This window comes from Bradyrhizobium erythrophlei (assembly GCF_900129425.1).
GTDB lineage: Bacteria > Pseudomonadota > Alphaproteobacteria > Rhizobiales > Xanthobacteraceae > Bradyrhizobium > Bradyrhizobium erythrophlei_C.
Genome location: NZ_LT670817.1, coordinates 8880409 through 8995488 on the forward strand (window position 1 = coordinate 8880409; position 115080 = coordinate 8995488).

Genomic DNA, 115080 nt, shown 5'->3' on the forward strand with positions numbered 1-115080 from the left:
GTAGCGCGCGGCGGTCTTCTGCCATTCGTCGATCTGCTTTTGCAGCGCCGCCCTGGTGGCTTCGTCGCCGGCGGTGCCGAGGCTTAACTTGGCTTGTTCGGCTGCGGTCTGTACGACGTTGCGGCGGATGCTCTTGGCCTGGAAGAACGCCCAGAAGTTCGAAGCTTCGACATTCCTGCTGATCACCTCGGTCTGGGCGCCCTTGCCGAGCGTTTCCGACAGCGCAAGACATAGCGCGATCACGGCAATCAAAAGCGCGATCTTCCTGTTTTCGCTGGAGGCCTCCTTGGCCTGGTCCGCCTGCTCCATACTTTCATGTGCGCTCATGATCTCTCCCGGCTTGAAGCGCATGATCCGCCAGGCATCCCACGGGCTTGACCCAGGGGTGCAGGCAATTCGGCGAAAAGATCATGCCCCGCTTGAAAGCCCAACGATTGACCGAACCGCAGCGTCTGCGCAAGAGCCAAGCAGTGGTGACGCGCGTATCTCGCGGGTGAAAGTCGGACGGTCTCAGGCGCGGGGATGCGCGGTGCGATAGACCTCGAGCAGGCGCTCGCTGTCGATGCCGGTATAAATCTGCGTGGTCGAGAGCGAGGCGTGGCCGAGCAACTCCTGGATCGCGCGCAGATCGCCGCCGCGGCTCAAAAGGTGGGTCGCGAAGGAATGCCGCAGCGCATGCGGCGTCGCGCTGTCGGGCAGGCCCAGCGCGCCGCGCAGCCGTTCCATGGTGAGCTGAATGATTCGCGGACTGAGCGGGCCGCCGCGGGCGCCGACAAAGATCGGTCCCTCCGGGGAAAGCGAATGCGGGCACATCGCGACATAATCCTGGACCAGCGCCAGCACGTTCTGCAGCACCGGCACCATCCGGGTCTTGTTGCCCTTGCCGGTCACGATCAAGACGTCGCCGGCACCGGGCAACGGCACCTCGCGGCGTTTCAAGCCGAGGGCTTCGGAGATGCGCAGACCCGAGCCGTACAGCAGCGCCATGACGGCGGCGTCGCGTGCCCAGATCCAGGGATCGCGGGTTTCGCCGGCGCGCTCGTCGGCGTCGGTGAGGCGTTTGGCCGCTGCCATCTGGATCGGCTTCGGCAGGCTCTTTCCGACCTTGGGCGCGCGAATCGCCGACAGCGCGCCGACCTTGCCCTGGCTCTCCCGTTCGAGGAAACGCCCGAACGAGCGCAAGCCCGCCAGCGCCCGCATCAGCGAGCGTCCGCCGATATCGTCCGCCCGCCGCATCGCCATGAAGGCCCTGATGTCGCTGGCCTCAAGCGCGGCGAACCGGGCAAGCGTCACTCGCGCGCCCCAATGCTCGCTGAGAAAGACGAGGCACTGACGGACGTCGCGGGCATAGGCCTCCAGCGTCTTGGGCGACAGCCTTCGTTCGCTGCGCAGATGCGACAGCCAGTGGGTCATCTCCAGCGTGATGTCTTCGGCGGCGCAGGCAAGTTCGATGGATTGAACCGCGGGAGCTGATTTTGTCATAGGCTGCCTTGGGGGCGCGCGATGATTCCTGGCGATTATATCGCACCTCCTTCGTTTACCGTTCGCTAACTTGCGAAAACCCCGACGGTCGGGCACTGGCCCCGGCCGGCCCACGACCTTAAGCTAGCCCCGCCTCCCAGTTCGAGCCCGATTCTCCCATGGACCACGCGACGCGCGCCGGCACCTCATCTGCATCGTCGACCCGCGTCGTCGATGTGCTGGTACCGGTCGCGCTCAATCAGAATTATTCCTACCGGGTGCCACGCGGCATGGAGCTGAAACCGGGCGATGTGGTGTGCGTGCCGCTGGGGCCGCGCGAGGTGGTCGCGGTAGTCTGGGCCGAAAACGCCAATCCCGATCCCCGCCTGCACAACCGCCTCAAGGACGTCGGCGAAAAGCTCGACGTGCCGCCGTTGAAAGAGGAACTCCGCAGCCTGGTCGATTGGGTCGCCAACTACACGCTGTCGGCGCGCGGCATGGTGCTGCGGATGACATTGCGGATGGGCGAACATCTCGGCCCGGAGCGGGTGCGGTTAGGCGTGCGGCTGGTCGGCGAAGTGCCCAAACGAATGACGCCGGCACGGCGGCGGCTGATCGAGGTGCTGTCGGATCGGTTGCTGCACGGCAAGTCCGAAGCGGCGAAGGAAGCCGGCGTCAGTGGCGGGGTGATCGATGGGCTGGTCGATGAGGGCACACTGACGACGGAAGCCATGCCGCGCGCGCTGGCGCCGCCCGCGCCCGATCCGTCATTTGCCGCGCCTGAGTTTTCACGCCAGCAGCGCACCGCCGTGGACGCCATGCGCGCGCTGGCGGCGAACGGCAGCTTTCACGTCGCGCTGCTCGACGGCGTCACCGGCTCGGGCAAGACCGAAGTCTATTTCGAAGCCATCGCCGAGATCATCCGCCGCGGCAAGCAGTCGCTGATTCTGATGCCCGAGATCGCGCTGACCGGACAATTTCTGGACCGCTTCGCGCAGCGTTTCGGCGTGCGGCCGCTGGAATGGCATTCGGAGCTGACCCCGCGCACCCGCGCGCGCAATTGGGCCGCGATCGCGGCGGGCGAAGCGCCGGTCGTGGTGGGCGCGCGTTCCGCGCTGTTTCTGCCCTATGCCAATCTCGGGCTGATCGCGGTCGATGAGGAGCACGACCAGGCCTACAAGCAGGACGAAGGCGCGCATTATCATGCCCGCGATATGGCGGTGGTGCGCGCGCATATCGCGAAAATTCCGATCGTGCTGGCGTCGGCGACGCCGTCGGTCGAGACCGAGGTCAATGCGCGCAAAGGCCGCTATCAGCGCGTGGTGCTGCCATCGCGGTTCGGCGGCCAGCACATGCCGCATATCGAGGCGATCGATCTGCGCCGCGAAGCGCCCCCGCGCGGCCGCTTCATTTCGCCGCGGCTGGCAGAACATATCCAGATCGCGATCGAGCGGCGCGAACAGGCGCTTCTGTTCCTCAACCGCCGCGGCTATGCGCCGCTGACATTGTGCCGGGCCTGCGGGCATCGCTTTGCCTGCACGATTTGCGACGCCTGGCTGGTCGATCATCGCTTTCGCCAGCGTCTGGTCTGCCATCACTGCGGCTTCTCGATGCCGCGCCCGCACGCCTGTCCGCATTGCGCCGCGGAGGAATCGCTGGTCGCCGTCGGTCCCGGTGTCGAACGCCTGCAGGAGGAAGCCGCACAATTGTTTCCGGACGCGCGCACCATGGTGCTGTCGAGCGACCTGATCACCTCGATCGAGACCATGCGAACCGAACTGAATGAGATCGCGGAAGGCCGCGTCGATATCATCATCGGCACCCAGCTGGTGGCGAAAGGCCACAATTTTCCACGGCTCAACCTGGTTGGCGTGGTCGATGCCGATCTCGGGCTCGGCAATGGCGATCCGCGCGCTGCCGAGCGCACGTTTCAGCTCCTCAACCAGGTGATCGGGCGCGCCGGACGCGATCAGGGTCGCGGTGTCGGCTATCTGCAAACCCATCAGCCCGAACATCCCGTGATGAAGGCGCTGGTGGCGTGCGACCGTGAGGCGTTTTATGCCAGCGAGATCGAGGCGCGCGAGCGCGCCGGCTATCCGCCGTTCGGCCGGCTGGCGAGCCTGATCATTTCCGCGGGCGACCGGCCCACGGCGGAGAGCTTTGCGCGAAAGCTGGCTGCGATCGCGCCGATCGATCCGCGCATTCAGGTGCTGGGACCTGCCGAAGCGCCGCTGGCCGTTATCAAGGGCCGCTATCGTTTCCGGCTCCTGGTGAAATCGCTGCGCAATGTCGATTTGTCGGACTACTTGCGCGAATGGCTCGCGGCCGGCCCCAAGACAAAGGGCAACCTCAAGCTTGAGGTCGACGTCGATCCGCAAAGCTTTTTGTAATGCGGCTTTGTCATTCCGGGGCGCGCCTTGGCGCGAACCACAGATGTGCAATTGCACATGGGGGAATCCTTGGATTCCGGGTTCGATGCGGAGCCTGTCATCGGGCCGCGCTTCGCGCGGACCCGTTGGCATCGCCCCGGAATGACTTCAGCAAAATGAGTTCCAGCAAGATGACTTCAGCAAAAAGCCTGCCGTCATTCGCGACGGCAGGCTTTTTTACGCGTGCAACAGGTTCCGCGGCGCAGCGGCCGCAATGCCTACCGGGTTTGATGGATCGGAAAAGGCCCCCTAACGTCTGAGGATGTCAGGAGACGACTTCGGCGACGACACGGCCGACGCCGGTGCTGGTCAGACCGATCGCGCGAGCCGCGCCCGTGGACAGATCCAGCACCCGACCGCGAACGAACGGACCGCGGTCATTGACGGTAACGACGACGCTGCGGTCGCCATGGGTTACCCTGAGCCGGGTCCCAAACGGCAGCGAGCGGTGGGCGCATGTCATCGCATTCTGATTGAAACGCTGGCCCGACGCGGTTTTGCTGCCGGATTCGTTGCCGTAATAGGACGCTATTCCGGAGAAGCTGTGTTCCGAGCCCGACGACCAACCACCGCTCGAAGCGCGATCGAGGGAACTGCTGGCGTGATGTGAATGGCGATAGCCGTGATGATGATGTCGATGCGATTTAGCCGAAGCTTCGGTGATGCTCCCGCCGACCAGAAGAGTTGCGGCGAAGAGCGTGAGCGCCGTGCGCGACTGGGTTGTAGTTCCCAGTGCCGGGTTTTTCGATGTAAGCATATTACGAGTCCCTCGAGATAGTATTGCCACATGTGTGACAAGTGGAACCCCCGTCCCATTCTCAGCAGTCGCCGTTTGGTGGCCTAATAAGGCGTAAGCTGGGCAGTAAATTGTTTTGTCTCATGCTGAAACATCTTGTGACGAAATGCGGATTATCCTGAGTCATTCCGTAGTAGTTCGGATTAATAATTTGTTTACTATTTTATACATGGGAATACTGACGAACGAAGTCATCCGCTTCAACCAAAAGGTTTGAGCAAGTAATGCGCGCGATTGAATAGTTCAGGGAAAAACCCGGTTCCGGCGGCAGGCTCATGGCGGCCATGCATCAGGGGGCGGAACAAATGCCCTTGCGCGCGACCGATAAAGGGTCAGCCGCCTCAGGTGCAAAGCAGCCGAATTCGCGGTGGCAAATTCGTCGGGAAATTCGCTCCTCGGAATCACGGCTTATGGATAGCGACAAGGCAGCACACGCCGTCGCCGTCATGTTGCACCTGCGCTCCTGCTATGTTAGCAAAGCCGCGATTTTAACGGTTCCGGTACAGCCCGTACCGGCCGAAAATCGAAGTCCCGCTTGAATTCCAAGGGCTTGGATCGCTAGGCGCCGCATTGTGGCGACGGTTTTTCCCTTGCGGATTCGACAGTAATAAAGAGCGCGCTTGTGGCTGCTGAAGATCCGTCCGTTTCGGGAGTGTCAGGCCGTTATGCAACGGCCTTGTTCGAGTTGGCGCGCGATGAAAGATCAATCGACGCGGTGAAGGCCGATCTCGACAGGTTCGACACCATGCTGGCGGACAGCGCGGACCTGAAGCGGCTGGTCCGCAGCCCGGTTTTTTCGGCGGATTCGCAGTCGAAGGCGCTGGCAGCGGTACTCGACAGGGCCGGTATTTCAGGCATTGCCGCGAATTTCCTGAGAGTGCTCACCGCCAACCGTCGGTTGTTCGCCGTCAGTGATGTGATCCGTGCGTTCCGCTCGCTGGTCGCCAAATTCAAGGGCGAGGCGATCGCCGACGTCACGGTCGCAGAAACGCTCAGCGACAGGAATCTCGACGCCCTGAAGACCGCACTGAAATCGGTGACGGGCAAGGACGTTGCGCTCAACGTGAAACTCGATCCCTCGATCATCGGCGGCCTTGTGGTCAAGCTCGGCAGCCGCATGGTGGATAGTTCGCTTCGCACCAAACTCAATTCGATCAAGCACGCGATGAAAGAGGCAGGCTGATGGACATCCGCGCCGCGGAAATTTCCGCGATCCTGAAAGACCAGATCAAGAATTTCGGCCAGGAGGCTGAGGTTTCCGAAGTCGGACAGGTGCTGTCCGTCGGCGACGGCATCGCCCGCGTCTACGGCCTCGACAACGTCCAGTCCGGCGAGATGGTCGAGTTCGAGAACGGCACCCGCGGCATGGCGCTCAACCTCGAGACCGACAATGTCGGCATCGTGATCTTCGGCGCCGACCGGGAGATCAAGGAAGGCCAGACCGTTAAGCGCACCGGCGCCATCGTCGATACTCCCGTCGGCAAAGGCCTGCTCGGCCGCGTGGTCGATGCGCTCGGCAATCCGATCGACGGCAAGGGCCCGATTGCTGCCACCGAACGCAAGCGCGTCGACGTCAAGGCGCCCGGCATCATTCCGCGCAAATCGGTCAACGAGCCGATGGCGACTGGCCTCAAGGCCATCGATGCCTTGATCCCGATCGGCCGCGGCCAGCGGGAGCTGATCATCGGCGACCGCCAGACCGGCAAGACCGCGATCGCGCTCGACGCCATTCTGAACCAGAAGCCGCTGAACGCCACCGGCGACGAGAAGATCAAGCTGTATTGCGTCTATGTCGCGATCGGCCAGAAGCGCTCCACGGTGGCGCAATTCGTCAAGGTGCTGGAAGAGCAGGGCGCGCTGGAATATTCCATCGTCGTCGCGGCCACCGCCTCCGATCCGGCGCCGATGCAGTACATCGCACCCTTCACCGGCTGCACCATGGGCGAATACTTCCGCGACAACGGCATGCACGCGGTCATCATCTATGACGATCTGTCGAAACAGGCGGTCGCCTATCGCCAGATGTCGCTGCTGCTGCGCCGTCCGCCGGGCCGCGAAGCCTATCCGGGCGACGTGTTCTATCTGCATTCGCGGCTGCTCGAGCGCGCCGCCAAGCTCAACGACGAGCAGGGTTCGGGTTCGCTGACGGCGCTGCCGATCATCGAAACCCAGGCCAACGACGTCTCGGCCTATATTCCGACCAACGTGATCTCGATTACCGACGGCCAGATCTTCCTGGAAACCGACCTGTTCTTCCAGGGCATCCGCCCGGCGGTCAACGTCGGCCTGTCGGTGTCGCGCGTCGGATCGTCGGCGCAGACCAAGGCGATGAAAAAAGTCGCCGGCAAGATCAAAGGCGAGCTCGCGCAGTACCGCGAAATGGCGGCGTTTGCGCAGTTCGGCTCCGATCTCGACGCCTCGACGCAGCGCCTGCTGGCGCGCGGCTCGCGCCTGACCGAACTTCTGAAACAGCCGCAGTTCTCGCCGCTGAAGATGGAAGAGCAGGTCGTGGTGATCTACGCCGGCGTCAACGGCTATCTCGACGGCATTCCGGTCGCCAAGGTGCGCAGCTTCGAGGATGGCCTGTTGTCGCTGGTGCGCGGCAAGAAGGTCGATCTCCTCAACGCCATCCGTGACAGCCGCGACCTTACCGACGACACCGCCGCCAAGCTCAAGTCCGTGGTCGAGGGTTACGCCAAGACGTTTGTTTAACACCGTCGTGGCCGAGCTTGTCGTCGCAAGTCGGATTTATCCGACTTGCGCAAAATGAATAAGACGGAACTCGCGAAGCGAGTTCCTGTGCAGTCTTTGAACGTGGTTGAAATTTCAAGACGTGGATGCCCGGCACGAGGCCGGGCATGACGAAATAGAGGGCTTGCGGTCGGATCGAAGGTCGGATCGCCGGGGTGAACTGAGAAATGGCTTCACTTAAGGACATGCGGGTCCGCATCGCCTCCACCAAGGCGACGCAGAAGATCACCAAGGCGATGCAGATGGTCGCGGCCTCGAAGCTGCGTCGCGCGCAGAACGCCGCCGAGGCGGCACGGCCCTACGCGGAAAAAATGGATGCGGTGATCTCGAATATCGCCAGCGCCGCCGCCGGCTCGCCCGGCGCACCGGTGCTGCTGGCCGGTACCGGCAGGGATCAGGTACATCTGCTGCTGGTCTGCACCGGCGAACGCGGCCTTTCCGGCGCGTTCAACTCCTCGATCGTGCGGCTCGCCCGCGACCGCGCGCTGGCGCTGATGAACCAGGGCAAGGAAGTCAAAATCTTCTGCGTCGGCCGCAAGGGTTTCGAGCAGCTGCGCCGCAGCTTCGAAAAGCAGATCGTGGAGAACCTCGAACTGCGCTCGGTTCGCCAGCTCGGCTTCGTCAATGCCGAGGACATCGCAAAGAAAGTCATCGCGCGCTTCGATGCCGGCGAATTCGACGTCTGCACGCTGTTCTATTCGCGCTTCAAGTCCGTGATCGCGCAGATCCCGACCTCGCAGCAGATCATTCCGCTGGTGGTGGAGGCCGAGCCCGCCAATGCCGGCCCGGCGACGTCTTACGAATATGAGCCGGAAGAGGATGAGATCCTGAGCGGCCTGCTGCCGCGCAATCTCGCGGTGCAGATTTTTCGCGCGCTCCTGGAAAACAACGCCTCGTTCTATGGCGCGCAGATGAGCGCGATGGACAACGCCACCCGCAACGCCGGCGACATGATCCGCAAGCAGACCCTGATCTACAACCGCACCCGGCAGGCGATGATCACCAAGGAACTGATTGAAATCATCTCCGGCGCGGAGGCGCTCTGACGGCCGCATGACGACAGGAGGCAATCCATGGCTTATGTGACATCAGCGACGACCAAGGGCGGCCGCAACGGCCGCGCGATGCTCGACAACGGCGCGCTGGCGCTGGCCATGGCCGCGCCGAAGGAAATCGGCGGCGCCGGCGACGGGCATAACCCCGAGCAGCTGTTCGCGCTGGGCTATTCCTCCTGCTACGGCCAGGCGATCCTGCTGATCTCGAAGAAATACGGCCTCGACGGCCAGGCGGCGCGGGTGACCTGCGAAGTCACGCTGGACCAGAAGGACGGCGGCTTCGGCCTCGCCGTCGAACTCAAGGTTTCGATTCCTGGCGCCGACAAGGAAAAGCTCCAGCAACTGGTCGAGGAAGCCCACACGGTTTGCCCGTACTCGAAGGCGACCAAGGGCAATATACCGGTCAAGCTGACCGTCGTTTAAGTTTTCGGACTTCAAGGAGAGAGTTTCATGGCTACACCCGCCAACCAGACCGGACGCATCACCCAAGTCATCGGCGCCGTGGTCGACGTGCAGTTCGAAGGACATCTGCCGGCCATTCTCAACGCGCTCGAGACCCAGAACGGCGGCAACCGCCTGGTGCTTGAGGTCGCCCAGCATCTCGGCGAATCCACGGTGCGCACCATCGCGATGGATACCGCCGAAGGCCTGGTCCGCGGCCAGGAAGTCGGCGACACCGGCAACCCGATTATGGTGCCGGTTGGCGCCGGCACGCTCGGCCGGATCATGAACGTGATCGGCGAACCCGTCGATGAAGCCGGACCCATCAAATCCGAGGGCAACCGCGCCATCCATCAGCCGGCGCCGGCCTACACCGAGCAGTCGACCGAATCGGAAATCCTCGTCACCGGCATCAAGGTCGTCGATCTGCTGGCGCCCTACGCCAAGGGCGGCAAGATCGGCCTGTTCGGCGGCGCCGGCGTCGGCAAGACCGTGCTGATTCAGGAACTGATCAACAACGTCGCCAAGGCGCATGGCGGCTATTCGGTGTTCGCCGGCGTCGGCGAACGGACCCGCGAGGGCAACGACCTCTATCACGAATTCATCGAATCCGGCGTCAACAAGAAGGGCGGCGGCGAAGGCTCCAAATGCGCGCTGGTCTACGGCCAGATGAACGAGCCGCCGGGCGCGCGCGCCCGCGTCGGCCTCACCGGCCTCACCGTGGCCGAGCATTTCCGCGATCAGGGTCAGGACGTGCTGTTCTTCGTCGACAATATCTTCCGCTTCACGCAAGCCGGCTCCGAAGTGTCGGCGTTGCTCGGCCGCATTCCCTCGGCCGTGGGCTATCAGCCGACGCTGGCCACCGACATGGGCGCGATGCAGGAGCGCATCACCACCACCACCAAGGGCTCGATCACGTCGATTCAGGCGATCTACGTTCCCGCCGACGACTATACCGATCCGGCGCCGGCGACGACGTTTGCCCATCTCGACGCCACGACCAACCTCGATCGCGCGATCTCGGAGAAGGGCATCTATCCGGCGGTCAACCCGCTGGATTCGACATCGCGGATGCTGTCGCCGCTGATCGTCGGCGAGGAGCATTACGCCACCGCGCGCATGGTTCAGCAGATCCTGCAGAAGTACAAGTCGCTGCAGGACATCATCGCCATTCTCGGCATGGATGAACTGAACGAGGAGGACAAGGTCACGGTCGCCCGCGCGCGCAAGATCGAGCGCTTCCTGTCGCAGCCGTTCTTCGTTGCCGAAGTCTTTACCGGCTCGCCCGGCAAATTCGTCGACCTCGCCGACACCATCAAGGGTTTCCGCGGACTTTGCGAAGGCAAGTACGATCACCTGCCCGAGCAGGCCTTCTACATGGTCGGCACCATCGAAGAGGCGGTCGAAAAGGGCAAGAAGCTCGCAGCCGAAGCCGCTTGAGAGGCGAATAGCGAATAGGGAGTGGCGAATAGGGAAGTCGGTCGAGTGCTCTAACTACTCGCCATTCGCTATTCGCCATTCGCCACCTCCTGATTCAAATCGACGGACGCATCCCATGCCCACCACCTTCCACTTCGATCTCGTTTCGCCGGAAAAGCTCGCCTTCTCCGGCGAAGTCGATCAGGTCGACGTCCCCGGCATCGAGGGCGATTTCGGCGTACTCGCCGGCCATGCGCCGGTCGTGGCCGCGGTGCGGCCCGGAATCCTGACGGTGACGTCAGGCGGCACGCACCAGAAGATCATCGTGCTCGGCGGCCTTGCCGAAGTCTCCGACAAGGGCCTGACGGTGCTGGCCGATGTGGCCACCTCGCTGGAGGACCTGGATCGGGCCAGGTTCGCCGACCAGATTTCCGAAATGGAAGCCAAGCTCGCCGAGAAGGATGGCTCCGAACTCGACCGCGCGCTCGAGCGGCTCGATCATTTCAGGAGCATCGAGAGCCAGCTCAACTCGACGGCAATGCACTAGCCCGAAGCTTCATCCGGCGAACTTCGGGCGCGCGAACCTTGCGCCGGAATGTTCAGCGTCCGGACCGATACGCCATCCCGCCGATCTGACGGTCGAAACCCGGTAGCGCCCCGGGGCTTCTGACGGCATCCTGCCACCGGTGGATCGCCGGGGGCTGTCTTCATGAAGCGCAAAATCGCGGCGATTTTTGCGGCCGATATTGCCGGCTACTCCAGGCTGGTCGCCGAGGACGAAGAGGAGACGCTGCGTCGTCTCGCCTCCTATCGGTCCGTCACCGACGACTTCATCGCCAGGTATGGCGGCCGCATTTTCAACACCGCATTTAGTTCGAGACCGATGTCGCCTTGCGGACGAGCACGCTGTCGCCGTTCCGGCTGATTTCGAGCGCACCTGCCTGGTGCGGTGTTGAGAAAGCCACCCTCTGACCCGGTGCAAGAACAGACACAACACGGATCGGCGGCCCCGCCATGCCCTGCGCAAGGGTCGTGACAACATGGAATCCATCGCGCTCGACGGTGTAGTAGGCGACACCGGACACCTCGCCGAGGTCGATGCTCTTGGCATCAATCGGACGCAGGCCGTCGGCGTTGGCGGCCTGCAGAGAGGCCAAGGCGAATGCTGCGGCAACAAGCATGCTACGGATCGACATATCGATCTCCTTTGGGTTGCGACATAAAACCTGTAAAGCGTAGGCATCTAGGCGTTCGCGCCGCCGTCGACGGTCAGCGTCGAGCCGGTGATGTATTGAGCCTTCGCGCTCGCCAGGAACGCTACCGCGTTGCCGATGTCCTCCGGCGCGCCATATCGACCTAATGCCATGAACTGTTTGAGTGTCTCCGCGTACGGGCCGTTTGCCGGGTTCATGCCGGTGTCGATAGAGCCCGGCTGCACGAGGTTGACCGTGACCTCCTTTGGGCCGAGCTCCCGCGCCAACGCCTTCGTGAACGCGGCCAGCGCCGATTTCGATGCCGCGTACACGCCGAGGATCGCCGCGGGTACGCGGTCTGCGAAGTAGCTGCCGATGGTGATAATGCGACCGCCCTTGGTAAGGTGAGCCAGAGCGGTCTTGCTTGCGATGATCTGCGCACGCAGGTTGACGTTCAGGAGCGCGTCGATGTCGGCGAGCGAAATGTCCTTGAGTTCGCCCGATCGAAGAATCCCTGCGTTGTTGACGAGGATGTCAAGCCCGCCCAGCTCGACGACTGTCTTCTCGACCGACGCCTGAACCGCGGCGGCGTCCGCGCTGTCAGCCTGGATCGCCACGGCTCTACGCCCCTTCGCCTTTATAGCACTGACGACCTCGGCGGCACTCTCGGCTGACTTCTCATAGGTGATCGCCACATCCGCGCCTTCCGCGGCGAGCGCTTTTGCAATGGCTGCACCAATACCTCTGCTGGCCCCGGTCACCAGAGCCCGTTTTCCCGCTAGCGTCATTTGCATTCTCCAATTCTGTGTTGATCGACACAGAACGACATAGGCTCTTGATCGAGCACGTCAAGTGACTTATGTGTTACTCGTTATAAAAAGGACGGTGATGGCAGTTATCGGGCGGCCGAGGGAATTTGATCGCGACGCGGCGCTTGAGGCCGCCATGTTCCTGTTTTGGCGCAAGGGCTTCTCGGCAACTTCGATGAACGACCTGTGCGACGCCATGGGCGTCCGCTCTCCAAGCCTCTATGCGGCTTTCGGCAGCAAGGAGGCGCTCTATCTCGAAGCGGTCGAGCATTACGTCCGGACCCAAGGGCTCCGGGTCTGGGGCAAACTTGCGGAAGGAGCGACTGCTCGCGCCGGCATTGAGAACCTGCTGATCGCGGGGACCGAGAGTCTGCCGAAATCCCGGGCGACGCCGGCAGGCTGTATGGCGGTGCTGGCGGCCGTCGGCGACGAATGGCCGGCCGCGATCGCGCGCGTCGCCAAGAAGGTCCGGCTCGAAATGCTGGGCATGCTCCACGCGCGGCTGCAAACTGCGGTGGCCAAAGGCGAACTGCCCGCCTCGACCGATGTCGATGGCCTGAGCCGGTTCTATTTGAGCGTCTTCCAGGGAATGGCCATTCAGGCGCGAGACAGCACCACTCAGGCGGAGTTGAGAGCCGTAGCTGAAGCGGCAATGGCTGCTTGGCCGGGCAGCGGCTAGAGGTAGTCCGCGGGAAATACGCTTCTCGACAGGGGCGAGTCGGGACGCATCAGACCGTCGCTAATGGCCGCTGCCTTCGGGTCAATCGCGTCACTTTGGCCATGCCACAGTCACTTCAGGTTCGCACTCAACTCCGGATATGTCGCGGCGCCGCAATAACCGGGCGCGTCACGCAATTCCGGCAAAGCGTTGCGCGACGGCGCGATAGACATCGCGCCGAAAGGGCACCACGAGATCGGCGACGCGATCAAGCCGCTCCCATCGCCACGCATCGAACTCCGCCGGCTGGCCGTTGCGCGGCGTCAGCGGATCGATCTCATCGTCGGATCCGGCGAAACGGAGCGCGAACCATTTCTGGCGCTGGCCGCGGAATTTCGCCAACCGGTGCGAAGAAGCGCCCGCGAACGGCGGAAACTCGTAAACCAGCCAATCGGTTTCGGCGAGGTAATCCGCCTTGGTGACGCCGGTCTCTTCCCAGAGTTCCCGCATCACGGCCTCGCGCGGATTTTCCTCGGCGTCGATGCCGCCCTGCGGCATCTGCCACTCCAGGCCCGGAAGAATGATTTCCGGTCCGTCGTCCCTGAAGCGCCGTCCGATCAGAACCTGACCGGCGGCGTTGAACAGGGCGATACCCACATTGGGGCGATAGGGTTTGCTGTCTGTCATTGTGGCCTAAAGCGTGATGAGATGAGGTTAGATTCGACGCAGCGGAAACTTTACCTCTCCCATAGGGAGAGGTCGGCGCGTAGCGCCGGGTGAGGGGTTACGGTTTATCGTTGGTTCAGCACCCCCTCACCCGATTTGCGGAGTTTATCATCGGGCGGCGCTTCGCGCCGACCCGTTGGCAAATCGACCTCTCCCCGCTGGGGAGAGGTGAACCGGAGGGCAGACCGATTCAATCGAAAACCATCTAGCTACCGGCGAGCCTGGAAAATTCCTTGACCACGCGCTCGTAGACCGGGCGCTTGAACGGAACGATCAGGTCAGGAAGATTCTTCATCGGCTCCCAGCGCCAGCTGACGAACTCCGCCTTGTGGCCGCCGGGGCTGGCGACGTTGATCTCGTCGTCCTTGCCGGTGAAACGAACTGCGAACCATTTCTGCCGCTGGCCCCGGTAGCGGCCCTTCCAAGCCCGCCCGGCGACGGTACGCGGAATGTCGTAGATCAGCCAGTCCGCGATCTCCCCGAGTTTCTCGACCGACCGGACGCTGGTTTCCTCATAGAGCTCGCGCTTCGCGGCCGCCCAGGTGTCCTCGCCGGGATCGACGCCGCCTTGCGGCATCTGCCAGACATGGGATTCGTCGACGTGTTCGATACCGCCGGCACGACGCCCGATGAAGACCAGCCCGGCCGCGTTGATCAGCATCATGCCCACGCATGTTCGATAGGGCAGGTCTTCGTAGCGTGCCATTCCGTCAAAGCCTTTTGCGGTCACACGGCCGGTTTGACGGGCGAGACCCTTTCGGGTCCGAAGTCGCGCCAATCGGTTGATCCTAGCCGGATCTTGATTTCAGCATTGCGGTTGTCAATGGCACAAGCATAATCCCACGGCTTTCGAGCGTTTTCGTCCAGGCTCCGATCCGCTCGATCGAGATCGGCAGCGCCGAGGCGATGCCGACCGCGGTTCCGCGTTCCTTCGCCAGATTTTCAAGCTTTGCCAGCACCCGGTCGATCTCCGCCGATGTCGGTACCGCATCGATGGTGAAATCGGCCTTGGCGAAAGGCATCGCCTGGCTTGCCGCCAATGTGGAGGCGACGCTGCGCGGCGCCGAGCCGTCGTCGAAATAACCGAGCCCGCGCTTGGCGGCCTCGCGGATGATGGGCTGCATCACCGCATCGGCGACGACGAAGCGCGCGCCCATGAAATTGGCGATCCCGGCATAACCCTGGAAGCGGCTGAGGTGCCAGTACATCCGGTCGAGGTTCTGCTCGGGCGCAAGCGTCGTCAGCAAGGTCTGCGGGCCGGGGTCGTTGTCGGGATAATCGAACGGCTCCATCGGAATCTGCAGCAGGATCTCGTGGCGCTGGGCGCGCGCCCGTTCGGCCAGCTTGCCCGGATCCGAGCCGTAGGGCGTGAAGGCCAGCGTCACCGCGGCCGGCAGTTTCATGATGGCGTCGGTGGTCTTGGCCGCGCCGACGCCAAGCCCACCGATCACGATGGCGACCACCGGCATTTTTGCAGCTTTGGCACGATCGGCTTCGGCGGCGTAGACCGTGAATGGCTTCAGCCCGTCCGACACCACCGGGATCATGCCGTAACGGGATTTTTCCAGCAGGCGCTGATCGATCCCGGCCATCATGACCGGCGCGGCTTCGGCCCCGGCCTGATCCGCACCCTCGCCCGATATCACGACGTCGTGGCGTGTGCCGCTGGAGCCGTCGATAATGGTGACGGTCATTGGCCCGGCCGGTGCTGCCTGCTTGGCCACGGATGCCGCGGCGGGGGGCGCAGCGGTGCTTGGGAGCGTCTCGGCAGGTTTTTCGGTCCCAGGGATTGGCTGACGCAGCGCGATGCGCGCGATCGGCTCGCCGCCCAGCGGATTGTCATTGAAAATGGCGAAGCCAACGAAGGTAACCAGAAACAGGCCCAGCAGCACGGCGACCGCCTGGGTTCCGGTAAACGGCAGCCGATAGGGGCGCTTTCGGCGCGCCGTCTTCTGTCCGAGCGGCGTGCTCAGATCGTCGGCCGTCTCTACCATGGACCTCCCCGAATCAACCGGGGCCGACGATACCACGGCGGGGCAAGCCCGCGGCAGTTCCGCACGCGTTCGCTCGCCGCGCTAAAGCGTGATGAGATGAGGTTAGGTTGAACTGCGGCGCAGCGGAGATTTTACCTCTCCCATAGGGAGAGGTCGGCGCGTAGCGCCGGGTGAGGGGTTACGGTCTATCGTTGATGCAGCGCCCCCTCACCCGATTTGCTGCGCAAATCGACCTCTCCCCGCTGGGGAGAGTTGAAGGTTACCCATCCGTCCGCTGGACAACGTCCGCGGGAACAAGGCTGCCAAACAAAAAGGACGGCCCGAAGGCCGCCCTTTCGCAAACGCCGTCAGCGCACTTGTTTCAGTTCGCATCCTTGGTGGGCTTGTTGTCGATCGCAGCCTTGTCGCCGTTGACCGGCGGCGTAGCCGGCGTGGTGGCGCTCGACTTGATGCCGTGCAGCAGATCATCCGCCACTTTCAAAGCCTTGTCGTCCTTGGCGTCCGGCGGCACGTAGGATTGCGAGCCGGTCTTCTCGTCGCCCTCGGACTTCAGATGACCGCGCAGCGAGGCTTCGCCCTTGGTGTCGGTCCGCGACTTCAACTCATCGGGCACGTCCTGCAGCACCTCGATATCGGGAACGATGCCCTTGGCCTGGATCGATTTGCCCGATGGCGTGAAGTAGCGCGCGGTGGTGAGCCGCAACGCGCCGTTGCCGGAGCCGAGCGGAATGATGGTCTGCACCGAGCCCTTGCCGAACGAACGGGTGCCGACCAGCGTTGCGCGCTTGTGGTCCTGCAACGCGCCGGCGACGATTTCGGAAGCCGATGCCGAGCCGCCGTTGATCAGAACGATCAGCGGCTTGCCCTTGGCCAGGTCGCCCGGATGGGCGGCGCGGCGCTGGGTTTCCTCGGCGTTGCGGCCGCGGGTCGAGACGATCTCGCCGCGTTCGAGGAAGGTGTCGGAAACCGTTACCGCCTCTTCCAGCAATCCGCCGGGATTGTTGCGCAGGTCGATGATGAAGCCCTTCAGCTTGGCGTCGCCGATCTGCGTGGTCAGGTTGGCGATTTCCCGCTTCAGGCCTTCGGTGGTCTGTTCATTGAAAGTGGTGATGCGGATATAGCCGATATCGTCAGCTTCGACATGCGCGCGCACCGAGCGGACACGGATGTTGTCGCGCACCAGCGTGACGTCGATCGGGTTGTCCTGACCCTTGCGGATGATCTTCAGCTTGATCTTGGTATTGACCGGCCCGCGCATTTTCTCGACGGCCTGATTCAGGGTGAGGCCCTGCACGGCTTCGTCGTCGAGATTGGTGATGATGTCGTTGGCCATGATGCCGGCCTTGGAGGCGGGCGTGTCATCGATCGGCGAGACCACCTTGATCAGGCCATCTTCCATCGTGACTTCGATGCCGAGACCGCCGAATTCGCCGCGGGTCTGCACCTGCATGTCGCGGAAGCTCTTGGCGTCCATGTAGCTGGAATGCGGATCGAGGCCGGACAGCATGCCGCTGATGGCGGATTCGACCAGCTTGCTGTCGTCAGGCTTCTCGACGTAGTCGCTGCGCACCCGCTCGAACACGTCGCCGAACAGATTGAGCTGGCGATAGGTGTCCGAGGTCGAGGCACGCGCACTCGATCCCATGAACACCGAGCGCGGCTGGGTCACGAACAGCATCAATGCCGCGCCGGTGGCGGCGCTGAGGAGAATTACAGAAGTCTTGCGCATCATCCGCGAACCTTTTCGCCTTCACTTGCGGCCCACCATGGACCTGGATCGATTGGAGTGCCGTCCTTACGGAACTCGACATAGAGCACGGGCTGACTCGCATTGGTCGCGAGGATAGCTGCGACCTGGGAGGTCGTCCCCATGGTCGCGACCGGCTCCCCCGTAAGTACAAACTGGCCGATGTTAACCGAAATGCGCTCCATCCCGGCGATCAGCACATGATACCCGCCCCCGGCATTGAGGATCAAGAGTTGTCCGTAGCTGCGAAACGGCCCGGCGTAAACAACCCATCCATCACACGGTGTTGTGACCTGGGCCCCCGCCCTGGCCGCCAAAGAAATGCCCTTTTCTACGCCACCCGAGCCATCGGAACTGCCAAATTCGCGAATCTTGACGCCGTTAACCGGTAACGCGAATAAACCCTTGGCGGACGCAAAGGCAATGGCCGGACTCATGCGGGCCGGGTCCTTCAGCGCTCCCAGATTTGGCTTGCCGTTGATGGTGGCCGGAGCGCCCTGCAGGCTGGCCGTCTCCGCCGCCTTCGCGGCGCTCTTCAGATCCTGCTCCATTTTGGCGATCAGGCCCTGCAGGCTGTCGACCTGCTTGGACAGCGCAATGGCGCGCGCGCCTTCCGCCTCCATGTCCTTCTCGATCGAATTCTGCTTTCGCTGACGTTCGTCGACCAGCGCGGCGAGCCGGGTTTGGTCGTCCCCGAGTTTGTCACGGTCCAGCGCGAGCTGATCACGCTCGGTGGCGATGTCTTTGCGAAGCGCAATTAGCTCCGTGAGATCGCCGGCCAGTTTCTCAGCCCGTGCCCGCAACTCAGGCACCACCGATCCGAGCAACATCGCGGTGCGAAGCGATTGCAACGCATCTTCCGGCCTGACCAGCAGGGCCGGAGGGGTACGTCGTCCCGCGCGCTGCAGAGCCGCCAGCACCTCGACGATCTCGGAGCGACGCGAATCGAGCGAGGCGCGAATCTGCTGCTCGCGTGTATCGAGCGGGCGCAGCCGCGCCTCGGCGTCGCCGATCCTGGTCTCGACGCTGCGCACCTGGGCGGCGATGTCGATCAGTTGCTGGTTGAGCTTGCTGCGGTCCTGACCGATCGCCGCGATATCGGCCTTGAGCTTCTCCTGCAGGTCCGCCGCGTTTTTCTGCTGCGTACGGGCGGCCTCGAGTTCCTGCTCGCGCGCCTTGATGGCGTCCGGTGCGGAGGCCGTCGCCTGCGGCGTTGCGGCTGCGACCTGCGCGGCCGCGGGCGCCAGGCTGATCCCGGCAAAGCCTGCGGACAACAACGCGATGGAAAAGGGAATGCGGATGGAAGATCGCTGGCCGCGACTGGCGGTGTCAGAGTACGACTGAATGTTCAACGCTGGCTGCATCTAGACCGAATCAGTGCTTTCGAGAGTTTGCGCCGCCGTGGCTTATGCCCGGTGATAAGGGTGGCCTGCCAAAATGGTCGCGGCCCGATAAATCTGTTCCAGGAGCATGACGCGAACCATTTGATGCGGCCAGGTCGCAGAGCCGAACGCAATCCCAACTTTTGCCTTGCGCCTTAAATCGGGCGAAAGTCCGTCCGCGCCGCCGATTACGAAAATAGTATGGGCGACCGACGCGTCCCGCCAGTGGCCAAGATGCCGGGCAAAAGCCGCGCTGTCGATATTGTCGCCACGCTCATCCAGGGCCACCAGGACCGATTTCTCGGGAATCGCCGCCGAAATCGCCGCCGCCTCCTCGGCCATGCGGGTGATGGCGTCGCGGGCACGGCTCTCCGGAATCTCCCGAATATCCAGCCCCCGAAAGCCGAGTTTACGGCCGATGTCGTCGAATCGCTCGCGATAGCGCTCGCACAGTTCCCGCTCCGGGCCCTGCTTCAGCCGGCCGATGGCAATGACGACGACGCGCATGAGCGCAACGCTACCATGCGCTCAGCCGATTCCCCATCGGCTCGATAACTCAGATCGCCTTCACCGCCGCCGTCGGGCCCTGCGTCCACAATCTTTCCAGATTGTAGAATTCGCGCACCTCGGGTCTGAACACGTGCACGATCACATCGCCGGAATCGATCAGCACCCAATCGCAATTGGGCAAGCCCTCGATGTGGAGGCTTGTGATTCCGGTTTCCTTGAGACCCTTGGCGACATTTTCCGCGATCGCGCCGACGTGCCGGTTGGCCCGGCCCGAGGTGACGATCATGTAATCGGAAAATGCGGATTTGCCGCGAAGGTCGATGGTGACCGTTTCTTCCGCCTTCATATCGTCGAGGCGGGAGAGGATCATATTCAGCGTCTTGTCGGCGTCGGGTTGCGCCTTCAAGGCCGCGGCTTGTGTCGATGTTTTACGCGCGGTTTTAGGTGCCTTGGGTAAAACAGACTTGGACAATACAGATGTGGCCAGGGACCATTCCTTTCACTGTATCGCGGACACCGAATCCTTCGGCCGCCCGCCCGCTATATTAGGCATGTGGGGTTAATGGTTTCAATATTCCAGTGAAGGCTATCACTCACTTTGTCCTCCAGCTGCCGTCCGGGTTCCGAAGCCCGGTCGATGACAGGCTCAATTTCATGCCGGTGAGAAAGACCCAGGCCGGCGCGCGCCGGTCCGCCAGCCTGCCGGCCTGATTTTCAGGCAGCCGATAGCGCGCCAGCGCCTGGGCTGCGGGCGCGGCCAGTGCGCGAAAACTTTGCGGCGGACGGTCGATCACGGCAATCGGCACCTCGGAGGCGATGCGCCGCCAGTTCTGCCAGCGATGAAATTGCGCGAGATTGTCGGCGCCCATGATCCAGACAAAACGCAGGCCGGAAGCACGCCGGCGCAGGTAACTGATCGTGTCGACGGTATACCGCGTTCCGATGACGGATTCGAGACAGCTGACGTCGATGCGCGGATCGTCGGCCATTCGGCGCGCGGCCTCGGCGCGTTCATCGAGATCGTGCACTCCGCCGGGAGCCTTCAACGGATTGCCCGGACTCACCAGCCACCACACGCGGTCGAGCTCCAATCGCTTGATCGCGAACAGGCTAATGGCGCGATGCGCGACGTGAGGCGGATTGAACGAGCCGCCGAGCAGGCCGATGCGCATGCCGTTGGTGTAGAGCGGGATGGCCTGAGAGAGCGATTGCGACGCGACTGGAGTTTGTTTCAACTCAACCACCGCATGCACAAGACTTTTTTGTTTGACGCGTTTTCATCACGCCGACCGGGTACCACCCCGGATCGCGTCCGGGGCAGACTTTCGCTTGAAAACGCTCTGGCCTTCACGGCCGGGTCTGCCCGGTGCCGTGGACGCGATATTTGAAGCTGGTGAGCTGTTCGGCGCCGACCGGGCCGCGGGCGTGAAATTTCCCGGTGGCGATGCCGATTTCCGCGCCGAAGCCGAATTCGCCGCCGTCGGCGAACTGGGTTGATGCGTTATGCAGCACGATCGCCGAATCGACCTCGTTGAGAAATTTGCGGGCGGCGGCTTCGTCTTCCGTCACGATCGCGTCGGTGTGGCGCGAACCGTGGTCGTGAATATGCGCGATCGCCTCGTCGACGCCGTCGACCACTTTCGCGGTAATGATCGCGTCCTCGTATTCGGTATCCCAGTCTTCATCGGTGGCCGGCCTCACCCTGTCGTCGGCGCGCTGCACGGCGCTGTCGCCCCGTACCTCGCAACCGGCGTCGATCAGCATCTCGATCAGCGGCTTGAGCGTCGTCGACGCGCCGGCGCGATCGACCAGCAAGGTTTCGGCAGCCCCGCAGACGCCCGGGCGCCGCATCTTGGCGTTCAGCACGATCGACTTCGCCATTTCGAGATTGGCCGCGTGATCGACATAGACGTGGTTGACGCCTTCCAGATGCGCGAACACCGGCACCCGCGCCTCGGCTTCGACGCGTGCGACGAGGCTCTTGCCGCCGCGCGGCACGATCACGTCGACGCCGCCGTTCAATCCGCTCAAGAGGAGTCCGACCGCCGCGCGGTCGCGGGTCGGCACCAGCGTGATCGACGCCTCGGGCAGACCGGCTTCGCGCAATCCCTGCACCAGACAATCGTGGATCGCGCGGCAGGACCTGAAACTGTCCGAGCCGCCGCGCAGGATCACCGCGTTGCCGGATTTCAGGCACAATACGCCGGCGTCGGCGGTGACGTTGGGACGGCTTTCGAAGATCACGGCGACGACGCCGAGCGGCACCCTGACGCGCTCGATGGTCATGCCGTTCGGACGCTGCCAGCTCTCGGTCACGACTCCGATGGGATCGGCGATATCGCGCACGGTCGCGACGCCGTCGGCCATGGCATGGATGCGCGCCTGCGTCAGCATCAACCGATCGATGAAGGCGGCGCTTTCGCCGCTGGCGCGAGCTTCCGCGACATCCTCGGCATTGGCCGCGAGGATCGCGGATGCATTGGCGCGGATGGCGCTCTCCATCGCATCGAGCGCGCGATTTTTCTGCTCGGGCGGCGCAAGCGCCAGCACCCGCGCGGCGGCGCGTGCCCGGGTCGCAAGCTCGGTCATCAGGGCCGGCAAATCGACGGTTCCGTCGATTGCCTGCAGCGGTGCGCTCATGGCGGTTCCAGTTTCAGTTAAGGTCATGTGCTAGCACGGAAATCCATGTTTTGCGAGGCGCCGGGGGCATGGCTGGCGAGCGGGCCCGATCTTGCGGGGGGGGGGGGGTGTGACCGACGCCGGCGGCTCGGTCATTGGCCTAGCTGGAGGAGGACAATGCGCCGCTCGGGCCGACCACGAGATCGTCGCGGTGGATCATTTCCGCCCGCCCGCTGATGCCCAGGATCGCCATCACATCAGGCGAGGAACGGCCCTTGATCTTCTCGGCGTCCTCGGCGTCATAGGCGACGAGGCCGCGGCCGATCTCATGAGTGTCAGGCCCGCGCACCACCACCGCGTCGCCGCGGGCGAATTGGCCGTCGACCCGGATCACCCCCGCCGGCAACAGGCTCTTGCCCGCGCGCAACGCGCTCACCGCGCCGGCATCGATGGTCAGCGTGCCCCTCGGCTCCAGGGAACCCGCGATCCATCGCTTGCGCGCGGTCACGGGATTGGCCGGGGTCAGAAACCAGGTGCAGCGCCCGCCGTCTTGTATGGCCTGCAGCGGATGCTCGATCTTGCCGGACGCGATCAGCATATGCGTGCCTGCCGTGGTGGCGATCTTGGCCGCTTCGATCTTGGTGTGCATGCCGCCGCGCGACAATTCGGATTCCGCGGCGCCGGCCATGGCCTCGATATCGGCTGTGACCGACTCCACGATCGGAATCAGTTTTGCGTTCGGATTACTGCCCGGCGGCGCATCGTAGAGGCCGTCGATGTCCGACAGCAGGATCAGGAGGTCGGCACTCGCCATGGTGGCGACACGGGCGGCGAGGCGGTCGTTGTCGCCGTAGCGGATTTCGTTGGTGGCCACCGTGTCGTTTTCGTTGATGACCGGCACCGCGCGCCATTCCAGCAATTTGGCGATGGTCGAGCGTGCATTGAGGTAACGGCGGCGTTCCTCGGTATCCTGCAGGGTCACCAGAATCTGCCCGGCGCCGATGCGGTGATGGCCCAGCACCTCCGACCAGATTCGCGCCAGCGCGATCTGTCCCACCGCCGCCGCGGCCTGGCTTTCCTCGAGTTTCAGGGGGCCGCGCGGCAGTTTGAGGCGGCTGCGGCCGAGCGCGATCGAGCCCGACGACACGATCAGCAGTTCGCGGCCCTCGCCATGCAGCCTGGCAAGGTCGGCGGCCAGCGCCGCGAGCCACGCCGCCCGGACTTCGCCCGCATCGGAGTCGATCAGCAGCGACGAGCCGACCTTGACGACGATGCGGCGGAATTTTTTCAGATTGGGGCGGGACATGCAGTAAGACTTTGCAGCAAAGCTTCTCGGCAGGCTAGGTCGTTTGCGGCGCCCAGGGCTCGGCTTGCGCCACGCCCTTGGCCTTGATCGACACCGGCGCCTCGCCAATCACTTCGACGAGCGCCCGCAGCGCCTCTTTCACGCCCTCGCCTGACACGCCCGACATCAACAGCGGCGTTTTCTTCGCGGCGCGCTTCAGCCGGTCCTTCTGCTTCTTCAACTCGTCCGGCGTCACGGCGTCGATCTTGTTGAGAGCGACGAACTCGATCTTGTCGGCGAGCTGTCCCTCATAGGCTTCGAGTTCGGTCCGCACCGTCTTGTAGGCCTTGCCGGCGTGTTCGCAGGTCGCGTCCACCAAATGCAACAAGACACGGCAGCGCTCGACATGGCCGAGAAACCGATCCCCCAGGCCTGCGCCTTCGTGCGCGCCCTCGATCAGGCCGGGAATATCCGCCAGCACGAATTCACGGCCATCGGCATTCACCACGCCGAGTTGCGGATGCAGCGTCGTGAACGGATAGTCGGCGATCTTCGGTTTCGCCGCGCTGACCACGGAGAGGAAAGTCGATTTGCCGGCATTGGGCAGGCCGACCAGGCCGGCATCCGCGATCAGCTTCAGCCGCAGCCAGATCCAGCGCTCCTCGCCCTCCTGGCCGGGATTGGCGTTGCGCGGGGCGCGGTTGGTGGACGATTTGAAATGCGCGTTGCCGAAGCCGCCATTGCCGCCTTCGGCGAGTACGAATTTTTCACCGAGCGCGGTGAAGTCGTGGAGCAGCGTTTCGCGGTCCTCGTCAAATATTTGCGTGCCCACCGGCACCTTGAGCACAACAGGTTTGCCGTTGGCGCCATGGCGGTCCTTGCCCATGCCATTGGTGCCCTTCTGGGCCTTGAAGTGCTGCTGATAGCGATAGTCGATCAGGGTATTCAGTCCATCGACGACTTCGATGATGACATCGCCGCCGCGGCCGCCATTGCCGCCGGAGGGTCCGCCGAACTCGATATACTTCTCGCGGCGGAACGCCACGCAGCCGTTACCGCCGTCGCCGGAGCGGATATAGACTTTTGCCTCGTCCAGAAATTTCATGGGGCATAGGTAAGCCAGAGGCGCCGACGCGGCAACCTCTGAGCTTGGTAAATATTGATAAAGTTCAATATTTTACGGCACTCACGGGCCTCCGCTAGGTGCAGCTCTATTGGGGCTGGGGGCGGCGGCGAATGAGAAACCTCTGCGATCCTTCCAGCACCAGCTCGCGGCGCTGGTTGAACACGGTCGAACGCAGGGCCACCACGCCGGTCAAACGGCCCGGCACCAACTCTGTCACCTCGAGCGCCGGATAGATCGTGTCGTCGGCAAACACGGGCCTTAGAAACCGGCTCGACTGTTCGAGGAAACCGACCAGCGATTCCTCCACCATAAAGGGAAACAGCCCGGCTCCCGGCGCGGTGTGGATCAGCGTCTGGAATCCGTGGGCGAGCAGGTTCGGCATGCCGCGGGCGCGGCCGTATTCGACGTCGTAGTGCACCGGATGGGTATCGCCGCTCGCGCTCTGAAAGGCCGCGAATACCGCCGATGTCATGGTGCGGCTGGGAATGACAAAACGCTCGCCGAGCGCAAAATCCTCGAACCAGCGCTGTTGCGGCACCATGCGATGGCTTGCGGGATCGAACTCGGCCATGGCGGATTTCCTGCGGGACATTTTCGCGAATGATGGAATATCGGTATCGCAGGGGTGCCGGTGCGGCAATCGATTCCGCTCAATTCGTCATGCCCGGCCTTGTGCCGGGCATCCACGTCTTTAAAACAGCGCGGCACAAAAGACGTGGATGGCCGGGACGTCTAGCGCGAAGACGCGCTTCGCGCTTTAGCCCGGCCATGACAAGCATGGTGCGAACCCGCGGTTTCACATGAGTCTGCTCGCAAAGATCTCCAGCACCGCCGACGAGCGCTCCGCGCGGCTGGCAGGCATCGGCCTGATGGTGCTGTCGGTGTTCATGTTCTCGTTCGGCGACGCCACGGGAAAGTTCATCGTCGCGACCTATTCGGTCGGGCAATTGCTGTTGTTGCGCGCCTGCGCGGCGCTGCTCGTGCTGTCGCCGATGATCTGGCGGAGCCGTGCCGAATTTGGCCGGCTCGAGCGCCCCTGGCTGCAGCTGCTGCGCGTGATCCTCTCGACGCTGGAGGTCGCGGCGTTCTTCCTCGCAACGGTGTATCTGCCGCTCGCCGACGTCATCACCTATTACCTGGCCTGCCCGATCTTCGTGACGGCGCTGTCGGCGATCGCGCTGCGCGAGCGCGTCGGCTGGCGGCGCTGGAGTGCGATCCTGATCGGATTCTGCGGCGTGCTGATCGCGTTGCGCCCGTCGTCGCAGACGGTGAGCTGGCCGGCCATGATCGCGCTCGGCGGCAGCATGTCCTTTGCGGTGCTGATGCTGATCACGCGCTCGCTGCGGGCGACGCCCGATATCGTGCTGGCATCGTCGCAATTCGCCGGGACCTTCGTCCTCGGCGCGCTGCTGTCTCCGTTCGGCTGGGTTCCACCTGGTCTCGGGAGCCTGGGTCTGTTCGCCGCGGCCGGCTGTATTTCGGTGTGCGCGCTGTTGTGCGTCAACCGCTCGCTCAAGCTCGCGCCGGCAAGCGTCGTGGTACCGTATCAGTACTCGATGATCGTCTGGGCCGTGATGTTCGGTTATGTGGTGTTCGGCGATATGCCACAAATGGCGACGATTTTGGGCGCGGCCATCATCATCGGCGCGGGCCTTTACATTTTCCTGCGCGAGCGAAAGCTCGGGCGCGGCGAGGAGGTCGTCAGTCCGCCGGTGTGATCAGTGGCGTGAACCTGCAACGCAAAGTGGTCGACGAGCGCCCGCATTGGAGCGTGTTCCGGACTCAAAGTCGGCCGTTGCGCGCGCAGCGTATCCTCGAGCTGCCTGATCTGCTGCGACAGCGTGGGCTGGGAGACATGCAACGCCTCGCCGCGCGTGAAATTGCCTGATCGGCGATCGCGACGAGGTAGCGGGCGTGGCGCAGAAGCATAAGCAACGCCTATGGAGTCCGTAAGAACATAGTCTTGGAAATTATGTCGGCCGTGGCCCAACTACCCAATCATCGAAAGATTGATGAGGGCCAAGCCATGAACGACCTTGTTGCTGGATTTTTGAAGTTCCGCGAGACGGGATACCAGGAACGGACCGAGCTGTTCCACCAGCTGGCGCATACGCAGTCGCCCGGGGCGCTGTTCATTGCCTGCTCGGACAGCCGCGTCGTACCCGAACTGGTGACCCAGCAAGAGCCGGGCGAGATGTTCGTCATCCGCAATGCCGGCAACATCGTGCCTGCCTATGGGCCGGAGCCGGGGGGCGTCTCGGCCACCGTGGAATATGCGGTGGCCGTGCTGGGCGTGCAGGATGTCGTGATCTGCGGCCATTCCGACTGCGGTGCCATGACGGCCATCGCCAAGGGAAAGGACCTCGGCCATCTGCCGGCGGTCTGCGACTGGCTGCACCATGCCGACGCCGCCAAGGCGATCAATGCGCGCCAGCATTTCCGGACTGAGCACGAAAAGCTCGACGCGCTGATCCGCGACAATGTTGTGGCGCAGCTCACCAACCTGCGTACCCATCCCTCCATCGCGCTGGCCCTGAGCCAGGGCAAGCTGCGGCTGCACGGCTGGGTCTACGACATCGAGACTGGGCAGATCGATGCGCTCGAAGGCGCTACCGGCCGTTTCGTGTCGCTCGCGCAGTATCCCGACGCCTGCGCTGTGACGAGCGCCGGCGAGCACGCCCCGCGCGCCCTGTCCGGCCGTGCCTGAACTTGAACCTTAGTCTTCTCCAAGCAAACCGAAGTCTTCTCCAAGCAAACCGATGAAAGGATATTAAAATGTTGCAGACCCAAGTGAACCAGAAAGCGCGGATGGAACTGGCCGAGCGGGCCGTTGCCATCAAGTTGCGCAAAGAACCTGTCATTCGAAAAGATTGCCGAAGGGACCGGCCTTAACGTCGAGTTCGTCACCGCAGCCATTCTCGGGCAGCACCCCCTGCCGCCGGCGGCTGCCGCGAAGGTCGGCGAGCACCTTGATCTTGACCAGAGCGACATCGCGCTTCTCGAGACCATGCCGGGGCGCGGCAGCCTGGGCGCCTCCATCCCGACCGATCCGACCATGTATCGCTTCTATGAGATAGCGCAGGTCTACGGCTCGACGCTGAAGGCACTGGTGCACGAGAACTTCGGCGACGGCATCCTCAGCGCCATCAATTTCCGAATGAGCATCGAAAAGGTCGAGGACCCGGACGGCGGACACCGCGCCGTGATCACGCTTAACAGCAAATATCTTCCGACCAAGCCCTGGTAGCAGCGAGGGAGATCCGCACGCGGTCCCTCCAAACCAAGAGCGACGCACCACGTCGGTGCAGGTGCGTGTAGTCGTCCGCTTCAAACCCGCCGAAAGCAACATCAAGGAAAGAGCCATGATCCCAGCAAAACTTCGAAAATCAATGAATCGCCGGACGTTTTTGAACGCGTCTGCAGCTGCCGCGGGCGCGATCGCAGTCAATAGCCAGTTGAGTGAGCGGGCAGTCGCGCAGTCTGTTGACGAGTCGCCGACATTTCGGCGTCCCAGGACCATTATTCCGGTGCCAACTCCTTCGCCAGAGTTTCAGCAAGTGGCGGCCGGGGTTCCCGATACCAAGATGACCCGTGAGGCGACCGGGTTACTGCGGGAATTCAGCACGCCGGTGTTGATCAACCATTCGCATCGCGTGTTCTTCTGGGCAAACGAGATGGGGCGCCAGACGGGACAGAAGTTCGATGTGGAGCTTGTGTTCATCTGCGCGGCCTTCCACGATTTGGGTCTGCTCAGGAAGTTTAGTAGTGCCACTGACCGTTTCGAAGTCGATAGTGCGAACGCGGTGCGTCAGTTTCTCGAGCATCATGGCGTGCCCAACGCCCGTATTCAGACCGCCTGGGACGCGATATCGCTTCACACCACGCCTGGCATTGCAGCGTACAAGCCGTTGGAAGTGGAACTCCTATACAACGGCGTAGCCCTGGATTCACTCGGCGTTGGGTACGAAACCTTTCCCGTAGACGTTCGCAACAGGGTGGTCAGCCAGTTTCCGCGAGTCAATTTCAAGCAGGAAATCGCGGAAGCGTTCTTTCATGGCTTTGAACACAAGCCCGAAACGACTGTGTATACCTGCAACGAAGACATCTGCTCTCATTTCATCCGCAACTACAAGCACAGCAACTTCTACGATCAGGTTCAGAACTCGCCGTTCCCAAACTCTTAGCGTCCGCGACCGCGCGGTCATCGACCGCGGCTCCAAAAAAATAGCTTCTTGCCTGCCGGCAACACAATCCCGGCGCTGCAGAGTCGTGGCGTCGTGCTCATGGCCTGCCACAACGCGATCTGGGAAGTGACGTGAAAGCTATTGGCAAAGGACGTGAACCCCGTCGGCTCTCGCACGAGGTGGTCGCAGTCGATCGCTAAACTACGTGAACTCTACGCCTAACAACGATGGTTTAACTTCTTATGGAGAAATGCAATGTCGAAACTTGGTATTGTAGGAGCGACGGCCCTGTCGCTCGCGTTAGCAGTTACAACCCCGGCCTTGGCCGTGGGGCTCTACGGCGGCGTCAGCGGCGGTGCGGTGCACGTCGCCAACAACGGGCTCCGCAGTGCTCGAGCAAGCATCGGCTCCGGGGTATCGAGCGCTGATGCTGCCTATTGCCGCCAGCGTTGGGCGTCTTACGACCCGGCGTCCGGGAAGTATATGGGCGACGCTGGTAACTGGCGTCCTTGCCCATAAAAGCAAGAAAGAGCAGTTCAAGCTGCTCTTTTCTTGTCATCGTCGGCCATATCGTGGTTCCGACCGCGCTTCTGATCGAAACGGATTACTCGCCCCCGGTGGGGCTGCAACTTGCGATCTGTCTGCCGCTGACGGTGGTCTTGTCGCTGGCATTGCTGCAACCGGTGAAAGGCGCAGTCGTCGGGCTGCAATGGGCGCTGCGCATGCACGGCTTTGACGACAATGCACCTGAGGGCATTCCGCCGGCGTGACTTCGCGTTGCCGGCAAATTTGGACGAAGACAGAGGAGGATTGACATGTTCGGAGAGATTTCACGGCGGAGCATCATGGCCTTAGGGGCAAGCGCCGGTATCGGACTCGGTCTCGGGTCCATCAGCACATCCGCTCTGGCAAGAGCCGCCAAGCTCCACGTGCAGGCACCCTATTGGTATCGCTTCAATGTCGGCGAAGCGGAGATCACGGTCGTGTCCGATGGCTGGCAGATGCTCGGAGATCCGTCAAATTCATTTCTCGGGGTGCCAAAAGACGAGGTGCGCAAAGAGCTGACGGACAACTTCATGAACCCGTCGGATATGAATATCGAGCTCAACTCCTTCGTCGTTAACAGCAACGGCAAGATGGTTCTGTTCGACACCGGGCTCGGAACTTCAAAAATGTTCGGACCCAAGGGCGGGTTGCTTGCAAAAAGCCTCTCGGATGCCGGGATCAAGCGCGAGGACATCGACGCCGTTGTCATCTCGCACGGTCATATCGACCACATCGGCGGCATCGTCGATGAGAGCGGTGCTCTGATGTATCCGAATGCGCAAGTTTACATGAGCCAAGCCGATTTTGATTACTGGACTGACGAACGACAGATGGACTCGCCTTGGAAGAAGGCGTTCATCATCCACGCGAGAAAGAACCTACTGCCGGTTAGGGATCGACTGATATTTTTCAAGGATGAGCAGGAATTTCTGCCGGGCATCACGGCAATCGCGGCGCCAGGCCACACGCTCGGGCACACCATGTTCAACGTGGAGTCGAATGGTCAGTCGTTCTTCTTCGTCGGCGACGTCTCGCATCATTCCGTGCTGCTGATCGAGAATCCACGCATGGAATTTCTCTATGACACGGATGCCAGGCAGGCGGTCAAGACGCGGCTCAAAATGCTCTCGTTCCTCGCTGAAAACCGAATTCCAATATTGGCCTATCATTTCGCGTGGCCAGGGTACGGTCACTTCGTGAAGCAGGGCGAAGGATTTCGTTATCTGCCCGCGCCCATGAACATGAACCTTTAGTGGGATGTACGCGCCGGGAGCGGTGGTGATTTCCCATTCTGATGAGACGGGCTCAGCCGACCCACGATGTGCGAGGAGGGTGTCACGCTCCCCAGTCCCACGCCTCCAGCATCCGAAGAAAAGCTCTGCTCGCCGCGCTGCGGAAAGCCCCGTCGCGCTGGAGCAGCGAAACCGTGCGGCCGGCGATCGGCGGGCGCAATCGGATGGCCTTCAGGCCGGGCACTTCGCGGGCGGCGGCTTGGGGCATGATGGTGGCGAGCCCCCCGCCGCGCAAAATCGCCACGACGGACCCGACCGAGTTGGAGTCGACAGCGATCCGCGGCCGCGCGTTGTTGGCGCGCAGGTAACGATCGATCGACTCACGCGTGGCGAAGCTGGAATCGAGCAGTGCGAGGTCGATGTTCTCGAGTTCCGTGACGGCGAGTTCATCGTGGATGAAAGCGGGATGGCCGGCATCGACGACGAGACAAAGCTGTTCGTCAAAGAGTGGCTGGGCGATGACATCCGCCGACTGCACTTCGCCGAAGGCGATGCCGAGGTCGAGCGCGTCCTCGGACAGGGCCGCCTCCATTTCCGTCTGGGCAATCACAGCGACCGAGATCGCGATGCCCGGATGCAGCCCATGGAAGCGCCTCACCAGCGGACCGACCAGATAGGTCGTGAAGGTCGGCGTGAAAGCCAGACGGAGCGTGCCGGTCTCGAGGTTCTCTACATCCCGGATGGCCCGCCGTCCGGCCTCGAACTCTCGCAGCGCTCGGCGGGCGTGTTCGATATAGGCCTGGCCGGCATCGGTCGGTCTGACGGTCCGCCCCGTCCGGTCCAGAAGCTGGGTGCCGAGCATCTCCTCAAGCTGCCGGATCTGCTGCGAAAGTGCGGGCTGGGAGACATGCAACTCAGCCGCCGCGCGAGTGAAATTGCCGTGATCGGCGATCGCGACGAGGTAGCGGGCGTGACGCAGAAGCATAAGCAACGCCTATAGAGTTCGTAAGAACATAGTCTTGGAGATTATGCCGGCCGTGGCCCAGCTATCCAACTGAAAGATAGATGAGGGCCAAGCCATGAATGACCTCGTTACTGGAATTTTTGAAGTTTCGCGAGACGGGATGCCAGGAGCGGACCGAGCTGTTCCACCAGCTGGCACCGGCGAGACCGTTCTGACGCAGCCGTCCGGATCCATCTCTTCACACGACATCTCGATGCCATCCACGTCCCAACACCCGCCGCTCACGCGCCAAATGACGCTGCTGTTCGCCTGCGCGTGCGGCGCCATCGGCAGCAACATCTACTACGCGCAACCCCTGCTGGTCGCCATCGCGCAGACCTTCCACCGCACGCCGGCGAGCCTGGGCTTTCTGGTGACGGCGACGCAACTCGGCTACGCGTGCGCGCTGCTCGCGATCGTGCCGCTCGGCGACGTGCTGGACCGTCGCAAGCTGATCGTCCGCCTTTTGGCGCTGAACGTGCTCGCGCTGGTCGCGATCGTCGTGAGCACGAACGATTGGGTGTTCCTGGCGGCCAACGCCTGCCTCGGGGTCACAACGGCATCCGCTCAGCTGCTGGTTCCGTTCGCGGCGTCACTCGCCAGCGAGAAAACGCGCGGGCAGGTGGTGGGCACGGTGATGAGCGGCCTGTTGACCGGCATCGTGCTCACACGCTCGGTGTCGGGCGGCATTGCGCAGGCAAGCGGCTGGCGGGCGGTGTTCGGCGTCGCCGCGCTCGTGACGCTCCTGCTGACGCTGCTGCTTTCCCGCGTGCTGCCGAACGACCGCGGCGGGGGCCGCGTCGAGTACCGCGCTCTGATGGCTTCGCTCGTCACCCTCGCGCGCGCGAACCCGACGCTCGTCATGCGCTCGCTCTACGGCGCGCTGGTGTTCGCGTGTTACAATATGGTCTGGACCGGCTTGACCTTCTTGCTGACCAAGGCGCCATATGGCTATTCGGAAGGGCTGATCGGGCTCTTCGGCCTCGTCGGCACCGCTGGAATGCTGTCCGCGAGGTCCGCCGGACGCCTGTTTGACCGCGGCCACGGCAATGCGGCGACGGGTGCGTTCGCGTGCATGGTGCTCGCGTCCTTCGCCCTGGTCGCGATGGGCGGGCATTCGCTCGTTGCGCTGCTGGCCGGGATGGTGCTGCTCGATGTCGGCGTCTATGGGCTGCATATTTCGAACCAGAGTGTGATCTATTCGCTCGCCGGCGACGCGCGCAGCCGCTTCAACACGATCTATCTCACGAGCTTCTTCATCGGCGCCACGGCCGGGTCCAGCATCGCCAGCATGGCCTTCGCCGGCGCGGGCTGGCCGGGCGTGTGCCTGGCTGGCGCGGTATGCGCGGGCGTCCTGCTGATGCTGTGGCTCGGCGCGCAACGCTTCGGCCGGCAAGCGCTGTCGCTTCCCGCCGGCGATTGAGCGCATCCGCTTCGGCGCAACGTGGCGAAGCTTGGTGAGGGCGGCGATCGGCGCAATCGCCGGGCTCGCTCAGTCATCCGGACGCGCTCGCGGGTATCATGCGAGACATGCAACGCCTCGCCGCGCGTGAAATTGCCTGATCGGCGATCGCGACGAGGTAACGGGCGTGGGGCAGAAGCATAAGCAACGCCTACAGAGTCCGTAAGAACATAGTCTTGGAAATTCTACCGGCCATGGCCCTACTATCCAATTGAAAGATTGATGAGGGCCAAGCCATGAATGACCTCGTTGCCAGAATTTTTGAAGTTCCGCGAGACGGGATACCAGGAGCGGACCGAGCTGCGATCAGCCCTTTTGGACAGATCGAGGAGGAAAATAGGATGTCGCCGCCAACCAGGCCTCAACGCGTAGCAGGCCTCCGGTCTCGCGCCTCTCGCCGCATGGAACGCAAGCACGCCGAGCAGGCATTGCGCGACATGCAAACGAACCTAGCGCATGTCGCGCGCATAACAACCCTGGGCGAGCTGACAGCCTCAATCACCCATGAAGTGAACCAGCCGCTCGGCGCCGTCCTCACCAACGCCGAGGCCTGTCTGCGCTGGCTCGACCGCGCAACTCCTGACCTGGACGCCGTGCGGCGCTCGGTAGAATGGATTATCGACGACGGCAAACGGGCGAGTGAGGTGATCCGACGCGTCCGGGCGCTCGCGAAAAAGACTGAAATTGAGAAGGTGCCACTCGACGTCAATGACGTCGTCCGGGAGGTCGTGGCCCTGGTGCAGCGTGAGCTGGCCAGCCATCGGGTATCGTTGCGAATGGAGTTGGCTCCGGCTCTACCCCTGATCCTTGGTGATCGGGTCCAACTGCAACAGGTGATGATCAACCTGGTGATGAACGGCATTGAGGCAATGCAATCGGTCACGGACCGGCTGCGCGAACTGGTGATCCGATCCCGTCGGGACGAGACACGCCGACTGCTCGTAAGTGTGACGGATGGCGGCGTCGGGATTGCCAAGGAGGATGCGGAGCGTCTCTTCGACGCCTTCTTCACCACCAAACCCAGCGGCATGGGCATGGGCCTCTCGATCTGCCGTTCGATCGTGGAGGGTCACGGCGGACGTCTGTCCGTTTCCGGCAACGAAGGCCCCGGTGCGACGTTTCAGTTCACCCTGCCGGTGACGCTTTTTGCGGCATAGGACTCAAACAGCGCCGTCCCGGCGCTCCTGGACGTCGCGCCGGCGCGATGTGACACTTGACCAGGCTCAAAACGAGCTATCTTCCGCTATCTTGCAACGACCCGCGCTCTCCGCCAACCGCGCGGCAGAGGCCCGAGGTCGCGCTGCCAGATCCTGCCGTCGTCGAACTGAATCCGCATTCCGTCGGGTGAATAGACGGCGCTCTCGTTTCGCGCCTCGATCCAGATCCGACCGTACGGCGCAGCCAGATCGGGCCACGCACGGTAAGATTCTCCGGTCTCAGTCACAAGGTTCAGGTTCCATCCATTCTGGGTGACGAAGGCTGGACCGCCTACATGACCATCACGGCAATCCTGGATGCACCTGTAAGTGCCAGTGAGGTTGATCGATTGCGCCGAGGCGCCGCTGGTGAACGCGACGACAGCGCCAAACACGCCAATAACAAGCGGCAAACATCTCATCGGATCACTCCTACAAGGTCGGATTAGTCTTATTGCGTGGTAGCCGGCTTCTCCTTTATCCTGAAGAGGTTGCGGGGGCGCCGGGTACCTCTGCCTGGCGCCTTCGTGCCTCCTCACCGTGCGAATGACGCTGACGGGTCAGCCCTTCAATGGCGGGCCCTTCCGCGACATAAAATCCTAGCGCCGTTAAATCCTGACGCCGTTGTTTGTTCCGGGGCGCTTACACCGGTGCTTGATCCCTGACGTGAGACAGGTTCCAGAAAATTGGTTCCCACTTTTCCGGATGATCCTCGCTTCACTCCATCAGGCTAACGTCGTTCGCAGTTATGGTCGCGTCAGGCTGGCCGCAGGTTCAAGGATAAGTCCAACTCTTGCCGGTGACATCGCCGGGTGCCCTCAACAAATGGCAGCCAGCCTGACCAGCTTGATGGCGTCTGAATCATCGGACATGACGTTCCGCCGCCGGCACGGGTGTACCAGCCCGGCAAAACAGTTCGTCAGGCAAAGGTGTTTCAAACGAAGGAGTGTCGCCCTCCGGCCGCGGGCCTGGCGCAATTTTTCGTTGAACTTATTCAATAAACACTTGGGATCACGGCCTCAGCCCAGGCAGCCCTTCGCTTCGGACGCCATCAAGTCATTTAGCGCCCGGCTCGGGCCACCACGTTGGCCGCCAGACCTTCCCAAGGCCTGACCATCTGTGTGGCAAGTTTGCCGTAAAGTTCACAAATCTTCTGCGACCCGGCGACAAAGTTCGCAACAGACTGCCTTGCGAATTCGGTCTGAACCTCAATGGCCTTGTCGAACGACCGCACACCCATGAGCTTCTCTGCAAAGGACCTGCTCTCCTGCAACGACTTCCTGGTGTAGTCCACATAGGCATTCGCAATGGTCTGAACGCTGACCGGACCATCGTTCGCCGGTGCGGCTGCGCCGATTGAGAGGGCATCCGCCGGTGCGGCTGCGCCGACTGAGGGGGCATCCGCCGGTGCGGCCGCGTCGATTGAGAGGGCATCCGCCGGTGCGGTTTCGCCGATTGAGAGGGCGTCCGCCGGTGCGGCTGCGCCGACTAAAGGCCCATTCGCCGGTGCGGCTGCGCCGTTCGTGGGGGCGTCAGTTGATGCGCCCATTTGGCTGATTCGATCTTCATCCCGCGGATCGAGCTCCGGGCTTTGCTGTGGTTCAGGTTTCGGGCTCCGCTGAGACGCCTTCTGGCTGCGCTGGCGGGGCTTCGCGGTTGGTTTTTCCTTATGCGTGGTCGTCATGGTTGAACTCCGTTGAACGGCGCTGTTACGAATCAAACGTCTAGACTCCGCCATGTTTGCGATAGAATCGCGGTTCTGGCTTGTTCCTCGCGCGGCGTTGATGTGGTGAGTGGTAATCTGAATGGGGCGGGCGGCTGACGCCCTCGTTTATGACTTCCCGAACAAAAGCAAGAACCGGGCCGGATGCGCGCTGGAGGGGCCGTCCCCGCGGCGTGTTTGCCGCTCTCACCGCGATTGTTCGCGAAAATCGACGTCGAAAATATCAACTCCAACGTGGCGACATTCATTCGCACGCTCGTTGTTCTCTTCAGCTTCGTGGTGTCGTTGCCTGCCACCGGCCAGTTGGTGCAGCCCAGTACGATTTCAGGACGAACGTGGACCTTTCTGATTCGATCAGGCCTCGGAACCGGAGCGTCGCGGCTGTGCTATTTCCGCGCCCCGAACCCGGGACCGGCATCTCTGGTCGCGCCGGTCGACATACTCAACGTGGTGTTGGTCGTCATCTTCGGTGTGCTCGCTTTCGGCGAGCGGCCTTTTGGTCGAGCGCGTCATGTTGACTATGCACGGATCGCTTCCAATCTACCTGCAACAACGGCCTCGATGCGCGCGCGATTCCGTTTGTTGCCAAACCCGGAAATTGCTGGGTCATTCAAATGATCAAATGGGCAATGCTGCGTACGTTCCATTCACGGTTTCATGATCGGCGGAAGAGAACCTTAAATAAAGATTTAGGATTTTTTTCGCACAGAGCAGCCATATGGACCTGAAGGAAAGACAAGGACCTCAGGAGGCCCTTGGCGCGAAGAAGACCTTGGACTCATCCAGGGAAAAGTGAAACTGCAAAGACTGGAAGAGAAAATGACAAAGCTCTTAATGGTCACAGCCGCGATCGTCACGCTGAGCATCGCAACGGCCAACGCCAACGGCTATTCGGCCCGCCAACGCGCCACCCGCGTCAATGCTGCCGATCAAACTTACGTTTCCAACGGTTCATTTGATTGGCGCCATGAACGACCATACCGGCAGGTTCCCTGGTATGCGTATAGCGAAAGCGGCCACTGTTTCGTTTGGACACCGAACGCCTATCATTACGCCTGCGATCCCAACGCCCGCTACTGAAGCGTTGGCGACTCTCCCGGCGGTTGAGCATTGGTTCGAACCGAGCGCGGTGCCAGACCTCGGATCAGTCCTGATCCGGGAGGATCCATAATTTGGCCCCGTGGTATACATTATTCCTGATTGTTGCTGAAATGCCACAATAATGTCTTAATGCGACATTTGTTGCCGCACTGCAAGATGTTGTTGAAAAGCAACACAATTAAAGCGCGAATTCAATATTTTGCTCGCAACTGCAACAACTTATGGCCTGAAGGGGTCATATTGACGGTATCCCTTAACGTCTCCAGCCTCGCGGGTGGCTCAGTTAGAGCCGTTCTAAAAGGGGATGGCGATGAAAAAATACAAATTAGGGGTGGCCGCTGCCGCGGTGGCGGTCGTTACTCATTCTGCTCCGGCAGCTGCCGACAAGCTCGATCAGGTACTGGACCGGCTCGCGGCGATCGAGCAAAGCAACGCAAACTTGGCCAAGGAGAATGCCGCACTCAGGGCGCGGCTAAATCGCGTGGAATCGACAAAAGGCGCGGCCCCGGCCGTAGTCCTGTCTGCCCCCTCCGGCCGTGTGGCCGGCGCCCCCGCGACCGGCGGTGCACCGGTACCGGTGAAGACCTCTGTATTTGATCTGGACGCCAACGGGCACGGCTATCTCGAGCACAAGCATGGCGACCCCCTGACATTCTACACGCCAGGAGGCGAGATCACTGCCTACGGCAATCTCGATGTTTCGATCGAGGGCACATCGAAGGATGTCCAGCCCTTGAACTTGAACGGCGCCACGGCACCGGTCGGGAATTTCGGATGGATGCCGGCAATCTCGACGAACCTTTCCTATCTCGGTGTTCGCGGCTTTCAACACCTGCCCGGCATGGAATCCAACTTCCTCTATCAGCTCGAACTCGGTTTCGATATTTCGGCGACGCCCGGCCTGAAGGAAACCAACAGCAATGTGAGCAACACCGTCAACGGCGCGCTGTTCAACCGCAACACCTTTATCGGTTTAGGATCGCCGGAGTGGGGCGCGGTCAAGATCGGCAAGACGGATGCGCCATACAAAAACTCGACGGCCGCGTTCAACCCGTTCGCGGGCGAGCTCGGCGACTACAGCGTGATCATGGGCAATACCGGCGGCGATAACCGCGTCGAATTCGGCACCCGGCTCGATCACGCGATCTGGTACGAATCGCCCAGTCTGGGCGGCTTCCAGTTAAACGCCTTGTTTGCTCCGGGGCAGAATCGGGATACCGACAGCTCCAACATCGCGGCCGGAGAATCCGATTGCGCCGGCGGTAACGCCCCCCAGAGCGGCGGCAATCTGCCCGTTGCGTGTAACGACGGCTCCTTCAGCAACGCCGTCAGCGCCAATCTGAGCTACACGCACGGCCCGTTCTACGCCACTGTAGCCTATGAACGTCACGAGGCGGTCAACCGGCAGAGCGATATCACGTCCATCTACGGCATAGTCCCGACGAGTGCCGTTGGGCAGACGCTGTTCGCCGAGAACGTCGCGGCCGAAGATGCCCTCAAGGTGGGCGCACTGTATCATTTCTCCACCGGCACCACGGTCGGCGGTATCTTTGAAATGATGCATCGTTACGTTCCGGCCGACCTGGCATTCCAGAACGAGCGAAGCCGCAACGGCACGTGGATGTTCGTGAGCCAGGAACTGACCAACATCGACAGCATCCATTTCGGGTGGGCACACGCGTTCACGGCTCAAGGCGATCCCGGTCAGCACAACAGTTCAACGCTGATGACAGCTGACGGAGCCACCTATGCGCCAAACCTGAATGCGGCGGACATGGTGACGGCCGCGTACAAGAGAAAGCTGAGCCCGAACCTCACCTGGTACACCGCGGTTGCGGCGACCTTCAACGGCTCGAGCGCGCACTACGATCTCGGCGCGGGCGGCAGAGGCGTTACGACGGACTGCCACGACGCTTTCGGGGCGGATGGTGGCTACGATTCAACGCCGCACTGCTACACCGGCACCACGATCGTGGGTATCTCGACCGGCGCTTCCTGGAGGTTCTAGGCGACGAGAACGATCTTCTGCAGCGAACCCATCGCCGGTCTCGGCAATGGGTTCGCTGCGGTTTTGACATGTCTGCATCGATCCCCAATGCCTACCGCAATGTTCCCAGACGAAAACGCCGGTGCATCACGCCGCCGCTTGCGCGATGAAGTTGCGCACAACTGCCGACGTCTCTCCTCGCCGATACGCCAGAGCGAGCCGGGCTGTCGCCGCTTGTCCCGCGATCGGTCGATAGGTGACGCCGGAAACTTGCAGTTGGCTCATCGACGCCGGTACGATCGACACGCCGAGTTCCGCGGCCACGAGGTTGACGACTGACGCGATCTGTGGCGCGAACTGGCCGATGATCGGCTCGAAACCGGCTGCCCGGCAGGTGTTGATGATGCTGTCGTAGAGCGTGGGGCCGACCACGCGCGGAAACAGCAGAAACGGATCTTCCTTCAGGGTCGCAAGCTCCACTTCTTGCTGTGCCGCGACAGGGTGCCTAATGGGGAGCGCCACCATCATCGGCTCCTCCGAGAGAAGCCGGAGCTGGAACGCTTCGCTCCCGGCGGCGCCGGGCCGCAGGAACGCAACATCGAACGACCCGTCCTGCAGGCCGGCCACGAGCCGTGTGGTGTTGGCCTCTTCCAACAAAAGCTCGACGTCGGCGTAAGCGCGCCGGAAGGCCCGGATGGCCGACGGCACGACCGCGTTGAACGCAGCCGACGCCGTGAAACCGACGCGAAGCGATCCCGTCTCGCCGCGCGCTGCCCGTCGTGCAGCCTTGATCGCCCGTTCAGCGAGCGTCGGCATTTCCTTCACGCCTTGCAGGAAAGCCTCGCCCGCTGCCGTAAGCTCTGCGCCATGGGGGACGCGGTGAAACAGCGGCGTTCCGATCTCCGCCTCCAGATCCTTGATTTGCTGGCTCAGTGGCGGCTGCCCGATCCCAACCTTAGCCGCGGCCTTCGTGAAGTGCCTCTCCTCCGCGACCGCCAGGAAATAGCGGATGTGACGCAGCTCCATCGTCATCTCCAAAAGCAATTGAAGAAGCGACCAACATATATTGGCTAACTGGCGTCGGCGCATCCACCTCCGGGGTGAAGAGGAAAGGAACCGCCAATGGCCGACAATACATTCACCCCCACTCGAAGCTGGTTGTTCACCCCAGCAACCCGTCCGGATCGCTTCGCAAAAGCTTCCGCAGTCAGTGCCGATGTTATCATCCTCGACCTTGAGGATGCCGTCGCTCCCAACGACAAGGATAGGGCGCGCGCCACGGCCCTTGATTTTCTGCGGTCGGGCAAGACGGACGGCGTGCGCCGTGCGCTGCGCATCAATGGGCTCGATACCCGCGCCGGCATTGCCGACCTCAATGCGCTGCTCGAAACCGGTGCCGCGCCCGACTACCTGGTGCTGCCCAAGACCGAGAGCGCCGGCCATCTTCAAATCCTCGACCGCCTGCTGACCGCAGCGGGCAAGGACACCCGGCTCATCGGCCTGATCGAGAGCGCGCGCGGCCTCGCCGCGGTGGAGGCGATCGCGGCCGCGACGACGCGGCTCACGGGCCTGATGCTGGGCGCCGGCGACATGGCCGCCGACCTCGGGTCGGTCACGGCATGGGCGCCGCTCGCCTTCGCACGCGGCCGGCTGATCGCGGCCTGTGCTCTGGTGGGCGTAACGCCGATCGACGCGCCGTTCTTCGAGCTGCACGACGACGCCGGCCTGAAGCAGGAGGTCGCCGCCGCGGTGGCGCTCGGCTTCGCGGCCAAGGCTGCCATCCATCCCGCGCAGATAGCGGCGATCAACGCGGCGCTGACGCCAAGCGCCGAGGCGGTCGACAAGGCCCGCGCCATCCTCGCGGAGAACGCCAAGGGCGTCGGTACCGTCGAGGGCCAGATGATCGATGAGGCGATCGCCCGCAAGGCGCGCCGCACGCTTGCCGCGGCTGGGCTCGAAGCCTGAAGCGACAACCGATTTCTCAACCCAACCTGCTGAAGGAGCACTGCAATGGAAAACATTCTGGCCGCCTACAAAACCGTCGGCGAACGCCGCTACCGCGAAACCTCAGGCCTCTACTGGGAAGATTTCGAGCCCGGCGATGTGTTCGAGCATCGCCCCGGCCGCACCGTACTCGATGTCGACAACACCTATTTCACCCTGCTGACCCTCAATATCCAGCAGGTGCACTTCGACGCGGCCTACGCGGCCAAGACGGAGTGGAAGAAGATGCTGGTCGACTCGACCTTCACCCTCGCGCTGCTCACCGGAATGAGCGTGCGCACGGTGAGTGCCAAGGTCGTCGCCAATCTCGGCTGGGACAAGGTCAAGGCCACCAATCCCGTTTTCGCCGGTGATACGCTCTATGCCGAGAGCACCGTACTTCACAAGCGCGAGTCCAAGAGCCGTCCGACTCAGGGGATCGTCACCGTCTCCACCCGCGGCATCAACCAGGACGGCGTCGAGGTGATGAGCTTCGAGCGCACCATGCTCGTCCATCGCCGCGGCCACTCGCCCGAAGAAGCCGCCAACTACTGATCACAGCAAACAGAGGAGATACGACAATGGATGTCGACTCGTTTTACCAATCGAAATTGACCACGCCCGACCAGGCCGTGGCATCCATTCCCGCCGGGTCCAAGCTTTCCATGGGCATGGCGATGGCGGAGCCGCCGGCACTGCTGAAGGCGCTGGCGGATCGCGCCGAGGCCGGCGGGATCCAGGACCTGAAGGTCTACTATTTCGAGTCCAATCGCATCGCTGGGGACACCATTCTTCGCTACGAACTGAACGACCGCATAAGCCCCTATTGCATGTTCATTTCGGGCGTCGAACGGGCGCTGATCAAGCGCGGCATGCAGGATGGCGGGCGGAAACTGATCAACTACGTGCCCAACAACTTCCACCAGACGCCCCGGCTGCTGATCGACGAGATTGGCATCGACACGTTCATCTGCACGGTCTCGCTGATGGACCGGCACGGCTATTTCAGCTTCGGCACCGGCAACGACTATTCGACCAAGGTCGCGCGCGCGGCCAAGCGCCTGATCGTCGAGGTCAACGAGAACATGCCGCGGGTCAATGGCGCCGGCGCCGAGCTGCACGTGTCGGAGGTCGACGCGATCGTCGCGAACAACGTCCCGCTTCTTGAACTGCCGGTCCGCGCACCGACGCGCGAGGACGAGGTGATCGGCCGCACGATCGCCGGCCTCGTGCCCAACGGCGCCTGCCTGCAGATGGGCGTCGGTGCTCTGCCTAACCTCGTCTGCGCCGAGCTTAAGGGCCGCAACGACCTCGGCATCCACACCGAAGCGTTGAACCCCGGGCTGGTCGACCTCATCCGCGCCGGCGTGGTCACCAATCGCCGCAAGGCGATCGACCGCGGCAAGACCGTCTTCACCTTCGCCATGGGGCAGAAGGCGATGTACGACTTCCTCAACGACAATCCGGCGGTCGAGAGCGCGCCGGTCGATTATGTCAACGATCCGCACATCATCGCGCAGAACGACAACGTCATCTCGATCAATGCGACGATCCAGATCGACCTGACCGGCGCTTGCAACTCCGAGCACATGCTCGGCCACCAATATAGCGCGTCGGGCGGCCAGCTCGACTTCGTGCGCGGCGCCTTCGCGTCAAAGGGCGGCAAATCGATCATTGCAGCACGCTCGACAGCGGCGAAAGGGAAGGTCTCGCGCATCGTCGCCCGGCTCGACGGGCCGGTCACCACGCCGCGTATCGACAGCCATCACATCGTTACCGAGTTCGGAGCGGTGAACCTCAAGGGCCTGTCCTCGACCGAGCGCGCGCTCAGGCTGATCGAGCTCGCCCATCCCGAATTCCACGACGGACTGAGGGAAGCCGCCAAACAGCAGCATCTGATCTAAGGAGAAACAAGCCATGAGCACGCAGAATAAAGATCATCCATCCCTTCTTGTACGGGAGGGCGATGCGACGTCGGGCCTGTCGAGGCGTCATTTCATTGGAGCGACCGCCGTCGCGGTCGGCGGGCTGCTCACCGGCGGCGGCGCCGCGCTGGCAGACGAGCGAGCCGCCAAGGAGGCGCCTGCCGCGGCCAAGCCGAGCGGGCTGGAGAAACGGACGCAGGTCGAGGCCCTCGCCAGCTATGCTGCCCGCGCCAGATTCGACGATCTCTCGGTGGCGTCGCGCAAGCAGCTGCCCATCCATATCCTCGACTGCCTCGGGTGCTGCATCGCAGCCCTCGGAGCGGGCCCCATTCAGGCCTGTCGCGAGCAGGTCTCGGAATTCGGCGGCGCCGGCCCCTGCACGCTGATCGGCGGTGGCAAGGCGAACCCAATCTACGCCGCGTTCTGGAACACCGCGCTCGTCCGTTACGTCGATTTCATGGACAACTTCCTGGCTCAATCCGAAACCTGCCACACGGCCGATAATTTCGGCGTGGCGCTCACCATCGCCGACTATGTCGGGGCGAGTGGCCGCGACCTGATGCTCGGCGTGGCGCTGGGCTACACGGTTCAGTCGCGCTTCGTCGATCACGCGAATTTCATGACCCGCGGGTTCGACCACACAACGCAACTGGCCTTCTCGCACAACGCCGCCGGCGGCCGGCTACTCGGCTTGAGCGAAAAGCAGATTGCCCACGCGATAGCGATGGCCGCGGTCAGCGATGCGTCCTTCGCCGTCGTGCGGGCCAAGCCGCTGTCGCAGTGGAAAGGCCTGGCCTCGGCGCAGTCGGCGCTCGGCGCGATGAACACGCTGTTTCTCGCGCGACGCGGCGTTGAGGGGCCACTGCAAGTGATCGAGGGCCCATTTGGCATCGACCATCTGTTGGGGATAACGATCGATATCGACTGGGACAATCAGGGTTACGAAGGCGTGGTGGAGAGCACCATCAAGAAATATAATGCCGTGATCCATTCGCAATCCGCCATCTACTGCATGGTCGAGCTCGCCAAGAAGCACCAGATCGATCCCACCAAGGTTGCATCGATCGAGGCGGAGGTGTTCCAGCTTTGCTACGACTTTGCCGGCGGCGGCCTCTACGGCACGGACAAGGTCATCCGAACCAAGGAGGAGGCCGATCACAGCCTGTCCTACTTGCTTTCGGTCGCGCTCATTGATGGCGACGTCACGCCGGCGCAATTCACGCCGGAGCGCATCGCCAGGGCCGACGTGCAGACGCTGTTGAAGAAAGAGACGACCCGGCCGAGCGCTGCATACACGGCCCTTTATCCCCGGAAGATGCCCGCCAAGGTCACTGTCCGGCTGCAGGACGGGAGCGTGATCGAGCACGAAGTCCAGGACTATCCAGGTCTCGCGTCCCGGCCCTTCACGTGGGAGGAATCCGTTGCAAAGTTCGACACGCTCGTGGCCGGCCGCATCGACCAAGGGCTCTGCCGGGAAATCAAGGAAGCTGTGCAGTCGCTCGAAACCATCCAAGCGAGGGACCTGACGAACCTGCTGGGTAGGTCCTCATGAACCGGATGCGCGATGAAATCTCGTCGTTGCATGCGCCCCCAGTGAGGAAACGCGCTTCACGGACCTTGAAGCGGCTGCCATCAGGTCTTGCCACCCGACGGGCAAATCAGTGCATGGTTGTCCAGCCCCTCGAGAAAAAATATTCTGGTTTTCCGAAGACCCAAATCACCGCTATATACGTGGCGTCCCGTCCCACACAGAGGGGCGTTTCGCGATCGTCACGGACGTTGGAGCGGGATGCGGTGGACGCGAAGGTGTCTTTGACGAACGACACTGACGCGGACGGCGAAGTCGTGTGGTCCTGACGCCTCGACGCAGGCGTCAAGCTGGCGAGGTTTTTTCGCCAGTGACGGTGTCAACAAGCCGATCACCGGGGAGAGCACGTATAAGCCGTAAACCATTGCGCGGGGAATGCCGGGTGATTCCGGTGTGACCTGACTACGCGTGTGCGCTCTACCACTACCCCTGCACGCGCGGCGGCGGGCGCATCGGGCGCCCGGCATTCCCTGCGCCCTCTGATTGCAGAGGGCGGAACGAGCCGGCCAAACCTCGCGCAACACATGCGGCGAGATCGCGAACTCGTATCTTGCCGTCATTGCGAGGAGCGAAGCGACGAAGCAATCCACTCTTTCTTATTGTAGCCCCATGGATTGCTTCGCTTCGCTCGCGATGACACTCAACCGTCGTCACCCGCGAAGGCGGGTGACCCAGTATTCCAGAGACGCCAGTGATTGAATCGACAAGCCGCAGCGTACTGGATGCCCCGCATTCGCGGGGCATGACGACCTTGGCAGGGCTTTCGCAGGGACGATCAGCATTGCTTGCGAAGAGCGCTCACCGCTCGCGGCGGGTCGATCTGCTCCAGTTTTTCAGCGACGACCAGACGCCGCGCGAGAGGCGGAAGCAGTCGACCGGGGTCGACGACCCCAGCGCCTCGAAGCGATGCAGCTCGACGCCGCTCCACTGGAAGCCGCACTTTTCCAGGATGTTGCGCGACGACGGGTTGGTGACCCGCGCGCCGGAGATCAACTGCTCGACCTCGAATTCCTCGAAGGTGAAATCGATTGCCGCGCGCGCCGCTTCGGTACCGAAACCCTGGCCCCAATGCTCGACGCCGAGCCAGTAGCCGAGTTCCGGTGCGCCCTGCTGGCGCCAGTCGACGCCGACGACACCGATCGGGGTGTAATTGTTTTCGATCAGGAACACGGTGCCGCGATGGTCGCTCGCCAGAGCGCGCACGAACTCGATGGCATGGTCCTGGGAATAGGGATGCGGCATGCGGCGGGTGTTCTCGGCGATCCGGCGGTCGTTTGCGAGGCGCGCGATCGCTTTTACGTCCGCGAGCGTCGGCCTGCGCAACGTCAGCCGTTCCGTCTCGAGGACGCTGGGACTTGCCCCGCGCAAGGAGGGACTAGGGATATCCTGCAACATGTCGGGCTCCTGTATGCGACAACAAAACGCAACTTTTGCGGAACGCACGCAACAAAAAAGAGAGGCCGGTTTCCCGCCTCCCCTTTGGAGCCTTCTTGAGCTCCGCCGGTTCACAGGACCCGGCGGACTCATTTTGTCCACCGTTTACTCGGCCGCGGCTTCCATCATCGGAACCACCGATACGAAAGTGCGGCCGTTGGCTTTTGCACGAAACTCGACATGGCCTTCGACCTTGGCGAAGAGAGTATGGTCAGTGCCCATGCCGACATTAAGGCCGGGATGCCAGGTGGTGCCGCGCTGACGCGCAATGATGTTTCCTGGAATCACGTGCTCTCCGCCATAGGCCTTGATCCCGAGCCGCTTGCCCGCCGAATCCCGCCCGTTTCGCGATGAACCGCCTGCTTTTTTGTGAGCCATAGCCCGTCTCCAACGTCGTCGTATTTCTAGATCAATTCCTTGACGGAATCATTTCATTTTTTGTCACGCGATCGTTTTCGCGCTTCACTTTTTCTTGGCCGGCGCCTTCTTGGCGTCGGGCCTGGCGCGCGGCTTTGCCGCGGCCTTTTTGGCAACCGCTTTCTTGGCGGGGGCCTTTTTCTTCGCGGCCACCGGCGCCTCGTCATCGCCGTCCGCGGGGGCGGCAACCACCGGCTTCTCCCGCTTCGGGCGCGGACCGATGGTCGGCTTGTTGTCGTTGGTCAGGATCTCGGTGATGCGCAGCACCGTGATCTCGTCGCGATAGCCGCGCTTGCGGCGCGAATTCTTGCGGCGGCGCTTCTTGAACGAGATCACCTTCGGACCGCGCTTGTGCTGCAGCACTTCGGCCGCCACGCTCGCGCCCGCCACCGTGGGCGCGCCGAGCACCGGCGATTCCCCGCCGACCAGCAAAACCTCGCCAAGCTGCACGATCGTCCCGACATCGCCGGCGATCTTGCCTATCTCGAGCACATCATCCGGAACGACGCGGTATTGCCGGCCGCCGGTTTTGATGACTGCGAACATCGTTTAATTCCTTCGTGTTCGATCCCGGCCTCGGACAGGTCCGGGCCGGCTTTTTCTTCAGTCGTTATGGATTCAATTTCCGCGCGATCGGGGGAGCGATCCCTTAGATCCACGCAAAAACAAGCGGCGCGAGGAAATCCCGCGCCGGGTGCGGGTCTTATAGCCCGGAAGCGCCCCGAGTCAAGGCAAAGCCGCCCAAAAGCAGCCGAAACATCAGGGATTTGGCGTATTTTGCGTCAGCCCGGCCTGTTTAATCTCCCCTGTGAAACCAATGGGTTCCCTCGCCGTTGTCCCCCCGAATTCGGACCGGGCAAGGGGCAAAATGGCTGAAGACACACTGACGACCTCCGGCATCGGCAGGCACGGCGCAATTCGCTTGCCTTCGGTGGACGTGGACAGTTTCAATATCGAATTGAAGGATGACGACGGCTTTCTGGGCGACCGCGCCAGCAAGGGCGCGTTCCGCAAAATCCTGGACGCGTTGCGTAAGCCGCTGAAGAAGAACGGTGAGGATCCCCTCGGCAGCAAATCCGCCGAGGCCATCGCCAAAAGCACGCTCGACGAGGCTTTGGTGGGCGACGACATCCACGCCGCCGCGCTGGTGCATGGAGCGATCGAGGAATTCGCCCAGGAATTGGCCTATGTGACGCAGCGGTTCCTCAAGACCAAGGCGTGGGCCGATACCGAACGCATCGTGGTCGGCGGCGGCTTTCGCCAGAGCCGGGTCGGCGAACTCGCCATCGCGCGCACCGATATCATTCTCAAAGGCGAAGACTTCAAGGTCGATCTGGTGCCGATCCGCTTCGATCCCGATGAGGCCGGCCTGATCGGCTGCCTGCATCTGGCGCCCTCATGGATCTTCGAAGCCCATGACAGCATCCTCGCGGTCGATATCGGCGGCACCAACATCCGCTGCGGCGTGGTCGAGACCCGCTGGAAGAAAGCGCCCGACCTGTCGAAGGCAGCGGTCTGGAAGTCCGAACTCTGGCGCCATGCCAATGACGAGCCGACCCGGGAAGGCGCGGTCAAGCGTCTGGTCAAGATGCTGAAAAGCCTGATTGAAGCGGCCGATGCCGAGGGCTTAAGGCTCGCGCCGTTCATCGGGATCGCCTGTCCGGGCGTGATCAACGAGGATGGTTCGATCGAGAAGGGCGCGCAGAACCTGCCGGGCAACTGGGAAAGCAGCAAGTTCAACCTGCCGGCGAGCCTGGTCGAGGCGATCCCGCAGATCGGCGATCACGATACCGCGGTGCTGATGCACAATGACGGCGTGGCGCAGGGCCTTTCCGAGGTGCCGTTCATGCAGGACGTCGAGCACTGGGGCGTGCTGACCATCGGTACCGGGCTCGGCAATGCGCGCTTTACCAATCGCCGGAAGGACAAGGATAAAGACAATGACAAGGACGACAAAAAGGACAAAGATGAGAAGAAAGACAGGAAAAACAAGGATTGAGGCTCGCCTGCCCGGTAACCTTGAATGGTTAGGTTAAAACGCAGATCGCGTTGCCGATCATGCGCGGATCGCTACCGTCAAACCGTCGCTCAGGTTGGCCAGCGAAGCCGCACTTCCCGGCCACAATTTCAATGACGCGACACGGGACCGCCGGTTTTTATCGCGTCTGGCGGTCCCACCCTTTTTAATAGCCGTTAAACCGCCCAGGGAATTTCTCGCGTCCCGCGCCTTGTCTGCCCCGCCGTCCTCGCCTAGAACTCGCCCGACCGCGGCGAAGCCCGCCCGTTAATGGCGCCTGGAGAGGTGGCAGAGTGGTCGAATGCACCGCACTCGAAATGCGGCATAGGTGCAAGCCTATCGGGGGTTCGAATCCCTCCCTCTCCGCCAGACCCTAGGTCAAACTTGTGCGCCGATTGACCAACAGCCGCTAGACCTTGTCCAAGAGAGAAATCGCTTTATCCGGGAGAGAAATATCGGCCGTTAGGTTGGCCTGCAAGTGTTCGACGCTCGATCTTGCGCACTTGCGCAGTGTTGGGCGTGGTCCTAGTTTTAGCTCGGCGTGGAGTTCGCGCCAAACTTCTTGGGAGGATGGAATGACCTGGAAGACCCCTAAAATTGTCGAAGTACCAGTAGGCATGGAAATCAACATGTACGCCTGCGCTGCGCGCAAATAGACTCGAATCCAAACGATCGGCCCGGCTCGACGACAATTCTTGCGTCGAGCCGCGGCAGGCTCGGGCGTCCCGATACCACGCCATCAGTTCGCGCAAGCGGCCCCTTAAGTTCGTGCACCGGGCGTTGATGTGGGAGAGCATGTGCCAGCGAGGCTGTTCGTCGCGCCGAAGCGGAAGCTCTATTCGCAAGGAAAGTTCTGCAACAGACCGCCGTGCTGCGCTTTGTGAATCGCAGACGGAACAACTCCGAAATACTTCCGGAATACGCGGCTGAAGTGTGATGAACTCGAAAAGCCCCACGAAAATGCGACGTCCGTGATGGTTTTTCCGGCCTGGGTCTCCAGCTCCTGACGGCAATTCTGCAATCTTGCGTGCTGGATATAGTCGCTGATGGTGGTGCCCCTGTCGCTGAACAACATGTGCAGATAGCGCTTGGTGCAGTTCAATGCCGCCGAGATCTGGTCGATCGAAAGATCCGGGTCGCGCAGATGTTCGCGGATGAAGAACTGCGCCCGGACATACATCGCCTCGGGTCCGACACGATTGAACGTCGCGTCGGGGTCGCGGAGTGGCAACAGCAGGAGATCAATCAGCGAATCAGCTACCCCGATCGCATTGTTCGGCGACAGCTTGGTCGCTTCGTCGAACGCGGCATGGACAAAGTTATAGGCGATCCGGCCGGTTCCGGTGCGGGCCGAGAGTTTGCACGCCGACATCTTCGCCAAGCGGAAGCCGCGTTCCTGCAGCAGTTCCCTCGGCACGATGACAACCTCGTGTCGCGTCTGCGTCGAGCTGACTATCGTGTGCGGACAGGATACATCGTAGGCGAGACAGTCGCCGGGCATCAGCTCGATGCGGCGGCCACCCTGCTCGAAATGCGAAATCCCGTAAGTCTGAAAATGTATTTTGACGAACGGATGACCGCCCGGTTTTGCGCCTGAAGCGATATGCGCAAGCCGATGCTGGCTCGCCTCGATCTGACAGAGCTTTAGCTTCGAAACCGTCGTGTAGTTGATCCGACCTTCGAAAGACGACGCCTCCAGCGGATCGATGTCGAACTGGCCGCAAAGATCGGTCAGTGCATCTGACCAACATTGGATCTGCTTCTTCGGCGCTAATCCGGAAGTGGTAAGTGAGCGGACCGTGTCGGACATTATCCAGCCACCGATTCGAGATCAAAACATGACCCCTTGCCGCGAGAGACCCCCGGGGCGAGGATGTTTGCCTCAATTTAAGGCGATTATTGGGGTTTGAGCGACGCTCCTCCTAACATCCCTTCGATAATCGTCCGACTTAGTTTCGGCGCCGTCAAGGGGAACCTTGATCAAGGAGTTCTGCGTTACGGACGGTTGACGCTTTGCAGCATGGAGGCGCGCCGCCAGCGAAAGTCATGGGCGCTGGTTAAAAAGTTCGCTGTGTTCGCTTTCGCGCAAACCCGCTTCCCTCTTGGGCAAGTTTCCTATTTCCGAACCGGGTAGGGATACCAGTGAAGAAAACTGAAAGGGGCCGTTTTTGCGGAACCCTTCGCTCACAATTGGGAGGATTCACTATGCGCAGGGTGCTATTCGCTACCGGCCTTGGCCTCATTGCTTTACACGTATTTGCGGCACGCGCCGACGAAGCGCTGGACAAGGCCGCCAAGGACCCCAAGCAATGGGCGATGCAGCAAGGCGACAACGCCAATACGCGCTATTCCAAGCTCAATCAGATCACCTCATCCAACGTCAAGAAGCTGCAGGTCGCCTGGACGTTTTCAACCGGCGTGCTGCGCGGTCACGAAGGCGGACCGCTGGTGATTGGCGACGTGATGTATGTCCACACGCCGTTTCCAAATACGGTGTATGCGCTTGACCTGAACAATGAAGGCAAGATCCTCTGGAAGTATGAACCGCGGCAGGATCCCAACGTCATCCCGATCATGTGCTGCGACACCGTCAATCGCGGCGTTGCCTATGCCGACGGCAAGATCTTCCTGCATCAGGCCGATACCACGCTGGTCGCGCTCGACGCCAAGACTGGAACGCCGGTCTGGTCGGTGATGGACGGCGAGGCCGGCAAGGGCCAGTCCGGTACCGACGCGCCGTTCATATTCAAGGACAAGGTTCTGGTCGGCGTTTCCGGCGGCGAATTCGGCGTTCGCGGCTGGGTCAGCGCTTACAACATCAAGGACGGCAAGCTGGTCTGGCGCGGCTATTCGGAAGGGCCGGACTCCGACACGCTGATCGATCCGGACAAGACGACGTCGCTCGGCAAGCCGGTCGGGCCTGATTCATCGACCTCCACCTGGCAGGGCGATCAATGGAAGATCGGCGGCGGCGCCACATGGGGCTGGTACTCCTACGATCCCGAGTTGAACCTCGTCTATTACGGTTCGGGCAATCCCTCGACCTGGAACCCGGTGCAACGCCCCGGTGACAACAGGTGGTCGATGTCGATCTGGGCGCGCGACCTCGATACCGGCAAGGTCAAATGGATCTACCAGATGACCCCGCACGACGAATGGGACTTCGACGGCGTCAACGAAATGATCCTCACCGATCAGACCATCGGCGGCACCCCGAGGAAGCTGCTGACCCATTTCGACCGCAACGGCTTCGGCTACACGCTCGATCGGGCGACCGGCGAATTGCTGGTCGCGCAGAAATTCGATCCGGTGGTGAACTGGGCGACCAAGGTCGACATGGACAAGTCGTCCAAGACCTACGGCCGGCCGCTGGTCGTCGACGCCTATTCGACCCAGCATAACGGCGAAGACACCAACTCGAAGGGCATCTGCCCGGCGGCACTCGGCACCAAGGACGAACAACCGGCCGCCTATAGCCCGGAGACGCAACTGTTCTACGTGCCGACCAACCATGTCTGCATGGACTATGAGCCCTACAAGGTCGCCTACACGGCCGGTCAGGCCTATGTCGGTGCCGCCGTGGCGATGTATCCGCCCAAAGGCGACAGCAACATGGGCAATTTCATCGCCTGGGACGGCAAGACCGGCAAGATCGTGTGGTCCAACAAGGAGCAGTTCTCCGCCTGGGGCGGCGCCTTGGCAACCGCCGGCAACGTGGTCTTCTACGGCACGCTGGAGGGCTATCTGAAGGCGGTCGATGCCAAGACCGGCAAGGAACTCTACAAGTTCAAGACCCCGTCCGGCATCATCGGCAACGTCATGACCTACGAGCACGGCGGCAAGCAATACATTGCCGTGCTTTCCGGCGTCGGCGGCTGGGCCGGCATCGGCCTGGCGGCCGGTCTGCTGCAGCCTGAAAACGCCGCCGCCTGGCATGGCGCCGTCGACCAGGGCAAGTTGCCGACCAAGGACAAGACCGTCGACACCGCGGGCCTCGGCGCCGTCGGCGGCTATGCGGGCCTGGCGTCCTATACATCGCTGGGCGGGACGTTGACGGTATTCGCCTTGCCGAGCGAATAGGCGCGACGTCACGGTGAGATGACCACAGATCGGCGCGCTGCGCTTTCCGCCGCGCGCCGATTTTTTATCCGCCCCCCAAAACTTCAAAATGCACAAGGACAGTTGCGTGACGATCAATCACTGGAAATTCGCGCTCGTTATCCTGGCGGGCGCCTTCGCCGGCACGGCCGCCCATGCTGACGGGTCGGGCGATCCGGCGGTGGCTTCATCCGACAATGGCAAGTATGCGGACAAGGACGGCAACCCGACCTACAAAATCAGTCCGGACGGAACCGTCGACTGGTACACGTTCTCCGGCTTCCGCCGCTATCATTCCGACTGCCATGTTTGTCATGGGCCCAACGGCGAGGGATCGAGCTACGCGCCGGCACTGGCGAATTCACTGAAGACGCTGAGCTACGCCGACTTCGTCAATATCGTCACCAACGGCCGCAAGAACGTCGACGCCGCCAACGACAAGGTGATGCCGTCGTTCGCGACCAACGTCAACGTGATGTGCTACATGGACGACATCTACGTGTATCTGCGCGCCCGCGCCAACGATGCCATTCCGGGCGGCCGTCCGCCCAGCCACGAAGACAAACCGGAAGCGGCCAAGCAGGCCGAGGACAGCTGTACGGGGATCAAATGATTGCGTGGGAAAGTCGTGAATGAGCGTAGCGCGGATGACGACATGTTTGTGGTGTTAAAGAGCGCAACAGGAGTACAAGATGAAGACACGTGCCGCTGTCGCGTTCCAGGCAAAGAAGCCGCTTGAAATCGTCGAGATCGATCTGGAGGGCCCCAAGGCCGGCGAAGTCCTTGTCGAGATCAAGGCGACGGGAATTTGCCACACCGATGCCTATACGCTCGACGGATTCGACAGCGAGGGAATTTTCCCCTCGATCCTCGGCCACGAGGGTGCCGGCATCGTCCGGGAGGTGGGAGCCGGCGTCACTTCGGTCAAGCCGGGCGATCATGTGATCCCGCTTTACACGCCCGAATGCCGCCAGTGCAAAAGCTGTCTCAGCCAAAAGACCAACCTGTGCACCGCCATCCGCGCGACGCAGGGCAAGGGCCTGATGCCCGACGGCACGTCGCGCTTCAGCTACAAGGGCCAGCCGGTGTTCCACTACATGGGCTGCTCGACCTTCTCGAATTTCACCGTGCTGCCGGAGATCGCCGTCGCCAAGATCCGCGAGGACGCGCCGTTCGACAAGAGCTGCTATATCGGCTGCGGCGTCACCACGGGTGTCGGCGCGGTGGTGAATACGGCCAAGGTCACGCCGGGCGCCAACGTGGTCGTGTTCGGGCTCGGCGGCATCGGGCTCAACGTCATCCAGGGCGCGCGGATGGTCGGCGCCGACAAGATCGTCGGGGTCGATCTCAATGACTCCAAGGAGGAATGGGGCCGCCGCTTCGGCATGACCCATTTCGTCAATCCGAAAAAGATCGACGGCGATATCGTCCAGCACCTCGTCACGCTGACCGACGGCGGCGCCGACTACACCTTCGACTGCACCGGCAATACCACCGTGATGCGCCAGGCGCTGGAAGCCTGTCATCGCGGCTGGGGCGTCTCGGTCGTGATCGGGGTAGCGGAATCCGGCAAGGAAATTGCCACCCGGCCATTCCAGCTCGTGACCGGCCGGGTCTGGAAGGGCACGGCGTTCGGCGGCGCCCGCGGCCGGACCGATGTTCCGAAGATCGTCGACTGGTACATGACCGGGAAGATCCAGATCGATCCGATGATTACCCATGTCCTCAAGCTGGACGAGATCAACAAGGGGTTCGACTTGATGCATGAAGGCAAGTCGATCCGTTCGGTCGTCGTGTTCTAAATCAAAGTCACGTTCTAAGACAAAGTCACGTTCTAAAGCAAAGACGTCAAACACAAGGAGGATAGGCCTATGACCGTTCATATCCACCCATCGGTTGACAGCGGAGTCAAGAAGGGTTCAGGCAGCTTTGCCGGCGGAACCCTGGTCTGCAAATGCAAGGACAAGCAGGTCAAGGTCGGCATCAAGGGCGACGTCGCCCACAACCATGCCTGCGGCTGCACCAAGTGCTGGAAGCCGGACGGGGCGATCTTTTCGGTGGTCGCCGTGGTGCCGCGGGACAACGTGACCGTTCTCGAGAACGGCGACAAGCTTCACATCATCGATGCCTCGGCGACGATCCAGCGGCATGCCTGCAAGGGTTGCGGCACGCATATGTACGGCCGGATCGAGAACAAGGCGCATCCGTTCTACGGACTGGACTTCATCCACCCCGAACTGTTCCAGGAAACCGGCTCTGCCGCTCCGGGATTTGCCGCGTTTGTGTCATCGGTGATCGAGTCCGGCGTCGACCCCGCAGAGATGGACGGCATCCGCTCGCGTCTTAGGGAAATCGGACTGGAACCCTATGATTGCTTGTCGCCAGCCCTGATGGATGCGATCGCCACCCACGTGGCGAAAGCAAAAGCCAAGGCGGCCTGATCCAAGCGCTCCCGTCAGCTCTTGCTGGTGGTCACTACCATCGGCGGAGCTGCCGTCTGCGCCGGAATATCTTTTTCGCTCTGCTCGGCGTTGGGCGACATCGTGCCGATAAGCGGTCGTCAATTCATCGCGGCACACGTGGCCGGCGATGAGATGAATCCGCTGGGAGAACAACGCGCTGCAGCCTTGATGTCCCGCATCGATAGACTGGAGTCGATCGTATCGATGCGTGATTTCTGGAAGTTCTGATCGGGTTTTTGCGGGGTTGAATGTAGCCGCACTGCCAGGCGCCCGTTGGGGATTTAGCGTTTGCCATGAAAGCCCCACAGGCCGGAAGTGACTATTCGGCCCGGAGAGTTGCAGACTTGTCCGACGCTTCCACGTGTCCGCAGAAGGCATCGCGTACGAGAGTCCCGAGATTACGCTGGCTGAACGGGCCGTTTCTTTGTCACCTCGACGAAGCTCCGGACGGTCTTGGACCTGTTGGTCCTCTTCCATACCAGTACGGTTTGTATTCGAAAGGCCGGATGATTGATCGGACGCACTTCTACATTGCGTCCCAGAAAGCCGATGAGGCTCTTTGGATATATGGTTACACCAAGCCCCGCGGCTACCAGTCCAAGCAATGCCAACGTGTTCGACGCCTCCAGGCGGACATTCATGGCGATCCCTTCCGCGGAAAACATGTCGTTGAGTCGCCAGCGATAGGCCTCCCACTCAATCATGTCACCCAGGATCAGATCCTCCCCGGCGAGGTCTGTTGGACTTATCTCGCGCAATCGCGCAAGCCGATGATTTAGAGGGGTCACGACATAAAGAGGATCTGCCGCCAGTCTGAGGCTTTGAAAGTCAGCGTGGTCGAAAGGCCCGATCATGTAGCCGATATCGACTTCATCCTGTGCCAGAGCCACCTTCTGTCCCTGGGTGCGCATGTAGCGCAAATTCATTTCGACATGCGGATAGAGCCGCCTGTAATGCGACACTGCGTGAGGCATCAATTCCGTCGCGGCGAAGGCCATGTAGGCGAGACGCAAAATGCCAGTCTTGCCTTCCGCCACCAGCCTCGCTGCACCCACAGCGCGCGCGTAGCCCTGCAGCAGTTTCGCATTTTCCTCGTAGAAAGTTCGTCCTGCCGGCGTAAGCGATACTTCGCGCGTGGTCCGCTCGAACAGTGCGAATCCCAGGATATGTTCCAGCTTTTGGATGCGGCGTGTCAGAGCCGACTGATCGATATTCAACCGCTCTGCGCTGCGGCGAAAGTTAAGCTCTTCCGCCACGACCACAAAGGAGTTCGTGAGCTCAAGACCTCCTTCAGCTTCCATGCCGGCGTTCTCCGTGAACACGGTGAAACATATCGATTGATGCATGCAACGCAAGAATAATTGGCGAACGACCATTTCCGGGCGGCCGCCCGCCTCGGCATCCTTGCACCGAGTGACCGGCCCCGATGCGCTTGACGGTCATCGGATGAAACCCAAAGCGCCGACAACAGGGTACCGCCATGAGCGACATAGATAACAGGGAACTCAATCGCATGCTCCAGCAGGCGTTCGACGCGTCGACAAAGATTTATCAGGAGCGCGGCTTCCAGCGTCGCATCGGGTTTGGCAGGCGTCCGGCGCTGGTCAGTGTCGATCTCGCAAACGCATGGACGCGCCCGGGCAATCCCTTCACCTGTGATCAGGAGGCGATGGACAACGAACTAATTCCGGGCATGCAGCGCCTGCTCAAGGCTTGCCGCGCCAACGGCCATCCGGTGATCCATGTGACCACCGCCTACGAAATTACCGACCGCAACTCGCCGTTCACGGACATGGGCCTATGGCATTGCAAGATTCCGATCGAGGTCGTCAATCTCAAGGACAAGGACCTCTGGGCGATCGACTCGCGCATCGCGCCGGTGGACGGCGAATATACTTTGCTGAAGAAGCGGGCCAGTGCGTTCCACGGTACGGGCCTTGCGGGTACTTTGCGCGCTGCCGGCATCGATACCATCCTTGTCACCGGCGTCACAGCGACGGCCTGCGTCCGCACCACCATCTGTGACGGGCTCGCCGACGGTTTTCGCACGATTGCCGTCCGCGAGTGCATCGGAGACCGCGTGCCCGGCGCGGTGGCCTGGAATCTATATGACATCGATGCCAAATTTGCCGACGTTCACAGTGTCGACGAATGCGTCAACTACCTCAACACGGTCGGAGCTGCGCCCATGGCGGCGGAATGAACGGAAGGCGTTTTCGCGAACCGGTGCGGCGATGCGCGGCTGCGCATCGCTATTTGTTCGACCCTGCGCATCGCAGCTAAAGAGCCCTGAACATTACAAACGCGTCGACGTAACTTCCGGAAGGGCGCCGAAACGCGAGCTGCAAGCGACCGACGATGTCGAAGCCGAGAGATTGCCAAAGGCGCACCGCCTGCTCGTTTGTGCTGACAACGAAATTAAACTGCATGGCGCGGAAACCGCGTTCTCGCGCATAATCAAGCGAATGCTCACACATGCGCCGTGCGATGCCTCGGCCTTGAGCAGACACGTGTGTCATGTAGCCGCAGTTGGCCACATGACTGCCCCCGCCGGACTGGTTCGCGCGGATGTAGTAGGTGCCAAGTATGCTGCCGTTCTCTTCCGCGATGAAGGTCTCTCGGTCCGACCCCGTCCAATAACGCAGGGCGTCAGTCTCCGTCATCTCAACGGGGAGGGCGTACGTCTCTCCGGCTCTGACTATGGGTTCGATGATCGACCAGACGGCCGCTTCATCTTTCGTCGTTACAGGTCTGATCGTCAGCACGTCTGTTCCGTTGGATAGCCCAGGCACACGTCCGGCTCGTGCAATCAATCCATGAAATTCTTGTTTGTCATGGCGCAGCTTGGGACGTTGAATTATCGCAAACCGATATCTTCGCTTCGCCACCAGTCAGATGGAAAACCCAGCTCGGTATTCAGGCAGGGTCGAAGACACGACGCCCCTGCGCTCTGACTTCAAGATCCATAGGCGCTTCGTTTTGTCTCCGGCGCTCCTCTGATGGATTCGATCCGAAGGCGGCCTTGAACGCTTTGCTGAGATGAGATCCATCGACGAAGCCGGTTTCCGCGGCGATCGCGGCAAGCGTCAGATCCGTCTTCATCATCCAGCGTGCGTGCTTCAGCCTTAGACGAAGGTAGGCCGTCTGAGGCGATTGTCCAGTCTCTTCCTTGAACAACCGTTCCAGTTGACGTGTGCTCAGGTGCACCTTGGCGGCCAGTTTGGCGATTGACAGAGGGGAGGATAGATTCTGCTCCATGATAAGAAGTGCCCGGGAAATGCGGCTATCCTCGCCGATAAATGCCGTAGGCGGCGCCGACTGAGCCGTTGATCCAGGCTTCATTCTGTCGATCTGCATGATATGAAGGGCCTTCTGAGCGCTGGACAATCCCATCCGAAGCTCGACAATGTGGGCAGCGAGATAGGCGACGCCAATCCCTCCCGAGCATGTTATGCGCTTTCCATCTATGACGAAGAGTTGATCTGCAACCGGCAGCGTCTCGCCAAACTCTTCCAAGAAATCACGGTAGTGATACCAGCTGATGCAACATTTTCTTTGGTGAAGGAGACCGAGGCGCCAGAGAACAAAACTTCCGGTACAGACGCCTATCAAATCAACATTGGTTTCCGCCGCCGCGAGCAGGTACTTCCTGGTTTTGTCGTCGATTTGAGGGCCTCGATGAAGCAGTCCTCCCACGACGACCACATAGTCCAGCTCCGCCGCGTTGATTAATCTGGATGTCGGATACATCAGCAAACCGCTGCTCGATCGGACAGGTTCATCGTTGTGTGACATGATATGCCACTGACACCGGATCGGTCGACTGTTGTCTCCGTCATCTGCCGCAAGACGAAGGACGTCGACAAAATTCGACAGTGCTGTCAGCGTAAAATTATTGGTCAGGATAAAGCCAACGCGAAGAGGTCGGATCGCTTTGTCCATGCTTCTGGCCTTGAACATCTGTCCTGGCACTCGATATCCCGCGACTGGAAAAGTGCTGAATTGGTGAGCACTTCCGGGAGCCGGGCCGTTTCCAACAGCTACACTTCCCATGTCGCATCCTTACATGCCGCAAAAAAAGTGCGACGTATAGTACTTAGCGCCCGCAAATACGAAAAACAGCCGGAACGGGCACAAGGGCGGATTCGGAATGGGACACCCCGGCAGCGGCGCCAAGGGCCGTGCGCAATTTCAGTGGAGGGACTAATGGGCTACCAAATCAGTCGGCGAGGGCTTCTCGCTGGTACGATCGGTGCAGTGGCGACGATGGCCGCGACGCGCGGTGTACGGGCGGAAGGCGGCCAGATCGTCGTCGCGGATTGGGGTGGCGACTGGAATGATCGCGCCGTCCAATTCCTGGAAGCTCCTTATGTCGAGAAGGCAGGCTACACTGTCGTCCGCGATCTCGACGGTTTTGATCAGCGGCGAACGAAAATCATCGCGAGCCGCAGGCTGCCGCGCGCGCCGATGGACGTCGCCCATATGGACGATGCGACCGCGTTTGAACTGAACGCTCTGGATGCGCTCGACAAGATCGACGAGACGGCGGTCCCGCGACTGAAAGATGTCATCCCTCTTTTGAGAACGCCAACGTTCGTACCCTGGCAGTACAGCGCTTGGATCATTGGCTACAATCCCAGCAAGCTGAAGGATGGACCGAAGAGCTTTGGTGATCTCTGGGACCCGAAATACAAGGGCATCATCGGCCTGAGCAACGAGCACTGGTTCCATCACATGGAGTGCGCAGCGCTCAAAATCGGAAAGTCGCTCGACAATATGGATGCCGAGGCCGTGAAGGCCAGCATGATGGAGTGGAAGAAGGCGGCCAGCCCGCGCATCTACCCCAATCATCTCCAGATCGAACAGGCGCTGAAGAATGAAGAGATTTTGATCGCGCCGGAGTACAAGGCGCGGATCTTGCAGTTCGCTTCGGATGGAGTGAATGTCGTTTCTTCGTATCCCGCCGAAGGGGGCATCACCATTATTTTCGGCCTGGTCATGCCCAAAAAAGGCCCCAACCCCGATGGTGGCAAGTTCTACTGCAATGCTCTTCTCGATCCGGATGGCCTGGCAGCATTGGTTCAAAAATCGTTCTATTCGCCGGCGAATACGAAATCGGTGCTGCCAGAAGCGGCCGCAAAACAGATCGCGTTCACTCCCAACGAGCAGAAGGCTCTGCACAACCGGCCGCACGCCTTCTGGCTGAAGAACCGTAGCGACCTTCTTGATTGGTGGAATAAAGAGTTCAAGAGCTGATCACCGCGGCATGGAGAATTCGCAAGGTTCAATCTCCCTGAACGCGAGGCGCCGCGTCACGAAGCGCGGAAGGCGGGCTGTTCCGTACAAGTTGACGGCGCCGGCATTTGTTTTTGTAACCCTGCTGCTGGTCATACCGCTGCTCATGATGCTGCGGCTCAGCCTTTACCGGTACGACCCGGTGCAGATGTATGTTCAGGCGCTGACGTTTGAAAACTACGTCAGGTTTTTCAGGGACGAGTTCTACCAGCAGGTGTTGTGGACCACACTCTGGATTTCAGCCGTCACGACGATGCTGTGCCTCGTCGGTGGATTGGCGGTTGCCTACTACGTGGCCAGAACACGATCGGCCGTTATGCAACGATACCTGATCCTGGCAATCGTTCTGCCGCTATTCATGGGAAACGTGGCAAGAACGGCCGGATGGATCATCATTCTCGACAACAAGGGATTGCTCAATTTTCTGTTGCAGAAGTTCGACCTCGCGAGCGGGGCCGTGCGGCTGCTCTATACCTCCGGCGCCGTGATCACCGGCCTGACATCGGTGTTGCTGCCATTCATGATCGTGACGCTCAACAGCGTCATGCATAATATCGACATATCGCTTGAAGAGGCCTCGCTGAATCTCGGGGCGTCGGGGCTGACCACGTTTCGGCGTATTGTGCTGCCGCTTCTCATGCCGGGCATCTTTGCCGGCTGCGTGCTGTGTTTCATCCTGTCGATGAACGCCTACGCGACGCCGATTTTGATTGGCGGACCCAAATTCTACATGATGGCGCCGACCATCTATAGCCAGATGTCGGCCACCATGAATTGGCCGTTCGGCGCCGCTCTGGCGTTTATTCTGATCTCGTTGACGATGGTGCTCACGGTCGTGTCCGCGGTCATCTTTAATCGATCCGCGCGGGCCGGTGTCGTTCGATGACGGGCGTCGGTCACATCAAGTTTCTGCGACGTATTTACGTTGTCTTCGTTTGGCTTGTCATCCTGTTTGTACTGCTTCCCCTGGCGACAACGATATGGGTTGCGTTCTTCAGCAACAAGATCCTGTCCTTTCCGCCTGAGGGATATACCGCGGCTTGGTTTGTCCAGGCCTGGAATCTCGTGGATTTCAGGAACGGCTTCATCCTCAGCCTTGAGGTCGCCGTAAGCGCCTCGGTTCTTGCGCTCTGCCTCGGTGTCCCCGCGGCGCTCGCAATCGGGCGATACCAGTTTAGAGGCCGGGAATTGATCAACACGGTTCTGATGTCCCCGCTCATGATTCCCGCAATCGTGTCGGGAAGCGCCATCTATCTGTTCTACATCGACGTCCAGATCTTGAGCGATATCCAGCTCGCGGCCACATTCTACGGGCTGACGCTGGCGCACACACTGATCGCGATTCCATGGGTGCTGCGTTTGCTCGTCGCGTCGCTGGCCGGCCTCAATCCGGCGATCGAGGAAGCGTCCCTCAGCCTCGGCGCCAGCCGGCTTGTGACATTCTTCCGCATCACGTTGCCGGTGATCCGGCCGGGAATCACGGCGGGGGCGCTGTTCGGATTCATCGCCTCGTTCGGCGATCTCGAGAAGTCCCTTTTGCTCGTGGGTCCTGGCCGCATCACCTTACCGATCGCGATGATCAACTATCTCGAATACCGGACCGATCCGACGATCATGGCCGTCGCCACCATCCAGATTCTCGTCATCGCGACCGCACTGTTCATTTCGGACCGGTACGTCCGACTCGGCCGTACATTCTGAAGCGCACCACCGGAAGGGCCAAAGGTGTCCAAGATTACTCTCAAGAATGTCGTGAAGCGATACGACTCCAGCGTCGCGGTGAGGGAGATGTCGCTCGAGATCGAGGACGGAGAGTTCCTTGCGCTCCTCGGTCCGAGCGGTTGCGGCAAGACCACAACCCTTCGCATGATCGCGGGCTTCATCGAGGTCAGCGACGGCAGGATTTTCTTCGCGGATCAGGACGTCACCGATCTTCCCGCGAACCGGCGCAACACCGGCATGGTGTTCCAGGGTTTTGCGCTATTCCCGCATATGACCGCGGCGCAGAACGTCGCCTACGGGCTGGAAATGCGCCGCGTTCCCAAAGCGGAGACCAAGGAACGGGTCGCCAAGGTTCTCGATCTCGTGCAACTCGGCGGGTTCGCCGAGAGGATGCCGCGCCAGCTTTCCGGTGGCCAGCAGCAACGCGTTGCGCTGGCGCGCGCACTGGTCATCAACCCTCATGTGCTGTTGCTGGACGAGCCGCTGTCGGCGCTGGACGCCAAGCTGCGGCACGAGGTGAGGCTGCAGATACGGCAGTTGCAGCAGTCGCTTGGTCTCACGACGATTTTCGTGACCCACGACCAGGAAGAGGCTCTGAGCCTGGCCGATAGGCTCGTCGTGATGAATGCCGGACGGATCGAGCAGATCGGGAGCCCCGCCGATCTTTACGAACGGCCGGCGAGTCCGTTCGTGGCCGACTTCATCGGCAAGACGAATTTCTTCAAGGGAACGATGACGGGCGACATGTTTTCGACGGATTTCGGCCTGTCATTGAAAGTCGCTCCGCGCGTCGCAGCCGCGACGCTGTTGGGGGTGCGGCCGGAGAAGATCAAGATCGCAAAGCGCTCCGAAGCCGGACCGGCCGGGCAAGGGGATATCAACGCGATCGACGGTGTCGTCGAACTCGTCAGTTACCTCGGTCCCTCCACGGAATATTGCGTCAGGATTTCCGGAGATCACCGCGTTCTCGTGCAGCAATCCAATCGCGTTGCCGCGGAAGGGCTGGAGGTCGGACAACCGGCGGTGCTTACGATCCCCCCTGAATGGTGTTTCATGTTCAAGGCCGATGCAAATGCCGACGACTTGAAGGCTGTACGTCCGGGATAGGCAAGCCTTTAACGCTGCGCCTGGCGCATGTCGGCGGAAAGTTCGGCATTTGCCGTACCAGCTACGTAGAATTCATCGGGATCAGCAATGTCGCAAGGAGGTGTGTATGCCGTCACAGTTGCATGAAGAGTCGGTCGTCATCGATGGTCTGATCATTTCCAATTTCGGCCGGCCGGTTTTCGAGGACATGCGAAAAGGTGGTCTGACCGCGGTCAATTGCACTTGCTGCGTGTGGGAAGGTTTCACCGATACCATGCGCAATGTGATGCGCTGGAAGAAGTGGTTCAACGATCACAGCGATCTGCTCAAGCAGGTTTACACCACTGAGGATATCCTGGCTGCCAAGCAGGAGGGCAAAACGGGGATCATCCTGGGCTGGCAAAACATATCCGGCATCGAGGACCAGATCGGCTACCTCGGCCTTTTCAAGGAACTGGGAGTCGGTGTCATCCAGATGGCGTACAACACCCAAAATCTCGTCGGTTCCGGCTGCTATGAGACAAAGGACGGCGGATTATCCGACTTCGGTCACGATGTCGTATCCGAGATGAACAGGCTTGGGATTCTCTGCGACCTGTCGCACGTCGGACCTCAGACGAGTATCGACGTGATACTCGCCTCCAAACAGCCCGTCGCGTATTCGCACTGTTTGCCTTCGGGCCTAAAGGCACATCCGCGCAACAAGACCGACGAGCAATTGAAATTTATCGTTGATCACGGAGGCTTCGTGGGCGTGACGATGTTTCCTCCTTTTCTCAAAAGAGGCGCTTCCGCCAAGGTCGACGATTACGTCGAGGCAATCGAATACGTGATCAATATCTGCGGTGAGAAAAACGTCGGTATTGGTACCGATTTCACTCAAGGATATGGACAGCCGTTCTTTGACTGGATCACGCATGACAAGGGATACGGTCGCAAGCTGACGGATTTTGGCGACGTCGTGAATCCGGAAGGGATCCGTACAATCGGCGACTGGCCCAATCTGACGGCGACGATGGAGAAGCGGGGCTGGAGCACAAGCCGTATTGAATCAGTGATCGGCAGAAACTGGCTTGGCCTGCTCAGAAACGTCTGGGGCGCTTAAATGCGGCTGATGACATGGCACTCAGTTCGCTTCTCGATCCTGCCCATCTTCGAAAAGAGAAACATAAATCGGCGTTCGCCCGATGGAGTTCAAGAAATCGATAAGATCGGTTTTTGAAAGAGATGTTGTGCGGCAGTTAGTGAGCGGATGGCAATTGATCGCTGATGCCGCAAGAAGCTGCATGTCTATCACAATCGTAACTCTTTTCTCCTCGTCATTGACTGCCGCCAATACCGATACCGATCCGGGCGCGACGCCCAACAGATCCATAAGGGATTCGGCGGAGCCGAAGGACAATCCACCCTTTGCTCCGATCTTTCGAGCCAAAGACTTAAGGTTAACCGAGACATTTTCCCCGGTTATGAAGAGATAGAAGTTCTTCTTGCCGTCCCGCAAAAAAAGATTCTTCGTGTGGATTCCAGAAATGTCTCCCCGAAGCTTTTGGGACTCCTCCACCGTATGCACGGGCGGATGCTCAAAAGTCTTTGCAGTTATCCCCTTCGTCTGGAGGTAAGCCAGAAGCGCATCGCTTTTCTTCATGTCCATTCGTATAGCCGGTTTTGCCTCGTCAGGAGAAATGTGAAAAATCATGGCACTCCACCGCGTCGAAAGCAATCAGGCGACGGAGCCATTGAAGTTGCCAACGATATCCTGCCATCAAGTCGAGATCAGGAAGCGCTCAGCAAAGGTCGTTAAGCCCTGGCGAAAGGCCGGAACCCAGCCTAATCGATAAGTCTCATTGTACGCTGGTACAGCTACAGAAATCTGAGCGGTAGCTCGACGAATGAGGCATCCGCGCCGCCTCGCAGGAATCGAAGGCGGAGCGGATCTTCGCCGAGAATCCTTTCGCAGTGATCCGCATCCGCTCCGGAGATGGACAGCCTGATTCTGCTGCCCGCGAGAAATGTCCAAGAAACCGGCAGCAACGAAAATCTCAGCAACTCGGGCCGGTCCACCGGCATGCTTTGAGCATCAGCGCGTGCGCAAGAGCGAAACACGCACGGTGTTTGATAGTTAGCCGGCGGATCAGACGGGCGTCTATGCAGCGCACGTAGCAAGCCTTCCGTGACGTAGTGCGCCTGGCCGTCCGGAAATATCTCCGAAATGTATACGTGAAGCGCGAAATCTGTCGCGTTGCTCGAAACCCAAAGTGACGCCGTGCAGTTTCCCGTGATCTCCGCATTCAGCGCAAGCGGGGGACTCGTGTAGTTCAGCATCGCGCGATCGCGACCGTTCCAGTCGGTGTAGTACTCCCGGCTGTCGATAGCCGCGATTCGCTCGTATCGGGTGAAATTGCCGGTTCCTATTTCGAAGTCCACATCATAGCCGTCCGCAGCGGAGGGCCCGGCTGCTTCCGAAAGTTCGCCACCCTCGGAAAGAAAGAAGCGCGTTGACGACCTGAACGGCGGCCAGGTATCCGCAGCCCGCCAGCGCTCTTCGTGGACGGTGAAATAATGGACGGGCTTCTCGTTCCGCAATCCGGTATCGATACCCATCAAATGCTCATCGAAGAACCGGACAATCTCCGCAAAAATATCGAACTCCGGCGTTTCACCGGCACGCCATCGTGACGAATTGATGCGTGCCCCGTGATCCCAGGGGCCGAGCAGGAGATATTTGTTGCGATTGGGGAGCGTCAGAAACCGACTTATCGCGCCATTGGCGTAGCCGGCGCCGTCCATCCATCCGGAAACGGAATAAACCGCGACGTCATCCCTCGTTCCAGCCGAATAGCTGGAGGGGCTGATGCTGCTCGAAGACAGGCCCTGATAGTCCAGCAGAGGTTCGTTTCTGAAAGCCAGTGCACGCATGAAGTCGGGCATGCGAAAGTTACCTGCATGCTCGGCGACCGCCGCCTTGCATTCGGATCCATCCGCATCGTCGTCCACCGGCTGCGGCCCGCGGAAGTTTGGATCGGAGTAATAGGAGAATTGCTTCAGGATATCTCGTTGGTCCTGGTCGAGGCCCAGCATCAGTCGCTCGTAGACGTCAGCCAGACTCGTGAGCAGAATCCCGCCGGGATAATAATTGTCCAGATAAGTATCCCAAACCGCGAACAAGGGTGCGATAGCCTTGACGGCGCGATGTGACGTGCTCGCCAGAAAGTCGCTGGCGGCGCCGAGATAGGATATGCCCGTCGCGCCGAGAGCGCCGTTCGACCACGGTTGTGCGATGATCCAGTCGGCGATCTCGTGGGCGTCGTCGCGTTCACGCGGCGAGCGGAAGCTGTCGCGTGTCCCGAAGCTCGCGCCGGTGCCGCGAACGTCGACGATGACAACTGCATAACCGCGCGGGACAAAGGCGTCGCGATATTTCGCAACGTTGGGCGATGGTTCGACGTCTTTCGCCGCCGGATCGACCGCAAAACGCCGGTAATACGGCGTCTGGATCAGGATTGTCGGCCAATGCGTGCCCTTGTCATCCCCGCCGGGCAGATAGATATCAGCCGCGATGTTGCAGCCATCCCGCATCGTCAGATAGACCGACCTGGGCCGCTGTATCAGATACGCCGCTGGCCTGCCCTGGATGTACCTGCTTGGCGGTACGATCCAGCTATTCCCTCTCAAGTCGTTGTCAGCCATTCCTGCGATTTCCGGAAGATGCGTCGCCTGCGAGCGTTCCATGGTCGGTTGCGGAACGCAAAATTGCGGTGACGGAATCAGCACCTTTCGCACCGAACGGGCAAGGCGTGACGGTCTCCTTGTCGCTTATCTACGAGCGGAGTGTCGCACGCTTCCAACCGATTGCGTATGGTGCCCGCGCGTCCCGCACAAAGCGAGCAGCGGTACCCGGCGCTTATTGCGAATTTCTACAAAGATTGTGTCGCATCGATAACAGCAAATCGCCGACCTTGGATGTCAATTAAATTGAGCAAGAAGGAGTGAAGATGAACGACATCACAGTCTATCGCGCACGCAAGGTCATCACGATGGATGCCGGTCGTCCGTTTGCCAGCTGCGTTGCTGTGATGGACGGCCGTGTCCTGTCGACGGGAACGATTGAGTCGATGCAGCCATGGCTCAAGCGTTATCCGCACAAAATCGACGACACATTCGCAGACAAGGTCATCATGCCGGGGCTGATCGACCCTCATACGCATTTTGCGTTTTCGGCGGGCTATCTCGCCATGCACTATATCGGGCCGATCGATTCGCCGGGGCCGGCCGGGATCAACCCGGGCCTGCCGACACGCCCCGAGGTCATCGCCAAGCTGCGCGAGGCCGACAAGTCCGATCCCGATTCTACCGCGCCGCTGATCGCCTGGGGCCTCGATCCAGCCTCACAAGGCGGCCATCTCCATCGCGACGAACTTGATCAGGTTTCCACAACGCGACCGATCTGGGTTATCTCCTATGCCCCGCACTTCACCTATCTGAACAGCGCGGCGCTGGTCCGGGCCAAGGTGCCCGACAACTCCAACGTCCATGGCGTGATGCGTTATCCCGATGGCCGGTTGAACGGCCAGTTTGTTGAGCTTGAAGCCGGTCGTGTCGCGCTCGGCGCGATGAGGGACGCCATCGCCGAGCGCGGCGGTGTCGAGGGGTTGCGCAGGATGGGTGATATCGCCCGCAAGGCAGGCGTAACGACGACCGCCGAGATGATTTTCGGGAAGGGCAGCTTCGAGAATGAATGGCAACTGCATGCGAAAGTGGTGCCAGACGACAGCTACCCGGTACGCATGGGGCTGGTGTCGCTGGAGATGTCGCTCTACGCGGACCATGGCAGCAAGTCCGTGGATTTCTTGTTGGAGGCAATGAAGCGGAGCAACGACAAGCTGTTCTTTCACGGCGTCAAGTTCCTGTCGGACGGATCATTCCCGGCGATGTCGCTGCGCCTCAACTTCCCGGGTTATCTCGACGGCAGCAACGGTCTGAGGAACGATGTTCCCTGGGATGAGCTCCACGAGCGCATGCTTCCGTTCTGGAAAGCGGGCATTCAGATACATTGTCACGCCAATGGCGACGAAGCGGTCGATGCCTCGCTGAATGCGCTTGCGAAGCTACAGAACATCCAGCCGAAGTTCGATCATCGCTTCACCCTCGAACACTATTGCATCAGCACGCCCGATCAGGCCCGCCGGCTCAAGGCTTTGGGCGGTGTGGCCAGCGTGAACAACTACTTCGTACACTATCGCAGTCAGTTGCACAGCGAGGAGGGATTTGGCCCCGACCGGTCAGAGGCGGTGGCGCGGCTGGGCTCGCTTGAACGGGAAGGCGTGATCTTCGCGTTGCATTCCGACTATTCGTTGGTCCTTGTGCCGCTGCATCCGTTGACCGCCGCGTGGGTCGCGGTGAACCGCATTGCGCTTGACGGGAAGACGGTGCTTGCGCCGGGTGAAAGGATCAGCGTCGAGCGGGCCTTGCGCGCGATCACCATCGACGCCGCCTATGTTCTCGGCGCGGAGCAAAGACTGGGCAGTCTCGAACCCGGCAAGCTGGCCGATTTCGCGATCCTTGAAAGTGACCCGTTCGAGGTCGACCCGATGGATCTGAAGGACATCAAAATCTGGGGCACGGTCCTCGGCGGAAGAATTCAACCGGCATGACTTCGGGCCCGCAAAAGGGAGCGGATGGCGCCGGAGATTTGCGCCGTCTGGCAGCCGGCCGCGAAACCCTGGCGATGCTGACGGGAATCTTCGAGGCCGCCCGGTTGATTCCTGCTCAGACAGCGGCAAAGACCGGATCGTTGCCGCTGACCGTCATCAGCGGCTTTCTCGGTGCCGGGAAGACGACGCTGGTCAATCGCCTCCTGTCCGAAACTCACGGGCGGCGGATCGCGGTGCTCGTCAACGACTTCGGCGCCGTCAATATCGATGAAGAACTGATACGCTCGCGAAGCGAAGATGCGATCGGCCTGGCTAATGGGTGCGCTTGCTGCTCGATCGCGGGAGACCTCACAAGGGCCCTGCTTCGGTTGCTTCAGAGACCCGATCCGCCGGATGCTATTGTTCTCGAGGCCAGTGGGCTCGCCGATCCGCACGGCATCGCGCAGGTCGCGCTGGCAAATCCGGCAATTCGGCTGGACGGGGTCCTGACGCTGGTGGACGGGGAGACGTTCCTTAACCGGATCCGCGATCCTGAAATCCTGCCGACCATTTCGTCCCAACTCATGGCGGCGGATCTGGTCGTCCTGAACAAGACCGACCTGATCAACGGCAACAGGCATCTCGTTCGGTCGCGCCTCGAGGAATTTGCCGGGCAGCGAACGATCATCGAGGTGGTGCAGGCCGATGTTCCCGTTGACATCGTGCTTGGAGTTAACACGAAGCGGTCCTCAAGTTTCCAGTGCGCCATGGAAGGGCACGCATCCGCGTTCTCGAGCTGGACATGCAGCTGGGACGTTCCGCTCGATCGGGACTGGTTGGCGGCCGCGTTGCGTCAGCTTCCAGCGTATGTGATCAGGGCGAAGGGAATTTTTCATTTTGAAAATGAGCCGGCGCGTCGTTTCGTCTATCAGCGCGTAGGGCGGCGCGAGAATCTTGAGGCGGAAGCGGTGTCGCCGTCGCCACCGCGCTCCCGCCTCGTGGTCATAGGTTCGTCCGCCGCGTGGAACCCGAGGGATATCTCCCGGCATTTTCCGCCGTGCCGATAAGCAACCGCGTGATCAGGCCTCGATGAATCGCAGGGCCGGCGCTCCCCGGGTGAGGCCCTCGCCGTCGGCTTTGGGAGGACGGATTTTTCCAAATCGCCGGTCAAGCAGATGTCGCCTGCATCCAATCCCGGTGGCGGTCCGATGCTGGCAGGAATGAGCGCGCGGGTAGTAATGTTCTACTTGAACAGATACGGGTCCTATGCAGAAATTTTCAGCGCTTTCCCTGTTTCGGCGCGGCCTTGGCGGCCATGCAAACTGGCAACGGCAGTGGCGCTCGCCCGATCCAAAGCCGCAATACGATGTCGTGATTGTCGGCGGCGGCGGTCACGGCCTCGCCACGGCCTTCTATCTGGCGGACCGGTACGGCATATCGAACGTCGCGGTCGTGGAACGGGGCTGGCTTGGTGGCGGCAACACCGGGCGCAACACGACGATCATTCGCTCGAACTATCTGTTTGACGAAAGCGCCAGGCTGTACGAACACGCCTTGAAGCTTTGGGAGGGCCTGTCGCAGGAGCTCAATTACAACGTCATGTATTCGCCGCGCGGCGTGCTGATGCTGGCGCACAACATCCACGACGTCCAGAGCTTCAAGCGGCATGTTCATGCCAACAGGCTGAACGGCATCGACAATGAATGGCTATCGCCGCAGGAGTGCAAGGAGTTCTGTCCGCCATTGAACGTCGGCGGCGCCATGCGCTATCCCATTCTCGGCGGCGCGTTGCAGCGGCGCGGCGGCACCGCGCGGCACGACGCCGTGGCATGGGGATATGCGCGAGCGGCGGATGCCCGAGGCGTCGATATCCTCGAGAATTGCGAAGTGACAGGGATCAGGCGCGGACCATCCGGCGCCGTCACGGGTGTCGACACGTCTCGCGGGTTCATTGCGGCGAAAAAGGTCGGGGTCGTTGCCGCCGGCAACACCAGTGTCGTGATGGACATGGCGGGCGTGAGATTGCCGCTGGAAAGCTTTCCCTTGCAGGCGCTGGTCTCCGAACCCGTCAAGCCGGCATTTCCGTGCGTGGTGATGTCCAACACCATCCATGCCTATATCTCCCAGTCGGACAAAGGCGAGATGGTCATCGGGGCGGGCACCGATGCCTACACGTCCTACACGCAGCGCGGCGCGCTGCACATCGCCAGTCATACGCTCGATGCGATCTGCGAGCTGGTGCCGATGTTCCGGCGGCTGCGGATGCTTCGTAATTGGGGTGGTGTCGTCGATGTCACGCCGGACCGGTCTCCGATCATTGCCAGGACGCCGATTGCCGGCCTCTATGTGAATTGCGGCTGGGGCACAGGTGGCTTCAAGGCCACGCCCGGATCGGGCGACGTCTTTGCCTGGACGATCGCCAAGGATGAGCCGCATCGGATCAACGCACCCTTCACCATCGAACGTTTCCGGGACGGCGTCCTGATCGACGAAGCCGCCGCCGCCGCCGTTGCCCACTGAACTCAGGACGTCGCGACCATGCTCTTGATTTGTTGCCCCTATTGCGGTCCCCGGCCCGAGCTCGAATTTTCCTATGGAGGCGAGGCACACATCGCCCGCCCGCTCGATCCCATGAGTCTCGATGACGAGGCGTGGACCGCCTATCTTTATCTGCGCAGCAACCCGAAGGGCATGCATGCCGAGCGCTGGCGGCATTTCCACGGTTGCGGCCGTTTCTTCAACGTGCGGCGCGATACGACCAGCGACATGATCGTGGCGACGTACCGGACCGGAGAGCCGCCACCCGTTGCCGCGACGACAGAGGCTGCGCGATGACCGCCTCGTACCGCCTCGCGCGCGGCGGGCGCATCGATCGCGGCCGGCCGGTTCGATTCACGTTCGACGGGAAAAGCTACGGCGGCTTCGCAGGAGATACGCTCGCCTCTGCGTTGATCGCCAATGGCGTGCATCTCGTCGGGCGCTCGTTTAAATACCATCGGCCACGCGGCATCATGACGGCGGGTTCGGACGAACCGAATGCGCTGGTTGGCGTCGGTGCCGTTGACTCGCGTTACACGCCCAACTTGCGGGCGACGCAGGTTGAGCTTCACGATGGGCTCGTCGCGGAAAGCCAGAACCGCTGGCCCTCGCTGTCGTTCGACATCGGCGCGGCCAACGAGTCCGTCGCGTCGTTTCTGCCGGCCGGCTTCTACTACAAGACGTTCATGTGGCCGGCGGCGGCATGGAGCAAGCTGTACGAGCCGCTGATCCGACGTGCCGCAGGACTCGGCCGCGCACCGGCCGAACCCGACGCCGATCGCTACACCCACGTGTATGCGCATTGCGACGTGCTTGTGGTCGGCGCGGGACCGGCAGGTCTCGCCGCCGCGCTTGCGGCGGCCCGCTCGGGCGTCAAGGTGATCGTCTGCGACGAGCAGGCCGAGATGGGCGGCTCGCTGTTGACCGAAACCACCGCAACCATCGATGGCAAGTCGGCCATCGACTGGGTTACCGCGGCGCTCGGTGAATTGGCCGCGAACCTCAATGTGACGCTGATGCCGCGCACGACCGCGTTTGGCTGGTATCCGCACAATTTCCTCGGGCTGTGCCAACGCGTGACGGATCATCTCGCGTCAGCCGATCCGAGATTGCCGCGTGAACGGCTCTGGCAGGTGCGGGCCAGGGAAGTAGTGCTGGCCACCGGTGCGATCGAACGGCCCATCGTGTTTCCGGATAACGATCGGCCCGGCGTGATGATGGCGGAAGCCGCCCGCACATATGCGAACCGCTATGGCGCGCGGCCAGGCGATAAGGCGGTCGTCTTCACCGCTTGCGACAGCGCCTATCGGGCCGCGCTCGATCTCAAGGCTGCGGGTGTCGCCATCGCCGCCATTGCTGATATGCGAGCCGCGCCCTCCGGTCCATGGATCGAACGCGTCCGCGCTGCCGGCATCGTGGTACGGCCTGCGACCTGCGTCACTGGCACACGCGGCCGGCTGGGCGTCGCGTCGGTGAATCTTGCCAGCGCTACCCCTGCTGGCGGCGGTGAGACCATCGCCTGCGATCTGGTCCTGATGTCCGGAGGCTTTACGCCGAGCGTTCACCTGTTCTCACAATCCCGCGGCAAGCTCGTCTACGACGACGCCCTGCAGGCCTACATTCCGGGCGCTTCGGTTGAGCGCGAACGATCTGTCGGCGGATGCCGCGGTGTCTACGATCTACAACAAGTTCTGAGCGACGGCTTTGCGGGCGGCGTGGAGGCGGCGACGGCAATTGGTGGCGGCGACACGGTAACGCAGCGCTTCGCCGTCCAGGCGGACAGCGTTGGAAGCGATGGCTTCATCGGCGCTGCCCCGCATGGCCGCAATCCGCTGAAGACGCGTGCCTGGGTCGATTTCCAGAACGACGTCACCGCGAAGGACATCAGGCTTGCAACCCGTGAAGGCTTTCGCTCCATCGAGCACGTGAAGCGCTACACCACCACTGGAATGGCCACCGACCAGGGCAAGACATCGAACATGAATGCGCTCGGCGTCGTCTCCGACGCACTGAAGCTGCCGGTGACCCGGATCGGCCTCACCACATTCCGCCCGCCGTATACGCCAACGACGTTCGGTGTCTTCGCCGGGCAATCGCGAGGCGATCTGTTCGATCCCGTCCGCAAGACGTCGATCCACGACTGGGCCGCCGAGAACGGTGCGGTGTTCGAGGATGTCAGTCTCTGGAAGCGTGCGCACTACTTCCCCCGCGCGGGCGAAGACATGCACGCCGCGGTAAGGCGCGAATGCATGGCAACCCGCGGGTCCGTCGGCATTTTCGATGCCACCACGCTCGGCAAGATTGAAGTGGTGGGCAAGGATGCCGCCGAGTTCATGAATCGCATGTATACCAATGCATGGACCAAGCTCGAGCCCGGCAGGTTGCGTTACGGCGTGATGCTGCGCGAAGACGGCTTCGTCATGGATGACGGTGTCGTAGGCCGCATGGCGCCCGATCGATTCCACGTCACCACGACGACCGGCGGTGCCGCGCGCGTGCTCGCCATGATGGAGGATTACCTCCAGACCGAGTGGCCCGATCTCGACGTCTGGCTGACTTCGACCACGGAGCAATGGGCCGTCATTGCAGTTCAGGGGCCAAATTCGCGCAACGTCCTCGAGCCGCTGGTGCAGGACATCGACCTGTCGCGGGAAGCCATGCCGCATATGAGCGTGCGCGAGGGCCGGATTTGCGGCATCCCGACACGCCTGTTCCGCGTCTCTTTCACTGGCGAACTTGGCTTCGAGGTGAATGTCCCGGCGGGATACGGCCGCGCGGTGTGGGAAGCCATCATGGCTGAAGGTCAGGCCTTTGGCATCACGCCCTATGGCACCGAGACCATGCACGTGCTTCGCGCGGAGAAGGGCTACATCATCGTCGGTCAGGAAACCGACGGCACCGTGACACCTGACGATGCGGGGCTTGGCTGGGCGGTGGGCAAGGCAAAGAAGGATTTCGTCGGCAAACGTTCGCTGATCCGTCCGGCCATGATGCAAAGCGACCGCAAGCAACTGGTTGGCCTGCTTACCGTCGATCCGAAGACGACGCTGGAGGAGGGAGCGCAAATCGTCGCCGATCCCACAGAGCCTGTTCCGATGAGCATGATCGGTCATGTGACGTCGTCCTACTGGAGCGCCGCACTCGATCGCTCGATTGCCCTTGCGCTGGTTCGGAACGGACGTACTCGGATCGGTACGCGTCTGTCGGTGCCTATGCCGGCTGGCCCGGTGGCAGTCGACGTTGTCCAACCCGTGTTCTACGATCCCAAAGGGGAGCGTCTCAATGCTTGATCTCGCCTTTCGACGCCTGAATTCGCTGGGGGCAGTGAGCCACAGCGCCGTCAGCATCCCGTCGGCGACGCTCGCTGTGCTTCCCGATGCCGTGAAACTCTCTTTCCGTGGCCGACCGTCGTCTTTCCAGGTAGCCGGCAACGCCTTCGGGATTTCGCTGCCGCAAACGGCATGTCGGTTCGCCGTGAGGGGCAGTCGCGCCGTCTATTGGCTCGGCCCTGACGAGTGGCTGCTTCAGGCGACAGGCGAACAGCCGTCAGCGCTGTTCGCAAGCATGGAAACCGCGCTCGCGGGCCATTTCTGCTCGCTCGTTGATATCAGCCATCGGTCGGACGCTTTCGCGGTGTCGGGCCGTATGAGCGATTATGTCCTCAATCACGGTTGTCCGCTCGACCTGTCGCTTCGCGCCTTTCCGGTCGGCATGTGCACCCGCACGATTCTCGGCAAGGCGACAATCCTGCTGTCGCGGCCGGAAATCGACACCTTTCACATCGATGTCTGGCGTTCGTTCGCGCCATATGTCTGGCAATTACTGGATGAGGCGCGTAGTGAACTTTCTGATGGCCGCCGCCGGCACTGAGGAACAGCGCGATGATCGGCACGTTCGAGTTGTTCAAGGTTGGGATCGGTCCGTCATCCTCGCATACCGTTGGGCCGATGAAGGCCGCCGCGGCTTTCGCAGATGCTGTCGGCGCCTCCGGCCTCTTGCCGCGCGTCGCCCGTGTGCGCGTTGATCTATTGGGATCGCTGGCCTGGACCGGCAGGGGACATGGGACGGATAAAGCCGTGATCCTGGGCCTTGCAGGCGAACTGCCGGATACGATTGATCCGGACAAGGCCGATGCGGTCGCGGCCGCGGTGCGGAATGATCGCGTGCTGCGCCTAGCAAATCGCCATCCTGTCTCCTTCGATGCCGACACCGACATCGTATTCGATGGTCTGACCGCGCCGACGCATCATCCCAATACGCTGGTGTTGACGGTCTTCGATTCCGACAATGCCGCGATCCACAGCGAACGCTGGTGTTCCATCGGCGGCGGTTTTGTGGCGCCCGAGCGCGACCTCGGCCAGCCGCCCGTCGTAAGCGATGTTCCGGTTCCTTATCCATTCCGGTCCGGTCAGGACCTTCTGGTCATGGGGGCCGCGGCGCAGTTGTCGATCAGTGACATGGTCATGGCCAATGAGGTCAGCGGGCAGCCGCGAAAGGATGTCGAGCAACATCTCGATCGGATCATCATGGCGATGATGGGTTGCATCGAGCGGGGCATGATAGTGGAGGGCGAACTCCCGGGCGGCCTTCACGTGCGTCGCCGTGCGCCGGCGCTTTACCGGAAACTGACCGCCGCCTCCGGCTCCAACAACCGTACGCAACATGAGGTGATGGACTGGGTCAGTCTTTATGCCATCGCCGTCAATGAAGAGAACGCCGCCGGCGGCCGCGTCGTCACCGCGCCGACCAACGGCGCAGCCGGCATCGTTCCGGCGACACTGCGCTATTTCCGCGACCATTGCCGCGATTCCGATGCTGAAGGCATGCGACGATTCCTCCTTACGGCCTCGGCGATCGGGGCTCTGTTCAAGATGAACGCATCGATTTCAGGTGCGGAAGTCGGTTGTCAGGGCGAAGTCGGGGTCGCCTGTTCGATGGCCGCGGCCGGGTTGGCCGCCGTCCTCGGCGGCACCAACGCACAAGTCGAGAACGCAGCCGAAATCGGCATGGAACACCATCTCGGCATGACCTGCGATCCGATCGGCGGCCTCGTGCAGGTGCCCTGCATCGAGCGCAACGCGTTCGGCGCCATCAAGGCGATCAGCGCGGCATCCCTCGCCTTGCAGGGCGACGGCACCCACATCGTGTCGCTCGACAAGGTTATCGCTACCATGCGCGAGACCGGGCGCGACATGCAGTCGAAATATAAGGAGACCTCGCTTGGAGGTCTCGCCGTCAACCTCGCGGAATGCTGAAGGATCAAAATGACTCAACCGACTCTGGACCGGTTTTTTTCCACCGACATCACCGAGGTCGATCCGGCGGTCGCCGCCGCGATCACCAGCGAACTGACCCGTCAGCGCGACGAGATCGAACTGATCGCATCGGAGAACATCGTCTCGCATGCCGTGTTGCAGGCGCAGGGATCGGTTCTCACGAACAAGTATGCCGAAGGATATCCCGGACGACGCTATTATGGCGGGTGCCAGTTCGTTGATGTTGCCGAGGAGATTGCGATCGATCGCGCTAGAAAATTGTTCGGATGCGCCTTTGCGAACGTACAGCCCAATTCGGGCAGTCAGGCCAATCAGGGCGTGTTCATGGCGTTGATGAAGCCGGGAGACACCTTCATGGGTCTCGATCTCGCGGCGGGCGGACATCTGACGCACGGGGCCAAGCCCAACATGTCGGGCAAATGGTTCAATGTCGTGAGCTACGGCGTGCGTCCGGATGACCAGCGCATCGACATGGAGGCGGTCGAGCGCCTGGCGCGCGAGCACAAGCCGAAGGTCATCGTGGCCGGCGGCTCGGCCTATTCGCGCTTCTGGGATTTTGCCGAATTTCGTCGGGTCGCGGACGCGGTTGGCGCGTATCTTTTCGTCGACATGGCGCATTTCGCCGGGCTGGTCGCCGGTGGCGTGCATCCCTCGCCCTTTCCGCACGCGCACGTCGTGACGTCGACCACGCACAAGACACTGCGCGGGCCGCGGGGCGGCCTCATCCTGACCAACGATGAGGATCTCGCCAAGAAGATCAATTCCGCGATCTTTCCTGGTCTGCAGGGCGGCCCGCTGATGCACGTCATCGCGGCGAAAGCGGTCGCGTTCGGCGAAGCGCTGACGCCGGCCTTCCGGCAGTACGCACAGGATGTCGTCGACAATGCCAAGGTTTTGGCCGCAACGCTGACCGGCAAGGGCCATTTCATCGTGTCCGGCGGCACCGACAACCATCTGATGTTGGTGGACCTGCGAGGGAAGAATCTGAGCGGCAAGGTGGCAGAGGCCGCGCTCGGGCGTGCCCACATCACCTGCAACAAGAACGGCATTCCGTTCGATCCGGAAAAGCCGACGATCACGTCCGGCATCCGGCTCGGCAGCGCCGCGGTCACGTCGCGCGGATTCGGAAAGAAGGAATTCGAGGCGATAGGGCAACTTATCGCCGAGGTACTTGATGCGGTCTCCGCGTCCAATAGCGATGCCGCGCCTGTTGTCGAGGAGAAAGTCAGGGCCAAAGTTGCGGCATTGACGAGAGACTTTCCGATTTATCGCGGCATGTAGCGCTGGCGCAAACAGATCACGAGTGGAAGACGAGGTAGTGGCATGTCGAACAATCTAGCGCTTGGAAATTTCCGGCTGAGCTATGGCCCGGACGCAGGAGAAACCTCGTTCACGACGCGGCCAGAAATTGTCGGCGCGTTCGGTGTGGTCGCCTCGACGCATTGGCTCGGAACCGCTGCCGGCATGCGGATCCTCGAAAAGGGCGGCAATGCCTTCGACGCCGCGGTGGCCATTGGCTTCGCGTTGCAGGTAGTCGAGCCGCACCTCAACGGCTTTGGCGGCGAAGTGCCGGTCATATTCCACGACGCACGTTCCGGGCGGGCGCGCGTGCTGTGTGGGCAGGGCGTGGCTCCAGCCAACGCCTCCATCGATCGCTTCGCGGAGCTCGATCTCGATATCATCCCCGGCAGCGGTTTTCTTCCCGCATGCGTACCCGGCTCGTTCGGAGCGTGGATGACGCTGCTTCGCGACTACGGCACCATGAATCTGGAAGACGTGCTGGAAACCGCGATCTCCTACGCCCGCGACGGCTATGTGATGCTGCCGCGTATTGCTGCCGCGATCGAGATGGTCGCCCCTCTGTTCCGCGATGAGTGGCCGACGTCGGCCGAGATTTATTTGCGTAACGGTGTACCGGCGGCAGGGTCGTTGTTCACCAATCCCGATCTCGCCTCGACCTATGAGCGCGTCGTTCGCGCCGCGCAGGACACGCCCGGCAACCGCGAGCAGAAAATCGAGGGCGCCCGAAAGGCGTTCTATCAAGGGTTTGTGGCGGAAGCGATCGACAAATTTGTGCGCACGCCGGTGATGGATACATCCGGGCGGCGTCACGCGGGACTGCTGACGGGACAGGATCTGGCGACATGGCAGCCCACATATGAGGATCCGCTATCCCTGAGCTATGGTCCTTTCGAGGTGCTGAAGCCGGGGCCGTGGACGCAGGGACCGGTATTTCTCCAGCAACTCGCGCTTTTGAAAGGGTTTGATCTGTCCGAACTGGATCCCGTCGGTGGAGAATTCGTTCACCTCGTGACCGAATGTTCGAAACTCGCATTTGCGGACCGTGAAAAGTACTACGGCGATCCGAACCTTGTCGATGTTCCAATGGCCAGGTTACTGAGCAACGAATACTCCGATCAACGCCGCGCTCTGATCGGCGAGACCGCTTCCTCCGAGTTTCGGCCAGGCGTTATTTCCGGCTACGACCACGACGTTCCCTATGTGGTCGAACCAGCCGGCGAGCAAAAGGCTGCATTGGGTGCGGGCGAGCCTACCATGGGATCGCGCCGGCCGGCGTTGATGGGGGCGGGCGAGCCAACGATCGGCCCCCGCGGATCGGTGCGCGGCGACACCGTGCACCTGGATGTCATCGACCGGCATGGAAATATCGTATCGGCCACGCCGAGCGGCGGCTGGCTGCAAAGCTCACCCGCCATTCCGGGATTGGGATTCGCGCTGGGCACTCGTGCGCAAATGTTCTGGCTAAAGGCGGGGCTGCCGTCTTCGCTCGCGCCTGGCAAACGGCCACGCACGACGCTGTCGGTGTCGCTCGTCTATCGGGACGGCAAGGCTTACGGAAGCTTCGGGACGCCCGGCGGCGATCAGCAGGATCAATGGAGTTCGGTATTTTTTCTACGCCATGCCCATCATCGCATGAATCTGCAAAGTTCGATCGACGCACCGATGTTTCACAACGACCATATGCCGAGCTCGTTCTTTCCCCGTCATGCAAAGCCGGGATCGCTGACGCTGGAATCCCGTTTCACCGATGCCGTTCAAAAGGACCTGATTCGCCGCGGGCACCAGGTCGAAATTGTCGATGCATGGTCTCTCGGAAGAATTTCAGCCGTCTCGAAGGACGGTCGCATCCTCAGAGCCGCGGCGAACCCGCGTTACATGCAAGGATACGCTTTTGGCCGTTAACCCTTGGTCGGTCGGATGCGGGGCGTCAGAAAGCGCCTGTCGGATCGGCAATCATTGGGCGCCGGGTTAGGGGCGCTGAACGTAAGTCGTAACCAGAGGTCTCGATCGTGCATAAAGATGCAGTTAAGACAATCGTTGTGACGGCGTTTCTACTCCTCGCCGTTTTGGTGTCCGCGGCCCGCGCCGAATACCCGGATCATGGGATTAAGATATTCGTTGCGTGGCCGCCGGGCGGCTCGACGGATATCGTTGCCCGCTTCGTTGCCGAGCAGCTTTCGACAGCTCTCAAACAACCGGTCGTCGTCGAAAATCGGCCAGGCGCGAACGGAAATATCGGAGCCGAGATGTTCGCGAGATTACCCGCGGATGGGTACTCTTTAATGATCGCGACCGCAGAGACCCACGCGATCAATCCCCATGTCTATACGAAGTTGGGGTATGACGTGACGCGCGATTTCGAACCGATTGCGCTGCTTGCACAGGTAGACTTCGTGCTGATCGCGAGAACTGGCCTGGCAGCGAACAACGTCCAGGAATTTATACACCTTGCCAAAGCTTCTCCCGGAGGAATTAAAGTCGGAAGCTATGGACTTGGCAGTACCTCGCATCTTGCGTTGGCGGCATTGGAAGAAAAAACGGGAGCATCGTTCCTCCATATTCCCTATCGAGGGCTCACGCCTGCAGTCAACGCCATCATGACGGGCGAGATCGACGCGGCTTTCGTGAGCCCGAACAGCGTCCTGGGTATCGAGAAGAGCGGACAGGCGAAGATTCTCGGAGCAGCGTCTCTGCAGCGCCCGGCGGTTGCGCCCAATGTGCCCACGTTCGCGGAACAGGGAATTGCGGATTTCGTCAACGGCAATTGGTACGGAATCGTCGCGCCTCATGGGCTTCCGACTGAGATCAAGGAAAGACTGGAGAACGAAATGCGAAATATCGCAGGCTCGGAGCTTTTTGCTCAGCGCTTGGGCCCAGCTGCAATTGAGGTTCGATATCTCGACGCCGCTCAATTTTCGGAATTTTTGCGTTCGGAGAATGAGCGCTGGGGCAAGATAGTCGAAGCGCGGAAGATAAAGGTGGAGCAGTAAACGTGGGCGAACAGACGATTTCACCGGAGGATTGCGTGGGCATGGATCAAATCCGTGCCGAAGTGAACAAGATTGATCGCGAGATTATCGGCCTCCTCGGCAAACGACTCAATTACGTGCGTTCGGCGGTAGCGTTCAAACCAGATGAGGACAGCATAAGAAGCCCGGACCACTGGGATTCGTTTTTTGCCGCTCGCAAAAGGTGGGCGGCAGAGGAGGGCTATGATCCTGCGGTGATCGAAGCCGTGTATCGCACCCTGTACGATTTCACCATCGAAATACAGCTCTCACTGCACGCCCAGAAACAGTCTGTGCCTCGCGCATAACGTCGTGCAGACGCTGTTGCTCACCAATTTGACTTGACCGGTAAGCGATCTCAAAAAGCGACTTAACATTTTGGATGACGATGTGAGGCGATCTTGACCACCATCACGCGCGGCGACCCACCTGGTTTTACCAACGTGCGTAAGACCATCTATCATCACTTCATTCGCGTCGATCAGCCCCAGTCCCTGATCTTTTTGTCAGGGCAACTTTCGAGGGATGAGAACGGACAGCTGGTAGGGCCGGGAGACATGGCCGAGCAAGTCAGGCAGGCGATCCGAAATATGGCGACGGTTATGGAGAGTGCGGGCGGCACGCTCGCCAACATCGTTTCCCTCGTCGTCTACACAACGGATATTCGGCAGTTCAAGGAGATTGTGTCTGCCAGAATGGAGTTCTTTAAGGACAACCTTCCCACAAGCACGATCGTGGAGGTGAATCATCTCGCTGATCCCGGGTTGCTGATTGAATTCCAGGCAACGGCGGTGTTGTGAGTGTCGCAGCCAGGTGAGCGACGAGACTTCGAGGCCGTGCTTGCGACAGAGTCAGCAGTCTTCGCCCCGGCCTCCTGCTCCCGCAAAACGTGTTAAATCAACGCAGGGAGTTGAATCGTTCAATCCGAATGACGCCCTCGCTATCCGCGCTCAGCTTGCCGTCGCAACCAGCGCCCGGGCCTTTTCCAACAGCTCGAATAGTTGATCGAATTCCTCCGGTGACAAGCCGTCGCGCAATGGCTGCTCGGTTGCCATCGCGAGCTGGTGCATTTCCTTCATGAGCTTTTCGCCCTGCGCCGTCAGGAACAGGGAATTGCGGCGCCGGTCGCTAGAGGACCGGCCACGTATCGCCAGCCCGCGTGTCTCGAGGTCGTCGACGATGGTTACGATCGCCGACTTGTCGAGATTGCCGATCCGCGACAGTTCCACCTGCGAATAGCCGGGATTGGCCGATATCAACACCATCATCGTCAGCGAACCGGGCCGCAGGCCATAAGGCGCGAACGCTTCCACCACCCGCTGGCTGAGCAGGTGATGCAGCCGCCGCACCCGAAATCCCAGACGCTGCCCGTGCAGGCCCAGCTGCAATTCCTGGCCTTTGACGTCGTCGCGGGCGGCTGTTTCGGGCATTTCCACTGTGCTCAACGTCTTGTTCCATTCCTCAATGCGGGGTTGCCGCAGCGCCCGTGCTTATGCCCGCCAAGCCCCCATAGCTCAAGGGCACCAAGATCATCTTATTACAGATTATCTCATTGACAACGAATTTTCCTGAGCCATTATTGCCCCCAAGCGCGGGCCTCAAGGCCACGCAAATCGAAATAAAAGCGCGCCGGCAACGGCGCAACCTTGGGAAGGATGCCGACCGCCATGAATATCGCCGTTCCCGCTCCGCACATCGTTGAAAACAAGATCATCTGCTTCAACCCGGTCGGTTATCCGCCCAAGGTGGCGAAGAAGTCGTTGGCACCGCGGCTGGAAAGCCTCGACGGCAAGACGGTCTATCTGATCGACAGCCGCTTCGACGATTCGATCGAATTGCTGAAGGAAGTGGCGAACTGGTTTGCCAGCCATATGCCCGCCGTGACCGTCAGGCTGGTCTCCCTGGCCGGCTATTACGGCCGCGACGATCAGGAACTGTGGAGCGAGATCAAGGCCAACGGCCATGCCGCGATCATCGGGGTCGGCCATTGCAGCACCTGCGCGCCGGCGGTCTCGACCCACGCGATCACAATGGAAACCAAGTTCGGGATTCCGACGGTCGCGATCCACACCAGCATGTTCGACAAGGTGGTGCGCTCGGTGACGCGCATGGGCGGCCTGCCGGATTCGCCCTGCGTGTTCGTGCCGCAGCCGGTGATGGGCAAGAGCGCGCCTGAACTGCGCGCCGATGTCGAAGGCAACGATCCCGTGACCGGCGCTCCGGTGATGCGTGAAATCATTGAAGCGCTGACCGGCAATGTTGCCAGTAAGCATCCCGCGGAAAGCGAACGATCGACGCCGCGGTTCGTCGAGGCCGCCACTGAAGCCGAATTGCACGATCTGTTCTTGCGTAACAACTGGACCGACCAACTCCCGATCGTGCTGCCGACGCAAGAGCGGGTCGCGGCGATGCTGGCGGCCACCAGCCAGCAGGCGGACAAGGTGGTCGGCCGCATGCAGCCGACGCCGAACCGCGGATCGTGGGAATACACCGTCGAAAAAGTTGCGGTGAACGCGGTGATGGCCGGCGCCCGGCCGGAGTATTTTCCGGTGATCCTGGCGCTGGCGGCGTCGGAAGTGACGGCGCGCGGCAGCACCTCGAGTTCGGGATCGGCGATGGTGGTCGTCAACGGTCCGATCCGCCAGCAGATCGGCATGAACTGCGGCATCGGCGCCATGGGCCCTTATAATCATGCCAATGCGACGATCGGGCGGGCCTATGGCCTGCTGTCGCAAAACCTGCAGGGCGGCTCGGTTGCCGGCGATACCTTCATGGGATCGCTCGGCAATGCCTACACCTACAACAGCATCACCTTCGCCGAAAACGAGGAGCGCAGTCCCTGGGAGCCGTTGCATGTGCAGCGCGGCTACAAGGCGGAAGACAGCGTCGTCAGCGTATTCTTCGGCTGCCGCTCCACCACCTTCGGTCTCGGCTTGCGCAAGGATTACTGGCGCGAGCACGTTCGCGATATGCTGGTCGCGGTCGATACCGTGACCGCGCCGGTGCTGCTGCTCGATCCGATCACGGCGCGGCAGTTCATCGACCGTGGCGGCTTCGACACCAAGCAGAAACTGATCCGTTTCATTCACGAGACGGCGCAGATGCCCGCCGGCCGCTATTGGGACATGCAGCTGGTTCAGAATTACATCTACCCCAACGCCACGCTCGGCGTGGAGCCGCTGGCGACACGGCTCAAGGCCAAGCCGGATGAACTGATCCCGATGTTCCTGGAAGAGGCCATCAACGTCGTCGTGGTCGGCGGCGAGACGAACGGCTACTGGCAGATCATGGGCGCCAAGCACCGCGCCACGGTATCGATCGACGACTGGCGCTGATGAACGACGGTCAGGCGCAACCCGTCATGCAGCACGCGGATGTCGTCGTCATCGGAGCCGGCGTTGCCGGTCTGACCGCGGCCATGATCGCCGCAGGCCATGGCGTGAGTACGCTGGTCATCGAGCAGTTGGCGCCGGGCGGGCAGGTTGCCACCATCGAGACGATCCGGAATTTTCCCGGCTTTCCCGACGGCATCGCGGGCTATGAATTAGGGCCCTTGCTGCAGCAGCAGGCCGAAGCGGCCGGGGCCGTGGTGCAGCTCGACAGCGTATCAACCATAGCGGTCGATGGCAGCGACTACCGGGTGATCTGCGCCGACGAAGAGATTGCGACGAGGGCTGTGATCATTGCCGCTGGCTCGTCGCTCCGCCAACTGGGGGTCCCCGGCGAAGCCGAATTCACCGGCCGCGGAGTGTCGCACTGCGCGGCCTGCGACGGTCCGCTGCTCAAAGGCCAACCGGTGATTGTAATTGGCGGCGGCGATTCGGCCTTCGACGAGGCGCTGGTGCTGGCTGGCCATGCTTCCGAGGTCACGCTCATTCATCGCGGATCTTCTCCGTCCGCGCGGCCATGCGCGATCGCGCAACTCGCAGCACTGCCGCATGTTCGCATTATTGCGAATGCGGAAGTCGTCGCGATCGAAGGCGATAAAGCCCTGACCGGCGTCGCGATCCGCCGCGGCGCTGCGATCGAACATGAGCCCTGCCGCGCCGTATTCGCCTATATCGGGCTCGAGCCGCGCACCGGCTTTCTGCAGGACCTCATCGCGCTCGACGCCGGCGGTCATATCGTGACCGACCTGATGATGCGCGCCTCGCGGCCGGGGCTGTTAGCCGCGGGCGATATTCGCGCCGGCTCGGTCAATATACTGGCCTCCGTCGCCGGCGACGCCGCCACCGCCGCCATATCGGCCGTGCGATATCTGCGGATGGTTCGCGAAAACAAAAATGCAGAGTGGGAAGGACACGACTTTGGCGTTGCAGAGCGAAGCCGTACCGCATCGGGCCGCTAGCGGAGCCTGGACGTGGCCGGCGTCATCGCGCGCCTGGTACAGCGTCGTTGTGCTTTCGCTGGTCTCGATGATGTCGAACATCGATCGTGGGATCGTCAACCTGCTGATCGGGCCGATCAAGCGGGATCTGCACTTGTCCGATACCGCGATCAGTCTTCTGATCGGTCTCACCTTTTCGCTGGCCTATGTGCTGTTCAGCTTCCCCCTGTCGCGCCTCGCCGACACCAGGAGCCGCAAGGTCATCCTGACGACGGGTTTGACGCTGTGGAGCCTCGCCACCATGCTCTGCGGGCTGGCTCAGTCACTCTGGCAATTGTTCGCGGCGCGCGCGCTGGTCGGCGCTGCCGAGTCGGTCAAGGGACCGTGCTCGATGTCCATGATCGCGGACCTGGTGCCGCATGAAAAACTGCCGCGGGCGTTCGCGATCTATCAACTCGGCATCACCGGCGGCATGGCCGGCGCGCTGGTGATCGGGGGAATTCTGCTGTCGATGTTTGCCGGCATGCCGCCACTGTCGTTGCCGGGCGGCCTCGTGGTGCGCGACTGGCATATGGTGCTGCTGGTGACCGGCCTTCCCGGATTATTGCTTGCGCTGGTGATGCTGGTGAGCGTGCGCGAACCGAAGCGGCGCGATCGAAAATCTGCCGCCGCGGTGCCGTTGCGTGAGGTGCTGAGCTTTCTCGGCCTGAACTGGAAGTTTTATGCGCCGCTGTTTCTGAGTATCGCGGTGGCGTCGGTGGAGAGCTACGGGCTGCAGGCGTGGCGGCCGATGTTCTTCGAGCGCACCTATGGATGGGGTCCGGAGCGCGCCGGCCCCTTGCTAGGCGGCGCCATCCTGATTGCAACGCCGCTTGGCCTGTTTCTCGGCACGCTGCTGGCGGAATATCTCACCAAACGCCGGCCCCAGGATGCGCTGCTGGTCGCTTGCCTGATGAGTTATGGCCTCTCCATGCCGCTCCTCGTCGCCATGCCTCTGATGCCCAATCCGTGGCTCTCACTGGCCTCGGGCTTTCTCGGCTTTACGGCGTGGAGCATGACGGCGCCGGGGCAGAACGCCGCCATCCAGATCGTGACGCCCAACGAGATGCGCGGACAGATCAGCGCACTTTATCTGTTCTCGATCAGCGTGGTCGGCGGCGGTTTCGGGCCGACCGCTATTGCGCTGATCACGGATAAAGTATTTCACGACGAGGCGATGCTGCGCTACGCGCTGTCGGGCTTTACCCTGATGGTCGGACCGGTGATCCTGCTCCTGATCTTCAGCGCGGTGAAACCTTATGCGCTGGCCTACCAGCGCATGCAGGCGGGCGGCTCATCGTGACCGTGCGCTCCCCAATACCGCCGGCAACAGGCGGACAACAACCGATCACGGCGAAATCGCCGAACCGGAGGACACATGTTTCGGATTAAATTAGCGGCTTTCGCGTTGCTATGCGCATTGGCCGGAGGCGCCGCCCACGCGCAAAGCGCCACGGCATCGCCGAAGACCGTGCGCTTCGGCTGGCAGGCGGCGACGCCGACGACCACTTTCTGGACCGGCTTCGAGATCAAGACGTTCGAGGATCAGGGGCTAAAACTCGAACTGTCGAGCTTCAACGACAACGCGCCCGAACTCGAAGCGGTGGTGGCGAAACAGGTCGATATGGCGGCGGTAGCGCCGGCGCCGACCCTGCAGGCGATTTCGTTCGGCGCGCCGCTCAAGATTATCTCGGCGGTGGAATATTCCTTCACCGACCAGGCCGGCACGCACTGGTCCGCGGTCAACCTGGTCGCCCGCAAGGAAGCCGGCATTCAATCGCTCAAGGACCTGGTCGGCAAGCGGGTCGCGGTATTCGGTCTATCGTCGAACTGGTATCTCGCACTTTCCGACCGGTTGCAGGAGGCGGGCATCGATCCGAAGTCGGTCAGGTTCCTCAGCATGCCGTATCCGCAGATGGAGGGCGCATTGGTGCACAACGAGGTCGACGCCGCCGTGATGACCTCGATCGGCGCCTATCACGTCTCCCAGCGCGTGCCGGTCAATGTCCTGATGGCGAGCGATCAGATCACCAAGATCCCCGTCGATATGTCGCAGGTGATCGTCGGCCGCGCGGACTGGCTGAGGGACCATGAAGACGAAGCGGTGCGCTTCCTGATGGGAATGCTGACGACGCGAAAATTCATCGAGGACGACGTCGCGCATAATGACGGCGCCAAGATGAAGGCGATCACGGCGAAAACCCTGAAATACGATCCGGACACCAACGAGGCTTTTTACAAGCTGCGCGTCGCTTCGGCCGGCAAGGAATCCTATCTGCTCAACTCGCTCGACCTGCCCAAGCAGACCTTCACGGCCTACGGCCAGATGCTGGTCAATGCCGGACAATTGCGCGGCAAACCGGCGGCGACGCCCGAGCAGGCCGTCGACACCAGCTACCTGCGCAAGGCATACGCCAGGCTCGGGATGAAGTGGGACGACAGCAAGGAGGTTAGCCAATGAACGGCGCGACCCATCAAGGCGCCGTCCATGTCGACATCAGGCGGATCAGCCAGCGCTTTCGCTCCGGCCGGCAGGGCGACCTGCTGGCGCTCGATCGGGTCGATCTGCAGGCCAGGCGCGGCGAGTTCGTCAGCATCGTCGGACCCAGCGGCTGCGGCAAATCGACCTTGCTCTATATCGTCGCCGGGCTGATGCAGGCCAGCGACGGTCAGGTGCTGGTGGACGGCCGGCCGATCGACGGTCCCGATCCGGACCGCGGCCTGGTGCTGCAGAATTCCAGCATCTTTCCATGGCGGACGGTGGAGGAGAATGTCGCGTTCGGCCCGCAGATGAGCGGGGTACCGCAAGGCGAACGCCGTGCGCTGGTGGCGCGCTATCTTGACATGGTCGGCCTCACCAAATTTGCTGGCTTCTATCCTCGCGAGCTCTCCGGCGGCATGAAGCAACGCATCGCGATCGCGCAGATGCTGGCCTGCGGGCCAAGCGTGTTCCTGATGGATGAACCATTCGGCGCGCTGGATTCGCTGTCGCGCGAGGTGCTGCAGGATCAGTTGCTGCAGCTATGGGAACGCGACCGCAAGACCGTGCTGTTCGTCACCCACAGCATCGATGAAGCGGTGCTGCTGTCCGATCGGATCGTCATCATGTCGCCGCTGCCCGGGCGGGTGAAGGAGATCGTCGAGGTCAATTTGCCGCGTCCGCGACAGGAGACCCGGGCGCTGCCGGAATTCGGCCGCCTGCGCAATCATATCTGGTCGGCGATTCGCCAGGAAACCATGGAGGCTATTGGATGACCATCGTGACGACATCCGACCAAGCCCCGCGCACCGAGCCAAACGGGCAGGGCGCCGCATCCGCCAGGCAATCCCCGGCGCATACGCCCAAACCCGCCGGCCAGGGCCGGAACATGCTCACCGCGGTCGCACGCTATTACCCGGTGTTCCTGATCTTTCTGATCTGGGAAGTGCTGTCGCGGCTGAACCTGCTCGACCCCATGTTCATGCCGCCGCTGGAAGATGTGGTGCGGACGTTCTACCAGCAGGTCTTTGTCACCCATGAACTGCTCGGTCATATCGAGGTCAGCTTCATGCGGGCGGGGGCGGGACTCGGGCTCGCCGCCGTGGTCGGCATCGCCGCCGGCATCCTGATGGGACGGGTTCGCGCGATCGAAAGCTTTCTCGATCCCTTGATCTCGGCGCTGTTCCCGACCCCGAAACTCGCGCTGTTTCCGCTAATGATGATCTTTCTCGGGATCGGCGACGCCTCCAAGATCGCGCTGATCTTCCTCGGGTGTTTTTTCCCGATCGTCATCAACACCTACACCGGCGTGAAGAACGTCGACAAGTTCTTCGTCTGGAACGCGCAGACCAAGGGCGCGAACCATCGTCAACTGATCTGGCATGTCATCATCCCGGCGTCGCTGCCGTTCGTGTTCGCTGGCCTTCGGGTCGCAACCTCGACGGCGTTCCTGCTGATCGTCGCCTCCGAACTGATCGCCGCCAATGACGGCCTCGGCTATCTCATCATGTTTGCCGAACGCTCGTTCGATCCGGCGCTGATGTGGTGCGGCATCCTGGTGATCGCCGCCATGGGATTTACCGTCGACCGCCTGCTGCTGGCGCTCGGCGCTCGCCTGTTCGTCTGGCAAGACAAGTGAAAACCAAAAAGAAAAGGGAGGCCGTTGTGGCTGAAGGTACATCCGAGACACCGCAAGCAAGTTCGCAAATCACCGCGATCGGGCTGCAGATGAAAAACACCGGCGGCATGAAGTATCGCCGGGTCGGAAAATCCGGGCTGACGGTATCGGAGATGGGGATCGGCTGCTTCTCCTTCGGAGACTTCGTCGAGGTGAAGGCGGCGGAGGCCGTTGTGCATTACGCACTGGGTCAGGGCATCAATTACTTCGACACTGCCGACAGCTACGGCATCGGCGTGTCCGAGGAAAAGCTGGGTGCCGCGCTGGTCGGCCGCCGCGACAAGGCTGTCATCGCCACCAAATTCTCAAACCGGATGGATCACGGCCCGAACGATATCGGAACCTCGCGCCTGCATATCGTGCGGGCCTGCGAAGCGAGCCTGCGGCGGCTCAAGACCGACTACATCGACCTCTATCAGGTGCACTGGCCGGACCGGCTGACGCCGATCGAGGAAACCCTGCGGGCGCTCGACGATCTCGTTCGCGCCGGCAAGGTTCGTTACCTCGGGCTCGCCAATTTCTTCGAATGGGAAATCTGCGAGGCGCAGTGGACCGCCGAGAAGTACAATCTGCAGAAATTCATCTCGGCGCAGGACCACTACAGCTTGCTGTATCGCGATATCGAAAAGCGCATGGAGCCGTTCTGCGTCAAATACGGCATCGGCATGAATTCGTATTTTCCGCTGGCGGGCGGATTGCTGACCGGCATGTACCAGCGCGATGCGGCGGCTGTTCCGGGCACCCGCGCGGCCGCCAGTCCGAACTATGCGGCCTGGAACAGCAAACGGAATTGGGACGTCCAGGAAAAGCTCAAGGCCTTCGCGGAATCACGCGGCTGGACGCTGCCGCAGATGTCGCTGGCATGGCTGTTGTCGCGCCCGGCGATGTCGACCATCATCGCCGGCGCCGACAAGCCCGAACATATTGCCCAGAATATCAAGGCGCTGGACATCAAGTTCAGCGTGGAAGACCTGGTCGAGATCGACCGCCTGACCCTGGTCGACGAAGACCGCAGCGTGGCGCCGGTCTATCGCAAGCTTCGGCCCGAAAAAGTCCACGAATTCGGGCCGATGCAGGCGGCGAAGGCTCGATAGGCGTCGGGCGAGCTGGGGTGCGCGGACTCTGCTTCCGCGCTGCCGTCGCCGGCGGAATCCCTTCCCCGCGCCCGGCAATGCGCGCCCGGCGCGGGCCGTTGGGTCCGCCCGCGTTTTGCTCCTGAACAATCATCGTCAAGATCGGTGTCGTCGCTTGGGTGATCGAACCATCACTCCGCGCACGACGGCCACCTGCACCTCGAGTCTTCCTTCAAATTGTACATGAAGGTCCGTGAGTGCGCGTGCGCGCACCCCGCATTTGGCCGGGAGCAGGCGACCCGGCCCACGCGATTTCCGCGAAGCCCGCTTCATGCCGCTACTTCAAACAGAAGTGAAGTGCGAGTCAGCGCGGTAGCACCATTTAAAAAACAGGAAGCGGAGTGCGGACACGTGTCTCCCGATCCGATCACAGCGCAACGTTCGAGGAGACCGGACTATGAAAACTTTTTTAGACTTTGACACCGCTGCCGCGGCGCGCGGCGAAGGGTTGCACCCGGAACTGCGGTTGCTGCTCGAACGCGCGGCAATGTCGCCTTTTTCCGACATCACCAAGCGGCACGGCATGTTGCAGTCGGGACCCGATCCTGTCCCTCAGGAGCTCCTGGAGCGCGCAAACGTATCGCCCTTTCCGCAAGCTTCAACCCCCCGGAACGACGCGCCGAATCCGAACCCTGAAGTCCTGGCGCGCCTTTTCCGCAAACACACGACATAACGCGCGTGCTTCGTTAAGGCTGGCGCCGTCACGCCGACGGAGCTAGCCAACTCCGTGAGAATTGGGGCTTTCCGCTCTACTCCGATCAAACCTGAAGAAAAGTTTACAACTCAAACAATCTTCCGCGCCCGAAAATCGGCGATCGCCTTGTCGTCGTAACCGTAATCTTTCAGAACTTCCTCGGTGTGCTCGCCCTTCTCGGGCGTCGGATGCGCAATGTGGCTTGGGGTGCGGCTGAGCTTGACGGGCTGATTGACGACTTCGATGTCGCCGAGCGAGCCGTGCTGCACCGGCGCGGCCATGCCGAGATGCTTCACCTGCGGATCGGCAAAAACTTCGTCCATGCGGTTGATCGGGCCGCAGGGCACGCCGGCCTTGTTCAGCTTGGCGATCAATTCGCTGCTCGACTGCTTCCTGGTGACATCCGAGATGATCTGATTGATGGCGAGCCGATTTTTGGAGCGGGACGCCTCGTCGGCAAACAGCGGATCTTCGAGCAGGCGTGCGAGGCCGAGCGTCTGGCAGAAGCGGGTGAAGATATGCCTGCCGGCGGCTGCAATATTGATGTGGCCGTCGCTCGTGGGAAACACCCCTGTCGGAATGCTGGTCGGATGGTCGTTGCCCGCCTGGCCGGGGACGTCCTTGGCGATCAGCCAGCGCGCCGCCTGGAAATCCAAGAGTGAGATTTGCGCACCGAGCAGTGATGACTGCACCCACTGACCCTCACCGGACACCTCGCGCTCCAGCAACGCGACCAGAATTCCCATGGCGCAGAAAATGCCGGCGCCGAGATCGGCAACGGGGATGCCGACGCGCACCGGGCCTTGGCCCGGCAGGCCCGTGATCGACATCAGCCCGCCCAGCCCTTGCGCGATCTGGTCGAAGCCCGGCCGCTCGCGATAGGGGCCGTCCTCGCCAAAACCGGAAATTGAACCATACACGATGCGCTTGTTGATCGAACGAATCGTCTCATAGTCGATGCCGAGGCGAAATTTGACATCCGGCCGGTAGTTCTCGATCACGACGTCGGCGCTCTCGACCATCCGTTTGAAGATGGCGATGCCGTCGGGCTCTTTTAAATTCAGTGTCAGGCTGCGCTTGTTGCGATGCAGGTTCTGGAAATCGGGCCCATGCCGCGGCCCGCCCATGTCGCTCTCGTCGAGCCCTTTGGGGAGTTCGATCTTGATGACATCGGCGCCCCAGTCGGCCAATTGCCGCGCGGCCGTCGGCCCCGCCCGCACCCGCGTGAGATCGAGCACCTTAAAACGGGCGAGCGCCTTCGAGGCCGGGGTAAAAGACATGCGGTTGCTCCAATTTTCTTTTTTGAGGGATTGAGCGGCTTCAGGCGATCAGCGCCATCTGACGCGGTTCGAACTCGAGCCACGCCGTGGTGCCGACCGGAAAATCGTCCATCGGCGAGGTCGTGACCCGCAGCGGCAAGGTGCCCTCGCGCGGCCTGACGAGGTAGTCCCAGTGCTCGCCGAGATAGGCCCGCTCAAGCACGGTAACTCCGACCGGGGTACAGCCGTCGCGCGCGGCCGGCGGGGTGTCTGAAAGCCGCATGCTGTGCGGCCGGACCGAAAACACGGCCTTTCCCGCCGAGGGCACGTCGCGCTCGAACGCGGCGCGCGGCAGCGCAAAGCCATCGAACGAAATTGCCTGCCCGTCGCTCAAGCCCTCGATGAAATTGGTGCGTCCGATGAAGCCGGCCACGAAGCGCGTCTTGGGCTTGGTGTACAGCGCGCGCGGGTGATCGACCTGCTCGATGCGACCGTGATTCATGACCGCGATCCGGTCCGAGGTCACCATGGCTTCAGCCTGGTCGTGCGTGACGTAAACGGTGGTGACGTGAAATTCGTCATGCAGGCGCCTGATTTCAAACCGCATCTCCTCGCGCAAGGTCGCGTCCAGGTTGGACAAGGGCTCGTCGAGCAGCAGGACCGAGGGCCGGATCACGATCGCGCGGGCCAACGCCACGCGCTGCTGCTGCCCGCCGCTGAGTTCGGCGGGATAGCGGTCGGCCAGGTGGTTCATATGCACGACTTCCAGCATCTCGCCGACGCGCCGCTTGACCTCGGCGCTCGCGATTTTGCGCAGCTCCAGTCCGAACGCGACGTTCTGTTCGACCGTCATGTTCGGCCAGATCGCGTAGCTCTGAAAGATCATCGACATCTGGCGCCGGTCCGGCGGCACCGAGCCGGCCGGCGAGGAGAGAATCCGGTCGTCCATCTCTATGGTGCCGAGGGTGGGATCGACGAAGCCGGCGATCATCCGCAAGGTCGTGGTTTTACCGCAGCCGGAGGGCCCGAGCAGCGAGACGAATTCTCCGGACTGCAGTTCGAGGTCGATGTCGTCGACGGCAAGAAAATCGCCATAACGCTTGCTGACGCCGCTGAGTTTGAGCCTGCTCAACTGTTCCTCCGCAGCATGAAGTCGCGTCCGATGATTTTGGATCCGATCCCGGCAATCGCGACGGTGGCCACCAGCAGGATGACGCCGAGCGCCGCCAGCACCTCGAAATTGCCCTCTTCCGAAAGGTCGAACAGCATCACCGATATCACCCGCGTGTTGGGCCCGACCAGGAAGATCGCCGAGGACAGTTCGCGCGTCGCCGGGATGAAGACCAGGATCCAGGCGCCGGCGAGGCTTTTCTTCAGCAGCGGAATCAGCACCTTGCGAATCGCCAGCAGACGGCTGCCGCCGAGAATCCGCACCGCTTCTTCCATCTCCGGGTTGATGCTGCGTAGGCCAGCCGCACTGGAGGTATAGGCGATCGGCAGAAAGCGGGTGGTGAAACCCAGGATCAGGATCGTCGCGGTGCCATAGAGCGCCAGCGGCGGCGGCGCGTAGGCGGCATAGAAGCCGATCGCCAGCACGATGCCGGGAACCACGAAGGGCGCCATGCAGAAAAAAGCCAGCACGTTGCTGAAGGGCACCAGTTTTCGATTGACCACATACGCAATGGCCAGCGACAGGCTGATCGCCGCGAAAGCCGTCACCCCCGAATAGGCGAAGGTGTTGAGAATGGTCTGTTTCGCCTGGGTTTGCTCGACCAGAAGATAATAGAAATTATGCAGGGTCAGATTGTCGAGGCTGAAGCCGCGGCCCCAGGCCTTGGCGAAGGCGGCCTGCAGCAGCACCAGCATGGGGAGAAAGACTGAAAGCGCGCAGACCAGAAGCGCGTAACCGAGCATGACCCAGCGCCAGGGCCCCAGCGCGATCATCCGCCGTTCGCCGCCCTTGCCGGTGACGGAGGTGTAGCCGCGGCGGCCCAGGATTCGGCGCTGCACCCAGAACATCAACACGGTAATGGCGAGCAGCGGCATCGCATAGGCGGCGGCCTCCTCGACGCGAACAGGATATTCGAAGAATTGCCAAAGTTGCGTCGACACCACGTTGAAACGCGCGGGCAATGCGATCAGCGCCGGCGCGCCGAACAATGCGATGGCTTCGAGAAAGCTGATGATGATGCCGCCGATGATCGCAGGTGTCACCAATGGCAATGTAATACGCAGTGTGGTGCGAAGCGTGCGGGCGCCAAGGATATTCGCTGCGTCTTCCATTTCGGACGACACCAGATCGAGCGCCGAACTGGTGAATACGAAGGTATAGGGAAACGAGGTCACGGCGATCACCAGGATCAAGCCGGTCATCGAATAGATATTGAAGATGCCGTGCGAGGCGCCGGTCAGCGCCATCCAGACCTTGTTGAGCCATCCGGAATTCGGACCCGCCAGCAGGATCCATCCGATGGCCCCGAGATAAGGCGGCGTCACAAAGGCGGCGAACACCATCAGCCGGACGAACGCCTTGCCCGGCATGTCGGTGCGGGAAATCGCCCAGGCGATCGGGACCGCAAAGCAGGTAGCAAGCAGGGCAACGCCGACGCCCAGTTCCAGCGAGTTCGCCAGCGCCTGGAGGTGCCTGATGTTGCCATAGGCCGTCCGGTAGTTCGCGAAGGTAAAGCTGCCGGTGTCCGCCTCCTGCAGGCTCGAAATGATTAGCCGCAAAATTGGATTCAGGATCAGGAAGGCGAGCACGGCGATCAGCGCCAGCCATAGCAGCATGCTGGCGTCGAGACGCCGCAATCTGGAGGCAACACCCGAAAAATGGAGAGCGCGGACGTCGAGCGAGTTGTCAGTCACGTGTGTTACCCTGCCGTGACTTATCTTCTGTGAGCATGATCTTTTCCGAAAACCGGTCCCCACTCTTCCGGATCATGCTCTATACGCCGAAGGTTTCGCGCCACTGCTTGATGACCTCGGGCACGCCCTTGGTGATTTCGGCGACCGTCGGCCGGATGATCTTCAGATCCTTGGCCGATTTGGCACCCTTGCCCGCCGAGATTTCCGGTCGGATCGATTCATTGAAATGATCCACCCAGATCTGGGAGGCACCCTCGCTCATCAGGAATTCCATGAACAGGCGCGCGGCATTGGGATGCTTGCTGCCCTTCATGATGCTGGATGGTGCGATGATCAAGACGCTGCCATCGGTCGGATACACCATGGCAAGCGGGTTGCCCTTCTGCACGCTCTCGAGCAGCGTGCCGACCGGCCCGGACCCGGCGACGGCGCTTTCGCCTGCGTTCAGCATGGTGACGGTGTCGTTGATCGAACGGCCGACCCGCGGGTTGTTTTTGGCGAGCTTCTCGAAAAAGTCCCAGCCATATTGCTTGCGCAGCGTCAGCGCCCAGGTACCAACATAGCCGCTGAAGCCGGGATGGCCCAGTGCAATCTCATTATTCCACTTGGGATCGAGCAGGTCGGTCCAGTTTTTGGGAGCGTCGGCCTCCTTGACCTTGGTGGTATTGTATCCAATCCCGATCAGGCCAGCGGAAGTGACAAAATAAGTGCCGTCCGGGTCGTAACCCTTGTAGATATCGAGCACCTTGCTGGCGTTGTCAGGAACGTATTTTCCGAACTCACCCTTCGCCTTCAGTTCGACCGAATGACCAAGATCGGTCGAACTAAAAACGTCGCACTGAATGGCGCTGGCCTTGATTTCTTGCGTGACGCGCTGATAGGCGACTTGGGCGGTCGTGCGCAGCACGTTGACCTTGATGCCGGGATAGATCGATTCGAAGCTGCGGCCGAGCGCCTGAGCGGTGATATCGTCCGAATGGGCGGTGTACCAGGTCAGTTCACCCCCCTCTTTCTTGGCGGCCTCGTAGAGTTCCTTCTCGTGAGGCGTCATTGCCGCGGCGGGCTCAGCCACGGCTTTTGGGCCGGCGCCGAACGCAAGAAGCGCCGAACTGCCGATAATGAAGTCGCGCCTTCGAATAGGGAACATTGTCGATCCTCGCCTGAATCTTGCTTGTTGTTCAGGCGAGTATGCTGACATTTCGAGTGAGCTTCAATTCATTCCGCCGGGAAACACCTCACACTTTGGCAGGGTTGAAAGAGCCCGGCGTGCGCTGCACCATGCTGACTCCCTCTTGACTCCGACGAGCCCATGCCATTGCGGGTCAGCCGAGACGAGCAATGGTTTCGGCTACACCCGCACCGTAGGCCGCATCGGCCCTGGTACAGTTGCGGATATGCCGCGCGACGGAAATCTCATTTGGTTGGGGTGAGTTGACGCCGTGCGAGCGTGGAAAGCGCGGCCGACTACACGCGGCGCTGGGTGCGTTCGTGGAAAATGGCGCCGATAAAATCGAGGCTGATCCGCGCGGCCAGCAACGAGGTGATGCCCGAGGGATCGTAGGGCGGCGACACCTCCACCAGATCCACGCCGACGACGTCGAATCGCCGGGCGATTTCCTTCAGGATGTCGCGGGCCTCATAATAGGTCAGGCCGCCATGGCTGATCGTCGCGGTGCCCGGCGCGATCGATGGATCGAACGCATCGATATCGATCGAAACGTAGACCCGCTCCCCGCTGTCGATGTGTCGAAGCGAAGCCTCTGCACCTTCGGCCCGCACCTTGCGAAGCGATGAAACATGCGTGCCGTAGGAGCGCGCGGCCTCCCAGTCCTTGCGGCTGACCGCTCCCATGTTATGCGGCGCCAGCGTCGTGATCCCCTTCACATGTGCCATTTCCGACGACCGGCGCATCGGGCTGCCGTGGCCCCAGGTAATTCCGCTGCGTTCGTCGATGAAATCGAAATGGGCGTCGAGATGGATGATGTGGAAGGATTTCTGGTTCGAATAGGCGGCGACGGTTGCCATGGTGATCGCGTGATCGCCGCCGAAGATGTAGGGCATCACCTTGGCATCGAGCAGCGCCCTGACCGCCTGCTCGGCGTTGGCCAGGCTGCGTTTGGTATCGGCATAGATGACGTCGGAGTCGCCGGCGTCGACGATCTTGACCTCATCGGCGGTGAGGTAGGTCACCTCGTCTTCGAAATCGAACACGCCTTCCGGGCCGAAGCCATGGAACATCGAGGCCTCGCGGATTGCCCGCGGCCCAAACCTTGTTCCTACGCGGTAGCTGGAAGCGGTATCGATCGGGATTCCGAGGATCGCGACGTCGGCACCGTCGAGCACGTTCCAATCCGGGCAGGACGGCTGGCGCGCGAATGTCGTAAGACCGACGAATGGCAGGTCCATTCGGTCCGGCGTATTGCGATCGAGGCGATTGAACATCGCGAAGTCTCTTCCGGTTCAGAAAAGCGTGCTTGTGGGAGGCTCGGATCCTGGCCAAAGCTCCGGTCTCAAGGCTCCGTCGTGGTGAAATCCTGGTCCGAGTCGGATTTGCCGCTGGGCGTGCGGATTACGACAACGCCGTAGTTGAGGGCCTGATGGCATGCGTTGCAGGCAGTCGTCAGATCGGCATACGCCTTGGTGAATCCGACCTCGTCTTTTGCCTCAATTGCGGTGTTGATTTCCTCGAGCGGCTGCTCGGTCACGGATGAGATCATGTCGGGGAACGGAATATCGTGCTCGGTCGGATAGGCCTCGCCGAGACGTTTGAAGGCGGCGCGCAGATTGCCAAGTTCGTAGGCCGCGAAGGCCCAATTCTTTTCCTGCGCGGCTTGCCAAAGCCTGCGATGGCGTGGCTGAATCGTCGCGATCATCAGGTCGCTAATAGGCGGCAGATACTGGTTCGCCTGAGAAGGGGGCGTTGCGTCCGGTTCGGCGGCCTCGGTATGCGAAGCAACCAAACCGATACAAAGCGTGATCGCGGACGGAATGCCGAGAAGTGCGACCGTACGGAGTTTGGTCGACGCTCTCAGCGCGCCGATCATGCCTGCACCGGCAGGCTGGAAAGAAGCTTGTCGAGCGTGACCGGATAGTCCCGGATCCGCGCGCCACAGGCATTATGGATGGCGTTGGCGACCGCCGCGCCGGCGCCGCAGATCCCGAGTTCGCCGATGCCTTTGCTCTTCAGCGGATTGGATCTGTCGTCGAGTTCGGGCAGAAAGATCGCGTCGATGTCCGGAATATCGGCATGTACCGGCACATGATATTCGGCGAGGTCGTGATTGACGAAATAGCCGAAGCGGGGATCCAGCACCATGTCTTCGTGCAACGCGGCTCCCACGCCGAACACCATGCCGCCGATTGCCTGCGACCGCGCCGTCTTGGCGTTCAGGACCCGCCCGGCCGTGAATACGCCGAGCATGCGCCGCACACGCACTTCGCCGGTATCGATGTCGACGCCGACCTCGGCGAAATGTGCGCCGTAGGATTGCTGCGAGAAGTCGGTGTTGTTGCTGCCGGGCTGGATTTCGCCATCGGCGTCGATCCCGGCGCCGACTAGGTCCGTCAGCTTTCTCGACGGTTCTCCCGATGCGATGCTGCCATCGGCAAAGCGCGCGGTTTCCGGATCCATGCCGGCCGCCCGCGCCAGCTTTTCACGTAACGCCTCGCAGGCCTCGAACAGCGCCGAGCCCGAGCTGCCGGCGCCATACGATCCGCCCGAACCCGCGGCTTGCGGAAAGCTGGTGTCGCCGAGTTCGACGCGGACGCGTTCCATCGGCAGGCCGAGCATCTCCGCGGCGATCTGCGTCAGGATGGTGTAAGTCCCGGTGCCGATGTCGGTCATCGCCATCCGTACGGTGGCGATGCCATCCGGACCCAATCGGACATTGGCCTTGGAGAGTCGAAGCGGGTTGCCGCGAGTCGCCGCGGACATGCCCATCCCGACCAGCCAGCGTCCGTCACGAACCTGGCCCGGCTTGGGATTGCGTTTGTCCCATCCAAATCGGCGCGCGCCTTCCTGCATGCAGGCAACCAAATGACGGCTGGAATAGGGAATATGCTTTTCCGGATCCTCGCTCGGCTCGTTGCGCAGGCGCAGTTCGACCGGGTCGAGGTTGAGTTTTTCGGCCAGTTCGTCCATCGCGCATTCCAGCGCCAAAAGCCCGACGGATTCACCGGGTGCGCGCATCGACGACGCGACCGGGATATCGAGCGGCGCCAGACGGTGGCGCGTCAGCCGGTTGGCTCCAGCATAAAGCGTGCGGGTCTGCAGCGCGGCGCCCTCGTAAGTCTGCTCAGTTGGTAAATTGCCCGAGAACACATCGTGGCCGATGGCGAGGATTTTGCCGTTGTGGTCGGTGCCCAGCCGGAGATGCTGGATGGTGTTGGAGCGGTGCGTCGTGACGTGAAAGATCTGCTGCCGTGTCAGCGCGATTTTGACCGGCCGCTTGAGTTGTCGCGAGGCGATCGCCGCCAGCGTGGCATCGGCATTGACCCAGAGCTTGCCGCCGAATCCGCCGCCGATAAAGGGGCTGATCAGCCGCACGTTTTCGACCGGAATCTTCAGCGTCGTCGCGATCGTCTTCTGGCCCTGACTCAGCATCTGGTTGGAAGTGTGGAGGATCAGTTTGTCGCCGTCCCACGTCGCCAGCGTCGCATGGGGCTCCATCATGGCGTGGCTTTGCAACGGGGTGGTGTAGGTGACGTCGATCTGCACCGGGGCATTGGCGAACGCGCCGGCGAAATCGCCTACGGCGATATCCGCCGGTGCACCATCTTTCTGATGGGGAACTCGCGCTTCTCTGAGGTTGTTGCGAAGCGCGTATTTCCCGGGCGCGCGATCGTATTTGACGTCCACCAGATAGGCGGCCGCCCTGGCTTCCTCGAAACTTTCGGCGACCACGAAAGCAACGGGTTGCCCGTAATACGTCACTGCAGGGCCGGTGAGCACGGGATGCGCCTCGCGGTGGTCGCCGGTGCTTTGCTCGGGCGCGTTGCGATGGGTGAGGACGAAGACGACGCCCGGCGATTTCTCCGCGGCCTGGGTATCGATCGATTTGATTGTGCCCTTTCCGATCGAAGCCTGGACCACATAGCCGTACAGCGTATCGTTGCCCTGCTGCATTTCGTAGGCGTAGCGGGCGCCGCCGGTGACCTTCAGCCGGCCATCGACACGGTCGAGCGGTTTGCCGACAACGCCTTGCGCCTCGGCATCGAGGACATTCGGGCCGACGAGTGAGTTCATTTCCATGAATTTGCTCCCTCAGGTCCGGGTGGTTTCGGCCAGCACGCTATGCAGTGTCCGCCGCGTCAGCGGAATCTTGAAATCATTGCCGCCGAACCCGCGGGCGCCGTCGAGAACGGCATCCGCCGCGGCGTTGAAGCTCGCGGTATCGGTTGGGGCGTTGGCCAGTTTTTCCACCGCCTGCGGTACACGCCAGGGCTTGAGCGCGAGACCGCCGAAGGCCAGCCGCGCCGAACGAATTCGGCCACGCGTGGAGTCAACAATCGCAGCGACCGAGACCAGCGCAAAGGCGTAGGACGCGCGGTCGCGAACCTTGCGGTAGATATGCACACCCGGCGGTGGCGGCGGCAGCGTTACCGCGGTGATGATTTCGCCCGATTTGAGTGACGTCTCGATCTCGGGGGTTCGGCCGGGAAGCCGATAAAATTCGGCGATCGGAATGACGCGGGTCTCGCCCTCGCCATTGACCGTCTCCACCTTGGCATCGAGCGCCCGCATCGCCACCGCCATATCGGAGGGGTGAGTGGCGATGCACTCGTTACTGGTACCGAGGATGGCGTGAATGCGGTTGAAGCCGGCCAGGGCCGCGCAGCCAGAGCCGGGGCTGCGCTTGTTGCAAGGCTTGGTGACGTCATAGAAATAATAGCAGCGCGTTCGCTGCAGCAGATTGCCGCCGGTAGTGGCCTTGTTGCGCAGCTGGGCGCTGGCGCCCGCCAGCAAGGCGCGGCTGAGTACGCCGTAGCGCTGCCGCACGCGGGCGTCGGCCGCGAGATCGCTATTTCGAACCAGCGCGCCGACCCGAAGGCCGCCGTCGGATGTCTCTTCGATCTTGTCGAGCGGCAGCCGGTTGATATCGACCAGCTGCGACGGGGTCTCAACCTGCAACTTCATCAGGTCGAGCAGGTTGGTGCCGCCGGCAATGATCTTGACGCCAGGCTTGACGGCAGCGGCGGCAGCGTGCGCGGTTGAATCAGCGCGCTGATAGCTGAACGCCTTCATGCTCGTGTCTCCGCGGCTTGTTTGATGGCTGCGACGATGTTCGGATAGGCCGCACAGCGGCAGATATTGCCGCTCATCCGTTCGCGGATCTCGGCGTCGGTAAGTTCAGGCTGCTTCTGCGTCAGATCCGCCGTGACATAACTCGGCATGCCCTGCCGGCTCTCGGCCAGCATGCCGGCGGCGGAGCAGATCTGGCCCGACGTGCAGTAGCCGCACTGAAAGCCGTCATGTTGGACAAAGGCAGCCTGCAGCGGGTGCAGATTGTCACCCTCGGCGAGTCCCTCGATCGTCGTGATGGCTTGACCGTCATGCATCACCGCAAGCGTCAGGCAGGAGTTGATGCGGCGTCCGTCGATCAACACCGTGCAGGCACCGCATTGACCGTGATCGCAACCCTTCTTCGAACCCGTCATGGCGAGGTGCTCACGCAGGGTATCCAGCAATGTGGTGCGCGGATCCAGTGTCAGCGTATGAGAGCGGCCATTGATCTGCAGCTCCACCGTCGCGGAGGGCAGCGGCGTCCCACTATCATCGAAAGGGCCGGCGGCAACGGCTGCACGCGGCAGCGCGGTCAGCAACAGCGCGGCGGTTCCGGTCTCGATGACGGTACGCCGGGTAATCTCGATGGTGACGGGGTCATTCTCGTCCATGACTGCTCCATGTTCGCAAGTCGGTGAAGGCGGCCTGCCAAAAGACATCCGGCTTACGGCCAAGTGTCGTCCGGAAGGTTGACGACGATCGGCATCGGAGTGCTTCGCACGACAACCCATCGAAACGGCTCCAGTTCCGAAGGGTTGATTTCCATATGCGGAAGGAAGGCGGGGACATGAATGAAATCACCGGCCTTCGCGCGCGCCGCAAATTCTCCTCTTTCGCCCCAGCGGACTTCGGACATGCCGGACAGCACGTATGCGATCGTGTCCTGCTCCCCATGGTGATGAATTCCTGTCCGTGATCCCGGTTCCACCTCGAATACGCCGCCCCAGATCGCCGATGCGATGCCGAGCGCGGGCGCGATAGCCGCACGGCGCTCGGAGCCAGGCGTCTGCGCGGTCCCGAGATCGAATGCAGCGGGACTGACGATATGAATTGCAGCAGGGGAGTTCATGGCGTCCGGGGATCAATTGGAAATCGATAATCCGAACGTAGGTAGAGGCCTGGCGGCGAGCCATTAAATTGACGTTTAGGAAAGTCCACGCCGATTTGAGGCAGCATCCGGACCGCACGGGGATTCGTCGCGGTACCGAAAACGCGAAAGGAGTTTCGCGTAATCCTGCGCTATTGGCTCGAAGCCGGCGCGATCATGAGTTCGGATTGATTTAATCCGAACTCATTGCGAGCCGCTTTACGCCGAACCGCTTCCTGAACTCCCGCACATTCACGGTGCCATGGACGATCTTGGCAGACGCGCCACCGAAGTCGGAGGGGCGGCACGTTGCCTTTGGCAAAAGCCACATGTGCGCCGTGATCCGATTATTCCGGCATGACTTCCGGCTTGTTCTTGGGGAATTTTGCGATCGTCGCCTCGCTCACGTTCAGGTGCTGGGCAACCATCGCCGGCGGCGTACGGGCAATCCAGTCGGACAGGGAGACATCCGCGAAATAGGGAGCTCTGAACACTTCGAGGAACTGCAAGTCGCTGTCGCCCGTGTTCTTGATATAATGTCCGAGGTTCTTCTTGACGTAGCCGATGTCGCCCGCGTTGAAGTCCATGGTGACGGCGTTTGGGCCGGTGTTGAAGACCGTCATTTGCCCTTTGCCCTTGATCCAGTACTGCCACTCATCGGCGTTGGGGTGCCAGTGCATCTCCCGCAAGCCGCCGGGATGCACCGTTACCAGCGCGGCGGCGACCGTTGTGGCAACGGTGAAGTTGCGGCTGTCGGCAATGTGCACGGTACCGCCCTTGGTCTCCCGCGCCGGGGCTCCCGATCCGAGCGAGAAGGTGAACGGGTGCGGCGGCGCGCCCCTTCCGCTTACCGCTTCGCGGTCCGCAGCCAGATCGCCGGGCAACTTGCCCTGGAAGATGTAGAGGTCGCGCAGCGGAATATCCTGGAACGTCTCGGCTTGAACACCGAAATTCTGCGCGAGAATATCCGGTGGCGTATGTGTGAACCATTCCGACACCAACAGGGTGGTGAACTCGGAGGCCTTGCCTTCATCGAAACATATAAGAAACTCGCAGCCGTCCGGGCCGAGCCCCTGCAGCGAATGCGGCAGGCCGGCGGGGAAATACCAGAGGTCGCCTTCCTTGACGTCGGCGATATACGGCCGGCCCAATTCGTCGAGGATGGTGATTCGGCAAGTGCCGTAGGTCATGTAGGCCCACTCTGCAAACTGGTGCCAGTGCATCTCCCGGATGCCGCCGGACGTCAGCCGCATGTTCACGCCGGAGATGGTGTCCGCGACCGCGAAGGAGTCTTGTGTTACCTGGCGCGCCCAGCCGCCATTTTGAATACGCCGCGGCGCGTTGTTGAATGACGCCCAGGTCAGCGGCATGCTGCCGACGTCGGTCGGCGGCGGGGAAAATGCGTTGGGGAACTGGTCCCTGATGGCCGGATTCTGCGGACCGGGATCGATGACGCTCCTTGGATTCTTGGCGTTGACTGCACCTTGCGGCGGATCGTTCGGATTGCCGAAGGTAATATCACTCTTCACCGGAGTGGTGGCATCCGCCGTGGTCATTGTCGCTGCCGTCACCAGGCCGCCTGCGGCCGTCGCCGCCAACATGTCGCGTCTTGAGAACATTGTTGTCACTCCTATGTGGACGAAATTTGAATAGCTAGGAAAATAGCCCTGAGCTTTTCGTGCGCCATTAAATTGAGGTTTAGAAATATCCGCCCAGCGGATGCTGTCAGACATCCCGCAATCGCTGCCTTCTCTCCATTCGGATGCGGACGAACACGAGTGCCGGCATTTGGAACGGCGGCGATCCTGAGTCATTCGGTAGGCATCGGCGTAGCGTCGCCTGGTCTGCTGGGAAGCTCTTCCCCACTCTTGGTGAGGGCGCGACCCCGCCGAAGCAGATGAATCGAAACCACGAAGATCAAAATAAGCGCCCCCAAGACTGCCAGTTCTACAATTGAGGAGCGGAACAACATCTCGCCTTCAACTGGCGCGAGTCCGTCCGAGGTTACGCCCGATGACTTCAGGGTGATGACGATAACGTTTCGGATCGAAGCGATGAGCCCAATGATCAAGAACGGCTCGGGTGTCAACGTGCCCGAACGGACGGAACCCCGGACGGTATGCAGGATCTCAATCAGCATGAGTACGAACATCAGCCGATCGACGATGACGAATACCGCGCGGGTGCCGCTCCAGTCACGGATTCCCTCCAACAGAAGCAGCGCCGCGCTCCCGAGCGTGAGCAATGCGGTCACGGACAAAAGTACGCCGAGTGCCACATAGACGACGAGTTCGATATGCAGGAACAGTTCGGTCGAAAGCCGGATCGCACGACCTTTTTCAGAGGGTCCGCTCGCCATCCCTTTGATTCCTTCACACTCGCGGTCTTCGCACGACCCCGGGTCGCTGGCCGATTAATAGGGCCCGGCGTGCGAAGCGATATGCAGCAGGCGCGCGACCCATTAAATTGAAGGTCCATCCGCCTATGTTGTCAGGCCGTTCCTCCATCCGCGCCTCCTGTCCATTCGGATGCTGGGCAAACCGATACGGGTGGCGGCATTGGAGGCGGCTGCGATCCTCGCTCATTCGGCGGGCGCCGGCGCGGTGTGGCCGGATGGCGCCTGGTTCTTCTTTTCCCCGAATAGCCGGGTCTGCAGCTTGTCGAGATAGATATAGACAACCGGCGTCGTATACAGAGTGAGAATCTGCGACAGGGCGAGGCCGCCGACGATGGCGTAACCGAGCGGCTGGCGAATCTCCGAGCCGACCCCAGTACCCACCATCATCGGCACGCCGCCGAGCAGCGCCGCCATCGTGGTCATCAGGATCGGCCGGAAGCGCAGGATACAGGCTTGATACATGGATTCCTCGGCCGACAACCCTTCGCTGTGCTCGACATGCTGGGCAAAGTCGACCAGCATGATGCCGTTCTTCTTGACGATGCCGATCAGCAATATGAGTCCGACGATCGCGATCACGCTCAGATCCATGTGAACCGCCATCAGCAGCAGCAGCGCGCCGATGCCGGCCGACGGCAGGGTCGAGATGATGGTGATCGGATGGATCAGGCTCTCATATAGCACGCCGAGGATGAGATAGATGACGAAGAGCGATGCGACGATCAGAATCGGCGTGCTCTTCAGCGATGCTCCGAATGCCTGGGCGTTGCCCTGGAAGCTGGTCTGCAGCGAGAGCGGCGGGTGCAGGTCTTTCTCGACCTTCTGAATGCCGCTCACGGCCGTGCCGATCGCGGTGCCCGGCGCGAGATTGAACGAGATCGTCACCGAGGGGAACTGGCCCTGGTGATTGACCACGAGCGGCGCGACCTTCACCACGGTATCGACCAGCGTGGATAACGGCACCTGCTGGCCACTCGATGATTTGACATAGATGCCGTTGAGCGCTTCGGGTCCATACTGGAATTTAGGGTTGACCTCCAGAATGACGTGGTACTGCTGCAGGGTGGTATAGATGGTCGAGACGATACGCTGGCCGAAGGCATCGTCGAGCGTGTTGTCGATCGTATAGGGCAGGATGCCGTAGCTCGAGGCGACTTCGCGTTTGATGGTGATGTCGAGCATCGGTCCGGCATTGAGCTGGTCGGTGGCTACGTCGGTGACGCCGGGGACCGCCTTGATCTTGTCGAGGAACAGCTGCGACCAGTGCGCGAGCTCGCCGGGATCGGCGTCGTTCAAGGTGTACTGGAACTGTGTCTTGTTCAGCCGCGCGCCAATGGTGATGTCCTGCGCGGGCTGCATATAGAGCGTGATGCCCTGGATCTTGGCGAGGTTGGTCCGCAGCCGCGCGATCACCTTGTCGATCGGGTCGCGTTGGTTTTTGGGCTTGAGCTGGATGAAGACGCGGCCGTCGTTGAGCGTGTAGAGGCCACCGCCGGCACCTACCGCTGCTCCAACTGTCTCGACGGCCGGATCCCGCACGATGGCATTCTGGAGGGCCTGCTGGCGTTCCTCCATGGCCTGGAAGGAGATATCCTGCGCCGCCTCGGACTGGCCGAGGATCAATCCGGTGTCCTGCTGGGGAAAGAAGCCCTTGGGAATGATCACGTAGAGATAACCGGTCAACGCGATGGTGCCGAACATCACCATCAGCGTGATGAATTGATGTCGCAGCACGATTTTGAGGCCTGCCTCATAGACATGCAGAATGCCATCGAAGCCGCGCTCGGACACCCGGTAAAGCCATCCGTGCTGCTTGCTCTCCGGCTTGAGCAGGTACGCGCACATCATCGGCGTGAGTGTCCGTGAGATCACCAATGAGAGAACGAGAGCCACGCTCACCGTCACAGCGAACTCGCGGAACAGCAACCCGACATAGCCGCTCATCAGGAACAGCGGAATGAACACGGCGATCAGCGAGAACGTGATCGCCATGACGGTGAAGCCGATCTCCCCGGACCCCTTCATCGCCGCGTCGTACGGCGAAAGCCCCTCCTCCATATGCCTTACGATGTTCTCGATCTCGACGACGGCGTCGTCGACCACGAAGCCGACCGCGATCGACAAGGCCATCAGCGAGAGGTTGTCGAGGCTGTAGCCCATTTCGTAGAGCACCGCGAAGGTGCCGACCAGCGCCAGCGGCACGGTAACGGCCGGGATCACGGTCGCCCAGAAATTGCGCAGGAATATGAAGATCACCATGATGACGAGCGCAACGGTCAGCATCAACGTGAACTGCACGTCGGCGACCGATGCGCGGATGGTCGTTGTGCGATCGGAAATGACATTCACCTTGACCGCGGCCGGGATCGAGGCCTCGAGCACAGGCAGCATCGCCTTGATCCGACCTACGGTCTCGATGACGTTGGCGCCAGGCTGGCGCTGGATCGCTAGAAAAACCGCCCGCTGGTTGTTGAACCAGCCGGCGATCAGCTCGTTCTCGCCCGCGCTGATGGCGTGGCCGATATCGCGGATGCGGACCGGCGATCCGTTGCGGTAGGCGATGACCTGATCATCGTATTGTTCAGGATGAAACAACTGATCGTTGGTGTTGAGCGTGTAAGTCTGGCGAGGGCTGTTGAGCGTGCCTTTCGGAAGGTCGACATTGGCCTGGCCAAGCACCGTGCGCACGTCCTCAAGGTTGATGCCGCGGGCTGCCAGCGCCTCCGGATCGACCTGGACGCGGACGGTCGGCTGCTGCTCACCTCCGACGCCGACGAGGCCGACTCCGGATATCTGCGAGATCTTTTGCAGCAAAATATTCTGTGCATAGGCGTCGACAACGGTCAGCGGCAGGCTGTCCGAGGTGATCCCGAGCACCAGGATCGGCGTCTCGGCCGGATTGACCTTCCGGATCAGCGGCGGGTACGGCAGGTTCTTCGGCAGATAGGCGGTCGCAGCGTTGATCGCCGACAGCGTGTCGGCGACCGCCCCGTCGATGGGGCGGTTCAGATCGAACTGCAGGGTGATCTGGACATAGCCGAGCGCGCTCGCCGACGTCATCTGGGTGAGGCCGGGAATTTCACCGAACTGCAGCTCGAGCGGCGACGCCACCGTCGATGCCATGGTCTGCGGATCGGCGCCCGGCAACTGGGCCGTGATCGAAAGCGTCGGATAGTTGACGTTCGGAAGCGACGCCACCGGCAATAGCGGATAGGCGACCAGACCGCCCACCAATAACCCTACCATCAGCAGAGCGGTCGCGATCGGCCGTTGGATGAACGGTGCGGAAATATTCATGGAATCGGCGCCTGCAGTGCGTCCTGGGCGGCCGCTTCCTGTGCCGCCTGGCCGTGCAGCAGTGTGACGTGCGTGCCCGGCTGCAGCTTGTATTGTCCGTCGACCACGACCTGCTCGTTGGCCGTGAGACCGGCATCGATGAGCGCCTGGCCGTCGCTGATTTGCGCGACCTTGATCGGACGGATTGCCACCGTGCCGTCAGGATTGACGACGTAAGCGTAGGGTCCTTTCGAACCTTGCTGAACGACCGCAGCGGGAACGGTCAGGCCGTTATGCCTGACATCGAGGAGCAGCCGGGCATTGACGAGCTCGCCCGGCCAGAGCTTGTTCGCCTTGTTGTCAAAATTCGCCTTGAGCTGGATCGACCCGGTTGTCTGCAGGATCTCGTTGTTGACGAGGCCGAGCAGGCCTTGATCCAGCTGCATCGTATCATCCTGGTTGTAGGCGAGAACCGCAAGCGGCGTCTTGGTTTTTTGCTGTTGCTGCTGAATCTGCGGCAGACTCGTCTCCGGCAGAGTGAAGATCAGCGAAATCGGATGGAGCTGCGTGACGACAACCAGGCCGTTCGTGTTTGACGGGCTGATGATGTTGCCGACGTCGATCTGACGAATCCCGACCACTCCATCGATCGGCGACGTCAGGCGCGTATAGCTGAGCTGCACGTTGGCGGCGTCAATCAGCGCCTGGTCGGATTTGATAGCCGCCTGCAACTCCCCCACTTGCGCCTGCTGGGTCTCGATCAATTGTGGAGTGGCCCAGCCCTTGTCCCCCAACTGGCTGTAGCGGGTGAGATTGATCTGGGCATTCTTGAGCTGGGCCTGATCGCGTTGCAGGTTTCCGGTGTATTGGTCGATCAGGGCCTGATAGGGACGCGGATCGATCTGCGCGAGCAGGTCGCCGGTATGCACGGACTGGCCTTCGGTGAAGTTGATGCTGATGATCTGCCCCTGGATCTGGGCGCGCACAACGTCGGTGTTGTACGCAATCACCGTGCCGACGCCGGTAAGATAGATCGGCACGTCATGCTGGGCGACCGTCCCGGCGACGATAGGTGCCGCGGGCGGTGGGGCGGGCGCGGCAACGGCCTTCTCCAATGGATGATAATGCATGAAGTACAGACCGCCGGCCGCAAGTACGGCAGCGAGTAAGGCAGCGGGGACAACGACTTTCTTTTTCATGGCCGGTCTCGCTCACAGATGAGAAAATTGTTTCAGGGGGTGGTGCCTGCCGTCGTAGATGAAGCAGTGGCCGGAGGTGAAACAGTGGGCATCGTTGGTACCGATGGCGCTGGACTCCCCACGCTACCCGTTATGGGCAATACGCTTGTCGTCGGCAGCGCCGATGAGGGACTAACTCCAAGATTGCCGATCTCGTACGATCCCAACGGGACTCCGGCTCGAGCGCTGCTGGCCGTCGTGATGGACGGCGACGACGTTGTCGTTGGAGTCGACGATGCCGCAAGGCTGCTCGAGCCGGAGCCGCACATTCCCGACAATCCCGACGTGTCCAGCATTCCTGAGGTTGTCGACACTCCCGACGTCGCCGAGACCGCGGACGACGTCGAGATTCCCGGAGACGCTGATGTTCCCGGCGTCGCCATGGTGCCCGCCGTCGCGCCGGTGCTTCCGCCGGGCAGTCCGCCGCCATCGTAGGTGGCCGTCGATCCGTACAGTCCCGATGGCGAAACCCCCACGGTCGAACATCCCGTACCGCTGCTTGTGTTTGGAACGTTGATTGTGCCCGTCACGCCATTGGGCACCGGACTGATTTCGGGTGATACGCCCGTCGGCGGCAAGCCGTTCGGGCCGACTGGCGCACCAGGAAGCGATCCAAGCGAAGAGGTGGCGCCGAGCGGAGGCGTGAGCATGCCGACCTGGGCGAGTGCGGGGCTGCAGCACAGCAAGGGCAAAGCTGTCGCGACCAAGAAGGATCTCATGGAGGATCTCCCCGGTGACAGTGGAAGGATTACGTAACGAGCAGCCGCATGCACCGCAGTCAGCAGGGCAGCGGGGACAACGACTTTCCTTTTCATGGTCAGCTCTCGCTCACAGTTAAAGAACGTTTCAAGGGCCCGCGGAGCGATTGACGTTCCGATGGTCCGGGTGGTCCCGCTGGTCAGACTCGGCTCATTAGTCATTCACCTGCCGAATATTCTCGAAGTTAATGTTGATCCACTCGGATTAATTGTGGAAGACGGGGGAGCAAGGGTGTTCCCGGAAAAGTTCCCACTAGCAGCATTCGCAATGGGCGGGGGTGCCATTGTGAGCGCAGGTGCGGTCGTAGGCATTGTTGACGCCAACGAAGGCGCGCGCACGCTTCCTACGATGGGCAGCACGCCTGTGATCGGTACGGCCGGTGCGGAACTAACCCCTAGACTGCTGATCTCCGTGGAATCAAACGGAATCCCGGTTCGAGCGAAGCCGCCCGGCGTGGTGGGCGCGGTTGACGTTGGAGTCGACGACGAAGCAACGCTGCTTGAGCCTGAGCCGCACATTCCGGACATTCCCGAGGTGTCCAGCATTCCCGAGGACGTTGACATTCCCGCCGGAACTGACGGAACTGACATTTGCGACGATGTTGATGTTCCGGGCGTCGCCGTCGGGTCCGTCGTTGCCGCGGTGGCGGGCGCCGCGGTTCCGGCTGCCGTTCCGCCGCCGTCATAAGTCGCGGTGGATCCGTACATTCCCGACGGCAAAACTCCCGAGGCCGAACATGTCGTGCCTCCGCTTGTGATTGCACCGGTGCTTGGTATTCCAATTGTGCCCGTTACGCTGGTGGTGGGTGTCGGACTGACTCCGAGTGACGAGAGTTCGGTGGCGTCCAGCGGGATTCCCGCCGGGCCGACTGATGGGCTGATACCAAGCGGAGAGGTCGCGCCGAGCGGAGTCGTCGCCGTGAGCGGCTCGTCGATCTGGGCCAACGCGGGGCTGCAGCACAACAACGGCAGGCCCACTGCGGCAATCCAAATTCCTTTCATTGAAATTTCCCCGACATGAGCTGAAGCAATGGTTTAGGCAGCGACCCGATCCGGCGGCGCCATGAACTCCGGACCAACCGGATCCCTGATCGTCTCCTGCAGAATCCGGTCGATATCGGCCATCGCAGCGCTGTCGATGTGCCAGCCGGTGACGCCGGCGATCGGCGCGAGCTGGTCGGCGCGCCGCGCGCCCCACAGTGCGATATTCCTTTCGCCGCGATCGAGTACCCATCGCACGGCGAGATGGATCACCCGCCTGCCGTAATGTTCCTGCGCGAACCGGTCCAGTCTCTCGACCGCGGCAAGGTATTGTTCGAAACGCGGCGCGACAAATTTCGGATCGTTTTTGCGTAGGTCGTCGCCGGTGAAGCGGCTCGATTTGGACATGCTGCCGGACAACAGCCCCCGGCATAGCGAGCCATAGGCCAGCAACGCGATGTCGCGCTCGCGACAATAGGGAAGCACGTCGTCTTCGATGGCGCGTTCAAACAGGTTGTAGGGCGGCTGAGCGGCGTGCAGCGGCGCGACCTTGCGGAATTCGTCCATCTGGGCCGGGCTGAAATTGCTGACGCCGATGGCGCGGATTTTTCCGGCGCGGTACAGCTCGCCCATGGCGCCAGCGACTTCCACGATCGGCGTGTTCGGGTCCGGCCAGTGGACTTGGTAGAGATCGATGACGTCGGTCTGCAGACGACGCAGGGAATCCTCGGCTTCCTTGATGATCCGCGCCTTGCTGGCGTTGCGAAACGGTTTGCCGTCTTTCCAGTCGAGCCCAACCTTGGTGGCGATGTAAGCACGCTTGCGCCGCCCATCAGCGGCCAGTGCCTTGCCAACGATCTCCTCCGAACGGCCGAAGCCGTAGACAGGCGCGGTATCGATGAGATTGATGCCGCGGTCCAGCGCCGCCTGGATGGCGTTGATGGCGTCGCTCTCGTTGCTGCCGCCCCACATCCAGCCGCCGATCGCCCATGTTCCGAGCGCGACGCGTGAAGCCCGAATGGAGGTGCCGGGAATATCGACGAACTCCATGTCGGCTTGATGGGACTGGTTGCGGTTCATTGCTCAACAACTCCTGCTCTCGGCAGCGGCGCAGCGATGGAGCGCGTCACTTGAATTCGACGGCCTGCTAAACACATGATCTCGCCGGCGCAGGAGTTCTACTAAATAACGGTTTATTGTGCCGGCGATCTCTAAACTCGTTTTTAATTGATTTAACCGAGGCGATCGGCGGGGATCGTGGGGTTCGCCGCCGATCAACGTCCGCCGATGACGCACACGAAATTTCCGGAGGAGTAAAATGGCCGAGAATAGTGCTCTCCTTCACACCATGACACGACGGCGGCTGCTGGGCGCGGCAGGCACGGCAGCCTTGACGCTGACAAAGCCCGCCTGGGCACAAACGATGATCGACCTTCCGCTACCCGGCGGTCCCGGCGCTCGGCAGATCACGACCGCGTTTCCGCAGAAAGGGCCGATGATCCTGCAGCGGACCCGTCCACCGCTGCTGGAGACGCCGTTTGAAGTCTTCGACAAGGGCGTGTTCACGCCCAACGATCAATTCTATGTACGCTGGCACTGGGCGGTGATCCCGACCGACATCGATGTCGCGAAATTCAGCCTGACCGTGCGCGGCCACGTCAATCAGACGCTGACGCTGTCGCTGAACGATATCCTCAAGGGATTGCCGAGCGTGGAAATCCCCGCGGTGAATCAGTGTTCCGGCAACTCGCGCGGCTTCTTCGAACCCCGCGTGCCCGGCGGCGAATGGGCCAACGGCGCCATGGGCAACGCGCGCTGGACCGGATTCCGTCTGAGGGATCTGCTGGACAAAGCCGGCGTCAAGCCGGGCGCCGTGCAGGTGCGGTTCAAAGGCCTGGATGAGCCGGTTGTCGCGGATGCGCCGCAATTCATGAAGTCTCTGGACATCGACCACGCGCGCGACGGCGAAGTGATGGTCGCCTATGCGATGAACGGCGAGCAACTGCCATTGGTGAACGGATTTCCGCTGCGGCTGGTGGTGCCCGGATGGTATGCGACCTATTGGGTCAAGATGCTGGCCGATATCGAGGTGCTCGATCAACCCGACACCAATTACTGGACCAAAGTCGCTTACACCATTCCCGATACGCCGCACGCCAGCATCGAGCCCGGCCAAACGGACGTGAAGATGATTCCGATCAACCGGATGGTGCCGCGATCCTTTGTCACCAACATTCCCTCGGGCCAGAAAGTAAAGGCGGCTGCGCAGACCACGTTGCGCGGCATTGCGTTCGGCGGCGATTGCGGCGTGGCAAGCGTCGATTACTCGATCGATCGCGGCAAAAGCTGGCGCCAGACACAGTTGGGTGAAGAGCAGGGCAAATACGGATTTCGGCAGTTCGAGACCCGGTTCACGCTGCCTTCGCCCGGGGCGTACACCTTGTTGACCCGCTGCACCAACAGCAACGGGGTTGCGCAACCCGAAACGCCGAACTGGAACCCCGCCGGCTTCATGCGCAATGTCGTGGAACCGGTCGATGTCATCGCGGCTTGATGGAGGGATGACAATGTTTCGCGCTTTGCTGCCGGCCGTCGCTCTGTTGAGCGCGGCCTCGATGCCGTTGGTCGCTGACGCCTCGCCCATCTCCGAACTGAAGTCGGTGAAGGTCGATCTGCCCGACAGCGACAGGATGTTTCCCGGTCCGGGCTCGGACGCAATCAACAACAACTGCCTCGCCTGTCACTCGGCCGGGATGGTGTTGAACCAACCCGAGTTGTCGAAGCAGGCCTGGGCGGCCGAGGTCGACAAGATGATCAATACCTATAAGGCTCCGGTCGCCCCCGAGGACGTCGCGCCGATCGTTGACTATCTTGCCAGCCGCAAGGGCGTGAAATAGCGGCCCGGCCGCCGAAATCGCGCGCCGGTCGGTACGGCGTCCTCACCTGATGTTGCGTCCGGGCATCCGGACAATCACCGATCTTTGATCGGATCACGGATTTTACCGAGCGCAAGATTTGATGCTTCCCGTTTTGAATCCGGCTTTGCGATCCTAAATTGGTATTTAATTGAGAAGCTTGCGTATCGCGCCCATGTTCTGACGGCTCCCGACGTATCGTCTGTGGCGGGAGCTTGTTAGGGCGAAACTCCAAGAAAGATCAGGGAAACGCCGGGCGGGGACGTGGAAAGTCCACGCGCGCAATGGTTCTTCTGTTCGGAGGTAAGATGACGTTGTTCTCGCGCTCCTTCATCCGCAAACGTGCGATCTACCTTGCGACCACGGCTTCGGTGGCAGCGACGTCGCTTGTCATGGTTCATGGACCAGGCTTGGCGCATCGAGTCCGCGCAACCATGCCGATCCAATATGTCGCCGATCAAACGGACAATTCCGCCGAACCCTCGTTCATGTCGGAAAATGAATCCGCGATGAGCAAGATGATGACCGACATGACCGGCATGATGGTCAAGCCGACCGGCGATATCGACCGGGATTTCGTCGCGATGATGGTGCCGCACCATCAGGGCGCGGTCGACCTGGCGCAGGCTGAACTCAAATACGGCCATAACGAACGGCTCCGCCGTTTGGCGCAGCAAATCATCGCGAACCGGCAGAGCGAGATAGCCGTGATGCGGCTGGCCGTCGATGACGAACAACCGCTCCCGGCAGGTTCGGCGTCACAGTCCGCACCGCCTTCAGATTCACCGGCGGCGTCGCATGCAACGATGGGGATTGCTCATGATGCCAAGCCTCACAACTGAAGGGGCCGCTCGCAATCAGCCGCGCTCTTCTTGCGGTGACTTCCTGCCGGACGATGTCCCGAATTCCGGTGCAGGACCGACGGCCGCGGAGGATTCCACATGAGGTCGTTGTTGCCGGCGTCGATTTCCTTTCGCGCTTTGTTGGGTAGCGTCGCGGCGGTCGGCGCTGCTGCATTTTTGGTGGGGCGGGAAAGTCGGCCACCTTTCGTGAT

Annotated in this window: 109 protein-coding genes, 1 tRNA gene and 2 pseudogenes (2 of these 112 cut by a window edge); 65 read left to right on the forward strand and 47 right to left on the reverse strand. The window is 61.5% G+C overall.

Translation table 11 applies throughout. The features are described 5' to 3' along the window. On the reverse strand, nucleotides 1–327 hold the 5' portion of the coding sequence (locus tag B5527_RS42240) for a DUF4337 domain-containing protein (protein ID WP_079607913.1). It extends 264 nt beyond the left edge of the window; only the first 327 of its 591 coding nucleotides appear in the window; the start codon lies at nucleotides 325–327; the stop codon falls past the left edge of the window. 183 nt (nucleotides 328–510) lie between these two features. Beyond that, entirely contained in the window at nucleotides 511–1482 is a 972-nt protein-coding gene (locus B5527_RS42245; RefSeq protein WP_079606779.1) for a tyrosine recombinase XerC, read from the reverse strand. Between the two features lie 158 nt (nucleotides 1483–1640). Here B5527_RS42245 and B5527_RS42250 point away from each other — a divergent pair, with 158 nt between their 5' ends. Beyond that, a complete protein-coding gene (locus tag B5527_RS42250) occupies nucleotides 1641–3851 on the forward strand; it encodes a primosomal protein N' (RefSeq protein WP_079606780.1) in 2211 nt (736 codons plus the stop codon). 304 nt (nucleotides 3852–4155) lie between these two features. On the opposite strand, the gene B5527_RS42255 is transcribed toward B5527_RS42250, so the two are convergent. After that, nucleotides 4156–4647 carry a septal ring lytic transglycosylase RlpA family protein gene (locus B5527_RS42255; protein WP_079606781.1) on the reverse strand — a complete coding sequence of 164 codons (492 nt, stop codon included), beginning with the start codon at nucleotides 4645–4647 and terminating at the stop codon, nucleotides 4156–4158. A gap of 661 nt (nucleotides 4648–5308) precedes the next feature. Between B5527_RS42255 and B5527_RS42260 the strand changes: the two genes are divergently transcribed. From B5527_RS42260 to B5527_RS42285, 6 genes are all read left to right on the forward strand, one after another. Then, complete coding sequence (locus B5527_RS42260; RefSeq protein ID WP_079606782.1) at nucleotides 5309–5869, forward strand: F0F1 ATP synthase subunit delta; 561 nt, start codon at nucleotides 5309–5311, stop codon at nucleotides 5867–5869. Beyond that, on the forward strand, nucleotides 5869–7398 hold the full coding sequence (gene atpA / locus B5527_RS42265) for a F0F1 ATP synthase subunit alpha (protein WP_079606783.1): 1530 nt from the start codon (nucleotides 5869–5871) through the stop codon (nucleotides 7396–7398). Before B5527_RS42260 ends, atpA begins: the two co-directional genes overlap by 1 nt. A 206-nt stretch (nucleotides 7399–7604) precedes the next feature. Next, nucleotides 7605–8483 (forward strand): F0F1 ATP synthase subunit gamma, encoded by an 879-nt coding sequence (locus tag B5527_RS42270; RefSeq protein ID WP_079606784.1) that lies wholly within the window; start codon nucleotides 7605–7607, stop codon nucleotides 8481–8483. 27 nt (nucleotides 8484–8510) lie between these two features. Then, nucleotides 8511–8915 carry an organic hydroperoxide resistance protein gene (locus B5527_RS42275; protein WP_079606785.1) on the forward strand — a complete coding sequence of 135 codons (405 nt, stop codon included), beginning with the start codon at nucleotides 8511–8513 and terminating at the stop codon, nucleotides 8913–8915. A gap of 27 nt (nucleotides 8916–8942) precedes the next feature. Next, nucleotides 8943–10373, forward strand: coding sequence for a F0F1 ATP synthase subunit beta (gene atpD / locus B5527_RS42280; RefSeq protein ID WP_079606786.1), 1431 nt, complete (start codon nucleotides 8943–8945; stop codon nucleotides 10371–10373). Between the two features lie 115 nt (nucleotides 10374–10488). Beyond that, nucleotides 10489–10899: a F0F1 ATP synthase subunit epsilon gene (locus B5527_RS42285; RefSeq protein WP_079606787.1), complete on the forward strand. Its 411-nt coding sequence runs from the start codon at nucleotides 10489–10491 to the stop codon at nucleotides 10897–10899. 322 nt (nucleotides 10900–11221) lie between these two features. Here the strand turns inward: B5527_RS42285 and B5527_RS42295 are convergent, their stop codons facing one another. Together B5527_RS42295 and B5527_RS42300 are read right to left on the reverse strand one after the other, a co-directional pair. Continuing rightward, nucleotides 11222–11548 carry a hypothetical protein gene (locus B5527_RS42295; protein WP_079606789.1) on the reverse strand — a complete coding sequence of 109 codons (327 nt, stop codon included), beginning with the start codon at nucleotides 11546–11548 and terminating at the stop codon, nucleotides 11222–11224. A 47-nt stretch (nucleotides 11549–11595) separates the two neighbouring features. Beyond that, nucleotides 11596–12333, reverse strand: coding sequence for an SDR family oxidoreductase (locus B5527_RS42300; protein ID WP_079607914.1), 738 nt, complete (start codon nucleotides 12331–12333; stop codon nucleotides 11596–11598). Nucleotides 12334–12433: 100 nt separating this feature from the next. Between B5527_RS42300 and B5527_RS42305 the strand changes: the two genes are divergently transcribed. Then, nucleotides 12434–13033: a TetR/AcrR family transcriptional regulator gene (locus B5527_RS42305; RefSeq protein ID WP_079606790.1), complete on the forward strand. Its 600-nt coding sequence runs from the start codon at nucleotides 12434–12436 to the stop codon at nucleotides 13031–13033. Nucleotides 13034–13201: 168 nt separating this feature from the next. Here the strand turns inward: B5527_RS42305 and B5527_RS42310 are convergent, their stop codons facing one another. From B5527_RS42310 to B5527_RS42365, 12 genes are all read right to left on the reverse strand, one after another. Then, complete coding sequence (locus B5527_RS42310; protein WP_079606791.1) at nucleotides 13202–13699, reverse strand: RNA pyrophosphohydrolase; 498 nt, start codon at nucleotides 13697–13699, stop codon at nucleotides 13202–13204. Nucleotides 13700–13943: 244 nt separating this feature from the next. Further along, on the reverse strand, nucleotides 13944–14444 hold the full coding sequence (locus tag B5527_RS42315; RefSeq protein ID WP_079606792.1) for an RNA pyrophosphohydrolase: 501 nt from the start codon (nucleotides 14442–14444) through the stop codon (nucleotides 13944–13946). Between the two features lie 82 nt (nucleotides 14445–14526). Beyond that, a complete protein-coding gene (locus tag B5527_RS42320; protein ID WP_079606793.1) occupies nucleotides 14527–15732 on the reverse strand; it encodes a divergent polysaccharide deacetylase family protein in 1206 nt (401 codons plus the stop codon). A 361-nt stretch (nucleotides 15733–16093) separates the two neighbouring features. Then, nucleotides 16094–17464 (reverse strand): S41 family peptidase, encoded by a 1371-nt coding sequence (locus tag B5527_RS42325; protein ID WP_079606794.1) that lies wholly within the window; start codon nucleotides 17462–17464, stop codon nucleotides 16094–16096. Next, a complete protein-coding gene (locus B5527_RS42330) occupies nucleotides 17461–18843 on the reverse strand; it encodes a murein hydrolase activator EnvC family protein (protein ID WP_079606795.1) in 1383 nt (460 codons plus the stop codon). The genes B5527_RS42325 and B5527_RS42330 overlap by 4 nt, the downstream gene beginning before the upstream one ends. Before the next feature lie 42 nt (nucleotides 18844–18885). Further along, entirely contained in the window at nucleotides 18886–19368 is a 483-nt protein-coding gene (gene rlmH, locus B5527_RS42335; protein ID WP_079606796.1) for a 23S rRNA (pseudouridine(1915)-N(3))-methyltransferase RlmH, read from the reverse strand. Nucleotides 19369–19417: 49 nt separating this feature from the next. Continuing rightward, the gene (rsfS, locus tag B5527_RS42340; RefSeq protein ID WP_079606797.1) at nucleotides 19418–19777 is read right to left on the reverse strand and encodes a ribosome silencing factor; all 360 of its coding nucleotides are present in this window, start codon (nucleotides 19775–19777) and stop codon (nucleotides 19418–19420) included. 187 nt (nucleotides 19778–19964) lie between these two features. Beyond that, a complete protein-coding gene (locus B5527_RS42345) occupies nucleotides 19965–20606 on the reverse strand; it encodes a nicotinate-nucleotide adenylyltransferase (protein WP_276329303.1) in 642 nt (213 codons plus the stop codon). Nucleotides 20607–20718: 112 nt separating this feature from the next. After that, complete coding sequence (locus B5527_RS42350; protein WP_079606799.1) at nucleotides 20719–22011, reverse strand: glutamate-5-semialdehyde dehydrogenase; 1293 nt, start codon at nucleotides 22009–22011, stop codon at nucleotides 20719–20721. Nucleotides 22012–22150: 139 nt separating this feature from the next. After that, nucleotides 22151–23296, reverse strand: a complete 1146-nt coding sequence (gene proB / locus B5527_RS42355) for a glutamate 5-kinase (protein ID WP_079606800.1) — start codon at nucleotides 23294–23296, stop codon at nucleotides 22151–22153. Nucleotides 23297–23330: 34 nt separating this feature from the next. Continuing rightward, nucleotides 23331–24380 carry a GTPase ObgE gene (gene obgE, locus B5527_RS42360; RefSeq protein ID WP_079606801.1) on the reverse strand — a complete coding sequence of 350 codons (1050 nt, stop codon included), beginning with the start codon at nucleotides 24378–24380 and terminating at the stop codon, nucleotides 23331–23333. A gap of 106 nt (nucleotides 24381–24486) precedes the next feature. Next, nucleotides 24487–24972, reverse strand: a complete 486-nt coding sequence (locus B5527_RS42365) for a MaoC family dehydratase (RefSeq protein ID WP_079606802.1) — start codon at nucleotides 24970–24972, stop codon at nucleotides 24487–24489. 229 nt (nucleotides 24973–25201) lie between these two features. Between B5527_RS42365 and B5527_RS42370 the strand changes: the two genes are divergently transcribed. Then, nucleotides 25202–26119, forward strand: coding sequence for a DMT family transporter (locus B5527_RS42370; RefSeq protein WP_079606803.1), 918 nt, complete (start codon nucleotides 25202–25204; stop codon nucleotides 26117–26119). Here B5527_RS42370 and B5527_RS47960 read toward each other — a convergent pair. Then, entirely contained in the window at nucleotides 26056–26391 is a 336-nt protein-coding gene (locus B5527_RS47960; protein ID WP_197689252.1) for a LysR family transcriptional regulator, read from the reverse strand. The genes B5527_RS42370 and B5527_RS47960 overlap by 64 nt on opposite strands. 36 nt (nucleotides 26392–26427) lie before the next feature. On the opposite strand from B5527_RS47960, the gene B5527_RS42375 reads away from it, so the two are divergent. From B5527_RS42375 to B5527_RS42400, 6 genes and pseudogenes are all read left to right on the forward strand, one after another. Next, nucleotides 26428–27108 carry a carbonic anhydrase gene (locus B5527_RS42375; protein ID WP_079606804.1) on the forward strand — a complete coding sequence of 227 codons (681 nt, stop codon included), beginning with the start codon at nucleotides 26428–26430 and terminating at the stop codon, nucleotides 27106–27108. Nucleotides 27109–27231: 123 nt separating this feature from the next. Then, a complete protein-coding gene (gene cynS, locus B5527_RS42380; protein WP_210199309.1) occupies nucleotides 27232–27648 on the forward strand; it encodes a cyanase in 417 nt (138 codons plus the stop codon). A gap of 115 nt (nucleotides 27649–27763) precedes the next feature. Continuing rightward, a complete protein-coding gene (locus B5527_RS42385) occupies nucleotides 27764–28585 on the forward strand; it encodes an HD domain-containing protein (protein WP_245332443.1) in 822 nt (273 codons plus the stop codon). Nucleotides 28586–28840: 255 nt separating this feature from the next. Next, nucleotides 28841–29104 carry a BA14K family protein gene (locus B5527_RS47965; protein WP_079606805.1) on the forward strand — a complete coding sequence of 88 codons (264 nt, stop codon included), beginning with the start codon at nucleotides 28841–28843 and terminating at the stop codon, nucleotides 29102–29104. A gap of 32 nt (nucleotides 29105–29136) precedes the next feature. Then, nucleotides 29137–29355: pseudogene (locus B5527_RS42395) on the forward strand (DUF983 domain-containing protein); the annotation flags it as partial. Nucleotides 29356–29430: 75 nt separating this feature from the next. Next, nucleotides 29431–30384, forward strand: a complete 954-nt coding sequence (locus B5527_RS42400) for an MBL fold metallo-hydrolase (protein WP_425305050.1) — start codon at nucleotides 29431–29433, stop codon at nucleotides 30382–30384. Nucleotides 30385–30466: 82 nt separating this feature from the next. Here B5527_RS42400 and cynR read toward each other — a convergent pair whose 3' ends face one another. Further along, the gene (gene cynR, locus B5527_RS42405; RefSeq protein WP_079606808.1) at nucleotides 30467–31348 is read right to left on the reverse strand and encodes a transcriptional regulator CynR; all 882 of its coding nucleotides are present in this window, start codon (nucleotides 31346–31348) and stop codon (nucleotides 30467–30469) included. Between the two features lie 271 nt (nucleotides 31349–31619). Between cynR and B5527_RS42410 the strand changes: the two genes are divergently transcribed. Together B5527_RS42410 and B5527_RS42415 are read left to right on the forward strand one after the other, a co-directional pair. After that, on the forward strand, nucleotides 31620–32789 hold the full coding sequence (locus tag B5527_RS42410; RefSeq protein WP_079606809.1) for an MFS transporter: 1170 nt from the start codon (nucleotides 31620–31622) through the stop codon (nucleotides 32787–32789). 452 nt (nucleotides 32790–33241) lie between these two features. Beyond that, nucleotides 33242–33985 (forward strand): annotated as a pseudogene (locus B5527_RS42415) (sensor histidine kinase); the annotation flags it as partial. An 86-nt stretch (nucleotides 33986–34071) separates the two neighbouring features. Here the strand turns inward: B5527_RS42415 and B5527_RS42420 are convergent. Then, nucleotides 34072–34446, reverse strand: coding sequence for a hypothetical protein (locus B5527_RS42420; RefSeq protein ID WP_079606811.1), 375 nt, complete (start codon nucleotides 34444–34446; stop codon nucleotides 34072–34074). Between the two features lie 638 nt (nucleotides 34447–35084). Then, on the reverse strand, nucleotides 35085–35708 hold the full coding sequence (locus tag B5527_RS42425; protein WP_154072804.1) for a phasin family protein: 624 nt from the start codon (nucleotides 35706–35708) through the stop codon (nucleotides 35085–35087). A 234-nt stretch (nucleotides 35709–35942) separates the two neighbouring features. Between B5527_RS42425 and B5527_RS42430 the strand changes: the two genes are divergently transcribed. The 3 genes from B5527_RS42430 to B5527_RS42440 all read left to right on the forward strand — a co-directional run bounded on the left by B5527_RS42430 (nucleotide 35943) and on the right by B5527_RS42440 (nucleotide 38856). Beyond that, the gene (locus B5527_RS42430) at nucleotides 35943–36365 is read left to right on the forward strand and encodes an EamA family transporter (RefSeq protein ID WP_245332444.1); all 423 of its coding nucleotides are present in this window, start codon (nucleotides 35943–35945) and stop codon (nucleotides 36363–36365) included. Nucleotides 36366–36539: 174 nt separating this feature from the next. After that, complete coding sequence (locus B5527_RS42435; protein ID WP_154072805.1) at nucleotides 36540–36827, forward strand: hypothetical protein; 288 nt, start codon at nucleotides 36540–36542, stop codon at nucleotides 36825–36827. Between the two features lie 331 nt (nucleotides 36828–37158). Continuing rightward, nucleotides 37159–38856, forward strand: a complete 1698-nt coding sequence (locus tag B5527_RS42440; protein WP_079607917.1) for a porin — start codon at nucleotides 37159–37161, stop codon at nucleotides 38854–38856. Between the two features lie 126 nt (nucleotides 38857–38982). Here B5527_RS42440 and B5527_RS42445 read toward each other — a convergent pair whose 3' ends face one another. Next, a complete protein-coding gene (locus B5527_RS42445) occupies nucleotides 38983–39861 on the reverse strand; it encodes a LysR family transcriptional regulator (RefSeq protein WP_079607918.1) in 879 nt (292 codons plus the stop codon). A gap of 96 nt (nucleotides 39862–39957) precedes the next feature. Here B5527_RS42445 and ripC point away from each other — a divergent pair, with 96 nt between their 5' ends. From ripC to B5527_RS42465, 4 genes are read left to right on the forward strand one after another with little or no spacing between them, the layout of a single operon-like run. Further along, nucleotides 39958–40800, forward strand: coding sequence for an itaconate degradation C-C-lyase RipC (gene ripC / locus B5527_RS42450; RefSeq protein ID WP_079606813.1), 843 nt, complete (start codon nucleotides 39958–39960; stop codon nucleotides 40798–40800). 45 nt (nucleotides 40801–40845) lie between these two features. Continuing rightward, complete coding sequence (gene ripB, locus B5527_RS42455; RefSeq protein WP_079606814.1) at nucleotides 40846–41373, forward strand: (R)-specific enoyl-CoA hydratase RipB/Ich; 528 nt, start codon at nucleotides 40846–40848, stop codon at nucleotides 41371–41373. Nucleotides 41374–41399: 26 nt separating this feature from the next. Further along, nucleotides 41400–42722 (forward strand): acetyl-CoA hydrolase/transferase family protein, encoded by a 1323-nt coding sequence (locus B5527_RS42460; protein ID WP_079606815.1) that lies wholly within the window; start codon nucleotides 41400–41402, stop codon nucleotides 42720–42722. A 13-nt stretch (nucleotides 42723–42735) separates the two neighbouring features. After that, nucleotides 42736–44295: an MmgE/PrpD family protein gene (locus tag B5527_RS42465; RefSeq protein ID WP_197689253.1), complete on the forward strand. Its 1560-nt coding sequence runs from the start codon at nucleotides 42736–42738 to the stop codon at nucleotides 44293–44295. 834 nt (nucleotides 44296–45129) lie between these two features. Here the strand turns inward: B5527_RS42465 and B5527_RS42475 are convergent. The 3 genes from B5527_RS42475 to rplU all read right to left on the reverse strand — a co-directional run bounded on the left by B5527_RS42475 (nucleotide 45130) and on the right by rplU (nucleotide 46728). After that, nucleotides 45130–45726 carry a GNAT family N-acetyltransferase gene (locus B5527_RS42475; RefSeq protein ID WP_079606817.1) on the reverse strand — a complete coding sequence of 199 codons (597 nt, stop codon included), beginning with the start codon at nucleotides 45724–45726 and terminating at the stop codon, nucleotides 45130–45132. Between the two features lie 144 nt (nucleotides 45727–45870). Next, nucleotides 45871–46143, reverse strand: coding sequence for a 50S ribosomal protein L27 (gene rpmA / locus B5527_RS42480; RefSeq protein WP_079606818.1), 273 nt, complete (start codon nucleotides 46141–46143; stop codon nucleotides 45871–45873). 84 nt (nucleotides 46144–46227) lie between these two features. Continuing rightward, entirely contained in the window at nucleotides 46228–46728 is a 501-nt protein-coding gene (rplU, locus tag B5527_RS42485) for a 50S ribosomal protein L21 (protein WP_079606819.1), read from the reverse strand. A gap of 322 nt (nucleotides 46729–47050) precedes the next feature. Here rplU and B5527_RS42490 point away from each other — a divergent pair, with 322 nt between their 5' ends. The 3 genes from B5527_RS42490 (at nucleotide 47051) to pqqA (ending at nucleotide 48855) form a co-directional block, all read left to right on the forward strand. Next, entirely contained in the window at nucleotides 47051–48181 is a 1131-nt protein-coding gene (locus tag B5527_RS42490) for an ROK family protein (RefSeq protein ID WP_079606820.1), read from the forward strand. A gap of 297 nt (nucleotides 48182–48478) precedes the next feature. Continuing rightward, nucleotides 48479–48568, forward strand: a tRNA-Ser gene (locus B5527_RS42495). A gap of 206 nt (nucleotides 48569–48774) precedes the next feature. Beyond that, nucleotides 48775–48855, forward strand: coding sequence for a pyrroloquinoline quinone precursor peptide PqqA (gene pqqA / locus B5527_RS42500; protein ID WP_035721241.1), 81 nt, complete (start codon nucleotides 48775–48777; stop codon nucleotides 48853–48855). A gap of 179 nt (nucleotides 48856–49034) precedes the next feature. Here pqqA and B5527_RS42505 read toward each other — a convergent pair whose 3' ends face one another. After that, complete coding sequence (locus tag B5527_RS42505) at nucleotides 49035–50009, reverse strand: helix-turn-helix domain-containing protein (protein ID WP_079606821.1); 975 nt, start codon at nucleotides 50007–50009, stop codon at nucleotides 49035–49037. Between the two features lie 395 nt (nucleotides 50010–50404). On the opposite strand from B5527_RS42505, the gene B5527_RS42510 reads away from it, so the two are divergent. The 5 genes from B5527_RS42510 (at nucleotide 50405) to B5527_RS42530 (ending at nucleotide 54987) form a co-directional block, all read left to right on the forward strand. Further along, a complete protein-coding gene (locus tag B5527_RS42510; protein WP_079606822.1) occupies nucleotides 50405–52279 on the forward strand; it encodes a methanol/ethanol family PQQ-dependent dehydrogenase in 1875 nt (624 codons plus the stop codon). Nucleotides 52280–52385: 106 nt separating this feature from the next. Continuing rightward, nucleotides 52386–52910 (forward strand): c-type cytochrome, methanol metabolism-related, encoded by a 525-nt coding sequence (locus B5527_RS42515; protein ID WP_425305051.1) that lies wholly within the window; start codon nucleotides 52386–52388, stop codon nucleotides 52908–52910. 79 nt (nucleotides 52911–52989) lie between these two features. After that, complete coding sequence (locus B5527_RS42520) at nucleotides 52990–54099, forward strand: S-(hydroxymethyl)glutathione dehydrogenase/class III alcohol dehydrogenase (protein ID WP_079606824.1); 1110 nt, start codon at nucleotides 52990–52992, stop codon at nucleotides 54097–54099. 69 nt (nucleotides 54100–54168) lie between these two features. Further along, the gene (gene gfa, locus B5527_RS42525) at nucleotides 54169–54738 is read left to right on the forward strand and encodes an S-(hydroxymethyl)glutathione synthase (RefSeq protein WP_079606825.1); all 570 of its coding nucleotides are present in this window, start codon (nucleotides 54169–54171) and stop codon (nucleotides 54736–54738) included. Nucleotides 54739–54759: 21 nt separating this feature from the next. Next, entirely contained in the window at nucleotides 54760–54987 is a 228-nt protein-coding gene (locus B5527_RS42530; RefSeq protein WP_079606826.1) for a hypothetical protein, read from the forward strand. Nucleotides 54988–55157: 170 nt separating this feature from the next. Here B5527_RS42530 and B5527_RS42535 read toward each other — a convergent pair whose 3' ends face one another. Further along, nucleotides 55158–56060, reverse strand: coding sequence for a LysR family transcriptional regulator (locus B5527_RS42535; protein ID WP_079607920.1), 903 nt, complete (start codon nucleotides 56058–56060; stop codon nucleotides 55158–55160). Nucleotides 56061–56239: 179 nt separating this feature from the next. Here B5527_RS42535 and B5527_RS42540 point away from each other — a divergent pair, with 179 nt between their 5' ends. Beyond that, a complete protein-coding gene (locus B5527_RS42540) occupies nucleotides 56240–56962 on the forward strand; it encodes an isochorismatase family protein (protein ID WP_079606827.1) in 723 nt (240 codons plus the stop codon). A 76-nt stretch (nucleotides 56963–57038) separates the two neighbouring features. Here B5527_RS42540 and B5527_RS42545 read toward each other — a convergent pair whose 3' ends face one another. Beyond that, a complete protein-coding gene (locus B5527_RS42545; protein WP_079607921.1) occupies nucleotides 57039–57521 on the reverse strand; it encodes a GNAT family N-acetyltransferase in 483 nt (160 codons plus the stop codon). A gap of 154 nt (nucleotides 57522–57675) precedes the next feature. Then, nucleotides 57676–58701, reverse strand: coding sequence for a GlxA family transcriptional regulator (locus B5527_RS42550; protein WP_245332445.1), 1026 nt, complete (start codon nucleotides 58699–58701; stop codon nucleotides 57676–57678). Between the two features lie 264 nt (nucleotides 58702–58965). On the opposite strand from B5527_RS42550, the gene B5527_RS42555 reads away from it, so the two are divergent. The 5 genes from B5527_RS42555 (at nucleotide 58966) to B5527_RS42575 (ending at nucleotide 63967) form a co-directional block, all read left to right on the forward strand. Next, a complete protein-coding gene (locus B5527_RS42555; RefSeq protein ID WP_079606829.1) occupies nucleotides 58966–60015 on the forward strand; it encodes an ABC transporter substrate-binding protein in 1050 nt (349 codons plus the stop codon). A gap of 10 nt (nucleotides 60016–60025) precedes the next feature. Beyond that, on the forward strand, nucleotides 60026–60940 hold the full coding sequence (locus tag B5527_RS42560; RefSeq protein ID WP_079606830.1) for an ABC transporter permease: 915 nt from the start codon (nucleotides 60026–60028) through the stop codon (nucleotides 60938–60940). Beyond that, the gene (locus tag B5527_RS42565) at nucleotides 60937–61755 is read left to right on the forward strand and encodes an ABC transporter permease (RefSeq protein ID WP_079606831.1); all 819 of its coding nucleotides are present in this window, start codon (nucleotides 60937–60939) and stop codon (nucleotides 61753–61755) included. Before B5527_RS42560 ends, B5527_RS42565 begins: the two co-directional genes overlap by 4 nt. Nucleotides 61756–61779: 24 nt before the next feature. After that, nucleotides 61780–62883 carry an ABC transporter ATP-binding protein gene (locus B5527_RS42570; protein ID WP_079606832.1) on the forward strand — a complete coding sequence of 368 codons (1104 nt, stop codon included), beginning with the start codon at nucleotides 61780–61782 and terminating at the stop codon, nucleotides 62881–62883. Nucleotides 62884–62989: 106 nt separating this feature from the next. Continuing rightward, on the forward strand, nucleotides 62990–63967 hold the full coding sequence (locus tag B5527_RS42575; protein ID WP_079606833.1) for a dipeptidase: 978 nt from the start codon (nucleotides 62990–62992) through the stop codon (nucleotides 63965–63967). 21 nt (nucleotides 63968–63988) lie between these two features. Here B5527_RS42575 and B5527_RS42580 read toward each other — a convergent pair whose 3' ends face one another. Both B5527_RS42580 and B5527_RS42585 read right to left on the reverse strand, forming a co-directional pair. Then, nucleotides 63989–64513 carry a prolyl-tRNA synthetase associated domain-containing protein gene (locus B5527_RS42580; RefSeq protein ID WP_338065079.1) on the reverse strand — a complete coding sequence of 175 codons (525 nt, stop codon included), beginning with the start codon at nucleotides 64511–64513 and terminating at the stop codon, nucleotides 63989–63991. 209 nt (nucleotides 64514–64722) lie between these two features. Beyond that, a complete protein-coding gene (locus B5527_RS42585; protein ID WP_079607923.1) occupies nucleotides 64723–66549 on the reverse strand; it encodes a CocE/NonD family hydrolase in 1827 nt (608 codons plus the stop codon). A gap of 305 nt (nucleotides 66550–66854) precedes the next feature. Here B5527_RS42585 and B5527_RS42590 point away from each other — a divergent pair, with 305 nt between their 5' ends. The 12 genes from B5527_RS42590 to B5527_RS42645 all read left to right on the forward strand — a co-directional run bounded on the left by B5527_RS42590 (nucleotide 66855) and on the right by B5527_RS42645 (nucleotide 81416). Then, nucleotides 66855–68513, forward strand: a complete 1659-nt coding sequence (locus B5527_RS42590; RefSeq protein WP_079606834.1) for an amidohydrolase — start codon at nucleotides 66855–66857, stop codon at nucleotides 68511–68513. Next, on the forward strand, nucleotides 68510–69559 hold the full coding sequence (locus B5527_RS42595; protein WP_079606835.1) for a CobW family GTP-binding protein: 1050 nt from the start codon (nucleotides 68510–68512) through the stop codon (nucleotides 69557–69559). The genes B5527_RS42590 and B5527_RS42595 overlap by 4 nt, the downstream gene beginning before the upstream one ends. A gap of 199 nt (nucleotides 69560–69758) precedes the next feature. Beyond that, nucleotides 69759–71012 carry a sarcosine oxidase subunit beta family protein gene (locus B5527_RS42600; protein WP_079606836.1) on the forward strand — a complete coding sequence of 418 codons (1254 nt, stop codon included), beginning with the start codon at nucleotides 69759–69761 and terminating at the stop codon, nucleotides 71010–71012. 18 nt (nucleotides 71013–71030) lie between these two features. Next, entirely contained in the window at nucleotides 71031–71327 is a 297-nt protein-coding gene (locus B5527_RS42605; RefSeq protein WP_079606837.1) for a sarcosine oxidase subunit delta, read from the forward strand. After that, nucleotides 71324–74320: a sarcosine oxidase subunit alpha gene (locus B5527_RS42610; RefSeq protein WP_079606838.1), complete on the forward strand. Its 2997-nt coding sequence runs from the start codon at nucleotides 71324–71326 to the stop codon at nucleotides 74318–74320. Before B5527_RS42605 ends, B5527_RS42610 begins: the two co-directional genes overlap by 4 nt. After that, nucleotides 74313–74900, forward strand: coding sequence for a sarcosine oxidase subunit gamma (locus tag B5527_RS42615; protein ID WP_079606839.1), 588 nt, complete (start codon nucleotides 74313–74315; stop codon nucleotides 74898–74900). The genes B5527_RS42610 and B5527_RS42615 overlap by 8 nt, the downstream gene beginning before the upstream one ends. Before the next feature lie 11 nt (nucleotides 74901–74911). Beyond that, nucleotides 74912–76285 (forward strand): L-serine ammonia-lyase, encoded by a 1374-nt coding sequence (locus tag B5527_RS42620; protein WP_079606840.1) that lies wholly within the window; start codon nucleotides 74912–74914, stop codon nucleotides 76283–76285. Nucleotides 76286–76294: 9 nt separating this feature from the next. Continuing rightward, nucleotides 76295–77587 (forward strand): serine hydroxymethyltransferase, encoded by a 1293-nt coding sequence (gene glyA, locus B5527_RS42625; protein WP_079606841.1) that lies wholly within the window; start codon nucleotides 76295–76297, stop codon nucleotides 77585–77587. A 42-nt stretch (nucleotides 77588–77629) separates the two neighbouring features. After that, nucleotides 77630–79510 (forward strand): gamma-glutamyltransferase family protein, encoded by a 1881-nt coding sequence (locus tag B5527_RS42630; RefSeq protein WP_154072807.1) that lies wholly within the window; start codon nucleotides 77630–77632, stop codon nucleotides 79508–79510. A 107-nt stretch (nucleotides 79511–79617) separates the two neighbouring features. Then, nucleotides 79618–80598 carry a Bug family tripartite tricarboxylate transporter substrate binding protein gene (locus B5527_RS42635; RefSeq protein ID WP_172842815.1) on the forward strand — a complete coding sequence of 327 codons (981 nt, stop codon included), beginning with the start codon at nucleotides 79618–79620 and terminating at the stop codon, nucleotides 80596–80598. A gap of 2 nt (nucleotides 80599–80600) precedes the next feature. Continuing rightward, a complete protein-coding gene (locus B5527_RS42640; protein WP_154072808.1) occupies nucleotides 80601–80924 on the forward strand; it encodes a chorismate mutase in 324 nt (107 codons plus the stop codon). 93 nt (nucleotides 80925–81017) lie between these two features. Beyond that, nucleotides 81018–81416 (forward strand): RidA family protein, encoded by a 399-nt coding sequence (locus B5527_RS42645; RefSeq protein ID WP_172842648.1) that lies wholly within the window; start codon nucleotides 81018–81020, stop codon nucleotides 81414–81416. A 150-nt stretch (nucleotides 81417–81566) separates the two neighbouring features. On the opposite strand, the gene B5527_RS42650 is transcribed toward B5527_RS42645, so the two are convergent. Beyond that, on the reverse strand, nucleotides 81567–82046 hold the full coding sequence (locus B5527_RS42650) for a MarR family winged helix-turn-helix transcriptional regulator (protein WP_079606844.1): 480 nt from the start codon (nucleotides 82044–82046) through the stop codon (nucleotides 81567–81569). A 237-nt stretch (nucleotides 82047–82283) separates the two neighbouring features. On the opposite strand from B5527_RS42650, the gene B5527_RS42655 reads away from it, so the two are divergent. From B5527_RS42655 to B5527_RS42690, 8 genes are all read left to right on the forward strand, one after another. Further along, nucleotides 82284–83951, forward strand: coding sequence for a UGSC family (seleno)protein (locus tag B5527_RS42655; protein ID WP_079606845.1), 1668 nt, complete (start codon nucleotides 82284–82286; stop codon nucleotides 83949–83951). Continuing rightward, nucleotides 83951–84964, forward strand: a complete 1014-nt coding sequence (locus B5527_RS42660) for an NAD(P)/FAD-dependent oxidoreductase (RefSeq protein WP_079606846.1) — start codon at nucleotides 83951–83953, stop codon at nucleotides 84962–84964. The genes B5527_RS42655 and B5527_RS42660 overlap by 1 nt, the downstream gene beginning before the upstream one ends. Further along, on the forward strand, nucleotides 84900–86285 hold the full coding sequence (locus B5527_RS42665) for a spinster family MFS transporter (RefSeq protein ID WP_079606847.1): 1386 nt from the start codon (nucleotides 84900–84902) through the stop codon (nucleotides 86283–86285). The genes B5527_RS42660 and B5527_RS42665 overlap by 65 nt, the downstream gene beginning before the upstream one ends. A 75-nt stretch (nucleotides 86286–86360) precedes the next feature. Next, entirely contained in the window at nucleotides 86361–87443 is a 1083-nt protein-coding gene (locus tag B5527_RS42670; protein ID WP_079606848.1) for an ABC transporter substrate-binding protein, read from the forward strand. Beyond that, complete coding sequence (locus B5527_RS42675; RefSeq protein WP_079606849.1) at nucleotides 87440–88237, forward strand: ABC transporter ATP-binding protein; 798 nt, start codon at nucleotides 87440–87442, stop codon at nucleotides 88235–88237. Before B5527_RS42670 ends, B5527_RS42675 begins: the two co-directional genes overlap by 4 nt. Then, complete coding sequence (locus tag B5527_RS42680; protein ID WP_079606850.1) at nucleotides 88234–89100, forward strand: ABC transporter permease; 867 nt, start codon at nucleotides 88234–88236, stop codon at nucleotides 89098–89100. The genes B5527_RS42675 and B5527_RS42680 overlap by 4 nt, the downstream gene beginning before the upstream one ends. 26 nt (nucleotides 89101–89126) lie before the next feature. Next, the gene (locus B5527_RS42685; protein WP_245332446.1) at nucleotides 89127–90233 is read left to right on the forward strand and encodes an aldo/keto reductase; all 1107 of its coding nucleotides are present in this window, start codon (nucleotides 89127–89129) and stop codon (nucleotides 90231–90233) included. Nucleotides 90234–90738: 505 nt separating this feature from the next. Beyond that, nucleotides 90739–90945: a hypothetical protein gene (locus B5527_RS42690; protein WP_154072809.1), complete on the forward strand. Its 207-nt coding sequence runs from the start codon at nucleotides 90739–90741 to the stop codon at nucleotides 90943–90945. Nucleotides 90946–91055: 110 nt separating this feature from the next. Here B5527_RS42690 and B5527_RS42695 read toward each other — a convergent pair whose 3' ends face one another. The 14 genes from B5527_RS42695 to B5527_RS42760 all read right to left on the reverse strand — a co-directional run bounded on the left by B5527_RS42695 (nucleotide 91056) and on the right by B5527_RS42760 (nucleotide 109333). Then, entirely contained in the window at nucleotides 91056–92246 is a 1191-nt protein-coding gene (locus B5527_RS42695; protein WP_079606852.1) for a CaiB/BaiF CoA transferase family protein, read from the reverse strand. Nucleotides 92247–92286: 40 nt separating this feature from the next. Further along, nucleotides 92287–93357, reverse strand: coding sequence for an ABC transporter ATP-binding protein (locus B5527_RS42700; protein WP_079606853.1), 1071 nt, complete (start codon nucleotides 93355–93357; stop codon nucleotides 92287–92289). Further along, a complete protein-coding gene (locus B5527_RS42705; RefSeq protein ID WP_197689254.1) occupies nucleotides 93354–95090 on the reverse strand; it encodes an ABC transporter permease in 1737 nt (578 codons plus the stop codon). The genes B5527_RS42700 and B5527_RS42705 overlap by 4 nt, the downstream gene beginning before the upstream one ends. A gap of 79 nt (nucleotides 95091–95169) precedes the next feature. Then, the gene (locus B5527_RS42710; protein ID WP_172842816.1) at nucleotides 95170–96237 is read right to left on the reverse strand and encodes an ABC transporter substrate-binding protein; all 1068 of its coding nucleotides are present in this window, start codon (nucleotides 96235–96237) and stop codon (nucleotides 95170–95172) included. Nucleotides 96238–96554: 317 nt separating this feature from the next. Further along, a complete protein-coding gene (gene speB / locus B5527_RS42715; protein WP_079606856.1) occupies nucleotides 96555–97532 on the reverse strand; it encodes an agmatinase in 978 nt (325 codons plus the stop codon). Between the two features lie 68 nt (nucleotides 97533–97600). Further along, complete coding sequence (locus B5527_RS42720) at nucleotides 97601–98134, reverse strand: cytochrome family protein (protein ID WP_245332447.1); 534 nt, start codon at nucleotides 98132–98134, stop codon at nucleotides 97601–97603. Beyond that, nucleotides 98131–100341, reverse strand: coding sequence for a xanthine dehydrogenase family protein molybdopterin-binding subunit (locus B5527_RS42725; RefSeq protein ID WP_079606857.1), 2211 nt, complete (start codon nucleotides 100339–100341; stop codon nucleotides 98131–98133). The genes B5527_RS42720 and B5527_RS42725 overlap by 4 nt, the downstream gene beginning before the upstream one ends. 12 nt (nucleotides 100342–100353) lie before the next feature. Next, nucleotides 100354–101334 (reverse strand): FAD binding domain-containing protein, encoded by a 981-nt coding sequence (locus tag B5527_RS42730; protein WP_079606858.1) that lies wholly within the window; start codon nucleotides 101332–101334, stop codon nucleotides 100354–100356. Beyond that, nucleotides 101331–101984, reverse strand: coding sequence for a 2Fe-2S iron-sulfur cluster-binding protein (locus B5527_RS42735; RefSeq protein ID WP_079606859.1), 654 nt, complete (start codon nucleotides 101982–101984; stop codon nucleotides 101331–101333). The genes B5527_RS42730 and B5527_RS42735 overlap by 4 nt, the downstream gene beginning before the upstream one ends. 53 nt (nucleotides 101985–102037) lie before the next feature. After that, nucleotides 102038–102442: a cupin domain-containing protein gene (locus tag B5527_RS42740; RefSeq protein WP_079606860.1), complete on the reverse strand. Its 405-nt coding sequence runs from the start codon at nucleotides 102440–102442 to the stop codon at nucleotides 102038–102040. A 365-nt stretch (nucleotides 102443–102807) separates the two neighbouring features. Further along, nucleotides 102808–104079 (reverse strand): cupin domain-containing protein, encoded by a 1272-nt coding sequence (locus B5527_RS42745; protein WP_079606861.1) that lies wholly within the window; start codon nucleotides 104077–104079, stop codon nucleotides 102808–102810. Between the two features lie 191 nt (nucleotides 104080–104270). Further along, entirely contained in the window at nucleotides 104271–104819 is a 549-nt protein-coding gene (locus B5527_RS42750) for a phosphate-starvation-inducible PsiE family protein (RefSeq protein ID WP_079606862.1), read from the reverse strand. A 222-nt stretch (nucleotides 104820–105041) separates the two neighbouring features. Next, nucleotides 105042–108155 carry an efflux RND transporter permease subunit gene (locus tag B5527_RS42755; RefSeq protein WP_079606863.1) on the reverse strand — a complete coding sequence of 1038 codons (3114 nt, stop codon included), beginning with the start codon at nucleotides 108153–108155 and terminating at the stop codon, nucleotides 105042–105044. Continuing rightward, entirely contained in the window at nucleotides 108152–109333 is a 1182-nt protein-coding gene (locus B5527_RS42760) for an efflux RND transporter periplasmic adaptor subunit (RefSeq protein ID WP_079606864.1), read from the reverse strand. Before B5527_RS42760 ends, B5527_RS42755 begins: the two co-directional genes overlap by 4 nt. A gap of 84 nt (nucleotides 109334–109417) precedes the next feature. Between B5527_RS42760 and B5527_RS42765 the strand changes: the two genes are divergently transcribed. From B5527_RS42765 to B5527_RS42775, 3 genes are all read left to right on the forward strand, one after another. Continuing rightward, complete coding sequence (locus B5527_RS42765) at nucleotides 109418–109807, forward strand: hypothetical protein (RefSeq protein ID WP_154072810.1); 390 nt, start codon at nucleotides 109418–109420, stop codon at nucleotides 109805–109807. Then, the gene (locus B5527_RS42770; RefSeq protein ID WP_079606866.1) at nucleotides 109808–110128 is read left to right on the forward strand and encodes a hypothetical protein; all 321 of its coding nucleotides are present in this window, start codon (nucleotides 109808–109810) and stop codon (nucleotides 110126–110128) included. 120 nt (nucleotides 110129–110248) lie between these two features. Beyond that, nucleotides 110249–110818 carry a hypothetical protein gene (locus B5527_RS42775; protein ID WP_079606867.1) on the forward strand — a complete coding sequence of 190 codons (570 nt, stop codon included), beginning with the start codon at nucleotides 110249–110251 and terminating at the stop codon, nucleotides 110816–110818. A 347-nt stretch (nucleotides 110819–111165) separates the two neighbouring features. On the opposite strand, the gene B5527_RS42785 is transcribed toward B5527_RS42775, so the two are convergent. After that, complete coding sequence (locus B5527_RS42785; RefSeq protein ID WP_276329304.1) at nucleotides 111166–112191, reverse strand: aldo/keto reductase; 1026 nt, start codon at nucleotides 112189–112191, stop codon at nucleotides 111166–111168. 238 nt (nucleotides 112192–112429) lie between these two features. Between B5527_RS42785 and B5527_RS42790 the strand changes: the two genes are divergently transcribed. From B5527_RS42790 to B5527_RS42805, 4 genes are all read left to right on the forward strand, one after another. Continuing rightward, on the forward strand, nucleotides 112430–113665 hold the full coding sequence (locus tag B5527_RS42790; RefSeq protein WP_079606869.1) for a molybdopterin-dependent oxidoreductase: 1236 nt from the start codon (nucleotides 112430–112432) through the stop codon (nucleotides 113663–113665). A 13-nt stretch (nucleotides 113666–113678) separates the two neighbouring features. Further along, complete coding sequence (locus B5527_RS42795; RefSeq protein ID WP_245332448.1) at nucleotides 113679–114008, forward strand: cytochrome c; 330 nt, start codon at nucleotides 113679–113681, stop codon at nucleotides 114006–114008. A gap of 452 nt (nucleotides 114009–114460) precedes the next feature. Next, nucleotides 114461–114868, forward strand: coding sequence for a DUF305 domain-containing protein (locus tag B5527_RS42800; protein WP_276329364.1), 408 nt, complete (start codon nucleotides 114461–114463; stop codon nucleotides 114866–114868). 99 nt (nucleotides 114869–114967) lie between these two features. After that, on the forward strand, nucleotides 114968–115080 hold the beginning of the coding sequence (locus tag B5527_RS42805) for a DUF305 domain-containing protein (RefSeq protein WP_079606871.1). It continues 403 nt past the right edge of the window; the window shows 113 of its 516 coding nt (coding positions 1–113); its start codon is at nucleotides 114968–114970; its stop codon lies beyond the right edge, outside the window.

Coding starts and splice junctions, on each gene's coding strand:
- B5527_RS42285 (WP_079606787.1), top strand. CDS start 10,489: ATGCCCACCACCTTCCACTTCGATCTCGTTTCGCCGGAAAAGCTCGCC.
- B5527_RS42310 (WP_079606791.1), bottom strand. CDS start 13,699: ATGACAGACAGCAAACCCTATCGCCCCAATGTGGGTATCGCCCTGTTC.
- B5527_RS42585 (WP_079607923.1), bottom strand. CDS start 66,549: ATGGCTGACAACGACTTGAGAGGGAATAGCTGGATCGTACCGCCAAGC.
- B5527_RS42725 (WP_079606857.1), bottom strand. CDS start 100,341: ATGGAAATGAACTCACTCGTCGGCCCGAATGTCCTCGATGCCGAGGCG.
- B5527_RS42775 (WP_079606867.1), top strand. CDS start 110,249: ATGGTCCGGGTGGTCCCGCTGGTCAGACTCGGCTCATTAGTCATTCAC.
- ripB (WP_079606814.1), top strand. CDS start 40,846: ATGGAAAACATTCTGGCCGCCTACAAAACCGTCGGCGAACGCCGCTAC.
- B5527_RS47965 (WP_079606805.1), top strand. CDS start 28,841: ATGTCGAAACTTGGTATTGTAGGAGCGACGGCCCTGTCGCTCGCGTTA.
- B5527_RS42550 (WP_245332445.1), bottom strand. CDS start 58,701: ATGGACAAAGCGATCCGACCTCTTCGCGTTGGCTTTATCCTGACCAAT.
- B5527_RS42325 (WP_079606794.1), bottom strand. CDS start 17,464: ATGATGCGCAAGACTTCTGTAATTCTCCTCAGCGCCGCCACCGGCGCG.
- B5527_RS42440 (WP_079607917.1), top strand. CDS start 37,159: ATGAAAAAATACAAATTAGGGGTGGCCGCTGCCGCGGTGGCGGTCGTT.
- B5527_RS42365 (WP_079606802.1), bottom strand. CDS start 24,972: ATGGCCGAGTTCGATCCCGCAAGCCATCGCATGGTGCCGCAACAGCGC.
- glyA (WP_079606841.1), top strand. CDS start 76,295: ATGACTCAACCGACTCTGGACCGGTTTTTTTCCACCGACATCACCGAG.
- B5527_RS42320 (WP_079606793.1), bottom strand. CDS start 15,732: ATGGTAGAGACGGCCGACGATCTGAGCACGCCGCTCGGACAGAAGACG.
- ripC (WP_079606813.1), top strand. CDS start 39,958: ATGGCCGACAATACATTCACCCCCACTCGAAGCTGGTTGTTCACCCCA.
- B5527_RS42680 (WP_079606850.1), top strand. CDS start 88,234: ATGACCATCGTGACGACATCCGACCAAGCCCCGCGCACCGAGCCAAAC.
- B5527_RS42555 (WP_079606829.1), top strand. CDS start 58,966: ATGGGCTACCAAATCAGTCGGCGAGGGCTTCTCGCTGGTACGATCGGT.
- B5527_RS42375 (WP_079606804.1), top strand. CDS start 26,428: ATGAACGACCTTGTTGCTGGATTTTTGAAGTTCCGCGAGACGGGATAC.
- rplU (WP_079606819.1), bottom strand. CDS start 46,728: ATGTTCGCAGTCATCAAAACCGGCGGCCGGCAATACCGCGTCGTTCCG.
- B5527_RS42610 (WP_079606838.1), top strand. CDS start 71,324: ATGACCGCCTCGTACCGCCTCGCGCGCGGCGGGCGCATCGATCGCGGC.
- B5527_RS42465 (WP_197689253.1), top strand. CDS start 42,736: ATGAGCACGCAGAATAAAGATCATCCATCCCTTCTTGTACGGGAGGGC.
- proB (WP_079606800.1), bottom strand. CDS start 23,296: ATGTCCCGCCCCAATCTGAAAAAATTCCGCCGCATCGTCGTCAAGGTC.
- B5527_RS42620 (WP_079606840.1), top strand. CDS start 74,912: ATGATCGGCACGTTCGAGTTGTTCAAGGTTGGGATCGGTCCGTCATCC.
- B5527_RS42520 (WP_079606824.1), top strand. CDS start 52,990: ATGAAGACACGTGCCGCTGTCGCGTTCCAGGCAAAGAAGCCGCTTGAA.
- B5527_RS42800 (WP_276329364.1), top strand. CDS start 114,461: ATGCCGATCCAATATGTCGCCGATCAAACGGACAATTCCGCCGAACCC.
- B5527_RS42595 (WP_079606835.1), top strand. CDS start 68,510: ATGACTTCGGGCCCGCAAAAGGGAGCGGATGGCGCCGGAGATTTGCGC.
- B5527_RS42590 (WP_079606834.1), top strand. CDS start 66,855: ATGAACGACATCACAGTCTATCGCGCACGCAAGGTCATCACGATGGAT.
- B5527_RS42580 (WP_338065079.1), bottom strand. CDS start 64,513: ATGGACATGAAGAAAAGCGATGCGCTTCTGGCTTACCTCCAGACGAAG.
- gfa (WP_079606825.1), top strand. CDS start 54,169: ATGACCGTTCATATCCACCCATCGGTTGACAGCGGAGTCAAGAAGGGT.
- B5527_RS42730 (WP_079606858.1), bottom strand. CDS start 101,334: ATGAAGGCGTTCAGCTATCAGCGCGCTGATTCAACCGCGCACGCTGCC.
- pqqA (WP_035721241.1), top strand. CDS start 48,775: ATGACCTGGAAGACCCCTAAAATTGTCGAAGTACCAGTAGGCATGGAA.
- B5527_RS42245 (WP_079606779.1), bottom strand. CDS start 1,482: ATGACAAAATCAGCTCCCGCGGTTCAATCCATCGAACTTGCCTGCGCC.
- B5527_RS42760 (WP_079606864.1), bottom strand. CDS start 109,333: ATGAAAAAGAAAGTCGTTGTCCCCGCTGCCTTACTCGCTGCCGTACTT.
- B5527_RS42420 (WP_079606811.1), bottom strand. CDS start 34,446: ATGAGATGTTTGCCGCTTGTTATTGGCGTGTTTGGCGCTGTCGTCGCG.
- B5527_RS42295 (WP_079606789.1), bottom strand. CDS start 11,548: ATGTCGATCCGTAGCATGCTTGTTGCCGCAGCATTCGCCTTGGCCTCT.
- rlmH (WP_079606796.1), bottom strand. CDS start 19,368: ATGCGCGTCGTCGTCATTGCCATCGGCCGGCTGAAGCAGGGCCCGGAG.
- B5527_RS42350 (WP_079606799.1), bottom strand. CDS start 22,011: ATGAGCGCACCGCTGCAGGCAATCGACGGAACCGTCGATTTGCCGGCC.
- B5527_RS42660 (WP_079606846.1), top strand. CDS start 83,951: ATGAACGACGGTCAGGCGCAACCCGTCATGCAGCACGCGGATGTCGTC.
- B5527_RS42275 (WP_079606785.1), top strand. CDS start 8,511: ATGGCTTATGTGACATCAGCGACGACCAAGGGCGGCCGCAACGGCCGC.
- B5527_RS42315 (WP_079606792.1), bottom strand. CDS start 14,444: ATGGCACGCTACGAAGACCTGCCCTATCGAACATGCGTGGGCATGATG.
- atpD (WP_079606786.1), top strand. CDS start 8,943: ATGGCTACACCCGCCAACCAGACCGGACGCATCACCCAAGTCATCGGC.
- B5527_RS42670 (WP_079606848.1), top strand. CDS start 86,361: ATGTTTCGGATTAAATTAGCGGCTTTCGCGTTGCTATGCGCATTGGCC.
- B5527_RS42535 (WP_079607920.1), bottom strand. CDS start 56,060: ATGGAAGCTGAAGGAGGTCTTGAGCTCACGAACTCCTTTGTGGTCGTG.
- B5527_RS42665 (WP_079606847.1), top strand. CDS start 84,900: ATGCAGAGTGGGAAGGACACGACTTTGGCGTTGCAGAGCGAAGCCGTA.
- B5527_RS42270 (WP_079606784.1), top strand. CDS start 7,605: ATGGCTTCACTTAAGGACATGCGGGTCCGCATCGCCTCCACCAAGGCG.
- cynR (WP_079606808.1), bottom strand. CDS start 31,348: ATGCTTCTGCGTCACGCCCGCTACCTCGTCGCGATCGCCGATCACGGC.
- B5527_RS42630 (WP_154072807.1), top strand. CDS start 77,630: ATGTCGAACAATCTAGCGCTTGGAAATTTCCGGCTGAGCTATGGCCCG.
- B5527_RS42560 (WP_079606830.1), top strand. CDS start 60,026: ATGGAGAATTCGCAAGGTTCAATCTCCCTGAACGCGAGGCGCCGCGTC.
- atpA (WP_079606783.1), top strand. CDS start 5,869: ATGGACATCCGCGCCGCGGAAATTTCCGCGATCCTGAAAGACCAGATC.
- B5527_RS42745 (WP_079606861.1), bottom strand. CDS start 104,079: ATGTTCTCAAGACGCGACATGTTGGCGGCGACGGCCGCAGGCGGCCTG.
- B5527_RS42755 (WP_079606863.1), bottom strand. CDS start 108,155: ATGAATATTTCCGCACCGTTCATCCAACGGCCGATCGCGACCGCTCTG.
- B5527_RS42655 (WP_079606845.1), top strand. CDS start 82,284: ATGAATATCGCCGTTCCCGCTCCGCACATCGTTGAAAACAAGATCATC.
- B5527_RS42330 (WP_079606795.1), bottom strand. CDS start 18,843: ATGCAGCCAGCGTTGAACATTCAGTCGTACTCTGACACCGCCAGTCGC.
- B5527_RS42750 (WP_079606862.1), bottom strand. CDS start 104,819: ATGGCGAGCGGACCCTCTGAAAAAGGTCGTGCGATCCGGCTTTCGACC.
- B5527_RS42460 (WP_079606815.1), top strand. CDS start 41,400: ATGGATGTCGACTCGTTTTACCAATCGAAATTGACCACGCCCGACCAG.
- obgE (WP_079606801.1), bottom strand. CDS start 24,380: ATGAAATTTCTGGACGAGGCAAAAGTCTATATCCGCTCCGGCGACGGC.
- B5527_RS42785 (WP_276329304.1), bottom strand. CDS start 112,191: ATGAACCGCAACCAGTCCCATCAAGCCGACATGGAGTTCGTCGATATT.
- B5527_RS42615 (WP_079606839.1), top strand. CDS start 74,313: ATGCTTGATCTCGCCTTTCGACGCCTGAATTCGCTGGGGGCAGTGAGC.
- B5527_RS42735 (WP_079606859.1), bottom strand. CDS start 101,984: ATGGACGAGAATGACCCCGTCACCATCGAGATTACCCGGCGTACCGTC.
- B5527_RS42605 (WP_079606837.1), top strand. CDS start 71,031: ATGCTCTTGATTTGTTGCCCCTATTGCGGTCCCCGGCCCGAGCTCGAA.
- B5527_RS42510 (WP_079606822.1), top strand. CDS start 50,405: ATGCGCAGGGTGCTATTCGCTACCGGCCTTGGCCTCATTGCTTTACAC.
- B5527_RS42490 (WP_079606820.1), top strand. CDS start 47,051: ATGGCTGAAGACACACTGACGACCTCCGGCATCGGCAGGCACGGCGCA.
- B5527_RS42710 (WP_172842816.1), bottom strand. CDS start 96,237: ATGTTCCCTATTCGAAGGCGCGACTTCATTATCGGCAGTTCGGCGCTT.
- B5527_RS42445 (WP_079607918.1), bottom strand. CDS start 39,861: ATGGAGCTGCGTCACATCCGCTATTTCCTGGCGGTCGCGGAGGAGAGG.
- B5527_RS42565 (WP_079606831.1), top strand. CDS start 60,937: ATGACGGGCGTCGGTCACATCAAGTTTCTGCGACGTATTTACGTTGTC.
- B5527_RS42250 (WP_079606780.1), top strand. CDS start 1,641: ATGGACCACGCGACGCGCGCCGGCACCTCATCTGCATCGTCGACCCGC.
- B5527_RS42400 (WP_425305050.1), top strand. CDS start 29,431: ATGGCCTTAGGGGCAAGCGCCGGTATCGGACTCGGTCTCGGGTCCATC.
- B5527_RS42795 (WP_245332448.1), top strand. CDS start 113,679: ATGTTTCGCGCTTTGCTGCCGGCCGTCGCTCTGTTGAGCGCGGCCTCG.
- B5527_RS42410 (WP_079606809.1), top strand. CDS start 31,620: ATGACGCTGCTGTTCGCCTGCGCGTGCGGCGCCATCGGCAGCAACATC.
- B5527_RS42575 (WP_079606833.1), top strand. CDS start 62,990: ATGCCGTCACAGTTGCATGAAGAGTCGGTCGTCATCGATGGTCTGATC.
- B5527_RS42720 (WP_245332447.1), bottom strand. CDS start 98,134: ATGATCGGCGCGCTGAGAGCGTCGACCAAACTCCGTACGGTCGCACTT.
- B5527_RS42790 (WP_079606869.1), top strand. CDS start 112,430: ATGGCCGAGAATAGTGCTCTCCTTCACACCATGACACGACGGCGGCTG.
- B5527_RS42305 (WP_079606790.1), top strand. CDS start 12,434: ATGGCAGTTATCGGGCGGCCGAGGGAATTTGATCGCGACGCGGCGCTT.
- B5527_RS42385 (WP_245332443.1), top strand. CDS start 27,764: ATGATCCCAGCAAAACTTCGAAAATCAATGAATCGCCGGACGTTTTTG.
- B5527_RS42505 (WP_079606821.1), bottom strand. CDS start 50,009: ATGTCCGACACGGTCCGCTCACTTACCACTTCCGGATTAGCGCCGAAG.
- B5527_RS42740 (WP_079606860.1), bottom strand. CDS start 102,442: ATGAACTCCCCTGCTGCAATTCATATCGTCAGTCCCGCTGCATTCGAT.
- B5527_RS42370 (WP_079606803.1), top strand. CDS start 25,202: ATGAGTCTGCTCGCAAAGATCTCCAGCACCGCCGACGAGCGCTCCGCG.
- speB (WP_079606856.1), bottom strand. CDS start 97,532: ATGTTCAATCGCCTCGATCGCAATACGCCGGACCGAATGGACCTGCCA.
- B5527_RS42600 (WP_079606836.1), top strand. CDS start 69,759: ATGCAGAAATTTTCAGCGCTTTCCCTGTTTCGGCGCGGCCTTGGCGGC.
- B5527_RS42255 (WP_079606781.1), bottom strand. CDS start 4,647: ATGCTTACATCGAAAAACCCGGCACTGGGAACTACAACCCAGTCGCGC.
- B5527_RS42695 (WP_079606852.1), bottom strand. CDS start 92,246: ATGTCTTTTACCCCGGCCTCGAAGGCGCTCGCCCGTTTTAAGGTGCTC.
- B5527_RS42650 (WP_079606844.1), bottom strand. CDS start 82,046: ATGCCCGAAACAGCCGCCCGCGACGACGTCAAAGGCCAGGAATTGCAG.
- B5527_RS42300 (WP_079607914.1), bottom strand. CDS start 12,333: ATGACGCTAGCGGGAAAACGGGCTCTGGTGACCGGGGCCAGCAGAGGT.
- B5527_RS42475 (WP_079606817.1), bottom strand. CDS start 45,726: ATGTTGCAGGATATCCCTAGTCCCTCCTTGCGCGGGGCAAGTCCCAGC.
- B5527_RS42425 (WP_154072804.1), bottom strand. CDS start 35,708: ATGACGACCACGCATAAGGAAAAACCAACCGCGAAGCCCCGCCAGCGC.
- B5527_RS42540 (WP_079606827.1), top strand. CDS start 56,240: ATGAGCGACATAGATAACAGGGAACTCAATCGCATGCTCCAGCAGGCG.
- rpmA (WP_079606818.1), bottom strand. CDS start 46,143: ATGGCTCACAAAAAAGCAGGCGGTTCATCGCGAAACGGGCGGGATTCG.
- B5527_RS42675 (WP_079606849.1), top strand. CDS start 87,440: ATGAACGGCGCGACCCATCAAGGCGCCGTCCATGTCGACATCAGGCGG.